The sequence below is a fragment of the Nocardia sp. NPDC051929 genome (genome assembly GCF_044548645.1).
Classification (GTDB): domain Bacteria; phylum Actinomycetota; class Actinomycetes; order Mycobacteriales; family Mycobacteriaceae; genus Nocardia; species Nocardia sichangensis.
The window spans coordinates 55,278-168,452 of the sequence record NZ_JBIUCG010000014.1 but is presented as its reverse complement, the minus strand read 5'-3'; the positions used below and the strand labels follow the sequence as shown (position 1 = coordinate 168,452).

Genomic DNA, 113,175 nt, shown 5'->3' with positions numbered 1-113,175 from the left:
AAACGACGAACCCCGCGCCGAGCACGACTCCGCCGCCCAGCACCACGCCTCAGCCCACGTCGAGCCCTGCCCCGACCACCACGGGCCCGGCCACCACCGCGACGACGACCCCGTCCGGTCCGCCGACACCCGACCGGATCGCCTCGTTCATCCAGGGCTACTACGGCATGCTGCCCACCAACGTGTCCGGCGCCTGGACGCAGCTGGCCCCCGGATACCAGGCCAAGACCGGCTACGACTCATACGTGAACTTCTGGGGCACGATTCGCTCGGTGAGCGTGGGCTCGGTTACGCAGAACGGCGCGAATCGGGCGGTCGTCGCGTTGACCTACACCTTGAAGAACGGCACGACGACTTCCGAGAGCCGCTGGATCGAGGTCGTCGGCGACAGTGCCAAGTTGCAGATCGCCGCATCGGGTACCTAGGGACACGGCCGAGCCTTGGCCTGCGCCATCGAGTAGCCCAGCCATCCGAGGGTGAGCAGGCTCGGCTGCGGAGCGGCTCCGTCCCGGCGGTACGGTTCGTGCGGCGGCCGGGTGATCTCGGAAGGTTCGCAACGGTGCCCGCGACATGGACGAGAGCTGGGAGAAGGACCGAAACGTGACAGCGCGACTGGCCGGAGTGCTCTGGGACATGGACGGCACGCTCCTCGACTCGGAGAAGCTCTGGGATGTCGCGGTGCGGGAACTGGCACGTGAGCACGGTCACGAGATGACCGATGCGATCCGGCACGCGCTGATCGGGGCGTCCGGCCCGAACGCGCTGCGGATCATGTTCACCGGCTTGGGTATCGAGCCCACGCCGGACTCGTTGCGTGCGGCGGGGGAGTTCCTGGAGCGGCGGGTGACCGAATTGATGACCGGCCCCATCCCGTGGCGGCCTGGTGCGAAGGACGCGCTGGCCATGGTACGCGCGGCGGGGCTGGCCAGCGCGCTCGTCACCAATACCAAGCGGTCGCTCACGGAGTTCGGTCTCGACACGCTGGGCCGGGACTTCTTCGATGTCTCGGTCTGCGGCGACGAGGTGGCGCACGGCAAGCCGGAGCCGGATGTCTACCTGCGCGCTGCCGAGCTGCTCGGGCTCGATCCGGAACAGTGTGTGGCGGTGGAGGATTCGCCGACCGGTACGCGTGCGGCGCAGGCCGCGGGCTGCGCGGTGGTGGTCGTCCCGTGCGAGATTCCCGTGCCGCACGCGCCAGGGCGGGTGTTCCGGGATTCGCTGATCGGGTTGACCGTCGCGGAACTCGAAAACGCTCTGCGCGTGCGGGGTTGAGCCATCCGGGTGGCCGGGTTGCGCGACATCGGCGCACCGGCCATGCCGAGAGTTACTGTGCCGCAACGGGTGTGCGTGCAGATGATAGGTGTGACCGTGATCACCGGCAATCTCGCCGAATCCCGGGCGTGTCGGCGACCGCTCCACCAAAATGACGCCATGGCAGCGTTGGGCGTCCTCGACGAGATCGTAGATACCGGACGGTATCCCCTGGCGGAGGCGGAAGGACCCGCGCTGCGGGAAGCGGTACGGCGCGCCCGTGCGGAACTGGCCGACACCGGCTGCACCGTGCTGCGTGGCTTCATCCGCCCGGAACTGACCGACACGTTGCGGGCGCAGGGCGAGCTGATGGCCCCGCACGCGCACTACGAGGTCGAGCGGGTCAACGCCTACAACATTCCGCTGGACGCCGACCTGCCGGAGGACCATCCGGGCCGGATCGTGCTCGAGCGGGGCAACGCCTTCGTGCCCCGCGACCGCATCCCCGCCGACGCGCTGATCCACCGGCTCTACACCGACGAGCTGTTCCAGCGATTCGTCGCCGACTGCTTCGACCTGTCGGAATTGCACGAATTCGCCGATCCCCTGGCGGGACTGTGCCTGAACGTCGTCGCGCCGGGCATGTCGCACCCCTGGCATTTCGACACCAACGAATTCACCGTCTCGATGCTGACCCAGCCCGCCGAGGAGGGCGGCGTCTTCGAGTACTGCCCCAACATCCGCACACCCGAGGCGGAACACCTCGACGACGTCCGCGCCGTGCTCACCGGCACCGGCGAGCGATTCGTCCAGCGGCTCGAACTGCGTCCGGGCGACCTGCAGCTGTTCCAGGGTCGCTTCTCGTTGCACCGCGTCTCACCCGTCGACGGTGCGCGTCAGCGCCATTCGGCCATTTTCGCCTACACCGATCGTCCCGGGATGGTCGGCACGGTGGAGCGCACCCGGCAGTTGTTCGGCCGCGTGCTACCCGACCACCTAGCCGCCGCGGCCGACGCCGTCCGGGGCGATCGACTGCTCGACTGAGCCGAACGGCTCGACTGACCGAGCTCGACCCGAGAGGACCGACAGTGCCAGTGCCGTTAGACACCACCGGGAAAGCGTCTTTCGACGATATCTACGTCCGCCCCGATCCGCGCGCCTACTACGCGCGCATGTCCGAATTGGACTACCGCATTCCGGAACTGGCGAAACCGTTCTTCCAGCAACAGATTCGGGAATACCGCGCGTCCGCCCGGGTCGCCGTGCCGACCGTGCTCGACCTCGGCTGCTCCTACGGCGTGAACGCCGCGCTGCTGCGCCTCGACACCACGATCGGCGAGCTGGCCGAGCATTACGCGGCCGCCGACACCGATCGGGCCGGTCTGATCCGGCGCGACCGAGACCGCGTGGCGGGGCGGGCCGCGGTGGAGGACGTCCGCTTCCTCGGCATGGACGCCGCCCGCCCAGCCCTGGAGTACGCGCGGGAGGCCGGGCTCCTGCACGACGTCGTGCACGCCGACCTCGAGTCCGGCGAGCCGACCGACGAGCAGCGCGCCCTGCTCGCGACCGCCGATCTGGTCGTCTCCACCGGCTGCGTCGGGTACATCACCGAGAAAACCTTGACCCGAGTGGCCACCGCGCACCCGCGCAGGCGGCCGTGGATGGCACACTTCGTACTGCGCATGTTCGACTTCGCACCGATCGAGGCGGAACTCGCCGCGCTCGGCTACCGGACCGAGCACGCGCCGGGGTTGTACGAGCAACGCAGGTTCGCCTCCGCGGCCGAACAGGCGCAAGTGCTGAACACCCTGTCCGCCAACGGGATCGACACGACCGGCCGGGAAGACCAGGGCTGGCTGTATGCCAACCTGTACGTGTCGAGGCCGCTGCCGAAACATCACGCCGACACCGAGGACTCGCATTGACCGAACGCACCTTCGCCGCCGACGACCACCTTCCCCGGGTGCCCCTGCCGACGCTGGAGGACAGCTGTGGCCGGTTCCTGCAGTGGTGCGAGCCGCTGCTGACCGCCGACGAGATCGCCGCCACCCGGGCCGCGGTCGACGACCTGTTGCGACCCGACGGTCCGGGGCGCACGCTGCACGCGGCGCTCGCGGAGTACGACGCGACGCCCGGCGTCGGCAGCTGGCTCGACCTGTTCTGGCCGTCGCGATACCTGGGCAGGCGGGACCGGATCGCCCTGAACGCGAACTTCTTCTTCCTGTTCCGGGACGACACCCCACTGGCCGCCTCCACCGCCGCGACTCAGGTGGACCGGGCGGCGGGCATCATCTCCGCCGCCGTCGACTACAAGCTGGCCCTCGACCGGGAGGCCATCCCGCCGGTGACCCAGCGCGGGCAGCAGCTGTCCATGTGGCAGAACAAGTACCTGTTCTCCGAGACCAGGATTCCCGGCGTGGAGCAGGACACGGTCCGGGTCCCCTACAGCGCGGAATGGCCGGGTCACTCGCAGGCCCGGCACATCGTGGTGTTCTTCCACGGCAGCACGTTCCGGATGGACGTGGTCGGCCCGGACGGAGCGCCGTACTCGCCGGAGGATCTCGCCGACGGGCTGCGCGCGGTGCTGAAGGCGGGCGCCCGCCCGGCCCGCACCGACACCGCCGTCGGGCACCTCACCACCAAGGCCCGCGCGGAATGGGCCCAGAGCAGGCAGCGGCTGCTGGCCGAGCCTGCGAACGCCGCGGCGCTGGACACCATCGAGACCGCGCTGTTCGCCGTCTGCCTCGAGGACTTCGCCCCGCGCGACGAACTGCACGCCTGCGACGAGTTGCTGCACGGTGACAGCGCGAACCGGTGGTTCGACAAATCGGTGTCCTTCGTCGTCTTCGCCGACGGACAGGCGGGCATCAATGTCGAGCACTGCGGACTCGACGGCACCACCATCCTGTCGTTCGTGGACACCCTGCTGGAAACCTCGGTGCCGGAACACGCCGCCCACTCCGGCGCACAGGCGCAGGGACTGCCCGCGGTGGAGCCGGTCGAGTTCTTGCTCGACGAGGCGCAGCGCGGCGATATCGCCGCGGCGGCCGCCGCCTTCGCCCAGTACGCCGCGGCGAACGCCACCCAGACGGTGTCGTTCCCGGACTTCGGCACCGCCAGGGCCAAGCAACTCGGCATCTCGCCGGACGCGTTCGCGCAGTTGAGCTACCAGCTGGCCCATCGGCGCAGCAAGGGGCTCACCGGCGCGACCTACGAGTCCATCGCGACCAGGCAGTACCGCAACGGCCGCACCGAGGCCATGCGGGTGATCACCCCGGAGATGATCGCCTTCGTGGACGCGATGCAGGACCAGGACGCGAGCGCCGAGGCGAAGCTCGCCGCGGCGCGGACGGCCGCGTCCGCGCACGTGGAGCGGGCCAAGCAGTGCCAGGCCGGTGACGCGCCCGAGCAGCACCTGTGGGAGCTGCAGTGGATCCAGCGCCGCCGCGGCGCGGAACTGGGCGTCATCGACCCGATCCCGCTCTACGACAGCCCCGGCTGGACGATCATGCGCGACGACTACCTGAGCACCAGCTCGGCGCCGTCGGTCAACATCCGCTACTTCGGTTTCGGCTCCACCAGTCCCCGCTGCATCGGCATCGCCTACGTCCTGCTGCCGGACCGCTGGAATCTCTACCTGGCCACTCCGAAACCGGTCGCCGACCAGATGCACGCGTTCGCCGACCACCTCCGCACGGCGGTCGCCGACCTGCAGGCGCTGCTCGCCGGGAACTAGCCGCTTTCCGCCCGGTTCCTCCGCCCCCGGTCAGGGGTGGAGGAACCGGGCGGTCGCCGTTACCGGCCATCGTGGGCCGGAGCAACAGACCCGCATCCGGGTCTGAAACAATGGCTCATCGTGAAGAACTTCGAATCCCTGTTCGCCGAACTGCAGGATCGTGCGGTCAACCGCCCCGAGGGGTCCGGAACCGTTGCCGCGCTGGACGCAGGCGTGCATACCCAGGGTAAGAAGGTGCTCGAGGAGGCCGGTGAAGTGTGGCTGGCCGCCGAACACGAGAGCGACGAGTCGCTCGCCGAGGAGATCTCCCAGCTGCTGTATTGGGTGCAGGTGCTGATGGTGGGTCGCGGGCTGAAGCTCGAAGACGTGTACCGACATCTGTGATGACGGCCGTCCGACACCCCGTTTCTCCTCCCGAAAGGACTCCCTCCATGCTGCGCGTCGCAGTCCCCAACAAAGGCGCCCTCTCCGAATCCGCCGTCTCGATCCTCGCCGAGGCGGGCTACCGCAAGCGCACGGATTCCCGCGATCTGACCGTGCTCGACCCGGCCAACCAGGTCGAGTTCTTCTTTCTGCGACCCAAGGACATCGCGATCTACGTCGGTTCCGGGGAGCTGGATCTCGGCATCACCGGTCGTGATCTCGCCCTCGATTCCGGCGCACCGGTGCAGGAACGGCTCGCCCTCGGCTTCGGCCGCTCCACCTTCCGTTACGCCGCCCCGGCCGGACGGGAGTGGAAGGTCGAGGACCTCGCCGACAAGCGCATCGCCACTTCCTACCCGAACCTGGTGCTCGACGATCTGCGCGGCCGCGGCATCGAGGCCGAGGTGATCCGCCTCGACGGCGCGGTGGAGATCTCCATCCAGCTCGGCGTCGCCGACGCCATCGCCGACGTCGTCGGCTCCGGGCGCACGCTGCGCCAGCACAACCTCGTCGCGTTCGGTGAATCGCTGTGCGACTCCGAGGGTGTGCTGGTCGAGCGCAAGGACGCCGATCGCGGCGACCGGGCACGGAATCAGCTCGTCGCCCGGATCCAGGGCGTGGTCTTCGCCCAGCAGTACGTCATGCTGGACTACGACTGCCCGAAGAATTTGCTCGACGAGGCGTTCGTCATCACCCCCGGGTTGGAATCGCCGACCGTGGCGCCGCTGGCCGACACCGGCTGGGTCGCGGTCCGCGCACTGGTGCCGCGCAAGCAGAGCAACGAGTTGATGGACAAGCTGGCCGATCTGGGCGCGAAAGCCATCCTGGCCACGGACATCCGCTCCTGCCGCGCATTCTGAACGCCGGATTCGTCCGATACGCCTGATTCGTTCAGGCTGAGCGCAATCGGTGTGCCCTGTGACCGGGGGTTGCTACCGTGCGGCCTCTCGATGAGGAAACGCAAGGAGCCCCCGTGTCACAGTCACCACCCGAGGAGCAGTCGGGCAGCACATTCACCTGGAACGAGGACTGGCTGGCGGCGATCGCCGGGCTGATCCTGATCGCGCTGGTCCTGCTCGGCGCGATTCCGGATTGGCTGGTGCCGTGATGGCCGAGACCGGCGCCGAATCGGCGAAGGAATCGAAGGCTTTGGCGGACAAGGATTCCGGCGTGGCCGCGCCCGGCGGAATCCCGTCATCCGAGACGGAAGCGGTGCAGGCGACGTCCCGGCCGACCGCCGGGACCATCGCGGCCGGTATCGCGGTCGTGATCGTGCTCGGCGCCCTCACCCGCTACTTCGAGACACACGTCCCGCAGTGGGCAGTGGGCACTCCGTTCCAGCGTGTCGCCAAGTCCGTCGAATACCCGGTGTACGCCATCGCCCTTGGTCTGCTCGGCAATGTCGTGCTGAGCAAACTCGCACTGCGCGACCGGCTTTCGGCGGGATTCCGCACCGAATTCTTCATCAAGACCGGCGTGGTGCTGCTCGGCGCTTCGATCAACCTGAAGGTCCTGGTCACCGCGGCGGGTCCGTCGATCCTGCAAGCGCTGCTGCTGATCACGGCCGTGTTCGGCTTCACCTGGTGGCTGGGCGGACGCCTCGGGCTGGACGACAAGCTGCGCGCGCTGCTGTCCTCGGCGGTGTCGATCTGCGGTGTCAGCGCGGCCATCGCCGCGGCGGGCGCGGTGCAGGCGCGGCGCGAGCAGATCGCCTACGCGGCCTCGCTGGTAATCGTCTTCGCGTTGCCCTCGATCTTCCTGCTGCCCTGGCTGGCGGAGGTGCTCGGCTTGTCGGACGCGGTCGCGGGCGCCTGGATCGGCGGCAATATCGACACCACGGCGGCGGTCGCGGCCTCCGGCGCGATCGCGGGGGAGAAGGCGCTGCAGATCGCCACCATCGTCAAGACCACGCAGAACGCGCTGATCGGTGTGGTCGCCATCGCGCTGACCGCGTACTTCACGCTGCGCGTCGAGCGGGCGCCCGGTGCGGTGCGGCCCTCGCCGCGCCAGTTCTGGGAGCGGTTCCCGAAGTTCGTGCTCGGCTTCATCGCCGCCTCGGTCATCGGCACGCTGTACCTGCAGGCGGTGGACAAGAAGTCCGGTGCGGCGCACATCGCGATCATCAACGATCTGCGCACCTGGTTCCTGATCTTCGCGTTCGTCTCCATCGGCTTGGAGTTCTCGCTGCGCGGACTGCGGGAAGCGGGCTGGCGGCCGGTCGTGGTGTTCGGGTCCGCGGCGGTCGTGAATCTCGCGGTGGGCCTCGGACTCTCGGTGCTGCTGTTCCACAATTTCACCGCCTGAGCGTCGGCCCTATGGATACGCAGCCGAAACTCGGGCACGCGATGTCGCCCGGTCCTGGACATCGGGGCCGGGCGGCCCGCCGTTCGGGAAATGTTCACCGGCCGAATACGCGGGTCGGCTCGAAACCACCGGCCTCATCGGGAAGACTGTCGGGCGTGTCGGACAGGATCAACGACGAGAAGGCCGCGGCGGAGCCGGGCCGACGAGCGACCACCCCGGCGGCCGACGGTGTCCCCGCGCGCGGCACGGCGTGGACGCGGATACGAAACCTGTTCATCATCGCCGGCGACGCGGTACTGGTCGTGGTCCTGATCGGAGCGGTTTTCCTGCTCGGCGAGCGCGGGACGTCATTGGACTTCCTGGTGGCCGCGCTGGGCCACTAGCTCGTCAGTCCGAGACGGCTTCGGCCAGGGTCTCGTCCGGGGATTCGGTGACGCCGCCGCTCGGCCAGCCAGGGTAGGGCGGCGGCGTGCCGCCGAATGCCGGGCACAAAGGCTTGTAGTCGCAGTACGAGCACAGCCAGCTGGTGTTCGGCTGGAAGTTCCCGGTGCGGCCCGCCTCGAGAATGGCCGCCCACAGTGCCGAGAGCGTGCGCTCGAAGCGCAGCAACTCCTGCTCCTCGGGGGCGTAGGTGAGGATCTGCTCGTCGGCGAGGTAGATCAGCCGCAGCTGGGCGGGCACCAGGCCGCGGGTGCGCAGTACGACCAGCGCGTAGAACTTCAACTGGAACAGCGCTTTGGTCTCTTGCGTCGGCCCCGGCGCACGGCCGGTCTTGTAGTCCACGACGCGCAGGGCGCCGCTGGGCGCGAGGTCGATCCGGTCGACGAACCCACGCAGCGGCGCGCCGTCGGCCAGTTCCACCTCCACCCGCGCTTCGCGCGACTCCGGATCGAACCGGGTCGGATCCTCCAGCCGGTAGTAGCGGCGCACCAGCGCGCGCACCTCCTCGAGGAACGCGTCGAGTTGCCCCGCGGCGACCAGTTCCGCCACCTCCGGCTGTTGGGCGTGCACCCGCGCCCACGCCGTCGGCACCAGGGCCTCGGCGCGCTCGGGCACCCGCTCGGCCGCGGGCAGCCCGTAGAGGTCCTCCAGCACCGCGTGCACCACCGTGCCGCGCACCGCGTGCACCGAAGGCCGCTCCGGTATCCGATCGATCGCGCGAAAGCGGTATTTCAGCGGACACTGCTTGAAATCCATTGCCCGGGAAGGCGAGAGCGCGGGCCGGGCGCGGGTGGCCGTCGGATCGGGCCGGGCGGTCCGCGCGTCGTCGGCAGGGGGCGTGGACACGGGCGAGCACATACCTGGCAGGCTATCCGGCGGCACCGACACGCCGGTGCGTCACAGCACGATTCCGACAAGTGGAACGGAGATTCATGACGGCCAGACGGACCGGGCCATTCACCATCGGTGACCGGGTGCAGCTGACCGATGCCAAAGGACGCCTGTACACGGTGGTCTTGGAGCCGGGCAAGGAATTCCACACCCATCGCGGCGGGATCAAGCACGACAGCCTGATCGGTGCCGACGAGGGCAGCGTGGTGCATTCCACCAACGGCACGCCCTATCTCGCACTGCGTCCGCTGCTGATCGACTACGTGCTGTCCATGCCGCGCGGCGCCGCGGTGATCTACCCGAAGGACGCCGCGCAGATCGTGCACGAGGGCGACATGTTCCCCGGCGCGCGTGTGCTGGAAGCCGGCGCGGGGTCCGGTGCGCTGACCTGCTCGCTGCTGCGGGCGGTGGGGCCGCAGGGACAGGTGGTGTCCTACGAGATCCGCGCCGACCACGCAGAGCACGCGATCCGCAACGTCGAGACGTTTTTCGGCGAGCGGCTGGCGAACTGGTCGCTGACCGTGGGTGACGTGGCCGACTACACCGGAGAGCCGGTGGATCGCGCGGTACTGGACATGCTCGCGCCGTGGGATGCGCTACCGGCGGTGTCCAAGGCGCTCGTGCCGGGCGGCGTGCTGATCGTCTATGTGGCCACCGTCACCCAGCTGTCGAAAGTGGTCGAAGCGCTGCGCGAGCAGGAGTGCTGGACCGAGCCACGCTCCTGGGAGTCGCTGGTGCGACCGTGGCATGTGGTCGGCCTCGCCGTGCGGCCCGAGCACCGCATGCAGGGTCACACCGCCTTCCTGGTCAGCGCCCGCAGGCTCGCCGAGGGCACCGTCACGCCCAAGCCGCAGCGCAGGCCCTCGAAGGGCTGAGCGCGGCCGGGCGGGCGAGGTGGTGGCCGACTCAGGCCGGGACGCAGGGCGCCTGCGCGAAGCCGAGCAGCAGACAGCCGCTCGCGTCCGTCAGCTTCCAGGTGCCGTCGACGTTTTCCCAGCTCAGCGGCACGGCGGGGGCGGCGCCATGCGGGGAGGTGATGGTCACCTGCGCGTTCGCGGTGTTGCCCTGGGTGGTGATGTCGGCGACGGCGAAGGTGAGCGCGTAGCCCTGCAGGCCCTTGTTCATCTGGTCGATGTTCGCTGTGCGCTTTTCACCGTTGACGATCAGCTTGGCCTTCTCGGGGGTGGGTACAGTCGGATCGGTGAGCTTTACCAGCACGGCCTGCAAGGTATCGGCGGTCGGCGCACCGGTCGCATGGGCGGAGTGATCGTGGGTACCCGACGCGGCGGTGCTGGTGGCGGCCGAGGTCGCCGCGCCGGTGGAGTCGTCGTCGGAGCCGCACGCCGCCACCGCGCCGGAGATGGCCAGCGCCGCCGCGGCGGTGACGAGGGAAAAACGCAGGGTTCTCGCGGGAAGGAGCATGGTCGGCAACCTTTCGGCTCGAGCGGCGAGGAGGCTCGCCAGGGTCGGGTTAGGGCAGGCTAACATGGTGATCCGGCCGCCGATCGCGGCCCAGATGTGATCACCACGAAACCATGTCGGAAAGCGAGAACGGGTCGCGCCCGGTAGCGTTGATAGACCGGGACTGGGAGGAGCAGCACATGAGCCCCATCGAGAATTCGGATTCGGCGGCCTGGAGAGAGCTCGAGGCAGTGCGCGCCGAGGCGGCTGCACTCCGAAGGCAACTCGCCGATTCGCCGGATCGCACACGGGAATTGGAAGCCCGCATCGATTCGCTGACCATTCGCAACACGAAGCTGATGGACACCCTCAAGGAAGCGCGCCAGCAGCTGGTCGCGCTGCGTGAGGAGGTCGATCGGCTGGGTCAGCCGCCGAGCGGATACGGCATTCTGATCGGTGTGTACGACGATCAGACGGTCGACGTGTTCACTTCGGGTCGCAAGATGCGGTTGACGTGTTCACCGAACATCGAGACCTCGACGCTCGAATACGGTCAGACCGTCCGCCTCAACGAGGCGCTCACGGTCGTCGAGGCCGGGCACTACGACGCGGTCGGCGAGATCGGCACCCTCCGGGAGATCCTCGACGACGGTCGTCGCGCCCTGGTCGTCGGCCATGCCGACGAGGAGCGTGTGGTGTGGCTGGCAGGCCCGCTGGCGAAGGTCGCCGAGATGGACGACCTCGACGATCCCGATTCCCCCATCCGCAAGCTGCGGCCGGGCGACTCGCTGCTGGTCGACACGAAGGCCGGTTTCGCCTTCGAGCGCATCCCAAAGGCCGAGGTCGAGGACCTCGTGCTGGAAGAGGTGCCCGACGTCGACTACAGCGACATCGGCGGTCTCGGCAGGCAGATCGAGCAGATCCGCGACGCGGTGGAGCTGCCGTTCCTGCACAAGGACCTCTTCCGCGAGTACGCGCTGCGTCCGCCGAAGGGTGTGCTGCTCTACGGTCCCCCCGGCTGCGGTAAGACGCTCATCGCCAAGGCGGTGGCCAACTCGCTGGCCAAGAAGATCGCCGAGGCGCGCGGTGAGGATGCCAAGGAAGCCAAGTCGTTCTTCCTGAACATCAAGGGCCCCGAGCTGCTCAACAAGTTCGTGGGTGAGACCGAGCGTCACATCCGGATCATCTTCCAGCGGGCCCGCGAGAAGGCGTCCGAAGGCACGCCGGTGATCGTGTTCTTCGACGAGATGGATTCCATCTTCCGCACCCGCGGCTCCGGCGTCTCCTCCGATGTCGAGACCACGGTGGTGCCGCAGCTGCTGTCGGAGATCGATGGTGTCGAGGGCCTGGAGAACGTCATCGTGATCGGCGCCTCCAACCGTGAGGACATGATCGATCCCGCGATCCTGCGGCCGGGCCGCCTGGACGTGAAGATCAAGATCGAGCGTCCGGACGCGGAGTCGGCGCAGGACATCTTCTCGAAGTACCTCACCCAGGAGTTGCCGCTGCACGACGACGACCTGGCCGAGTTCGGCGGCGACAAGGTCTTGTGCATCAACGCCATGATCGAACGCGTCGTCGACCGGATGTACGCCGAGAGCGAGGACAACCGCTTCCTGGAGGTCACCTACGCCAACGGTGACAAGGAGGTCCTGTACTTCAAGGACTTCAACTCCGGCGCCATGATCCAGAACATCGTGGACCGCTCCAAGAAGTACGCCATCAAGGCGGTGCTCGACACGGGCAACCCGGGTCTGCGCATCCAGCATCTCTACGATTCGATCGTGGACGAGTTCTCCGAGAACGAGGACCTGCCCAACACCACGAATCCGGACGACTGGGCACGCATCTCGGGTAAGAAGGGCGAGCGGATCGTCTACATCCGCACGTTGGTCACCGGCAAGAACGCCAGTGCCAGCCGCGCCATCGACACCGAGTCGAACACCGGTCAGTACCTGTAAAGGTTCCGCCGACCACGATGGGCCGCGTCTCCCCGGAGACGCGGCCCTTTCGCTGTCCAGGGCGCAGGTGACGGTGCACGGCGACGGCCGCACACCACTCGTATCCGGATGACTCTCGACGGCGCTCCATTCGGCGTCGTCGCTCATCAGCAGGTCTACAGTCCGCTCGTGCTAAAATTTGACCATGCGGCCAGAAAACAGTACGAGTGGCCAACGGCGGTCTTTCATCGAAGAGGCGCGACGGCGGCAGATCATCGCCTCCGCGGTGGAGGTGATCTCCGAGGTCGGGTACGCGAATGCTTCGCTGGCGCGGATCGCCGAGCGCGCGGGCATCTCCAAGGGCGTCATCTCGTATCACTTCGAGGGCAAGGACGATCTGATGACGCAGCTGGTGGTCCAGCTCTACGTCTCGGCCGCGGAGTACATCGCGCCACGGGTCGGCGCGGCGGCCGGACCGCGCGCGAGCCTGCTGGCCTACCTCCAATCGAACCTCGGTTTCATCGATGCGAATACCACGTATGTGGCGGCGCTGGTCGAGGTGGTGACGAATCTGCGGGACGCGGAAGGCAACCCGAAGTTCGCCTCCGCCGACGGTGAACGCGACATCATCGTGCCGCTGGTCGACATCCTCACCGAAGGGCAGCGCACCGGCGAGTTCGGCGAGTTCGATCCGCTCTTGATGGCCAAGTCCATCCGCGACGCCATCGATGGCGCCGCCGGACGGGCGGTCCGGGAACAGGACTTCGCGATGGACGCGTACGCGGCACACGTGTGCCGGTTGTTCGACACGGCGACCCGGAAAGCGGGTAAGGATGACTGAGGTACTGGACACCCCGCGGCGCCGGGACGATGCCACGACACCGTTGCCCTCGTTCGCCTTCGGCGGAGTCGGCGCGGTGGCGGCGCTGGCTGCGGTCGCGCTGCTGGTTTCCATCGGGCGGTACGGATTCTTCGGCGACGAGCTGTATTTCGTCGCGGCAGGCCGCAGGCTCGCGGTCGGCTACGCCGATCAGGGGCCGCTGCTACCCGCGATCGCGCGGATGACGGATCTGCTCGCCCCGGATTCGCTGGTGGCACTGCGTCTTCCGGCCGTGCTCGTCACCGTGGCCGCGGTGGTGGTGACCGCCCAGATCGCCAGGGAGTTCGAGGGCGGTCGCCCGGCGCAGGTGCTGGCCGCGGCCGCGTATGCCACCTCGCCGTTCCTGCTGGTGCAGGGTGATCAGCTGGCCACCAATACGATCGACACGGCGTTGTGGGTGGTGGTGAGCTGGCTGGTGATCCGCTGGGTCCGCACCCGCCACGACGGTTTGCTGCTGGCCTCGGCGCTGTTCACCGCGGTGGATATGCAGGTCAAGTGGCTGATTCCCTTCTTCTGGCTCGCACTGGTGATCGGGGTGGCGATCTACGGACCGCGTGAGCTGCTGCGCCGCCCCGCCCTGTGGTGCGGCGCCGCGATCGTCGTCCTCACCTCGGTACCCAGCCTGGTGTGGCAGGCGGCGCACGGGTGGCCGCAGCTGCGTCTGGGTGGTGTGGTCGCCGCGGAGCAGGCCACGATCGGCGGGCGCTACATCTGGCTGCCGCTCGCGCTCGCCTCCGCCGGATTGATCGGTGGATTGCTGCTGGTGTACGGGGTGTGGACTCTGTTCCGTGCCGAAAGCTTGCGGCCGTACCGTTTTCTCGGTGTCCTACCGTTGGTGCTGATCATGGTCTTCATCGCGACCGGTGGACGACCGTACTATGCGGCGGGTTGCTACGGAGCGCTGATCGCGGTCGGTGCGGTGCGGTGGATGGAGAACCGGCGGCGATCGCGTGTGACCCTCACCGTTGCGGTGGCCGCGATATCCGTTGCGCTGGTGATTTTCTCGCTGCCCCTGCGCCCGGAATCCGACATCGACCCGGTCGACACCCAAGCCCAGGCGGGGCTGGAGATCGCGGTCTACGGTCGGTTCGGCTGGTCCGAACTCGCGGCCGGGACCGCGGCGGCCTACGCGGCGCTGCCGGAGCCGGAACGGGCTTCGGCCGTGGTGATCGCCGATTCCTATTGGCAGGCAAGCGCCTTGGACCTCGCGCGCGCGACCCATGGCCTGCCCGCCGTCTTCAGTCCGAATCGCGGGTTCGGCTACTTCGGCACCCCGCCGGACACGGCGACGACGGTGCTGTGGGTGGGTGGCACTGAGGCCGATGTGCGCGCGCACTGTGCCGAGGTGACCGCGATCGGGCAGGTCGACGCTCGTCTCGGGTTCCCGGGGGTCACCCGCGGCGTCACTGTCTGGCGTTGCGCGCGACCGCTCGTGCCGTGGTCGCGAGCATGGCCGGGCATGCTGCGGCTGAACTGATCCGGTTCCGGCTCACCACCAGCCGAGGATCGGCGACAACTGTCTGCCGAGTTCCGGTGCCAGCGACCGCGAATAGCTGGCGGTGAGGTGATGCTCGTCGTGGTAGATCAGGACGTTGCCCTCGGTGACCGCGCATACGTCGCGTTCGCACAGCGCGTCGGACAGGTCCAGCGGGAACACGTTGGGGAACGAGGCGGCGAACTCCAGCGCCGGATCGACCGCGTTCAGCGCCTCCGCGCGCGGCATCCCGCAGCTGATCCGGTCGCCGTGCTGGGCGAGGCAATCGATGGCCCGGTACCGCACGCCGTCGCGGCGCAGCCACGGCGTGTCACGGATGGCGAGCACGTTGAGTCCGCGGTCGGCCAGGCGGGTCCAGACGTCCAGATAGTCGGCCGGGGTCTCGTCACCCGCGCCGTCACGAGGGCGGGTCGCTGTCGTGAACACCCACTCCGGGCGTTCGACGCCCAGGCGGTCGATCACCTCCACAGACCAGTCGCGGCAGTCCGGATTCGCTTCACCCTTGTACATCGGTTCCGCCGCCACGGTCAGCGGGCAGCCCATCTTCAGGTAGACCTCGACCCGGAAGGAGTGCTCGCGGGCGAGCAGGTCGAGCGCGGGCACCCAATGCTCGGCATGCGAGCTGCCCACCACCGCGATGGTGCGCTCCGCGGCGGCGTCGCCATAGGTGCAGGTGATGACCTCGCGGGTATCCCAGTCCGCGATGCAGCCGTCGCGCGAGGGGTAGGCCGCGTCCGCCGGCGCTTCGTACATGCTCGGCCGCATCGGAGCCTCGGGCGCGCTCACGCCGTTGACCAGTGCTTCCGCGCCGGGATAGCGCGCCGAGTCCAGCCCGGCCACCGCTCGCGGCGGATTCGCCTTGGTCACCACCTGCTCGCCCAGCGCCGCCGCGAGTACCGCGATGCCGAGCGCGGCGACCAGCCGGCCGGTGCGGCGTCCGCGGGCGGGCGTCTTTCCGGCCGGACGACCGGACCGCACTCGTAGCGGCTCCTCGATGAACCGGTTGGTCAGGTAGGCGAGTACCAGCGACGCCCCGACGACGCCCAGACCCACGCCGAGTCCCGCGGTCGCGGCTCCCGTCCGCGCCAGGACGAAGATCAGAATCGGCCAGTGCCACAGATACAGCGCGTAGGACAGTTCGCCGAGGCGCACCGCGGCCGGTGCGCCGAGCAGCCGGTTCGGTAGTGGCTGATCCGCGGCGGCGAGATCGCCGCCCGCGACGATCAGCGCCAGTGTGGCCCCGACTGGCACCAGCGCGGCGGGACCGGGGAACCGATCGGCGCCGTCGATCAACCAACCGCACGTGAGCACCGCGACCGCGCCGAGGACGGCGGCCGCGACCCGCACCGAACGCGGCGGTGACAGCCAGGGCGCGACGATCGCCAGCAGCGCCCCGGCGAGGAGTTCCCAGGCGCGGGCGAAACTGTCGTAGTAGTTCCAGCCCTGATGCACCGCGGTACCGTGCGCGGCGTAGACGAACGAGGCCACCGCGCCCGCGGCGAGCGCGATCGCCAAGGCCGGACGCACTGCCCCCGGGCGAGCGAAACGCAGGCACAGGCCAGCGACCGACGCCACGACGATCAGTGCGAGCAGGTAGAACTGCATCTGCACCGCCATCGACCACAGATGCTGCAACGGGCTCACCGACGGATCGGCGGCCAGGTAGTCCGACCAGGACAGCGCCAGATACCAGTTCTGGTAGTACAGCAGCGACGCCAGCGTCTGCGCCGCCATCTCGCCCCACTGGGTGAACGGGCGAAGCAGCACGGTCGCCGCGACCACGGCCGCCAGAAGCGTGACCAGAGCGGGCAGTAATCGGCGGGCGAGCCGGCGAGCGGTGTGCGCGAGACGGACCGTGCCGGTGGCCGCCACGCCGCGCAGCAGCGAGCCGGTGAAGAAGAACCCGGACAGCGCCAAGAACACGTCCACGCCGCCCGACACCCGGCCGAACCAGATGTGGAACGCCACGACCAGCGCGATCGCCACGCCGCGCAGCCCGTCCAGATCGTGCCGGTACCCGCCGGCGCCCGCCCGCGGCACGGCCGCCGCGGTGGCGACCGCACCCGGCCGGAGCAACCGATTCACCGCTCGGGCGACCGTCACCGGACTCGCGCGGCGCGGTCGTCGCGGAAACGGAATCCAACGGCTCGGCGACGGAGGCATGAACGGGACACGTCATTTCTCTTACCACGGGCGGTGAACCGTGGTCCAACTCGCAAGGCCGGAGTGGCGTGCGGAAACGGCGAGAAATACGGACAATTCGGTCACCCGTCGACGGGTCGTAACGGGTGGGTCGATAGGGTGGGGTCGTGAATGTTGAGGTGACACCCCTGCCGGGTATAGGTGTGCGCAAGGATTTTCCGCTGACCAATACACGACGCCGGATAGGGGTGATCGACCATCGCGACGGCACGATGGACCTCATCGTGAGCAAGCCGGACAACCCCGACGAGACCGAACAGGTACCGCTGTCGGGGAAGGAGGCGGCCGTGCTGGCCAGCTTGCTCGGCGCGCCGCAGCTGGTCGAACAACTGCGCGAGGAACACCGCGAGTTCACCGGACTGACCACCCGGCAGCTGTCCATCCCGGACCGCTCCCGCTTCGACGGACGCAGGTTGGGCGAAACTCAGATGCGCACCCGGACGAAGGCGTCCATCGTCGCCGTGGTCCGCAGCGGTCAGCCGATTCCCTCGCCGGGGCCTGACTTCACCTTCACCGCCGGAGACGTGCTGGTCGTCGTCGGCACAGTGGAGGGCCTCGAGGCCGCCGCCAAGATCCTGTTAGACGGCTGAGCGCATGGTCGCACACGAGACCGCGCTCGCGCTGATCCAGCTGGGCGCGGTGTTCTTCGGCCTCGGCCTGCTCGGGCGGATCGCCGCGCGCATCGGCATGTCGCCCATCCCGCTGTATCTGATCGGCGGACTGGTGTTCGGCACCGGTGGCCTCGTCGAGTTGCGGCAGGTGGACGACTTCATCCATCTCGCCAGCGAAATCGGCGTCGTCCTGCTGTTGTTGCTGCTAGGCCTGGAATACAGCGCGCCGGAACTGGTCACGGGCATGCGCCGATCGTGGGCCGCGGGCGTGGTGGACATCGTGCTCAACGCGACGCCGGGTGTGCTCGTCGCGCTCGGGCTCGGCTGGGGGTTCACCGGCGCCATCGCGATGGCCGGGGTCACCTACATCTCGTCCTCCGGCATCGTCGCGAAGGTGCTCAACGATCTGGGCAGGCTCGGTAACCGGGAAACGCCGGTGATCCTGTCCATCCTGGTGTTCGAGGATCTGGTGATGGCCGGATACCTGCCGGTGCTGACCGCGGTGCTGGCCGGAGTCGGTTTCCTCGCCGGACTGAAGACGCTGGCCATCGCCCTGGCGGCGGTCACGGTCGTGCTGATCGTCGCGCTGCGCTACGGCCGCTACGTCTCCGCGATCGTCGACAGCGCCGACCGCGAGATCTTCCTGTTGAAGCTGCTGGGTTCCGCGCTGCTGGTGGCGGGCGCGGCCTCCGCGGTGCAAGTGTCCGCGGCGGTCGGCGCGTTCCTGCTCGGCATCGCGATCTCGGACTCCACCGCGCACAACGCCACCAAGCTCCTGGAACCGCTGCGCGACCTGTTCGCCGCACTGTTCTTCGTGCTGTTCGGCCTGAGCACCGACCCGACGAGCATTCCGCCGGTGCTGGGCTGGGCGTGCCTGCTGGCACTGGTCACGACGGCCAGCAAGATCGCCACCGGATGGTGGGCGGCCAAGCGGGCCGGTGCGGGCCGCTTGGGCCGGGCGCGCGCGGGCACCGCCCTGGTCGCCCACGGCGAGTTCTCGATCGTCATCGCGGGTCTCGCGGTGGCCGCTGGCGCGGTCCCCGCCGAATTCGCCGCGCTGGCCACAACCTACGTGCTGTTGATGGCGGTGCTCGGGCCGGTCGTCAGCCGGTTCGTCGAGCCGGCGATGGCGCTGCTGCTGCGTCGGCGCGCCGCGGTGTCCTGACCGATTCGTTCGAGCCCCCGAGCGGGCGGACGAGCCGGTCCCGCTGACGACCATGGTGGCGGCGACGATCGGACGCCGCCACCATGGTCGTCCGGAATTCAGTTGCGGACGGCGACGGAATCGAGCACCACGTCGGCGGCCGGTGCGCCGTCCGACGAGCCGTCCTTGACTCCGGCGGCGGCGATGGCGTTCAGCACGTCCATGCCCGCGGTGACCCGGCCGAACGGGGTGTAGTTCGGCGGCAGCGGCGCGTCCCGGTAGACCAGGAAGAACTGGCTGCCGTTGGTGCCGGGGCCCGCGTTCGCCATCGCGATCGTGCCCGCCGCGTAGGTCGCGCCCGCCAGGTTCTCGTCGGGGAATTGATAGCCGGGCCCGCCCATGCCGGTCGCGGTGGGGTCGCCGCACTGCAGGACGTAGATGCCGTCGGTGGTGATCCGGTGGCACTTCGTGTGGTCGAAGTACCGTTCCCCGGCCAGGAACGCGAACGAGTTGACGGTGCGCGGTGCGTGGGCGGCGTCCAGGGCGACGGTCACGGTGCCGCAAGTGGTGATCAGCGTCGCCGTGTATTGCGCGTTGGGATCGATGGTCATGCCGGGTTCGGCGGGCCACTGCTTACCGTTCGGCTGCCCCGCGGTCGGTACGCCACAGCCGGCCGGGCCCTGCTCCCGAGCAGGCGACGGGGTCGCCGAGACGACACCGGTCGCGGACGCGACCAGCGCCGCGCCGACGACGAGGACCCCGAGGATCCGCAGCGATCGCCACGGCACGCCCCGGCGCCCCGTGCGCCGGCCGTTGACGAGTTCTCGCGCTTGCACTTCGCTGCTCACCGCTGAAAATCTCCTTCACTCGGGGTTGCGCACCGGACGATGCAGCGCGAATCATTCCATCTCGCCCGACCAAGTGGGGGAGTACGGCTCGATTACTCGAGCACGGGCAGGTCGGGATGCCGCCGTAACCGCGGTTGCCACGGATTGGCTACAAAATGCCTCCAGGCACTCGTCGGACAACGGAACAGGTTCCCGGTGACGTATAACGAGGCATGGGAATCGTTCGAGCGGCGCTGGTCCAAACGAACTGGACCGGTGACAAGGAGTCGATGCTCGCGGCGCACGAGAACTACGCGCGCCGCGCCGCCGCGCACGGAGCCGCGGTGATCTGCTTCCAAGAACTGTTCTACGCCCCGTATTTCTGCCAGCGGCAGGACACGGAGTTCTACGACTACGCCGAATCCGTCCCGGGGCCGACGACGGAACGATTCGCGGAACTGGCGAAAGAATTGCGCCTGGTGATGATCCTGCCGGTGTACGAGCAGGAACAGCCGGGTCTGCTGTACAACACGGCGGCGGTGATCGACGCCGACGGCAGCTATCTCGGCAAGTACCGCAAACACCACCTTCCGCACGTGCACGGGTTCTGGGAGAAGTTCTATTTCCGGCCGGGCAACCTGGGCTGGCCGGTGTTCGACACGGCGGTGGGCAAGGTCGGCGTCTACATCTGCTACGACCGGCACTTCCCGGAGGGGTGGCGCGCGCTGGCCCTCGCCGGTGCGGAACTCGTGTTCAATCCGTCGGCCACGTCGCGCGGCTTGTCCGGTTACCTCTGGAGACTGGAACAACCGGCGGCCGCGGTAGCCAACGAGTACTACATCGGTGCCATCAATCGGGTCGGCGCCGAGGAGTACGGCGACGACGACTTCTACGGCACCAGCTACTTCGTCGACCCCGAAGGCAAGTTCGTCGGCGAGGTCGCCTCCGATACCGACCCCGAGCTGGTCGTCCGTGATCTGGACATGGACCTGATCAAGGTGGTGCGCGACCGCTGGGCCTTCTACCGCGATCGGCGCCCCGACGCCTACGGGCCGCTGGTGGCCCCCTGAGACCGGGGAGAACGACATGGCGCGCACCTTCATCCACGGTGGCACGGTGGTCTCCGCCACCGGAGCGCAGCCGCTCGACGTGCTCGTCGACGGCGAGACCATCGCCGCCGTCCTGCGGCCGGGCTCCGTCGCGCTGGGCGCGGATCTCGCCGCGTCCGCCGATCGCGTGCTCGACGCGACCGGCAGATACGTCATCCCCGGCGGCGTGGACGGTCACACCCACATGCAGATGCCCTTCGGTGGGACCGAGGCCTCCGACACCTTCGAGACCGGCACCCGCGCGGCCGCGTGGGGCGGCACCACCACCATCATCGACTTCGTCGTCCAGCGGCAAGGGGAACGGGTCCAGGACACGCTGGCCGCCTGGCACGCGAAAGCGGCCGGGCAATGCGCGATCGACTACGGCTTCCATCAGATCATCGGCGACGTCGACGACGAATCCTTGAAGGGCATGAGCGAATTGGTGGCCGAGGGCGTCACCAGCTTCAAGCTCTTCATGGCCTACCCGGGGGTCTTCTACTCCACCGACGGCCAGATCCTGCGCGCCATGCAGTCAGCGGCGGAACTCGGCGCGCTGGTGATGATGCACGCGGAGAACGGGATAGCCATCGATGTGCTGGTCGAACAGGCGCTCGCGCGAGGGGACAACGCGCCGTACTTCCACGGCACGACCCGACCGTGGCAGCTCGAGGAGGAGGCCACCCACCGCGCGATCATGCTGGCCGAATTGACCGGCGTGCCGCTGTACGTCGTGCACGTGTCGGCCGAGCAGGCGCTGGCTCAGATCGCCGCCGCCCGCGACGCCGGGCGCAACGTCTTCGGCGAGACCTGCCCGCAGTACCTGTATCTCTCGCTCGAGGATCAGCTCGGCGCGCCGGGTTTCGAGGGCGCCAAATGGGTGTGCTCCACACCGCTGCGATCGAAGGCCGAAGGGCATCAGGACAAGCTGTGGCGCTACCTGCGCACCGGCGACGTCACGGCCGTCGGCACCGATCACTGTCCGTTCTGCATGAAGGGCCAGAAGGAGATGGGGCTCGGCGACTTCAGCAAGATCCCCAACGGTATCGGCGGCGTCGAGCATCGGATGGATCTGATGTTCCAGGGCGTCCGGTCCGGCCGGATCCCGCTGGAACGCTGGGTCGAGGTCTGCTGCACCACACCGGCCCGGATGTTCGGCATGTACCCGCGCAAAGGGGTGATCAGCCCGGGAGCGGACGCCGACATCGTCATCTACGACCCGGACGGCCACACCAGCATCGGTTTCGGCAAGACCCACCACATGAACATGGACTACTCGGCCTACGAGGGATTCGAGATCGACGGTCACGTCGACACGGTGCTGTCCCGGGGCCGGGTCGTCGTGGACGACGGCGGCTACCTCGGGCACGCGGGGCACGGCCGGTTCGTCGCGCGTGGACTCGCGCAGAACCTGATCTGACTTTCGATCCTCGGAACGGAGAAGTGCCGCATGGACATCGGTGTGGTGCTGCAATGCACGCCCCCGGCCTCGCGTGTGATCGAACTGGCCAGGCTCGCGGAGACATATGGGTTCTCCCACGTCTGGACCTTCGACTCGCATCTGCTCTGGCAGGAGCCCTATGTCATCTACAGCCAGATCCTGGCCGCCACCCGCAAGATCATGGTCGGTCCGATGGTGACGAACCCGGCCACTCGGGACTGGACGGTGACCGCGTCGGCCTTCGCCACGCTCAACGAGATGTTCGGCAATCGCACCGTATGCGGGATCGGCCGCGGCGACTCGGCCGTGCGCACGCTGGGCGGCAAGCCCGCCACGCTGGCCACGCTGCGCCGATCGATCGAGGTGATCCGCGAACTGGGCAACGGTCGCGGCGCGCGAGTGGACGACACGGTCGTGCGGTTGCCGTGGGCGGCCGACTCCCGGTTGGACGTGTGGGTGGCGGGCTACGGGCCACGCGCACTCGAGCTGACCGGTGCCGTGGCCGACGGATTCATTCTGCAACTGGCCGACCCCGACATCACGGCATGGACCGTCGCCCGGGTGCGCGCCGCGGCCGAGCGCGCGGGCCGGGACCCGGCGGCGGTGCGGATCTGCGTCGCCGCACCCGCTTATGTCACCGACGGGACGGACGCGGCGCAGGCGCACGCGCGGCAACAGTGCCGATGGTTCGGCGGGATGGTCGGCAACCACGTGGCGGAGATGGTGGCGAGATACGGTACGGCAGGCGGCATCCCGGCTGCCCTCACGGACTACATCGAAGACAGGCGCGGCTACGACTACAACCTGCACGGACGCGCGGGCAATGTCCATGCCGAGTACGTGCCCGACGCCATCGTGGACCGCTTCTGCCTGCTGGGCACGCCCGACGACCAGCTGTCCCGGTTGCGGGAGCTGAAAAGGCTCGGTGTGGACCAGTTCGCCGTCTATCTCCAGCACGACGCGAAGAACGCGACTTTGGCGGCGTACGGTGAATCGGTGCTGCCTCGTCTCGCTTCCCTCGTGACCACGACCAAGTCGACCGAAGGGAGCGACTAGCGTGGCCGATCATGTCTTCTATCCCTGGAGCGCACAGGCCGAATTGAACCCGGCTCCGATCACCGGGGCGTTCGGCTCCTACTTCTGGGACGACACCGGCAAGCGCTATCTGGACTTCTCCTCCCAGCTGGTCAACGTGAACATCGGCCACCAGCATCCGGACATCGTCGCGGCGATCGTCGCCCAGGCGCAGCGGTTGGCGACCATCTCGCCGACGGTCGGCAACGACGTCCGCAGCGAACTGGCCCGGCTGATCGTCGAGCGGGCTCCCGGCGAGCTGAACCGGATCCTGTTCACCACCGGCGGCGCCGAGGCCGTCGAGCACGCGGTGCGTTTGGCGCGAAGCTACACCGGGCGGACGAAAATGCTCGCCGCCTACCGCTCCTACCACGGCGGCACGGGCGTCGCGATCGGCCTGACCGGGGAACCGCGCCGCTGGGGCGCGGAACCGACAAACGTCGACGTGGTGCGGTTCTTCGGCCCCTACCCCTACCGGTCACCGTGGGGCACGACGACTCCCGAGGAAGAGACGGCCGCCGCGCTGCGGCACCTGCGGCAGGTCATCGAGCTCGAGGGCCCGCAGCACATCGCGGGGTTGATTTTGGAGACGGTGGTCGGCACCAACGGTGTGCTCGTCCCGCCGCCCGGTTATCTGGCCGGCGTGCGAGCGCTGTGCGACGAGTTCGGCATCGTCTACATCGCCGATGAGGTGATGGTCGGATTCGGACGGGTGGGCGAATGGTTCGCGGTACAGGCGTTCGGCGTCGAGCCGGACATCATCACCTTCGCCAAGGGGGTGAACTCCGGCTACGTCCCGCTCGGTGGCGTGCTCATGGCCGAGCGGATCGCGCAGCGCTACGACCATGTGGTGTATCCGGGCGGTCTCACCTACGCGGGTCATCCGCTGGCCTGCGCGGCGGGTGTCGCCTCGATCGCGGTCTTCGAGCGTGAGGGCATCCTCGATCACGTACGGGCGGTGGGCGCTGATGTGCTCGGAAAAGGCCTGCGCGAACTCGCCGGTCGTCATCCGAGCGTCGGCGAGGTCCGTGGACTCGGCTTCTTCTGGGCGCTGGAACTGGTCCGGGACCAGCGCAGCAGACAGCCGCTGATCCCGTTCGCGGCGGCGGGCGCGGACGCCGAGCCGATGGCCGCGGTCACCGCCGCGGCCAAGGCACGCGGGCTGTGGCCGTTCAACGCGGGCAATCGCTTTCAGATCGCGCCGCCGCTGACCACGACGGCCGACGAACTGCGCACCGGCCTCGAGATCGTCGACGAAGTGCTCGACGTGGCCGACGGCTACGTCGCGAGCTGACCGGCCGCTCAGTGCGGCGTCAGTTCCACCACGACGCCGCCCTGCTGCCAGGTCTGGTAGATATCGGCCCTGGAGGGTGAGCCGTCGGCGGTGAAGCCGATGCCGTTGTACTTGGCGTTCTGCTTGTTGTCCCGCGCGACGATCTCGTAGAGCCGCAGCACGTCGACCTCGGAGGTGTGGACCACCGGGTCGAACGTGCGCGGCTCGCCGCCGAAGGAGGCCCGCACCGGATCGCCCGCCCGCAGGTTCTTCACCCACGGGCGCAGGGCGGTGCCGATCAGCAGAGTGTCGCCGTGCCGGGTGTAGGCCAGCGGCACGTCGTAGACCTTCCCCGACTTGCGCCCGACGACGTGCAGGATCATCAGCCGCTTGCCGACGACGCCGGACAGCCCGGGTACACGCAGCAGCGCGCGGACGACCCGATTCATCACGCCCTGATACGAAGGGATGCGCTCGGGACCGGATGTGGTCGGTGTGCCGTAGGGGTTTTCGGGCGACGCGTGCTCAGTCATGGCTTCCAGTATCGGAGCACACGCGGCGCTCGGCGGCGCGACGTCCGAGATCCGCCAGTGGGCGCCGGGCGGCCCGGGTGCGCGTCCTCGGTACCCTGCGTACATGACTTCCGGGCAGACCGAGATCTGGCACAACCCGCGGTGCAGCAAGAGCCGCAACGCCACCGCGTTCCTGAACGACGCCGGTGTCGACTACACCGTGCGCAAGTATCTGGACCAGCCGCCGACGGCCGCCGAGCTGCGTGAGGTGTTGCGGCGGCTGGACGCCGAACCCTGGGACATCACCCGCACCGGCGAACAGATCGCCAAGGACCTCGGCATGGCGAGCTGGGCGCGGACCGCCGCCGACCGGGACCGTTGGATCGAAGCGCTGGTCGAACATCCCGGGCTGATCCAGCGGCCGATCGTGCTCACCGCCGACGGCGGGGCGGTGGTGGCCCGAGACGACGACGCACTGCGCGATCTGCTCTGACACCCGTTCCCGCCGTGTGGGATTCGGCGGTAGGGTCGGCGGACATGAAAGTACAACTGCGCCACAGTCCCGCCGCCGCCGTCGCGCGGTGCTTTCTCGCCGGGGGCGAGCCGATGCGGGTCGAGAGCGGCGCCATGGTGGCTCATTCGGCGGGAGTCACGTTGCAGGCCAAAGCCGAGGGCGGCATCCTGGCCGGACTGAAGCGGTCGGTGCTGGCCGGGGAGTCGTTCTTCGTCTCGACGTTCACCGCGCCGCCGCAGGGCGGGTGGGTCGACGTGGCGCCCGCGCTTCCCGGCGACATGTTGAACTTGCAGATCACGCCGGATCGGCCTTTCTTCATCAGCCGCGGGGGATGGATCGCCAATTCGCACGGTGTGCAAGTGGAGAGCAAGTGGGGCGGGTTCGCCAATCTGTTCGGCGGCGAAGGCGGATTCGGTCTGCGCGCGCACGGCGAGGGTGAGATCGTGGTGGGCGTGTTCGGCGCGATCGATGTGATCGATCTGCAACCGGGCGAGCCGATCACGATCGACACCGGGCACGTGGTCGCCTACGACCTCGCGATGAATTTCAGCATCCGGCGAGCGGTCTCGGGTCGATCGATCCAGTCGTTGAAGTCCGGCGAGGGTTTCGTCTTCGATTTCACCGGCCCCGGCCGGGTGCTGTTGCAGACACGCAATCCCGGCGCGTTCGCCGCCTGGGCCGCCTCCGTCGCCTCGTCCAGCTGATCAGGGCCTCGTCCCGTCGTCTGCCGCTGACCGGGCGCCGATCAGCAGATCCGTGATCAGCAGGCGGGTGTCCGGGACGAACGGCCAGTCCGGATCGGCCAGACGCGCCAGCAGTTCGGCGTCGGTCCACCACCATCCCGCGGCGATCTCGTCGGGTTGGTGGCGAACCAGCCCGTCGTAGCGCGACTCGTACGCGAACAGATGACACCGCATCGGCCGACCGGCCCATTCGCCGTCCCAGGAGACCGTCGCCAGCGGTTCGGGCGAGACGTCGGCGGGGTTCGGCGTGACGCCCAGTTCTTCGGCCAGTTCGCGCAGGGCCGTCTCGCGCGGCGCTTCGCCCGGCGCGACCACACCACCGGCCAGGCAGTCGTGCATGCTCGCGAAAACGAGCTTGGTGTCGGTGCGGCGGTGCACGTAGACGCGCTCGCCGTCACCGGAGCGCAGGAGCACCCCCGCGCTGGCGTGCCACAATCCGTCGCGGTAGACCGTGGCCCGCTCGGCGGCCCCCACCGGGTTGCCCGCCGCATCGTAGATGGCGATCGTTTCCGCGCTCGGATCTCCGGTGTGGGGCGGCTCGCGATGAGGCGGCGGAGCGGACATGGGTCGAGAGTAACGTGAACACCGCAGGCCACAGGGAGAGAGGATCGCCGCCCATGGTGCTTCCGCACGCACTGGCGAATTTCAACCGGCATGTCACCAATCCGACCGCGGGCCTGGTCGCGGGACGCGCGCCCGGGTTCGGCATCGTGCTGCACAAGGGCAGGAAGTCGGGCCGGTCCTACCGCACCCCGGTCATGGTCTTCGAGCAGGACGGCGCTTACCGGATCGCGCTGACGTATGGCCGGAATGTCGACTGGGTCAAGAACATCTGCGCGGCCGGTGGTTTCGCCCTGGAAACCCGCGGCCATGTGGTCGAGCTGACCGATCCGGTCGTGCGGCACGACCCCTCCGCGGTATGGGCGCCACTCGGCGTGCGGCAGATGCTGAAGACGATCTCGGCGGACTACTACGTCGAGTCCCGTCCGGCGGACTGATACGGAAGGCGAGCCGTCCCGGCCGCTATGCGTCCGGGACCGATTCGCTGGTGCGGCTGAGCACCGATGGAGACAGCCCGAACGTCCGGCGGCAGGTGCGGGTGAGATCCGCGCCATCGGAGAAACCGGCCGCGTGCGCGGCGGTCGTGAGGTCGTCTCCGGCCAGCGCGCGGGTCCGCGCTATGTGCAGCCGCAGCCAGAGGATATAGCGGCGCAACGGAATTCCCATCTGCTCGGTGAACAGGTGGGACAGTCGGGGCGCGGGAATACCCAACTGTCGTGCGACATCCGCGCCCCGCACCGACCCGGTGCGCACCAGTGCGGGCAGCAGTTGCAGGGCCGCCGTGATCACCGCGTGCCGCTCGCTCGCGCCGGACGCGCCGTCCTGGGGCAGCAGATCGTCGACGACGGCGGTGACCTGCGCGGTCAGGTCTCCACCACCGGCGGTGATGCCGAGGGCGTCGGCGCTGTCGACCCAGCCGTTGAGGTGCGCTCTGCGATCCGCCGCCGCACCGGCGGCCGTCTCGGGGTCGAGGTAGACGGCCGTGCCGTGCGCGGCGCCTACGTCGATCCGGTGCGGCGCGTCGGTCGGCACGATGACGTGGGTGCCCTGCTTGCGGACGCCGCTACCGTCCACCACCACGATCGGCGTGCTCGCGGCGACGATCTGCACCGCGTGATGCGCGTGTAACTCCGTCGGACCGACCGATCCGGCGAAAGCCAGCACCCCCGGCCGGAGCAGCGCGACACCCGCTCGCGCCGGTTCGTCCGCCGCGCCGCCAGGCGCCATCGAGAAGCCGTTGGTGACCAGAGCCTTCATCATGGGATGCTCCCGGCTGAGACACTCGCGCTGAATCCTGGGATGAGCGTATCGGTTTCGCGCAGGCGGTATTCCCGATTCCTCCGATTGCCGCCGTTCGCCGGGGCAGTGCGGTCCGAGCCGCCGCCCCGGCCCGCCGATCACCGCACGGCCGCGCCTACGACCGGATTCCGGCATCGATCATGAGTTCGCCACTCGATTGCTCGCAGCGAAAGACGCCGCTCAGCTCTCCGTCACCTCGACGCCGCGCCAGAACGCGACATAGTCCTTGATCTGCGCGGCCTTGGTCTTCGGCTCCGGGTAGAACCAGGCGGCGTCGGTGTTGCTGTCTCCGTCGACCACTACGGTGTAGTAGCTGGCGGTGCCCTTCCACGGGCAGTAGCTGTGCGTGTCGGAGGGCTGGAAGAACTCCGGTCGGATCGAGTCCGGCGGGAAGTAGTGATTGCCCTCGACGATGATGGTGTCATTGCTGGTCGCGAGGACGCGGCCGTGCCAAGTTGCCGTTGCCATCCTTCGATTCTGCACCGATCCCACCGGTGGGCGGCGGCCGAGTATGTGCGGCCGGCCGCCTACATCACTCGGGACGCTCCGGCCGGTGGAGTTCGACCGCCAATGCCACCAGTTCGCTCAGGTGCTCGCCGTCGGATCCGGCCCGTCGCATCGCTTCGGCTACGGGAAAGGTGCGCACCTCGAGGATCTGCTCGGCGTCGTCGGGATTGGTCGGGGCGGATTCGAGCACCACGTCCGCGGTGCACCACAGCCACGCCTTGTGCGGATGGGGCTGCCACTCGCGATACGGTGCCGGACCGTTGCTCGTCGCATGGTGCGCGCCGAACCATCGGATCGGTCCGACCGGGCGTGCGCCCGCCTCCTCCCGCAGTTCGCGGCGCACGCAGGCGTCGATCGACTCGCCGCGTTCCCTGGTGCCGCCCGGAATCAGCCAGACGTCGCGATCGTCGCGACAGAGCACGATCTCGTCGCCGACGAAACAGACGACGTGGATATTGGTGACCAGTTCGTCGGACGGGAGTGTGGTGGAGAACCGGACATCCAGGTCGCCCCACGCCCAGTGAGCCGGTGTGTGCAGCAAGGGGTAGCGGTCGGCAAGCGTCACAGCACGACGGTAGCGGCTGCCGCGCGCCGGGGCCGCCGGCCTTCGCGGCATGTGCGGGTACGACAAGCCCTGCGCCACAACGGAGCCGACGGCATGGGCACGCCCGTATCCCCGGCCCTGGGATACGGGCATCATGGCGTTTCAGCGTTCCCGCGCCAGCGTTCGGAAACTCACGTTCCAGAACCACTCCACCGGCCCGCGCTCGAAGCGTCGTAGCCACAGGTGCGCTCCGCAGGCGATGATCAGCGATACCAGCACGTAGACACCGACGGTGAACGGGACACGGTCATCGGGCGAGACGCGCGCCGCGAGTCCGAAACCCCAGCCGTAACAGAGCATCGATGCCACCAGGTTCTGCAGGATGTAGCAGCTGAGCGCGGTGCGGCCGATCTCGGTGAACCGACGCCCGGCGAACCCGGCGCCGGGACGCCGCAGGTACCACTCGGCGACCGCGGCCAGAATGCCCAGAGAGACGAACGGCGCGCTGCCGTACCGGGTGAACAGGATGAGGTCGCCACCGCCCAGTATGCCGACGCCCAGGTCGATCGGCGCGGCGACGCCGAAGCCGAGGATCATCAGCCGCTTGCGCAGTCGCGCGCCTTCCGGGCCGAACACGCCCGCCCGGAACAGCCGGGCGCCGGTCAGGAACAGCGCGACCGACATCGCGAAGACGAAGATCGTCTCCATCCGGAACAGCCCGGCGTTGCCGAGCCGGAACGCCGCGAGCTCCCAGAACGAGCCGTCCGCATACGGATTCGGGTCCAGCGCACGACGCGCCTGCGCGTCCTGGCTCGGCGCGAACGCCAGAGCGAGCCCGATGAGCGTCAACAGCGACACGTGCACGGCCGCCGCGCCCACCAGCCAGCGCCGCCGCGCCCGCGCACCGGTGGCGAGCACGAACGCGACCACGAGTCCGGTCACCGCGTACCCCATGAGGACGTCGAACTCGGCGACGAAAACGAAGTTGACCAGACCGTCCAGGAACAGCAAGCCCGCCCGCCAGGGGTACTTCCCCGGCCAGCGGCGCCCGGCCTCGGTCGCGGAGCGTTGCTGGATGGCCAGGCCGATGCCGAACATGACGGTGAGCAGCCCGAGGAACTTGCCCTGCGCCAGCTGCTGGAGCACGCGCTCGGTCCACGTCCATCCGCCGGCCTCGCCACCCATGTCGTGCAGATACCCGACCAGCCCCTCCGGGTTGGTGATGATCCAGATGTTGGTGGCGAGGGTGCCGAGAATCGCGATCCCGCGTAGCACGTCCAATGCGACGAGCCGGGCGGGCGCGGGTGGTGGGGGAGGCGACGGGCGATGCTGCTCGGCGGTCTCCAGGCGGCGGGCTGCGATCGATTCGGACATGTCCCGACTATCGCGCCGACCTGCGCCGCGAGGGGTCCTCCGGAAGTACCACCTGCGGTATGACATTGGACTCCGCCGGTCGCGGGGGGTCGGGCCGGGTGCGTGACTTAGGCTCGATGCCATGCAGCGCATCATCGGAATAGAGGTCGAATACGGCATCTCGACCCCGACCGAGCCGTCGGCCAACCCGATCCTCACCTCGACCCAGGCGGTCCTGGCCTACGCCGCGGCGGAGGGCGTGCCGCGCGCCAAGCGCACGCGCTGGGACTACGAGGTGGAGTCGCCGCTGCGCGACGCCCGCGGATTCGACCTGAGCCGGATGAACGGTCCCGCGCCGGTGATCGACGCCGACGAGGTGGGCGCCGCGAACATGATCCTCACCAACGGCGCCCGGCTCTACGTCGACCATGCCCACCCGGAATACTCCGCGCCCGAGGTCACCGACCCCCTGGACGCGGTGATCTGGGACAAGGCGGGCGAGCGGGTGATGGAGGCCGCCGCGCGGCACGCCTCGAGCGTGCCGGGGGCTCCGCGGCTGCAGCTGTACAAGAACAACGTCGACGGCAAGGGCGCCTCGTACGGCACCCACGAGAACTACCTGATGAGCCGGGACACCCCGTTCAACCAGATCATCGTCGGGCTCACGCCGTTCTTCGTGTCCCGCCAGGTGGTGTGCGGCTCCGGCCGGGTCGGCATCGGCCAGTCCGGCGACCACGCGGGCTTCCAGCTGTCCCAGCGTTCGGACTACATCGAGGTCGAGGTCGGCCTGGAGACCACGCTCAAACGGGGCATCATCAACACCCGCGACGAACCGCACGCCGATGCCGACAAATACCGCAGGCTGCACGTCATCATCGGTGACGCCAACCTGGCCGAGATGTCCACCTACCTCAAGGTCGGCACCACCGCCTTGGTCCTCGACCTGATCGAAGCGGGCGAGGACCTGTCGGATCTGCAGCTGGCCCGCCCGGTCACCGCGGTGCACACCATCAGTCACGACCCCACGCTGCGGGCGACGGTCGCGCTCGCCGACGGCCGCGAGCTGACCGGTCTCGCGTTGCAGCGCGTCTACCTGGACCGGGTGATCAAGTTCGTCGACCGCACCGGCAACGACGACAAGCGCGTCCAGGACATCATCGAGAACTGGGCGATGGTCCTGGACCTGCTCGAACGCGATCCGATGGAGTGCGCGAACCTGCTCGACTGGCCGGCCAAGCTGCGCCTGCTCGAGGGCATGCGCAGCCGCGAGGGCCTCGGCTGGGCGGCCCCCAAGTTGCACCTTATGGATCTGCAGTACTCCGACGTGCGCCTGGACAAGGGGCTCTACAACCGCCTGGTCGCCCGCGGCTCGATGAAGCGGCTGGTCACCGAGCAGCAGGTCCTCGACGCCATGACCAACCCGCCCACCGACACCCGCGCCTACTTCCGCGGCGAATGCCTGCGCCGCTTCGGCGCCGACATCGCGGCGGCCAGCTGGGACTCGGTGATCTTCGACCTGGGCGGCGACTCCCTGGTCCGCATCCCCACCCTGGAACCCCGCCGCGGCACCAAGGCCCACGTCGGCAAACTCCTCGACGGCGTGACCACCGCCGCGGACCTGGTGGAGCAGCTGACGACATAGTCCACCTGCGCGAGACCAACACCGCCACACAAAATAGGCACACTGTCGGTGCTGGTAGGTAGTGTTGAGGGACGAGCACGGACAATGCTCATGATCGGGACCGTGCTCACCATGGGTCCCGATCATGGTGAGGACAGAGGAGGTCGGCTGCCATGGCACAAGAGCAGACCAAGCGCGCCGGGGGTGGCGACGAGGACGAGGGCCCCGACGGTGTAGACGCCGCCGGTCAGGAGCGCCGCGAAAAGCTGGCGGAGGAAACCGACGACCTGCTCGACGAGATCGATGACGTGCTCGAGGAGAACGCCGAGGACTTCGTCCGCGCGTACGTGCAGAAAGGTGGCCAGTGACAGTCGGTGACCCCTCGCGTCTCCACCTGGGGTACGCCCTTTCTTCCTTCTCCGACTATCTCCGCATGCATGCTCCGGATCTTTTGCCCAGCAACAGGTTCGGACAGGGTGCCGCCGGAATCCCCGGCGGCACTTCCGCGAAGGAGATCGCTCCGCACGGCACCACCATCGTGGCGGTGAGTTATCGCGGCGGTGTGCTGATCGCCGGTGACCGCCGTGCCACCCAGGGGAACCTGCTGGCCAGCCGGGATATCGAGAAGGTCTACATCACCGACAGCTATTCCGCGGCGGGCATCGCAGGCACCGCGGGCATGGCGGTGGAGATGGTGCGGATCTTCGCGGTGGAACTGGAGCACTACGAGAAGCTCGAGGGCGTGCCGCTGACCTTCGACGGCAAGGCCAACAAGCTGTCGAAGATGGTGCGCGAGAATCTGCCCGCGGCCCTGCAGGGTCTGGCGGTGGTGCCGATGCTGGTCGGCTACGACCTGGACGCCACCGATGCCGACAAGGCGGGCCGCATTGTTTCGTTCGATGTGGTGGGTGGACGCAGCGAGGAGCGATTCGGGTACGCCGCGGTCGGTTCCGGCTCGATGTTCGCGAAGTCCTCGCTGAAGAAGTTGTACGCCAAGGGAATCGATCAGGATCGCGCGTTGCGCATCGCTGTCGAGTCGCTGTTCGACGCGGCCGACGACGACACCGCGACGGGTGGCCCGGATCTGGTGCGCGGCATCTTCCCGACGGCGATCGTGATCGATGAGGAGGGTGCGGTCGAGGTGACCGAGTCGCGGCTGGCGGAGATCACCCGCGGCATCGTCGCCGACCGCGAGGCCGCCGAAGAAGGGAGCGCCTGATCATGACGTTGCCGTACTACGCGTCGGCCGAGCAGATCATGCGCGACAAGACCGAGCTCGCGCGCAAGGGCATCGCTCGGGGGCGCAGCGTCGTGGTCTTGACGTATGACAAGGGTGTGCTGTTCGTCGCGGAGAACCCGTCCGCGACGCTGCACAAGGTGAGTGAGCTCTACGACCGCATCGGGTTCGCCGCGGTCGGCAAGTACAACGAGTTCGAGAATCTGCGCAGGGGCGGCATCCTGCAGGCCGACATTCGCGGGTATCAGTACGACCGCCGCGATGTCACCGGCCGGGCGCTGGCCAATGCCTACGCGCAGACGCTCGGCACGATCTTCACCGATCAGCTCAAGCCGTACGAGGTGGAGATCTGTGTGGCGGAGGTGGGTTATCCGGAGCAGGCCGCGCAATCGGTGCTGTACCGGATCACCTTCGACGGGTCGATCGTGGACGAGCGCGAGTTCGTGGTGATGGGCGGCACCACGGAGCCGATCGTCACCGCGCTGAAGTCGTCGTACCAGCCGGGTCTGGACCTGGCCTCCGCGGTCGGCGTCGCGGTGCGCGCGTTGCAGGCGGGCGTTCCGGAAGGCGCGGAGAAGGAGAAGCGGGTGCTGGGCGTGAGCTCGCTCGAGGTCGCGACCTTGGAGCAGGCGCGTCCGCGCCGGGCGTTCCGGCGGGTGCCCAACGCCACGCTGGAGCGTCTGCTGAGTCCGGCGGAGGCGGTCGAGAAGCCCGCGGTGGTGGAGACCGGCTCCGAGCCGAAGGATGAGAAACCGTCGGCGAAGGAGACTCCGTCGGCGGAGTGATCCGCCGGGCCGACGACCTCGACGGCCCGCGAACGACGCTTGGTTCGCGGGCCGTATCGGCATGTCCGGGGCCGGGCCGAACTGTGCATCCTCCGGCGAAACCGGCGTTTCACCCGGGCAAATTCCGACAAAGCGGGCCAAATCGTTGTGAAGACGTATGCATACGGGTTGTTCGGTGCCCCACGCAAGACCTCGACTTGGCTGTAATGTCGATGGTGTGCAGCGACGAATTATGGGGATCGAGACCGAGTTCGGTGTGACATGCACCTTCCACGGTCACCGTCGACTGTCCCCCGACGAGGTGGCCCGGTATCTGTTCCGCCGGGTGGTGTCCTGGGGCCGTAGCTCGAACGTGTTCCTCCGCAACGGTGCCCGGCTCTACCTCGATGTCGGGTCGCATCCGGAGTACGCGACCGCGGAATGCGACAACCTGGCGCAATTGGTGACCCACGACCGTGCGGGCGAACGGGTCCTCGAAGAGTTGCTGATCGACGCCGAGCAGCGTCTGGCCGAAGAAGGCATCGGCGGCGACATCTACTTGTTCAAGAACAACACCGACTCGGCGGGCAACTCCTACGGCTGCCACGAGAACTTCCTGGTGGTGCGCGCGGGCGAGTTCTCCCGGATCTCCGACGTGCTGCTGCCGTTCCTGGTCACCCGTCAGCTGATCTGCGGCGCGGGCAAGGTGCTGCAGACGCCGAAGGCCGCCACCTTCTGCCTGTCGCAGCGCGCCGAGCACATCTGGGAGGGCGTCTCCTCGGCGACCACTCGCTCGCGGCCGATCATCAACACCCGCGACGAGCCGCACGCCGATGCGGAGAAGTACCGCCGCCTGCACGTGATCGTCGGCGACTCCAACATGTCCGAGACCACCACCATGCTCAAGGTCGGCACGGCCGCCTTGGTGCTGGAGATGATCGAGGCGGGTGTCTCGTTCCGCGACTTCGCGCTGGACAATCCGATCCGCGCGATCCGCGAGGTGAGCCACGACCTGACCGGTCGGCGCCCGGTGCGCCTGGCAGGCGGTCGGCAGGCCAGCGCCCTGGACATCCAGCGCGAGTACTACGCCCGCGCCGTGGAGCATCTGCGCAATCGGGACCGCGATCCCCAGATCGATCAGGTGGTCGACCTGTGGGGCCGCACCCTGGACGCGGTGGAGGCGCAGGACTTCGCGAAGGTCGACACCGAGATCGACTGGGTGATCAAGCGCAAGCTGTTCCAGCGCTACCAGGACCGGTACGGCATGGAGCTGTCCGATCCCAAGATCGCCCAGCTGGATCTGGCCTATCACGACATCAAGCGCGGACGCGGCGTCTTCGACCTGCTGCAGCGCAAGGGCCTGGCCAAGCGGGTCACCGAGGACGAGGCCGTGGACGCCGCGGTCGACACCCCGCCGCAGACCACCAGGGCCAAGCTGCGCGGTGACTTCATCACCGCGGCCCAGGAGGCGGGCCGCGACTTCACCGTCGACTGGGTGCACCTGAAGCTGAACGACCAGGCGCAGCGCACCGTGCTGTGCAAGGACCCGTTCCGTTCGGTCGACGAGCGCGTAGATCGTCTGATCGCATCGATGTAATTTGCCGTGTCGGTTTTCCAGCGCCTGCGGCGCTGGGTGTTCGCGGCCCCCTGGTGGCTCGCGAACGGAACAGGCTCGGTCTCGCTTCGCTCGAAACCTATGGTCGAGGTGCGCTGGGCGCTTCGGTGAATGAAGTTTCGATCTGAACACTGCTGTCCAGACGGCAGTTCGTTCGGTCGTGTGCTTGGATATCGGGCGCAAGCGGTTGACCGTGTGGCTCGCGTTCGAGCGATGGTCTATCGCCTCGTCGCGAAGACGAGTCTGGCGTGCGGGCATGATCGAGGCATGATCATCGCCTTCTCCGTCACACCGCTCGGGACCGGCGTCGACGTCGGGCGCGCCGTCGCCGAAGCGGTCCGCGTGGTGCGCGCCAGCGGACTGCCCAATCGCACCGATGCCATGTTCACCACCGTCGAGGGCGAATGGGACGAGGTGATGGCCGTCGTGAAACAGGCGACCGACGCCATCCTCGCCGTCGCTCCACGCTGCAGCTTGGTGTTGAAGGCCGACATCCGTCCCGGCGTGACGGATGCGATGACCGCCAAGGTGGAGAAGGTCGAGCGCTATTTGTCGGAAGACTGATGGTCCGCGCACGCGGCCGCCGCGTAGGCGACGAAGGAGCAAGCGGCGGTCGCGCGAACGCGAGCGATGAGAGGGCCGCGAACACGCCGCTACGAAGTAGCGGCCGAACCAACACAGCCCGGCTGCGCAGATTACCCTCTATCGGGTGGCGATATCCAAGGTCGAGCGGCTGATGAATCTGGTCATCGCGCTGCTGTCGACCCGGCAGTTCCTGACCGCCGAGCGGATCCGGGTGAGCGTGGCCGGATACGAGGACTCCGCCAGCGACGAGGCGTTCAGCCGGATGTTCGAGCGGGACAAGAACGAACTGCGTGATCTGGGGATTCCGCTGGAAGTCGGTCCGGTGAGCCGGTACTCGACGGTGGAGGGCTACCGGATCAACCGCGACGCCTACGAGCTCCCCGACATCGATCTGAGCGATCAGGAGGCCGCCGCCGTCGCGGTGGCCGTGCAGATGTGGGAATCGCCGGAACTCGCCGCCGCCGCGGAGGGGGCGTTGCTCAAACTGCGCGCGGCGGGCATCCACGTGGAAACCGACGCCGCCGTGGCGTCCGTGCCCGCGGTTCCGGCCCGCGCTCGGGGCTCCGAACCCGTGCTCGGCAAACTCCTCGCCGCGATCGACGCGGGCCAGGCGGTGCGGTTCGAGCACCGCGGCGCGATCAACGCCCCCTATCTCATGCGCGACGTCGAACCGTGGGGCGTCGTCACCCATCACGGCCGCTGGTACCTGGTCGGGCACGACCGGGACCGGGACGCGGTGCGCAGTTTCCGGCTGTCCCGCATCGGCGACGATGTGACCGCGTATGGCCCGCGCAACGCCGTCCACAAGCCGGAGGGCGTCGACCTGCGCGCCATCGTCGACCAGGTCACCAGCACCGCGCCGGTCAGCGGCTCGGCGACGGTCTGGGTGGCCGAAGGGCGCGGGCGGGAGATCCGCAGGCTCGGCCAGGTGACCGGTGAGCGCGTCGTCGGCGGCCGTACGGGCGCCGTCGTCGAGCTTCCGGTGCGATCCCGCGATTGGCTGGCCCGGCTGATCACCGGCCTGGGCCCGGACGCCGTGGTACTCGCCCCCGAGTCGCTGCGTGCCGATGTCATCGCGCGGCTGCGTTCGGTGTTCGACCGCACGGAGGTGCGGGCATGAGCTCGCGGCTCTCGGTCCGGCTGTCCCGGCTGCTCAACATGATCCCGTACTTCATCGCCCACCCGGGCATCAGCGCGGCCGAGGCCGCCGCCGACCTGGGCGTGACCACCAAACAGTTGATGAGCGACCTCAATCAGCTGTGGATGTGTGGGCTTCCCGGGTACGGTCCGGGCGACCTGATCGACTTGTCGTTCTCCGAGGAGAGCATCGAAGTCACCTTCTCCGCAGGCATCGACCGTCCGTTGCGGTTGACCTCCACCGAGGCGACCGCGTTGCTGGTCGCGCTGCGTTCGATCGTCGACATGCCCGGCATGGTGGACCCGACGGCGGCCCACGCGGCCATCGCGAAGATCGAAGCGGCGATCGCGGGCGGCGCGGAACTCGCGGAGAACGGGCGGTCGCGAACCCCGCCGCCGGAGGCGCCCGCGGTGGCCGCCGTGCGGTCGGCGCTGGCGCTCGGCCGTGCGCTGCGGTTGGTGTACTACTCCGCCAGTCGCGACGTGGTGTCCGAACGCATCGTCGACCCGATCCGCATCGTCCTCGTGGACGACAACAGCTACCTGCAAGCGTGGTGCAGGCAGGCCGAGGGGGTGCGGCTGTTCCGCTTCGACCGGATCGAGGCCGCGACCGAGCTGGACGAACTCGCCCGGCCGCCCGTGCATGCCACCGACGCGACGGCGGGCCTGGACCTGTTCCAGGACGATCCCGCGGTCGCCTTGGCGCGCTTGCGGATTCACGCCGATTACGCTTGGGTGCTGGATCAGTACCCGATGCATCGGCTGGCGGTGCATCCCGACGGCAGCCTGGAGGCGACCATGCGGTTCGCCACGCTGGACTGGATGGCCCGCCTGCTGCTCGGTTTCGGGGCGGGTGTCACCGTCCTCGGCCCGCCGGAGCTGGTGGCGGCGGTGCGTGAGCGGTCGAACGCCGCGCTGGCCGCCTACGAGGAAGCCGGATACCTGGAGGCCAGATGAGGAAGGCAGAGGCCCTACCAGCATGAACAGTCGTGTGCTGGTGGTAGGCGCGGGCAGCATCGGCAACTTCGTCGGCGGCAAGCTCGGTGTAGCGGGCGCGGAGGTCACCCTGGTCGGCCGCAGGCGCGTGCTCGACGAACTCGGCGCGTCCGGGCTCCGGCTCACCGACCTCGACGGCGGCGACGACGCGTTGCCGCCGGATCGATTCCACCGCGCCACCGAACCGGATGACGTCGGCTCGGCGGACCTGGTGCTGGTCACGGTGAAATCGGCGGCGACGGCGGAGGCGGTGCGCGACCTCGCGGGCAAGATCCGGCCGGGCACCGTCGTGCTCAGCCTGCAGAACGGCATCGGCAACGACTCGGTGATCCGGGAGATCCTGCCGCACTGCGTGGTCCTGGCCGGAATGGTGATGTTCAACGTCGTGCACCACCCCGGCGGGCGTTTCCATCGCGGCACCGAGGGCGGTCTCGCGGTACAGGACGATCCGGCTCTGGCACCGTTCCTGGACGTATTCGAGCGAGCGGGGCTCGGCCTGCGCCGGTATCCCGACCTGCGGCCGGTGCAGTGGGCGAAGCTGCTGCTGAACCTGAACAACCCGGTCAACGCGCTGTCGGGGCGCCCGCTGCGGGAAGAACTCGCCGACCGGGACTACCGCCGTTGCCTCGCGCTCACCCAGCGCGAAGCGCTCGAGGTGATGAACAAGGCGCGAATTCGCCCCGCCCGGCTGACCCCACTGCCGCCCCGGGTGATGGCCGCGCTGCTGACCGTTCCCGACGGCCTCTTCCGGCGGGTAGCCGGGCAGGTGCTGGCCATCGATCCGATGGCGCGTTCGTCCATGGCGGACGACCTGGAGCTGGGCCGTACCACCGAAATATCCTGGCTGTGCGGGGAAATCGTCGAACTGGGCGCGATGGTCGGGATGCCGACGCCGGTGAATCAGCGGCTGATCGAATTGATCGTCGCGGCCGAGCAGGGCGGCAGGCGCGCGTGGACCGGACGGGAGCTGCTCGGCCAACTGCGGGCCGCAGCGGCGGGCGCCCCGCCCGAACGCAGGGCGAACGAGCGGTGACGGCGGCGTTCGCGCACGTCACCCTCCGGTAGCATCGAAACATCACAGTCTTGGGAGGTAGATCATGGGCAGTCTGAGCATCTGGCACTGGCTGATCATTGCGGTGGTCTTCGTGATGTTCTTCGGCGCGAAGCGGATGCCCGACGCGGCCCGCAGTTTGGGCCGATCGTTGCGCATCTTCAAGAGCGAGGTCAGTCAGATGCAGAACGAGAGCAACGCGCCAACCAGCGGCGCGCAGGCTCAGCAGCCCGCACCGCAGTTGCCCGCCGCGCAGCAGCCGACGCAGCAGGCCACCGAGCCCCGCACCGAGCAGAAATCGGTCTGAGCGGAGCCGCTCGCGCCGGAGTGAGGAAGAACTCACTCCGGACTCAGTGCTGTTGCCGAGCCGTGCGAGGCACGTGAACCCAGGGGCGATCACCAACCATGCGAATCCCGTTCGATCCGCGGCGCAGTAAGCGCAGGACCAATCCCGACGGCACCATGTCGTTGGTCGAGCATCTGCAGGAGCTGCGTTACCGGTTGCTCGTGTCGATCGCCGCGGTGATCGCGACGACGGTGCTCGGGTTCCTGTGGTACGGGCACGGGTTCCTCGGGATCGAGAGCCTCGGTGAGATCCTGCGCGGGCCGTATTGCTCGCTGCCCTCGTCGGCCCGTGCGTCGTTGACCCCGGACGGCGAGTGCCGTCTGCTGGCGACCGCGCCGTTCGAGCAGTTCACGCTGCGGTTGAAGGTCGGCCTGACCGCAGGCGTGGTGCTGGCGGCGCCGATCTGGCTGTACCAGTTGTGGGCGTTCATCACCCCGGGGCTGTACGCGAAGGAGCGCAAGTACGCGGTCGGGTTCGTCTCCTCGGGCACGGTGTTGTTCGCCGCCGGCGCGGTGCTGGCCTACGTGGTGATCGCGCACGCGTTGAGCTTCTTGCTGACCATCGGCGACAACGTGCAGATCACGGCGTTGAGCGGGTCGCAATATTTCTCGTTCATCATCCAGTTGCTGATCATCTTCGGGGTGAGTTTCGAGACGCCGTTGCTGATCGTCGGGTTGAACCTGGTCGGCGTGCTGACCTACGAGCGCCTGAAGGCGTGGCGGCGGGGGATCACCTTCGGGTTGTTCGTCTTCGCGGCGATCGTGACTCCGCAGGATCCCTTCTCGATGCTGGCGCTGGCCTTGGCGTTGACGGTGTTGTTCGAGGTGGCGATCCAGTTCTCCCGGGTCAACGACCTGCGCCGGGCGCGCAAGGAGCGCGAGGGCTGGGGTGCGCTGTCGGACGAGGAGGCCTCCGAACTCGGCGCCCCGTCACCGATCGATCCGGCCGGGTCGATCGGTACGCCCGCGGAGAAATCCGCACGACCGGTGTGGACTACTCCGATACGCTCTGACGAGTGACAGTTGACCGGTCGCAGACGGGCGAGTTGACCGCATTTTCCGCCGAGCTGAAGTTCCGGCTGGATCCGTTTCAGCGCGAAGCCTGTGCGGCGCTCGAAGAAGGCCACAGCGTACTCGTCTGTGCCCCCACCGGCGCGGGAAAGACGGTCGTCGGTGAGTTCGCCGTTCACCTGGCGCTGGCGGCGGGCGGGAAGTGCTTCTACACCACGCCCATCAAGGCGCTGTCGAACCAGAAGTTCGCCGACCTCACCGAGCGTCACGGCCGCGACCAGGTCGGACTGCTGACCGGCGACCAATCGATCAATCCCGACGCGCCGGTGGTCGTCATGACCACCGAGGTGCTGCGCAACATGCTCTACGCCTCCTCGGACGCGCTGCGCGGGCTTTCCTATGTCGTGATGGACGAGGTGCACTACCTCGCCGACCGGTTCCGCGGCGCGGTGTGGGAGGAGGTCATCCTGCACCTGTCCCCGGACGTGCGGCTGGTCAGCCTTTCGGCCACGGTGAGCAACGCCGAGGAGTTCGGCGCCTGGATGGAGACCGTGCGCGGCGACACCGCGGTGGTGGTCGACGAGACCAGGCCGGTTCCGCTGTGGCAGCACGTCATGGTGGGACGGCGGATGTTCGACCTGTTCGACACCAAATCCACCGAGCAGAAGGTGCTCGTCGACGAAGACCTGGTGCGGTTCATCCGCCACCGTGAGGCGGCCGACCGGATGAACAGCTGGGGCGCCCCGCGCAACGGCCGCGGTGGCCCGCGCCGGGATTTCCGCCCGCTGCCGCGGCCGGAGGTGCTCGCCAAGCTGGACGAAGAGGGCTTGCTGCCCGCGATCACGTTCATCTTCAGCCGGGCGGGATGCGACGGCGCGCTCGCCCAGTGCCTGCGCTCGCGGCTGGATCTGAGTCGGCCGGAGGAGCGCGACGAGGTCGACGCGATCATCGACAAGCACACCGGCGATCTGCCCAAGGCCGATCTGGAGGTGCTCGGCTACTGGGAGTGGCGTGAGGCGCTGCACCGCGGCCTCGCCGCGCATCACGCCGGGATGCTGCCCGCGTTCCGGCACACCGTCGAAGAGCTGTTCGTCAACGGGCTGGTGCGTGCCGTCTTCGCCACCGAGACGCTGGCGCTCGGCATCAACATGCCCGCCCGCACGGTGGTGCTGGAACGGCTGGTCAAGTTCAACGGCGAGTCGCACGCGGAGCTCACGCCGGGGGAGTACACCCAGCTGACCGGGCGTGCGGGGCGGCGCGGCATCGACGTCGAAGGTCACGCGGTGGTGTTGTGGCAGCCAGAGGTCGACACCAGCGCGGTCGCCGGCCTGGCCTCGACGCGTACCTATCCGCTGCGCAGCTCGTTCCGGCCGGGCTACAACATGTCGATCAACCTCATCGATCGGATGGGTGCCGACGAGTCGCGCGCCCTGCTGGAGCGATCGTTCGCCCAGTTCCAGGCGGATCGGTCGGTGGTCGGGCTGGTGCGCGGCATCGAGCGCAACGAGGGAGCGCTGCGCAAGTTGCGCGACCAGCTCGGCGGTGCCGAAGGCGGGTTCCTCGAGTACCTGTCGCTGCGTGAGCGGATTAGGCAGCGGGAGCGGCAGTTGGCCCAGCAGAGCCGTGCCGACCGGCGCGGCGCCGCCGTAGACGCGCTCGGCGCGCTGCGGCGCGGTGACGTGGTGGCGATTCCGTCCGGCCGCCGCGCCGGGCTCGCGGTGATCCTGGAGCCGGACGCGACGCCGGGCGATCCGCGGCCGCTGGTGCTCACCGAGGACAAGTGGGCCGGACGGGTTTCGGTCGCAGACTTCCCGGTGCCCGCCGAGGCGCTCGGGCACATGCGGCTGCCGCGCCGGGTGGATCACCGCACCGCGCGCATCCGCCGCGACCTGGCCTCCGCGCTGCGCAGCACGGGAATCTCGGTGCCGGGCAGGCCACGTCGCGGCAGGCAGTCCGCCGCGGCCGACGACCGGGAACTGGCCACCTTGCGCCGGAGCCTGCGTGCCCATCCGGCGCACTCCAGGCCCGATCGCGAGCAGCTGGCCCGGATCGGCGAGCGCTACAACCGGTTGCAGCGCGAAACGGAGGCGATGCGCCAGAAGGTTGCCGCGACCACCAATTCGCTGGCGCGCACGTTCGATCGGATCCTCGGTCTGCTGGAGGAACGTGGATTCGTGCACGAGAGCGAGGTGACCGCGGACGGACGCCGGTTGGCGCGCATCTACGCGGAAAGCGATCTGCTGGTAGCGGAATGCCTGAGGAAGGGGTTGTGGCGCGGTCTCGGCCCGGCCGAACTGGCCGGTGTGGTCTCGATCCTGGTGTACGAATCCCGCCAGGAGGGCGGCTATCTCGGCGCGACCGGACCGACGGCTCCGATCCGGCGCGCGGTAGGCGCGACCATCGGCGTCTGGTCCGAGCTGCGCTCCGACGAGGCGCGACACAAGCTGCCGCCGACCAGGGAACCCGATCTCGGTTTCGTCGACGGCATTTACAAATGGGCGCGCGGCGACGGGTTGGCCGAGTCGTTGCTCGCCAGCGGCGACCAAGGCTCGCCGCTGTCGGCCGGTGACTTCGTGCGTTGGTGCAGGCAGGTGATCGATCTGCTCGATCAGATCCACGGCACCGCCGACGATCTCGAGGTCGCCGCCACCGCGGCCAAGGCGGTGCGGGCGATCCGGCGCGGCGTCGTGGCGGTGGACGCCGCCTGAGCGGCGTGAGCGCCGGGCACGCGGCGGGCGGCAATATCAACACGGCGGATTCGATTGTGATTTGATTTCTTTCGCGTACCGACCGTGGCGGAGTAGTCGTGTCATGCGACGAGGCCCACGCGGGGGGCTACCGTGTGTACAACGATGCGAGTGGAGGCAAGCAAATGAGCGGCCCTTACGGACCGAACGACCCCGGGGAGGGACGCAACGATCCCACCCAGCAGTGGGGTGGACAGCAGGCGCCGGGCGGGTCCGGTCCCACGCAGCAGTGGAGCGGTCAGCCGCAGACCCCGGCCTCGGCGCAGCCGACCCAGCACTGGGGTGAGCAGCAACCTCAGCAGCAATGGGGACAGCCCCAGCAGCAGTGGGGCCAGCAGCCGCAGCAACCGCAGCAACCGCAGTGGGGCCAGCAGCCCGCTCAGGGCCAGCAGCCGCAGTGGGGCCAACCGCAGCAGCAGGACTGGGGCCAGCAGGGGCAGCAGCCGCAGTGGGGGCAGCCGCAGCAGCAGTGGGGCGCTCCCGGACAGCAGCCTCCGCAGCAGGGCGGCAAGAACAAAGGCCTGATCATCGGGCTGTCGGTGCTCGGTGTCGCCGTGGTCGGCGCGATCGTCGCGCTCGTGCTCGTGTTGACCGCCAAGGACCAGTTGGACCAGGCCGCCGTGCAGGACGGCGTGAAGAAGGTGTTGTCGGATTCCTACGGCATCCAGGACATCAGCGACGTCTCCTGCCCCTCCGGCCAGGAAGTCAAGGTCGACGCCACCTTCGAATGCAGCGTGAAGGTCAGCGGCGAGGCCAAGAAGGTGAGCATCAAGATCACCAAGGACGACGGCACCTACGAGGTCGGTCGCCCCAGCTGAGCTGTGTTCGTTTCTCCAGCGCCCGCGGCGCTGGGTGTTCGCGGCCCTCTGATGGCTCGTTTTTGCGCGAGCCGGGCCGCGGACGGCGGATGCTCGGTCTCGCTTCGCTCGGAACCTGTGGCAGAGGTGAGCTGGGAGTGTCAGGCCGCGCGCGGACCTCGGCGTTCGCTTTCGCCAGCGGAGGGAAGCCATACCGCCGATTGGTGGCGGACCTCAGAGTGGTTTCGGCGACGGTAGTGCAGACGGGGGTGAGCAGGAGTGGTCGCGTGCAACTGCCGCCGATGGCTTCGGTAGCGGACACCGATGCTGGTCGGGGCGGGTGTCAGAGCGGATGCCGCTCTCGTTCGGCAGCCACGAGCCGCGAGTCCGAACGTCGAGTGCTCGGTTGCGCATCGGATGGCTCTTCGCGACGGGTGCGACCAGCTTCCGGGTCAGGCGGTGCGGGTGGCGAGTGCCGTGATCAGGCGGGTGACCGGGCTTTCCGCGTTGTAGGCGGTGGCGAGGGCGTGTAGGCGGGCCGGGTCGGCCGGTTCGGTGCGGAGGACGTCGTCGCGGGACAGGGCTACCTCGGCGTCGCAGACCACCCGCACGACCGGTGCGGCGGCCTTCAAGTAGTCCTCGGCGGCGCGCAGCCGGGCACGCACGCCTTGCGACAGGTCGGCGCCGGGGTCCTCGACGGCCGCGACGAGGGCGTCCAGGGAGCCGAAACGGGAGATCAAGGCGGCGGCGGATTTCTCGCCGATGCCCGCCACGCCGGGCAATCCGTCCGAGGCGTCGCCGCGCAGCGTCGCCATGTCGGCATAGGCCGGGCCTGCGTTCCGCTGCGGCACACCGTACTTCGCCGACACCTCGGCCGGGCCGAACAATTCCGCCTTGGCCAGCCCCCGTCCGGCGTAGAACACCCGTACCGGTGGCGCGGGCTCGTCCCGGACCAGTTGCAGCAAGTCACGATCGCCGCTGACCACGACCACCTCGTCGGTGCGCTCACGAGTCGCCAGGGTGCCCAGCACGTCGTCGGCTTCCAAGCCCTCCGCCCCTCCGGTCGCGATCCCTGCGGCGTCGAGCACCTCGAGGATCATCTCGACCTGCGGGGTGAGCCTGTCGGGAACGGTCTCGGCGCCGGGTGCGGCATCGGGCGACGTGTCCAGCCGGTGTGCCTTGTAGGACGGGACCAGCTCGACTCGATACGCCGGGCGCCAGTCCAGATCCAGGCACACCACCAGTCGGCTCGGAGCGAACCGGGTGATCAGCGACGCCACCATGTCGGTGAAACCACGCAGCGCGTTCACCGACCGGCCGTCGGGTGCGGTGATCTTGTCGGGGATGGCGTGGAAGGCGCGGAACCACAGACTGGCTCCGTCCAACAGCAGCAGGGGCCCACCGGAAGCAGAGGTCACGGGCTGAGGCTACTCGGTCGCACCGACACCACCCTGGCGAAGTTCGGCGTTCGCCGGGCCCGCCCGGCGGGTAACGTCGGACGAATGAGCTCGCATACGGATTCGAGGTTCGCGGCGGACGTCTACGGTGCACGGCTGGAGCGGGCGGTGGAGCTGATGCGGGCCGCCCACCTCGATGCCCTGCTGATCACTCCCGGCCCCGACCTGCGCTACCTGATCGGCTCGGCGGCCGAGTCGTTCGAGCGACTGACCTGCCTGGTGATCCCCGCCGACGGTGCGACGCCGTCGGTCGTGATCCCGAAATTGGAGCTGGCGTCGCTGGAGGGCTCCGCGGCGGGCGAACTGGGTCTGCAAGTGCTGGACTGGGTCGACGGAACCAACCCGTACGCGCTGGTGAAGTCTGCGCTGCACGTGGGTTCCCGGGTGGCCGTGGCCGATGTCATGCCCGCACTGCATCTGCTGCCGCTGGCCGAGTCGTTCACCGGCCTGCCGGTGTCCGCCACTCCCGTCCTGCGCGAACTGCGCATGATCAAGGACCCGGCCGAGGTGGACGCGCTGCGCCGGGCGGGTGCGGCGATCGACCGGGTGCACGCGCGGATGGGCGAGTTCTTGCAGGTGGGGCGTACCGAGGCGGAGGTCGGCCGCGATATCGAGGCCGCGATCGTGGCCGAGGGGCACACCGAGGCGGCGTTCGTCATCGTCGGCAGCGGTCCGCACGGGGCGGACCCGCATCACGGCGTGTCCGAGCGCCGGATCGAGGCAGGCGATGTGGTGGTCGTCGACATCGGCGGCCCGGTCGAACCCGGCTATTACTCCGACTCCACCCGGACCTATGTCCTGGGCGAGCCCGATCCGGAGATCGCCGCCCGCTTCGCCGAGCTGGAACGCGCGCAGGCCGCGGCGGTCGCGGCCGTCCGCCCGGGCGTCACCGCGGCCGCGGTCGACGACGCGGCGCGAAACCCCTTGACCGAAGCCGGTTTCGGGCCCGCATTCGTGCACCGCACCGGACACGGCATCGGCCTGTCGGTGCACGAGGAGCCCTACATCGTCGCGGGCAACGACCTCGTCCTGCAGCCCGGCATGGCATTCAGCGTGGAGCCCGGCATCTACTTCCGCGGCGAGTGGGGCGCGCGCATCGAGGACATCGTGATCGTCACCGACGAAGGCGGTGAATCCCTGAACAAGCGGCCGCACGGCCTGACGGTGCTGTGATCGACGGCTGACGGCGGCGCGACAGGCGTCCGGCGGAGGCGCTAAGCGCCCGCGCCGTTACCGCCCGCCGCGCCGTCCCCGGCCGGTGCGACCAGCGTGCTGCTGGACAGGACGCGCCGGACCTGGATGGCGATCACCACGCGGGTCGGGTTCTCCCGAGGCACGCGATAACGACCCGCGTACCGCTCGACCGCCTCGGCCACCTCGTCGGGTGCCTCGAGCACAGTGGCCGGGCCCTCCAGCGTGAGCCACCGGATGCCGTCGACCTGGCTGACCGCCGCGTAGCCGGAGCGGCGCACGTTGCGTACCTTCACCGACCCGTCGTTGGTGATCACGCGCGCGATCCCGGCCTCTTGGTCCCAGGTGAATCCCACCGCCACCACATGGGGCGTTCCGTCCGCACGCAAGGTCGTCAGCGTGGCGAGGTGCCGTTCGGCGACGAACTCGAGGGCGGCGGGCGAGAGCTCAGCAGTACTCGTCGGCATCCTCCGACCGTAGCCGTCGGCGCCCGCCCCCGCCGCACCAGCCCGAACCGCGCCGGTGCGCGATGACGAGCTCCGCCCGTGCCAATGACAGACTGAGGCGCATGGGAACGCGTGGTTTGTCCGACGGGACCGTGCTGCTGCTGGGCGGGCGGAGCGAGATCGGACTCGAGGTGGCGCGACGGCTGGCGCCGGGACGAGCGGTGGTTCTGGCGGCCCGGCGCAGCGGCGAATTGGACGAGCAGCGCGCGGAGATCACCGCGGCGGGCGCGAGTGAAGTGCACACCGTCGAATTCGACGCCGACGACATGGCGGGTCATCCGGCGTTGCTGGAAAAAATCGCCGCCGAGCACGGGCCGATCGGGATCGCGGTGCTCGCCTTCGGTGTGCTCGGCGATCAGCAGCGCGCCGAGCGGGATCCCGCCCACGCGGCGGCGATCCTGCATACCGACTTCGTCGCCCAGGCCGGCGTTCTCACCACGGTGGCGAATCTTTTGCGCGCGCGAGGGGCGGGACAGATCGTCGTGTTCAGCTCGGTCGCCGGTGTGCGGGTCCGGCGCGCGAACTACGTCTACGGTTCGGCCAAAGCGGGACTCGACGGATTCGCCTCCGGTCTCGCGGACGCCCTGCACGGCACTGGCGTGCGGTTGCTGCTGGTCCGTCCCGGGTTCGTGATCGGGCGGATGACCGAGGGGATGTCCCCGGCGCCGTTCTCCAGCACGCCGGATCAGGTTGCCGACGCGGTGGTCAAGGGTCTGCGCCGGGGCGCGAGCCGAGTCTGGGTGCCCGGAATCCTGCGGCCGGTGTTCTTCGCGATGCGACTGCTGCCACAACCGGTCTGGCGCCGGATGCCCCGATGAGCGCCGCGCCCGGGTCGTGGACAGGAAAACCGGTCACGGTCGTCGGCATCGGCGCCGACGGCTGGGACGGCCTCGGTCGCGCCGCGCGGGAGGCCGTCGGTGACGCCGAGGTCTTGTTCGGTTCCGTGCGCCAGCTCGCGCTCGTGCCGCCCACCGTGGCGGCGCACCGGGTGACGTGGCCGTCGCCTCTACTGCCCGCGCTGCCCGGCCTGCTCGAACGGCATGGCGGGGCGCGGTTGTGCGTCCTGGCCAGCGGCGATCCGATGTTCTACGGAATCGGCGTCACCTTGGCTCGATTGCTGGGCGCGCAGGCGCTGCGGGTGCTGCCGCAACCGTCTTCCGCCTCCCTGGCCTGCGCCCGCCTCGGCTGGCCGCTGGCCGAAACACCGGTGGTCAGCGTGGTCGGGCGTCCGTTGGCGACGGTGCTGCCCGAGCTGGCCGACGGCAGGCGGCTGCTGGTGCTCAGCGCCGACGAGCACACACCGCGGGATCTGGCGCGACTGCTCGGGGGCCACGGTTTCGGCGGTTCGGAGCTGACGGTACTCGAGCAACTGGGCGGTTCCGCCGAACGGCGCCGCGCCGGAATCGCGCAGCAGTGGGAACACCCGCCGGGCGACCCGCTGAACGTCGTGGCGATCACCTGCTCGGCCGACCCGGACCGGCCGCGCGCCACTCGCCTGCCCGGACTGCCGGACGAATTGTTCGGCGGCGACGGCCAGCTCACCAAGCACGAGGTCCGCGCGCTGACGCTGGCGACCCTGGCGCCCGCGCCCGGGGAATTGCTGTGGGATGTGGGCGGCGGTTCGGGCAGCATCGCCATCGAATGGTGCCGGGCGCATGCGGGGAACCGGGCCGTCGCGTTCGAGCGGCTCGAGCGCAGGCGACGCCAGATCGCCGACAATGCCACGGTTCTGGGCGTGCCGCACATCCAGGTGCGCGGCGAAGTGCGTGGCGAACTCGCCGCCGATACCGGAATCGCCGCGCCCGACGCGATTTTCGTCGGTGGGGGCCTGACTCAGGATGGCGTGCTCGAGACATGCTGGGCGCAGTTGCGTCAGGGCGGCAGGCTCGTCGCGAACGCGGTCACAGCGGAATCGGAATCGTTGCTACTCAACTGGTCGAACGCCCAGGGCGGCATATTGCGGAAGTTCCAGATCTATCGTGGAGAACCACTGGGCTCCTTCACCACCTGGCGTCCGCAGCTTCCGGTCACACAATGGTCGGTGGTGAAGACCGCGCGATCCTTCCCCGCGGAGGCGTGAACACGTTACCGGTCACGCGGTAGGGTCGGGGCCGAGTTCCGATCATTGATCGGAAATCCGATTCCTGTTGGGGAGATAGATGAGATACAAGAAGTTCGCCGCTACCGCATTGCTGGCTGTCGCCGCTACCGGAGTGGCCGCCGGTACTTCCTACGCCGCCCCGGTGCCGCCCGCGGTGCAGGACCAGGCCGCTGCGGCGCCCACCGTCACCGGCAGCGATCAGGGCGTCGGTTACGCGCTGCAACTCACCGACGCGGGCAAGTCGGTGGTCACCAGCGTGACCGGTGGCGCGTTCAGCGTCGACACCGACAACCGGGCGGTCACACTGAAGAACTCCGCGGGCGAGACCGTCACCAGCATTCCGCTCACCGCGACGGCCAAGGGGCAGGAGGTCCGGATCGCCGCGGCCGTCGCCGACGAGGGCAGGCAGCTCACGCTGACGCCGCAGGTCGCGCCGACCGCGAACGCGCCGGTCGCCGCCGAGTTCATCGGCGCGCAGGAGTGGTTCTTCGCCGAACTGCAGCGCGCCTCGCTCGGCGCTCTGGTCGGCGGCCTGATCGGCGCCGCCATCGGCATCGTGTTCTTCGGTGTCGGCATCCTGCCGGGCGCGGTGCTCGGCGCGCTGATCGGTCTGGCCGTCGCGGGCGGGCCGTCGCTGCTGAACGCGGGTATCGCCTACTTCAGCGGCCAGCCCTGAGAGTTCTGATTCTGGGCGGCACCCGGGAAGCGCGGGAGCTGGCCCACATCGCTTCCGGCGAGCGAGGATTCGAGATCGTGTCCTCGCTCGCCGGTCGTGTGCGCGCACCCTTGCTGCCCGAGGGCGAGGTCCGCGTCGGCGGCTTCGGGGGCGCCGAAGGACTGCGCGCCTGGCTCGCGGCCAACGACGTGGCCGCGATGGTCGACGCCACCCATCCGTTCGCGGCGGCCATCAGCGCCAACGCGGCAGTCGCCGCGCGAGCTTCGGGTGTGCCGCTGTTGCACCTGCGCCGGCCCAGGTGGGTCGAGCAGGCAGGGGACCGCTGGATGCGTGTGCCTGATCTCCCCGCGGCCGCGACGGCAGTCGGCACGTTCGGCGAGCGCGTGTTCCTGACCATCGGCAGACAAGGCGTCGACGCGTTCGCGGGACTCGACCGGCCCTGGTTTCTGATTCGTGCCATCGACCCGCCGGAGGGCGCGCTGCCGCCGCGGCACGAATTGCTCCTCGCCCGTGGGCCGTTCGCGGTGCAGGACGAAGCGCGGCTGCTCACGGAGTATCGGATCGACGCGCTCGTCACGAAGGACAGCGGCGGGGAGCAGACGGAGGCCAAGCTCGCCGCCGCCCGCGCCGCGGGCATCCCGGTGGTCGTGGTGGACCGCCCGCCGCTGCCCGAGGGCGCGCGGATCGTGGAATCCTCTGCGCAAGCGCTGGATTGGCTGCGCATCCGGCGAGCCCGGCGCGGCTGAGACGTTCCGGCTCGCGACGAGCCGGAGAGATCAGCCGCCGAGAATTTCCGGCAGATGATCGAACCAGTCCAGCACCGTGCGCTCGTAGCGAATCCCGAAATCCAACGTGGCGCGGGCGAATGCGGTCTTACCCTCCGGGTCTTCGGCGAGATACCGGGTGAGCCGAGCCTGATGGATCTCCCGGTTGGCGGCGATGATGTCGTCGAGCCGATCGCGATCGAGATGCTCGCCGAAGGAGAGCGTGAGCAGCAACGGCACCCGGATGGTTTCCCCGCCGGGATCGCGGACGACCCATTCCAGGAACGCTTCCCGGCCCGCGTCGGTGATGTGGTAGGGGGTGCGCTCCCTGGCGCCGGTCTCGCCCTTCTCGACGAGTCCCGCCGCGTCCATGGTGGCGAGTTCCCGGTAGACCTGGCTCTGGGTGATGGTCCAGAAGTCGCCGATGCGCTCCTGGGCCTCGGTCACCAGATCCCATCCCGACATCGCGCCTTCGTGCAGAAATCCGAGCAACGACGCCGCCGTCGAGTTCAGTGGTTTGCGCTTGGTCGCGGTGTTGGTCAACGACTGCTCCCTTCGCTCTCAACATTCCATAATGGAATGTTACCGGAACGTGGTGGGTCAGGCGTCGCCGGTCAGCTTGTCGAGCCGGGCGAGCACCTGCGCCATTCCCTGCTCCAGCCGTGCCTGTCCTTGTTCGAGCTGCGCCTGGCCGCGAGCGAGCGCGGCTTGGCCCTGTTCCAGACGGACCTGTCCTTGTTCGAGCACGGTCACCCTGCGGTTGAGTTCGCCCACATTCTCGCGCAGGTCTCCGACGTCCTGGCTCAGCTCGCCGACGGCTTCGCCGAGGGTTTCCGCGCGCAGGTCGATCCGGCCGATGCCGTCGAGCGTCTTCCTGGTCAGCACCGCGAGTTCGTTGAGGACCTCGCCCTGTTCGTCGAGTGCCTGTTCGCTCGCGGTGGCCCTGGCCTCCAAGGCTCGGGCGCGCAGCGTCAGCTCCGACAGTGTCGCGGCCAAGGTCCCTCCGATCTGCTTCGGTGCGTCAGGCGATACTACGCGTCGCCGGCGGTCGCGTCGCGCGTGCGGCCGTAGCGGCGGGAGGTGAAGACCCGGGTGCCCGTACCGGTTTCCAGCGCCGTGGTGGTGGACGCGCCGACGATCAGCAGCGTCCGCATGTCCACCTCCGCGGGGTCGAGGTCGCCCAGCGGCACCACCCGGACCGACTCGGTGGGCCCGCCGACGTCGCGCCCGATGACGACGGGCGTGTCGGGCTTGCGATGCTCCAGCAGCAGATCCCGCATCGCGCCCACCTGCCAGGTGCGTTGCGAGGATGCCGGATTGTAGATCGCGATCGCCATGTCGGCCGCAGCGACCGCCGAAAGGCGCTGCGCCACTACCTCCCACGGCTTGAGCCGATCGGAGAGCGAGATCATCGCGTAGTCGTGCCCGAGCGGCGCGCCCACCCGGCTGGCCACCGCGTTGGCCGCGGTGAGCCCGGGCAGCACCCGCACCGGCACCGCGCGCCACTGCGGGTCGGCGGATTCCTCCAGCACCGCCGCCGCCATCGCGAAGACGCCGGGATCCCCCGAGGAGACGACCGCGACCCGCGCGCCCCGCTTGGCCAGGTCCAAGGCCATGGCCGCGCGCTCGGACTCGACCCGGTTGTCGCTGGGATGACGACGCTGGCCCGGGCGTTCGGGCACCCGGTTCAAATAGGTGGTGTAGCCGACCAGGTCGGTCGCCTCTGCCAATGCCGCGCGCACCTCGTCGGTGGTCCACTCGGGCGCGCCGGGACCCAGGCCCACCACCACGACCTCACCGACCCCCTCGGCATCGCGGTCACGCTGAACGGTCTCCTCTTCGAGGCGGGGCAGCGGCGTGGTCGGCTCGGGACCCGGCACGAGGGTGATGGCGAAGTAGGGCACCTCGGCGTCGTCCACCGCGCCCGCGTGCAGCACGCGCTGTTCGGTGGTGCTCGCGCGCTCGACGTAGTACGCGCCCGCGAGTCGGCCGGAATCCGTAAGAGCCTGGCGCACACCGGGATACGTGCGTCCCAGTTTCATGATCGCGGCGGCGTCGGTGCTGCGCAGCCGCCGGGTGAGCTCGTCGACCGGCATGGTGCCCGGCAGCACGGTGAGCACCTGCTCGCCCTCGACCAGCGGTGTGCCCAGCGCCGCCGACGCCGCGCTCACGGACGTGATGCCGGGGATGATCTCGGCTTCGAACCGGTCGGCCAGCCGCCGGTGCATGTGCATATAGGAGCTGTAGAACAGCGGGTCGCCCGCGGCGAGCAGCGCGACCGAACGGCCCGCGGCGAGGTGCTCGGCCAGCCGCTCGGCGGCCTGTTCGTAGAACTCGTCGATCGCACCCTGATAACCGCCGGGATGGTCGGTCGTCTCGGTGGTCACCGGGTAGACGAGATGCTCTTCCAGTTGGCCGGGGCGCAGGTACGGCGCCGCGATACGGCGGGAGATGCTGCGGCCGTGGCGCGCGCTGTGGAACGCGATCACGTCGGCCGCGCCGATCACGTTGGCCGCCTTGACCGTCACCAGTTCCGGATCGCCCGGACCGAGTCCGACGCCCCACAGCTTGCCCGGAGTGCTCATTCCTGTTCGCTCGCAATCGCGTTCAGCGCGGACGCGGTGATGGCGCTGCCGCCGCGCCTGCCGCGCACGGTGAGGTATTCGACGCCGCCGAACTCGATCAGCGCGTCCTTCGATTCGGCCGCGCCGACGAAGCCGACCGGAATGCCGAGCACGGCGGCGGGCCGGGGCGCTCCCGCGTCGAGCAGGTCGAGCAGGTGGAACAGCGCCGTGGGCGCGTTGCCGATCGCGACGACGGCGCCGTCGAGACGGTCGCGCCACAGTTCGAGCGCGGCGGCGGAGCGGGTCGTGCCCCTGGCGGCGGCCAACTCCGGCACGCGCGGGTCGGCGAGGGTGCACAGCACCTCGTTGTCGGCGGGCAGTCGTTTCCTGGTCACGCCGGAGGCAACCATGGTGGCATCGCAGAGAATCGGCGCGCCCGCGCGCAGCGCTGCCCGCGCCGAGGCGACGACGCCGGGGGAGAAGGCGATGTCCGCGGCGAGATCCACCTGACCGCAGCCATGGATCATCCGCACTGCCACCTGCGCCACGTCCGGCGGGAATCCGCTCAGGTCGGCCTCGGCGCGGATCGTCGCGAACGAGCGACGGTAGATCTCGGCCCCGTCGGTCAGATAGCTGGCACGTACGTCGGACATGCGGTCCACCATATGGGTGCGGGTCCGGACAGATCGGTCCGGGTCGGGCGCTTCGCATCCCGGGCCCGGCGGCCGGACACCGAGGGGCGGGGCCGCCGGATCAGGTCCGCGGACGCTCGAGAATCCGGGACATGACGATGGCGCTGCGGGTACGCCCCACGCGCGCGTTCTCCCTGATCCGTTCCACGGTCACCTCGATCTCGGCCATGTCGGTGGCCATCACGTGCACCAGCGCGTCGGCCTCGCCCGCGATCGTCCACACGCCGACCACCTGCGGGATCGGTTCGAGACTGCGTTTGAGTTCGGCCGGGGAGATGTTGTCGCGGTAGTACACCTCGACGTACGCCTCCGTCTTCCAGCCCAGCGCGGCGGGATTGACCAGCGCGGTGAACCCGGTGATCTGCTTGCCCGCCACCAGCCGGTCGACTCGCCGTTTCACCGCGGGCGCGGACAATCCGACCACGCCGCCGATCTCCTGGAACGAAGCCCGCGCATTCTTCAGCAATTGCTCGAGAATCCGCCGGTCGAGGTCGTCCACGTCACACCTTCTCTCGCCTTGCACAACAATTCGCTGATTTTTGCCTTCCATACGCAATGAATCGTCATTTCTAGCGCAATGCTAGGCGACTTACCGTCATGACAGCTGAAAGTCCACGCTCACTGCCGGGAGTTCCGTTGACGTCTGTAGCCACCCTCCCCCTCGAGTCCACCGCCCGCCGTTCGTCGCCGCGCCGGTTCGTGATGTGCCGTCCCGACCACTTCGACGTCACCTACTCCATCAATCCCTGGATGAATCCCGCCGAGCCCGTCGACCGCTCGCTGGCCATCACGCAGTGGGAGAGATTGCGCGCCACCTACGCCGAACACGGGCACACCGTGGAGGTGGTGCCCGGTGTCGCGGGCCTGCCCGACATGGTGTTCGCCGCCAACGGCGGGTTGATCGTCGGCGACCGCGCCATGTCGGCTCGCTTCACGCACCCCGAGCGTGCCGCGGAAGGCCCGGCCTACCACGCCTGGTTCGCCCGGTCCGGCGTGGCGAACCTGGTGGCCGCCGCGGAATGCAACGAAGGCGAAGGCGACTTCCTCCTGGTCGGCGACCGGCTCCTGGCCGGAACGGGATTCCGCAGCTCACCTGCCGCGCACGAGGAGGTGTCGCGCCACTTCGGTCTGCCCGTGGTGTCGCTGGAACTGGTCGATCCGCGCTTCTACCACTTGGACACGGTGCTGCTTCCGCTGGACGCCGCGACCATCGCCTACTACCCGCCCGCCTTCAGCCCGGCGGCGCGCGCGGTGCTGGCGGAGCTCTACCCCGACGCGATCGTGGCCACCGACGCCGACGCGGCGGTGCTCGGGCTGAACGGGGTCTGCGACGGCGCGAACGTCTTCCTCAGCAGCGCGGCCACCGACCTGAGTGAAGCCTTGCGTGCCCGTGGCTACCATCCGGTGGGGATCGAGATGTCCGAGCTGCTCAAAGCTGGTGGCTCCGTCAAATGCTGCACCCTCGAGATCCATGGCGGGTGACCTGCCGGAATCTCAGGGAACGCGGGGCGGCCGGTCGACGCGATAACCCTCGCTCGTGGCGACGATGTCGGTGACCTCCCCCTGGGGGCGGCCGCAGCGACGATCGCAGCCGGACCAGTGCTGGCGGCCGGCCACCGCGACATCCGCGGCGGACATCGTCCGCGGGAGGTCGAGCGGATCGGCGGGCCCCGGCAGCACCCGGCCTGCGCCGACGGCGTCCGCCGCGTCGGCTCGGACGTCGGTGTGCGACTTCGCGCAGCCCGGCTGCCCGGCGCAGGCGCTGACCAGCAGCCAGGGCGAGTCGGCGTCGAAGATCAAGCCCATCGGCGCGAGCACGCGCACCACCTGCTCGGCGGTCCACTCCGGCAGGTCGGTGACCACCAGGCTGCGCCACGGCGTGAGGAAGACCGGTCGTTCGACCGCGGCGAGGAATTCGGCGGTGCGGGCGGGCAGGGAGCCGAGGCGAACGCCCATGCCGAGGGCGACCGACCCGTCGTCCTGCTCCAGCCAGCCGATCGGAATGTCCGGTGTGGCGGGGAATTCGAGTTCATCGGCGCTCGGTGCCGAGCCGAGGCGATCGATGACGCGTTCGGCGCCGTGTTCGATCTCGTGCAGCCGCCACCGGCCGGGGTCCGCGCCGCGCAGATCCAGGAATGCTTGCGCGGCGGCGAGTACGACGTCCACAGCGTCGGCTGCGGACAGCCGCAGGCCGCTGTCGCCGCCCGCCAGCAGCAGCGCGAACTCGTCTGCCCCGACCGCGTGCACGCCGATGTCGGGGCCGAGGCCGCTGACATCGCCGCGTCCGTCGTCGAGGGTGAACAGCACCCGGCCGGGCAGGTCGGCCAGCCGCGGCGCCGCGAGCAAGCCGGTGTCCAGCGCGCGAACCAGCGGGCGCACGTCCGCCAGGCCGCCGATCCGGCCGGACAGCGGCGAGGCGATGATGTTGCGCACCCGTTCGTGCGTGGTGCTCGGCAGGAGACCCGCGGCCACGAGCCGGTCGGTCAACGCTGCGGCATCGCTCACCCGGCGCAATTGGACGTTGCCGCGCGAGGTGAGCTCGATGTGGCCGTCCGCCAGGTCGTGCGCGGCCTCCGCCAGTGCCTGTAGCTGTGCGGGCTCCAGGCGACCGCCGGGCACGCGGATCCGGGCCAACGGCCCGTCGGCCGCCTCGTGCAGCCGCAGTACGCCCGGGCAGGAATCAGGAGCACGTCGTGTCATAGGGACTCCAGCCTACGGACGCGGCTGCCGGGCGGAACGGCCGGTCACTGCCCGATCGAACGCACCCAGTCGACGACGGCGGCCCGGTATTCGGCGGTGTTGCGCGCCAGATTGACCGAATGCCCGCTGCCGGGCAGCACGAAGGTGCGCAGTCGCGCCGCCGGGCCGAAGAACGGCGCTTCGGTGGCGCGCAATGTCTCGGCATCCGCGCAGACGGCGTACGCGGGGCCGCACGAGAGCCGGTCCCGACTGCCGTTGACGACGAGAACCGGGACATCGATGAAGTTGCTCATCGGGGGAAGGGTGGAGGTCAGGCCGTCGGGATACTCGGTCGGCGAGAAGACCTCCTTGGTGGCCTCGTCCACCGCGAGAACTTCGGGGTCGGCAGTCTCGGGAGCGAAGAAATCGGCCGCGCGGGTACCGGGCCGCGTCGCCAGATAGCCCGCGTCGTAACCGCGCCCAGCGAATTGCGGATCCTCGGCGGCCTGGTGGTAGGTGGAGATGACGCCGAGCACCTCGGACACGTTGAGCGCGTGGGAGTAACCGGTGAGCAGGACGCCGTCGACGTCCTGGTAGGTGGTCGCCTCCAGGACATCGATGCCCGAACTGAGGGAATGACCTCCGGTGATGACCTTGCCGAACGGGGGCGCGCCCGCAAGTCCGGCGCGCAGGGACCGGACGATGTCGTGCAGGGCGCGGGCGGAGACCGTCGCCGTCACCTGCGTGCTCGGTGGGCGGGTGCTCGCACCGTTGCCGAGCCGGTCGACCACCAGCGTCGCGATGCCCGCGGCGTTCATCGCCGGCCGGAAGCTGTAGGTCTCCGGAGCGTAGGGGAAATCCCAGTACGTGGCGTTGTAGTTGGAACCCGCGATCAGCACCATGACGGTGTCGGTGGCGCGCGCCGTGGGGGTGCACAAGGATCCGGCCATCTCTCCGAGCGGAACGGGGATGGAGACCGCTGTGCAACGACCCGGCGCGGTGTCTTCGGCGTGGGCAGTGCTCGGTGTCAGGCAGAGAAGTATGGCCGCCGCGGACACGGCGATCGACCGTAGCGAGGTTCGCACGCGACGCAGGCTATGCGTGAACTTCGCCGCGCGCAATACCCGCGGACGCCGGATCCGGTCACGCGTGGCGTCCGTAAAACATTTTCCAGCAGGCGATTTCGGTGTGCGACCCACGTGCTGCCTCGGACGCCAACGGGCTCCGGATATTCGTGAACGCCGTCGATCGCGAGTGCTGCCCATGGCCGTATGCCGCCAGTCCCGGCGGATCGTGCCGCTGGTTGCCCGGCGAACGGCGATACCGCGCACAATGTTCCGTGGCTATCGCATAGTTGATGCCGCACGCGTGTACTCGGCCGCGCCCGATATCGCTTCGGGACAGCGGATGTCCGAGACGACGCGACGGACAAGGAGCGCGGAAACGTGGGTGCGACGGGACAAGGGGCGGGTACGCGGACGGTGCACTTCGTCGGAAGTTTTCCGGCCGAAAGCACGGACGTCGCGATGCGGGCCATGCTGGACAGTGCGGGGACGCGACTGCGTACCCTGCCGACGGGGGAGACCCGGCGCTACGAGTTCTACATCCAGCCGATCATCGAAGACCTGGTCGACCAAGGGGTCCTGGCGGTGAAGAAGCAGGGGACATGGGGCTCGAGCAGGCAGCGGACGATCCACCGCGTGGCGCGGGGCGCCGAATTGCCCAGCGAAGCCATGGATCTCGGCTATCTCGGCGAGGCCGAGGAGGCGCTGCCGATCTTTCGGGCACTGCGCGCCGAGCACGACCTGCCCGGTCTCGCACTCCAGATCGGCATGCCGACCGATTTCACGCTGACGTTCATCGCGATGGGAGCCGCCGGCGTGCGGCGGCATCGACGCGCCTTCCTCGACGCCACCGTGCGGGACATCACGGCCATTCGCGAGCTCGCCGGTGACGACGTCGTCGTGCAGCTGGAAGCCACCGCGGAACTGGTGCTCATGGCGAAGTCACAGCCGTTGCACCGGCTGACCGATCGGGTGCTTGGGCTGGGGGAGGGGATCGCGGCCCTGGCCGCGGCCGCCCCCGAAGGTACCCGTTTCGGGGTGCACCTGTGCCTCGGCAGTTTGCGCAACAAGGCACGAGGCCGGTTGCGCGATGCCCGGCCGCTGGTCGATCTGGCCAATTCCGTCGTCGGTCATTGGCCGCGGGGGCGCGTCCTGGAATACGTGCACGGTCCGCTCGCGGCGGGCGACGTACCTCCATCGGAGAAAGCCGAATTCTATGCGCCTTTGGCGAAATTGGCCCTCGATGCCGGTACGAATTTCTACGCGGGGTTCGTGCACGACGTTCCTACCGAGGCACAGCAGACGGAGACATTGCGGATCATCGAGAACGCGCTGGGCCGTCCGATCGACGGCCTCGCTTGCGCGTGTGGTCTGGGTCGCCGTCCCCGCCCGGTGGCGGATGAGCTGATGGCGCGAACGGAGTTGCTAGCGGCGGTCGGCGAGTGAGTCCGTGCGCGCGTGCTCGACAGAGCCTGAAACAACGTTCCCTGCAATGTCATTCGATACGCGAGTGCCTTTTCAGGGCCGAGAACCGAGGCGACGGCCCGCGACTGTTTTGTTAGGATCATGATCGGGGCGATCGGGAGGTACGGTGTCCGGCATGGAGCGAGCACCGCGCGGCGTCGATCCGAACCTGCCGAACTCCGCGCGGGTATACGACTATCTCCTGGGCGGCAAAGACAATTACGAGGTGGACCGGGCGGTCGCGCACCGCATGCTGTCCATCGCCCCGGATACCCGAACCTTGGCCTGGTTCAGTCGCCAGTTCCTGGTGCGTGCGGTCCAGTCGGCCGCCGAGGCGGGGATCCGGCAGTTCATCGATCTGGGCGCGGGTATCCCGACGTCGCCGAACGTGCACGAGGTCGCCCACAAGACCGACCCTTCGGCGCGGGTGGTGTACGTCGATTTCGACCCGGTCGTCTACGCGCACTGCAATGCCCTGCTGGCGCAAGCGGACGGGGTGACGGCGATGCTGGGTGACGTTCGCCGTCCGGACGACATCATCGACCGGCTGCGCAGCGGTGGTTCGATCGACTTCGACGAGCCGGTCGCGATCACGCTCGTCGGGGTCCTGCATTTCGTGATGGACGACGAAGGCCCGGCCGAGATCGTCGCTCGGCTGCGGGAAATCATGGCTCCGGGAAGCTATCTGGCGTTCACGCACGGCTCCGACGACAGCAATTCGGACTTCATCGACCAGTCGTCGTCGGATACCGCCAAATCCTCGGCCCAGGTGGTCTATCGGTCTGCGGCCGTGGTCGAGTCGTTCTTCGAGGGGTTCGAGATACTCGAGCCCGGTGTGGTTCCCCTGCAACAGTGGCTCGGCGACGACCTGCCGGAAACCGGGCTGGTGCTGCTCGGCGGGGTGGTCCGCAAGGCATAGGGCGGGCCCGCCGACTAAGGTCGGCGTATGTCCGAAATTTCCACTCTCGCCGACCGGCTCGCCATCGTCGATGTGATCACCAAGATGTTCGTGTACACCGACCAGAAGCGCTGGGAAGACTTGTCGGCGGAGGTGTTCACGCCGACCGTCGATTTCGACGGCGGTTTCGGCGGGCCGGTCGGGGAGCGTGCCACCGCCGACATCATCGCGGATTGGCGCACCGGGCTCGCCGACCTCGACGGGGTGCACCACCAGTCGGGCAACCATCTCATCGATCTGGACGGCGACGCGGCGCGCGTGCACGCGGACGCCATCGCGGTGCACGTCAAGAATGCCGCGACCGAGGGCAAGACCCGTACCTTCGTCGGCAGCTACTCCCTCGGCGTCGAGCGCACATCGCAGGGGTGGCGGGTCAACCGGTTCCACTACCACCTCAAGGTGATCGACGGGAACGCCGACCTGGTCTAGGCCCGGCGCGAATCCTGCACGGTCGTCGTGTGATCGGTCGTGCGGGTGTCACCGGCGCGCGGTCGTCACGGTGTCGTCGTCGGTCGCGTCTCCGGTCGAGTCGGCGCCGGTTTCGCCGTCGCGCGTGAGCGTCCCGGCGCCCACACCCCGATCAGGGCCGCGGCGACGAAGGTGACAATGCCCAGCGCCAGCGCGGACTGCTGAGCGCCGTGCACGAAGGCCGATTCGGCGAAGTCGGCCAGGGGCGCGGCTTGCGGGCCGATTCGCTCGGTGACCTGCAGCGCCGCGGCCAGCGAGTCGCCGACCGGTTCGCGAATCTGCTCGGGCAGCTGGGGCAGGGCGGGTGCGACGCGGTGGCTGTACCCGGCGGCCAGGATGCTGCCGGCGATGGCGATGCCGACCGCCGCGCCCACTTCGCGCGCCGCGTCGTTCACCGCGGCGGCGACGCTGTGTTTCTCCACCGGGGTGCCCGCGATGATCGCGGCCGTCGCGGGCGCGGTACACAGGCCGGTGCCGGTGCTCATGATCAGGAACGGCCAGAGCAGGTCGACGTAAGTGGTGTCGACCTCGACCCGGGAGAGCGCGACGAGCGCTATCCCGATGATCACCAGCCCGCCCGCGATCGGGAGCCGCAACCCGACCCGTTCGGCGAGGCGCGGCGCCACCGCCGAGACCGCCACCATCGGCACCATCATCGGCGCCATCGCCAGCGCCGACACGATCGGCCGGTACCCGAGGATCAGCTGCAGGAACTGGACCATCAGCAGGAAGGTCCCGAAGCATACGCAGAACTGCAAGGTCACCGACGCGGTGCCGGAGCCGAACCCTCGATCGGCGAACAGACGTAGATCCAGCAGTGGGTGTGCCACCCGTTTCTCGATCATGCCGAACGCCACGGCCGCCAGCACCGCGACGACGGCGGCGCCGATCACCACCGGGTCCACCCATCCGCGCTCGGGTACCGTGATCGCCGCCACCACAAGTGATCCGACGGCCGCGGCCGAGGTGACCGCCCCCCACACGTCCAGCCCTGGACGATCCCGGTCGACCGACTCCGGCAGCGTGAAACCGGCGATCATCAGCACCAGTCCCGCTATGGCCATGGCGAGAAAGATCGACACCCACGACCACTGCTCCAGCAGCAGGCCCGAGCCGAGGATGCCGAGCACCGCGCCAGCACCGGCGACACCCGCCCACAGCCCGACGGCATTGCCCCGGCGTGACTCCGGAAATCCGGCGGTGATCAGGGACAGCGTCGAGGGCATGACGAGAGCGGCGCCCACTCCGGCCGCCGTCCGGCCCGCGATCAACCAGCCGGGCGTGTGCAGCAGCGCCGGGGCCGCCGAGGCCGCCGCGAAGACGAACAGACCGATGACCAGCACGGCGCGCCGCCCGAAGCGGTCGCCGAGGGCGCCCGCGGGGAGAACCAGGCAGGCCAGCGCCAGGGTGTACCCGTCGACGACCCAGGTGAGCTGCTGCTGACTGGCGCCCGTCGCGGCGGCGATCTCCGGCAACGCGGTGTACAGCGCCGCCATCGACGCGATCACCAACGCCACGGTGAGGCAGGAGATCGTCAACATCCATCGCTGAGCGGCTGACAAACGTGTCGTGGTGGACTCCACGGCGCCTCCCCGGGCTGAACAAAACTGTCAGTATCGCTACGCTACTATCAGTATCATAAGTGGGCCGGGTGGCGATAGGCGCGGCGGAGAGAGGAATGTTCGACCCATGACCGGTGCCGCCGACCCTCGTGACGACGACGTCGACCCGCGCAAGGCGCGCTCCCGCGCCAGACTGCTCGACGCCGCCACCGCGCTGCTGCGAACCGGTGGGCTGGAAGCGGTTACCGTCGAAGCCGTCACAACCATGTCGAAGGTCGCGCGCACCACGCTGTACCGGCACTTCGACAACGCCATGCAGTTGCGCGCCGCCACGCTCGAGCGTCTGCTCCCCCCGGTGATCGAGGCGCCGCCCGCCGGTCCGCTGCGGCAACGGCTGATCGAATTGCTCAGCAGGCAGGCGGCGGTCGTGAACGAGGCCCCGTTGCAGATATCCACGCTGGCGTGGCTGGCCACCGGCGAGCGCGGCGAATCCGGGGCGGGTCCGGACTTCACCTCGCTGCGCAGGCGGCTCATCGAGCAGTACCGCAAGCCGTTCGACCAGCTCTTCGGCGATCCGGACGTGCGCGCCCAACTCGGCGATCCGGACGTGACGTTCGCGCTGACCCAGCTCGTCGGCCCGATCGTCTTCGCCAGGCTGGTCGGGCTCGAACCGATCGGCACCGCCGACTGCGCACGACTCGTGGACGACTTCTTGGCAGCCAGGGCGAGCGACGGCGACCGTCGCGGCTGATCGAGCGGGGCGCGTGGACGAGGACGATCCGGACGGCAGGTAGCATCGGCGTGCTCGGCGGACGACGAGGAAACCGGTGAAAGTCCGGTGCGGTCGCGCCACTGTGGAAAGCCAGACCCTCCCCGGCGAGCAGCGAACCCCCGATGGGCGCGTCACCCGAGGAAGGCTGCCACCCGTGATTGTGCTGTTGTCCACATCCGACACCGATCTGCTCAGTGCCCGCGCCAGCGGAGCCGACTATCGGTGGGGAAATCCGGCTCGCCTGCTGGTCGACGACCTGCCCGGCCTGCTCGACGGCGCCGATCTGGTGATCGTGCGCATTCTCGGCGGCAAGCGGGCCTGGGAAGACGGGCTGGAGGCGCTGCGGGCCAGCGGGATCCCGCTCGTCGCCCTCGGCGGCGAGATCGCCCCGGACGCCGAATTGATGGAATGCTCCACCGTCCCGGGCGGCGTCGCGGCCGACGCGCACAACTACCTGGCCGCCGGTGGCCCGGAGAATCTGCGCCAGCTGCACAATTTCCTGTCCGACACCGTGCTGCTGACCGGCCACGGCTTCGAGCCGCCGATCCAGTTGCCCAGTTGGGGCGAATTGGATCGGGTCGCCGCTGAGCATCCCGATGGGCCGACCGTGGCGGTGATCTACTACCGCGCCCAGCATCTGGCGGGCAACACCGCCTACGTCGACGCCCTGTGTACCGCGATCGAACAGGCGGGCGCGCGGGCGCTGCCGCTGTACTGCGCGTCGCTGCGCACCGCCGAACCCGCGTTGCTCGAAATGTTGTCCCGCGCCGACGCGCTGGTGGTGACGGTCCTGGCCGCGGGCGGCACCAAGCCCGCCATCGCGTCCGCGGGTGGCGAGGACGAGGCGTGGGATGTCGGCGCGCTCGCCGACCTGGATGTGCCCATCCTGCAAGGACTGTGCCTGACCACGGGCCGCGCCCAGTGGGAGGCCAACGACGACGGGCTGTCACCGCTGGACGTCGCCACCCAGGTGGCGGTGCCGGAATTCGACGGGCGGATCATCACGGTCCCGTTCTCGTTCAAGGAATTCGACGCCGACGGCCTGTCCACCTACGTCCCCGACGCCGAGCGCGCCGCCCGTGTCGCGGGCATCGCGACGCGCTACGCGCGGCTGCGTCACATCCCCGCCGAACGCAAGCGCATCGCCGTCATGCTGTCGGCCTACCCGACCAAGCACGCCCGCATCGGCAATGCCGTCGGTCTGGACACCCCGGCCAGCGCGATCCGCCTGCTCACCGAAATGCGCTCCGCCGGTTACGATCTGGGCGCACCCGGTGAGATTCCCGGCCTGGACGAACAGGACGGGGATGCGCTCATCCACGCCCTGATCGCCGCCGGAGGCCAGGATCCCGACTGGCTGACCGCCGAACAGCTGGAGGGGAACCCGATCCGCATCGGCGCGGCGACCTATACCGCCTGGTTCGACACCCTGCCCGGCGACCTGCGCGAGGCCGTCGTCGAAGCGTGGGGCCCGCCGCCGGGCGAACTCTACGTCGACCGATCCGCCGACCCGGCCGGTGAGATCGTCATCGCCGCACTGCGTTTCGGCAATGTCGTACTCATGGTGCAGCCGCCGCGCGGTTTCGGCGAGAACCCCGTCGCCATCTACCACGACCCTGATCTGCCACCCAGCCACCACTATCTGGCGGCCTATCGGTGGCTCAGCGCGCCCGAGGGTTTCGGCGCCGACGCGATGGTGCATCTGGGCAAGCACGGGAACCTGGAGTGGCTGCCCGGCAAGACGCTGGGTATGTCGGCCTCCTGCGGCACCGATGCCGCTCTCGGTGATCTGCCGCTGATCTATCCGTTCCTGGTGAACGATCCCGGCGAGGGCACCCAGGCCAAACGACGCGCGCACGCCACCCTGGTGGACCATCTGATCCCGCCGATGGCTCGCGCCGAAACCTACGGCGACATCTCGCGACTGGAGCAGCTGCTCGACGAGCACGCCAACATCTCGGCCCTGGACCCGGCCAAGCTGCCCGCGATCCGTCAGCAGATCTGGACGCTGATGCGCGCCGCGAAAATGGACCACGACCTCGGCCTCACCGAGCGTCCGGACGAAGAATCCTTCGACGACATGCTGCTGCACGTCGACGGCTGGCTGTGTGAGATCAAGGACGTGCAGATCCGCGACGGCCTGCACGTTCTCGGCTCGGCTCCGGCCGGGGAGAGTGAACTCGACCTGGTGCTGGCCATGCTCCGCGCGCGTCAGCTGTGGGGTGGCGAGCGCACCGTGCCCGGCCTGCGCGAAGCCCTCGGCCTCGACGAGTCGGGAGGCGAGGCGCGTGAGCGCGTGGATGCCGTGGAGGCTCGCGCCCGCACGCTGGTCGCGGCGTTGCAGGCGGCGGACTGGTCGCCGGAGGCGGTCGACGGTATCGCCGATGACCCGCAGGTGCGCCTGGTGCTGCGGTTCGCGGCCACGGAGGTGGTGCCGCGCCTGCGGCAGACCGGCGTGGAGATCGACCGCGTCCTGCACGCGCTCGACGGGGGGTTCATCCCGGCAGGCCCGAGCGGGTCGCCGTTGCGCGGCCTGATCAACGTCCTGCCGACCGGGCGCAATTTCTACTCGGTCGATCCCAAGGCCGTGCCGTCCCGGCTGGCCTGGGAGACCGGGCAGGCCATGGCGGAATCCCTGCTGGAGCGCTACCACGCCGACCACGGTGAATTCCCGCGGTCGGTGGGTCTGTCGATCTGGGGTACCTCCGCGATGCGCACCTCCGGCGACGACATCGCCGAAGTGCTCGCGCTGCTGGGCGTGCGGCCGGTCTGGGACGAGGCCAGCCGCCGCGTCCGCACGCTCGAGGTGGTCTCGCTCGCGGAACTCGGCCGCCCACGCATCGATGTCACGGTGCGCATCAGCGGCTTCTTCCGCGACGCCTTCCCGCACGTGCTCGCCCTGCTGGACGACGCGATTCGCCTGGTCGCCGATCTGGACGAGCCCCACGAGGACAACTACGTCCGCGCGCACGCCCAAGCCGATCTCGCCGAGCACGGCGACCAGCGGCGCGCCACCACCCGCATTTTCGGTTCCAAGCCCGGCACCTACGGGGCGGGCCTGTTGCAGCTGATCGATGCGAAGAGCTGGCGCACCGACGACGACCTCGCCGAGGTCTACACCACCTGGGGCGGCTACGCCTATGGGCGCGATCTCGACGGCGCGCCCGCCGCGGAGGACATGCGCGGCGCGTATCGCCGGATCGCCGTGGCGGCCAAGAACACCGACACCCGCGAGCACGACATCGCCGACTCCGACGACTACTTCCAGTTCCACGGCGGCATGGTGGCCACGGTGCGTGCGCTGACCGGCAAGAACCCGGAGGCCTACATCGGCGACAGCACACGCCCGGACGCGGTGCGCACCCGGACGTTGTCGGAGGAGACGGCACGGGTGTTCCGGGCCCGGGTGGTGAACCCTCGTTGGCTCGAAGCCATGCGCAGGCACGGCTACAAGGGCGCGTTCGAAATGGCCGCGACCGTCGACTATTTGTTCGGCTACGACGCCACGACCAACGTGGTGGCCGACTGGATGTACGAAAAGCTGACGGAGAGCTACGTTTTCGACGAGGCGAACCGAAAGTTCATGGAGCAGTTCAATCCCTGGGCGCTGCACGGGATCACCGAACGGTTGCTGGAAGCGGCCGAGCGGAAACTGTGGGAACGTCCCGAACAGGACACGCTCGATCGACTGCGGCAGGTCTACCTGGAGACCGAAGGGGAGCTGGAGTAGGGTCGGCCCATCCCATTTTCCGGATTCGTCACGAAATGCGCTGTCGTGCAGGGCATCTTGGGAATACCAACTGTCCGAAGCAGTGATGTGTAACGTCTATAATCGCTGATGTTCCATGGCTGTACCCAGGTAACGACAGATCGATTCTGCTGAGGATGGGAAAGCTCATGAAGTTCAGGAAATTGGTAGCGACCACGCTGCTGACCATTGCCGCCACCGGCGTCACGGCGGCTACCGCGTACGGGCAGGCCGAAATCTACGATCCCGCGCTCGGCGACGACGTCGTGGCCTCCTCCGTCGCCGTCGCCGTCGCGCCGGACCGGTCGAGCGCGACGCTGACGCTCGCCTCCGGCACGTTCGCCGTCACACCGGACGTGATCACCGTGCTCGCGCCGGACGGCGAGGTGGTGGCGACGGTGCCGACCACTCTGCGATCCGCGATGGGGCAGCAGGTCGCGGTTGCTCCGGAAATCAACGCGGACGCAACGACTTTGACCCTGACTCCGGTCGGCACCGCCATTCCGGAGCCGGGTGCGCCGCAGTTCGTCGGTGATGCCGGGAGTGCCCTGGGCGGCGTGCTGATCGGCTGCGCCATCGGCGCCGTGGTCGGTCTGATCTTCCTCATCATCGGCGTGTTCCCCGGCTGCGTGCTCGGCGGCCTCATCGGCGGTGTCGCGGGCGCGGTCCGGTAGTCGCGTCTGCGTGAGTGGTGCGATCGGCCGCTCCCGGTCTCCGTCCGGTGGCGCGGCCGATCGTGCCTCCGTGCCGAGCGTCTAGCCCGCTTGGGTCATGCACGGCTCGACGGTGAAGTCGAGCCCGAAATTGTTCAAGGTCACCGGCAGTGGAGCGTCCGGGTTGGGGCGCGGCGTGGACCGCAGCCGGAAGTCGGCCGACGTCAGCAAGTGCGCGAGCAGCGTGCTGGTGACGAACAGCACCAGGTTACGGCCGGGGCAGTCGGCGGGGCCCGCGCTGAACGGCACGAGTTGGGGATACTGCTCCGCGCGGCCGTCCAGCCAGATCTCCGGGACGAACTGGTCGGCGAAGGGCAGCAGTTCGGCATCCCGGTGGAACGCAGGGACCGCGATCATCAGCGCGGCGCCCGCGGCGATGGTGAAGCGCTCGTCGCCGTCGCGCCACTCGGTATCGGCGGTGATGTCGCGCAGCAGCATGGGTGTGGTCGGCCACAGCCGCACCGACTCGAGGACGCAGGCGCGCAGATAACCGCGCAGGTCGACGCGTTCCGGATCGACGGCGTCGGCGAGTGCGCGGGCCTGGTGCTCGGGGTGAGTGCTCAGCACCGCCAGTGCCCGGCTCAGCGCGATGCCCGCCGCGTCGAAGGCGAACAACCAGTGCGGTATCTGCCCGACCGGATCGGTGGCGCCGCCCGCGGGCACCGCGGCCAACGCTCCGGCGAGACTGTCCGGCGAAGCGGACTCCACGTGGCGGTACAGCCGGTTGGTGAACTGGTCGCGCTGCCTGCGATGCGCAGGCGCGAGGAACGACCAGTTGCCCGCCGAGCGCAGCCGGGAGAGTTCGTCGGTGAGCACGGTGTCGTCGCGTCCTCGCTCGCCGAGCACGATCCGCCGCACCAGCCGCCACCAGCGCGTGGTGAACTGCCGCGCGTCCAGGTGGCCGCGGTGCAGGGCGGACAGGATCAACTCGCGCGCCTCCTCCGCGATCGCCTCGGCGAACGGACCGGCCAGGCGATGCAGCGGCTCGGCCGAGTCCAGCGCGGCCTCGTTCACGGCGCGGCGCTGGTCACGGATCGGTCCCTCCGAGAGCAGGACGCCGTGCGGCTGGAACTGGCGCAACGCGGCGCGCTTCTCCCGATTCGCCGGACTGAACGGCGTCGGCGCGTCGGCCAGCACCCGTCCCACGTCATGCGGATCGAGAACGACCACGATCCGGCGACCCGGCACCACGAGCTCGACCGGGCCCGCGCCGAACTCGCGCCGCAACTGCCGCACGCGCTCGATCGCCCTGGAATCGGCTCCGGTGCGTTCCAGCAGGCCCAGCACCGGCCTGCGCCGGGCGATGACACCCGAGGCGACCGAGGCGAATCCGAGATCCGCCAACGCCGCCACCGCGGGCACTCCCACCAATCGGTGTTCGCGGGTTTCTGCCATACGGCCTCCTCCCGGTGCGCTCTGGTCGACACGGTGCCGACGACCGGTCACATACCCGGCGACACGGGGTCGAAACCGCGTCGCGGGCTGAGCGGCACCGATGCGGTGCCGGGAAGCTCAGTTCGGCGCCTGGGTTTCGTTCACCGCGAGCGCGTCCTCGACCGAGTCGAACACCGTGAGCAACCGGTCCAGCGCGGTCACCTCGATCGGCCTGCGCGCGGCGTCGCTGGGGACGACGCGCAAGCCACCGGAGCCGGTGGCTTCCGAGGCCGCCAGCAGGACGCTCAGCCCGGCGGAGCCGAGGAACCCGACGTTGGTCATGTCCACCACGACGGCGGCGGGTGCGTCGCGTAGCGCCTCGTCGAGAGCCGATTGCAAGCGCGGCGCGGACGCCATGTCTATCTCGCCGTGCACGGTGACGACGACCGTGTCCTCCGCCGACCGCACCTCGACCTCCAGCGCCCGGGGCGCGCTTTCGGAACTCACAATCCACCTCCCGTGCCGGCGACGCGTCCTCGGCAGTACGCCACGTCGACCTCCGCTCCGGTTCACGTCTCTTGCGCACGGGTTCTCGGCGCAGAGAGCGACCACTCCGCGGCCAACTTACCCCATCCCGTCGTGCGCTAATCACACTGTGCGCCCGGTCGCGCCTCCGACCAGGCGGTCTCGTGCGGCCGGACAAGCTCGTTGCGCCGGTCCGACGGCTGCCTCGATCGTCGCTCGGGGCAGCCGTGACACAAGAGCCGACCTGAAGGGGGGCCGATCCCCATCAGCGGCGCGACGAAGCATGCCCGTCGTGCACCGCCGAGGCGGACGATCGACCTCGGTGACGGGTGCGGCTTCGTGATGACGCCGGGATTCAGACGCACACCGAATTGCCGCCGTGACTCGAGAACGTCGAGTCACGGCGGCAGTGATTTCGAGCTGCGGCGATGCGCCGCGTTATTCCGGCCAAGTGCCGGTGAGCGATTCGTAGCCCGTCGCGCCCGCGCGGTCGATCGCGGCCTTGACCAGGCCGAAAACCGCGCCCTGCAATGCCGCGGCGAAAAGCACCTCGCGCCAGGAATGATCCCGCGCGGTCGACGTCGGGGCCTGCCGCTCACCGGTGATCTGCTTCCACACCTTGGTGAACACGGCGTTCGCCGCGAGGCCGCCGAGCACGCTGATCAGCAGGCCGAGTGGTTTGTAGAGCGTCTTCATCGCCGCCTCCGCACGATCTGCCAGACCACGGCCGCGAGCACCGCCGCGCCGAGGGCAGTGGGAATCGGATGGGCGCGCAGTGCGCCACCGGCCTGCCTGCCGCGTTCGGCCACCGGCTCCGGTGTGGCCGCCGCCACTCGGTGGACGAGGTCGGCCGCGCCCGTCCTGGCCTGCTGGGCCTTATTCGCGACGGTGAGCGCCGCCTCGGACGCCGCGTGCTGAGTCGCCTCGACGGCGTCGTGCGCCTTCTCCTTGCTGCGCGCGGGCACATCGAGTTTGTGGCCCAGCTCTTCGACCGTGCGGCCGAGATCCGCCCTGGCCTGGTCGCGGTCGCGCCGCAGGGCCGCGACGTCGTCGGTGGGCCGGTCGGCCCCGGGTCGGCTGCCACTCATCCCCGCCTCCTGTCCTTGATCACCTCGATGTCCTCGCGAATGCCCTCGACCGCTTCCTGCGGGATCGGCGGATTCGCCTCTTCGACGCTCTTCTTCCCGGCCAGACCGAGCACCGCCGCGACCACCAGCAGCGCGCCCGCGACGATCAGCGCGGACGCCCAGCCCGGCAGCACCTCGGTGAGGCCGAGCACCGCCGCCGCGACCAACGCCGCCCCGCCGTAGAACGCCAGTAGCGCCGCCACGCCCGCCAGGCCCGCTCCGAGGCCGAACCGTTTGCCCTTCTCCCGCATCTCGACGCGAGCGAGCTGGAGTTCGTCGCGGATGAGCCGGGACACCTGGGTGGTGGCGTCCTCGACCAGTTCGCTGACCGACCGTGCGTTCGCGGGCGGGCGAACCTGTGTCGTCCCGGTCATGAGACCTCCTTCGGCATGTCACACCTCCTGCCCGGCGACTACCCGCGCGTCCGAATTCCAATCGGAGGCCGCGGCCGGTCCGGCGGGGGAGGGGTGTGCGACGCGCGAAGCGGCCGACGCCAGACCGTAGCTCGCGCTGAAACCGAAGCCGTTGCGGCGCAAGCCGAATCGCTACGAGGTCATTCGATGTACGGGCCGAGCTGCGGAATCGCCTCGATCGGGTGCCGCGCCCGCAAGCCCGCGCCGACGTCCTGGAAGTGCCAGGCGCCCTCGGTGCGACGCACTCGGCCGAGCACCAGGCCGGTGTGCGAGCCGCCGCCGGTCAGCTCGTGGCGGGCGAGCTGGGTGCCCGCCACGGTGTCGATCACTCGGCAGTACGCGTTCGCGATCCGCTCGAAGGTCTGGCCGGTGTAGCAGGTGATGAGGAACAACACCGTCGTCACCTGCGCGGCGAGGCGGGACAGATCGACGCTGATGATCTCGTCGTCGCCCTCGCCTTCTCCGGTGATGCTGTCGCCGTGCAGGCGGACGGCCCCGTCGGTCGAGCTGAGCTGCTCGTGGTACACGACGTCGACGAGCCGGTCCGCGGCGAAGAGCAAGGCCGCGACGTTGAGATCGATCTCCTCGCGCCGGCCGAAGAAGCGCGAACGGGTGGCCGGATCCCAGCCGAGCGCCACGGTGACGTGTTCGAGCGGGACGCCACGATCGTCGCGGAGCTCGGTGCGCATCGGTGATCTCCTCTGCGTCGGAAAGCGGGCGCGGGCGCGGCGGCCTCCGGCGCGTCCGCCGACGTTCCGGGCCGAAACCATCGGAACGACTTCGGCGGACCAGGAGCGTACCCGTTTTCGGTTCGAATATGGCGAGAATCCAATCCGCGAGACGGTGCGCCGCGAAGTCAAGGCATGCGGGTTGGCACGAGACAGGTGCGCCCAGACCGCGGTGCGGGTCCATCCACGCATGGTCGTACGCCTGCGGAGTCGGCGGTCCGTTCGCGCGTCGAGGTCGCGGCGAGGCCGCGATCGGCGCACCCAGGGCTGCCGGTCGGGTCGGTCGAAGGTGACCGGCGATGACCGGCGCCGAGCCGTGTCGCGCGAATCTGCTCGATCTGGCGTACCCGTACGCGATGGACGCGGTGGCCGAGATCGAGCGCAGGCGCATCGAAAACCGCGTCGCGACAGCCGAATCCGGCACCGCAGCGGCGTTCGCCGGCGCGGTGCGGCGTATCCGGGACACGTTGGCGGCACTGAGCGCGACCGCCGCGGTGAATCCGCCAACCACCCTCGAGTCGAAGATCCTGCGGGCGATCGATGATTCGAGTCCGAGCGCGGACCAGCGCGGCCGACCACGCAGCGCATAGCCACCGTGGTGCTCAGCTGAGCGGCGCTCCGGTCGCCGGTGTCGCGCGGGAACTTCCCGGCTGGTCGCAGCCTTCGAGGGTCGAGCGCGCCACCTCCTCGACGACGTCGTCGATCTCCCCGCGCGCCCGCAGCGCCGCGATCTGTCGGTGCGCGCCGTTGCCGCGCGCGAGCAGGCGGCCGAACGCCTCGTCGACGAATCGGCGGTCGCCCGCGTCCTCCAGCGCGGGCGCGGCGTAGTCGATCAGCCGGCACAGCAGGTCGCGCACGGGCGCCACCGTGCCGTCACGAGGGTCGACGCCGTCTCCGGCCAGCCCCGAACGCGCTGCCTTCCAGTACGCCGCCCGCAACATCTCCGCGGGCACCTGCGGCGCGAGCTGCCGCGCCGCCAACGATCTCTCCGCCATCACGACGACGGCGCGCACCAGCGCGGCCAAGAGCGCGGTCTCCTCGACGGTCGCCGGAATATCGCTGACCCGTATCTCGACGGTCGGGAACGAGACCGAGGGGCGGACGTCCCAATAGACCATCTGCTTGTCCAGGATGCTGCCGCTGTTGAGCATCATCGCGACCATCGCCTCGTAGTGCCGCGCGGATTCGAAGTACGGAGGCGGTCCGGCGCTGGGCCAGCGCCGCCACAGGATGCTGCGCCAGCTGGCGAAGCCGGTCTCGGTGCCGCGGTAGATGGCGGAGTTCGCGGTCATCGCGAGCAGTTGCGGCAGCCACGGCCGCAGGTGGTTGCTGACCTGGATCGCGGTTTCGACGTCGGGGATGCCGATGTGCACGTGACAGCCCGACAGCCCCTGCTCGTGGGCGAGCATGCCGAAGTTCTCTTCGATGCGCTGGTAGCGCGGGGTGTCGGTGACCGGGAACTCGTGCGGGACGGTGGGCGGGATGCCGACTGCGAGCAAGCGGGCGTCGTTGCGCTCGGCGCAGGCGGCGATGCCACGGCGCAGGTCGCGCAACTGCTGGTGCAGTGCGCCGATATCGGTGTGGACCGCGGTGCTGGTCTCCACCTGACAACGGGTGAGTTCGAGTTGCAGGTCGATGCCGAGTTCCTCCGCGGTACGCGCCACCTCGACATTGCGTGCCAGCGGTTCGCCGGTGCGCGGGTCGACGAGCAGGAACTCCTCTTCCACCCCGATGGTCAGCCGCCCATCGTCCATGGATTGGCATTACCCACGGGCCGACGGGCTAGTCAACCGAACGAGTCGCGTTCGCCGATCAGTTGCCGGTCGGCTTCGACGCGATTTGAACGGCCGGAGGGCGGCAACGCGAACGACGGGGGGCCGCAGGAGTTGTCGCATGTTTCGGATCGCTGCACGTGTCGCCGCTACCGGGGGCTGCGTCGTGATCGTCGCTGCTGCCGGCGCGGGGGTGGCCGCCGCGGGACCGACGTTGTCGGCGGACAGCCAGGAGGAGGGCGCCATCGCGGTGGGCAGCCAGCCGCCGTCGGAGAACTGGAACTGTGTGTTGATCGGCTCGGCCGAGGCGGCCGGTCCCCGGGTGGACATGGCCGGGACCGGCGAGAGCCGGGGCGGGTTCGCGGAGGGCAGTACCGTGGCCGCGGCCTGTGCCGGGCCGCAGTGGCCGGTGGTGGCCATGACGACCGGTGTCACATCGCTCGACGATGCCGACTGATCTATCCGCGCCTCCCAGGGGCGGTGCTACGGGAACAGCGCTGGGCGGGTAGGGCTCGATACTCTCGCTCCCATGCGGATCGTCGTCCTCGGCTCGGGCATTTCGGGTCTGTCCACCGCGGCCGAACTGCTCCGAGCCCGGCACGAGGTCATCGTCGTCAGCGCCGAGCCGATCACGGCGACGACGTCCTTCCTGGCCGCGGCGGTCTGGTTTCCGACCGCCGCCGGTCCCGCCGATCGCGTGCTGGCCTGGAGCGAGACGACTTTCGAGCACTTGGCGGCGCTGGCCGCCGCCGAAGCGCCGGGCGTGCGGATGTGCGCGTCCATGGCGCTGTATCGCGACGAGCCCGCGATTCCCGCGTGGTCGCGGTCGGTGCGCTCGTTCCGGCAGGCCGATCGGGTGGACCTGCCTCCGGGCTACGGATTCGGATTCCGTTTCGAAGTTCCTTTGGTGGAGATGCCGACCTACCTGCCGTTCTTGAGCGCGCAGGTGGACGCGGCAGGCGCGCGTCGCGTACCGCGTGCTGTGCGGAGCCTCGATGATCTCGCGGACCTGTCGCCGGACGTCGTGGTGAACTGCGCCGGTCTGCGGGCCGCCGAGTTGGTGGGCGACCCGGAGGCGTATCCGATCCGCGGCCAGATCGTGCGGGTCGCGAACCCCGGGCTGTCGGTGTCGGTCCGCGACGAAGCCCATCCGCTCGGTCGCGCCTACGTCCATCCCCGCGCGAACGATTGCGTCCTGGGCGGTTCGCTGGACACCGGCGAGTGGGACACCGCGCCCGACCCCGACCTCACCCGATCTATCCTGCGGCGCTGCCGCGATCTGGTCCCAGGGCTCGACGGCAGTGAGGTGCTGGACGCCGTGGTGGGACTGCGCCCCGGTCGCCGGGAGGTCCGCGTGGAACTCGACACCGCCGTGCTACCCGGCACGCCCGTCGTCCACAACTACGGCCACGGCGGCTCCGGCATCACCATCGGCCACGGATGCGCGCTGGAGAGCGCCGCGCTCGTAGCGGCGTTGTGAGCAGCGGCCGGTGCGTCGGTCGCGCTCAGTTGGCGTAACTGCGCGCCACCACCGAGTTCAGCGTCTCGAGGAATTCGCTGAGCACGCCGGGCTCGACCCGATCGCGCGCGGTGCGCCGTCCGGGGGAATCCGTGGCGGGTGCGGCGAGGCCCGCGTCGACGCTGTCGCGCAGGACGGCGTGCACCGCTTCGATCGGGATGCCCGCCTGGGCGCATCGGGTCGCCGCGTGCTCGAACCGGCCCAGCGCGAGACTGCCCGCCGCCTCGGCCGCGTCGACCAGGACGAGGGCCAGTTCCAAGCCCATTCTGATCAGCGCGTCGGGACCGCCGCGATGGGCGCCACGAGTGAATCTCGCGGACACTTCGGTGATGTCCCGATCTTCTTCGTGCGGGCCGATGTTCATGGCCCTCCCTCCGCGCGGCGACCCTGCTGCCACCGACGTTACGACGGGGATCGAAAGAATTCGACCGCGCGATGACGACTTGTGAGGCTTCACAGACGCGCGTCGCCCGGTTCGGGTGGTGTCCCCAACCGGAGGCTTGGACCTCGGCACGCCGACCCGGTCAAGTTACCGTGGAGTACTTTCCGCGATCGGGGAGGGAAGGAGTCACATGTCCATCACCGATTCGGCAGGCCCGGATCTGACCCTGTCGGGCCGCCCGGCCAGTTCTTCACTGCGAGACGTGCGGAATCTGTCGCGCAAGATGGTCGGCCATTTCATCGAGACCGTCGCGCACTGCCGGACGCTCCCCGGTGAGGCGCTCAACGGCGACATCACCAACATCACCCGCCTGTGCCTGGAACTGGCCGTCAGCATGCTCGACGGCAGTGACATCCCGGAGAAGACCCTCCTGCTGCGCAACGCCGCGGCGGGCTGGGCGCGAGAAGGCATTCCGATCGACACCATCCACCACGCCGTGCACGAGGGATTCAAGCTCGGCTTCGACCTGATCGTGGCGAACGCGACCGCCGCGGACTTCGACAGTCTCAAGGAGATCAGCCGCCGCCTGCTGGAGATCCTGGACACCATCACCTCGACCGTCTCGCGGGCCTACGTGACCGAGTTGCGCGCCGTGGTCGGCGAGCACCACACGGCCGCGCACACCCTCGCTTCGGCCCTGCTCGGCGGGCACCCCACCTTCACCATGGCCCGCGAATGCGGAATCCAGATCGCCGACTCGTATTCCGTTGTCGCCCTGGCGATTCCGCCGCACCCGGAGGAGCGCAACCCGCATCTCGACGGTGCGGTGGTCGCGCGGCGGAAGCTGCGCCGAGTGCAATCCGAACTCGCCACCCGCTGCGGTGAATCGGTGTTGTCGCTGCTCAGCGTCGACGGCGGCACCATCCTGTTACCGTCCGCGTCGCCGGAGGACAAGTCGCTGGACGAACTGGTGGACAGTCTCGGCCGCGCCGCGCAGGTGCCGATCGTCGCGACGGTGATCGCCGCGACCCCGGTCGAAGTGCCGACGGCCGCCGACCGCGCGCACGAGCTGCTGGACATGGTGCAACGGCTGCGCTGGACCCGCGGACTGTTCCGCTTCGACGACCTCGCGCTCGAATATCAGCTCACCCGGCCCGGACCCGGACTGGAGACCCTGCGCACACTGCTCGACCCACTCGACGAGCACCCCGAACTACTCGAGACGCTCAAACGTCATATCGGTACGAATCTCAATCGCCAGCGCACGGCGCGATCGCTGCACATCCACACCAACACCGTGGACTACCGGCTCAAGCGCATCGGTCAGCTCACCGGTTTCGACCCCGCCCAGGCATCCGGGGTGTGGTACCTGCGTGCGGCGTTGGTCGCCCGCAGCTACCGGGACTCCGAGGACGAATCGCCGGTCGGTGCGTGGGCGGGGGCGGTCTCCTCATAGGTTCGGCGCACCACTTCATCGTCGCCGAGCAGGGCATGGACCGTCTCGGGGGTCCAGCGCCGGTCGGCACCGGGCCGAGTGGCGAGGTAACCCGCGGTCGCGCGGGCGGACCAGCCGTGTGCCGCGCGCAGGCCCGCGGCCAGATACCGCAGGTAGGCGGCGGCGGGCGGATTGCCCCGAACGTCGCGACAACGCCACGGGGCGGTGAAGGTGAGCACCGGGTACCCGGCGTGCGTTCCCGCGCAGACCAACGTTTCGTAGCGTCCCGGGCCGAGAGTCATTGTTCCCTGCGCGATCGCATCGCTGAGATCCATGTCCGCCCCCGGGACGCGATACATCTCTTGCGCCACGATGTCGGAGAACTGGGCGGTGGTGAGCAAGTGGGCGTGCACGGCCATCTCGCCCGGGCAGTCGGGGTCGTAGAAAGCGCGGCCGCCGGTCCAGGTCAACGATTCGGTGGCGAAATACAGCACGCCCCGGAGCAGGAGGGGCGTCGAGCGGATCGGGTCGGCGTTGTCGCGGCAGCCGGGCAGGGTGAGTGTTCCGCCTGCGGGCTTGCCACCGCGAAGATAGGTCCGCAGCCTGGCCAGACTCATATTCGAGCCGTACGCGGCGTACCAGACCGGATCCGTGCGCACGGGCGGCTCGGACCGACTCACGTCCGGTCGCGCGCCGGGCGCTGTCGCGCCGTCGGTATGCCAGGCCGTCATGGCACCCATTCTCGACTGTTCGCGACGTGGCGCCCACCTGACATTTCCGGCCGAGGGACGCGGTCGGCCGCCTGCGCATCGTCATTCCTTGCCGTCGGCCGGGTGGGTGCCCGTGTGCGCGGACCGAGTGCTTCACCGGTTGCGCGCCACGCCGCCGCCCGCGGCGCACCGGGCCAGCGCTTCCGCGGGCCCGGACGGAGGAGCTTGCCGACGCCAGATGACGCGGAATTCCCGGGTGAGCACGACGGAGTCGGCCGTCGGTACCTCGACGAGGGCCGCGCTGTCCAGATCGGGCGCCGCGATCAACCGGCTCAGCACCGCGGGTGCGACTCCGGCCCGCGCCGACGCGACGATCGCCGCCGCCGAGCCCAGTTCGGCGGCCGGGTGGGCAGGCTGGCACTCCGCGCCCAGGATTTCCCATACCGTGTCGCGGGTGCCGGATCCGGGCTCGCGCCACAGCAGGGGAGTGGTCGCGAGTTCGCGCAATGTCACCGGCCGTCGGCGGTGTGCCCACCGGTGGCCGGGCGCGACCACGACAACCAGATCGTCGGCGCCGAGCACTCGGCTGCCGAGTCCGGGCGGCGGGTGCGGTCCCTCCACGAAACCGATGTCCGCCCTGGCGTTGCGGACCAGTTCCTCGACATGCCGGGTGTTGTCGACTTCGAGGGATACCGCCACCTCCGGATAGGACTCGCGGAAAGCGTCGAGCCACTGCGGAATGCGATGGTCGGCGATGGTCTTCGACGCGGCGATCCGCAGGTGTGGCACCTGAGCGGCATGCAGCGCGGCCACACCCGCGCCGAAGGCCCGCGCCGCGTCGAGCACGGCTTGCGCGTGCTCCACGACCGAGCGCCCCGCGTCGGTGAGCGCCGACCCGGTGGGCCCGCGATCCAGCAGCCGTAGCCGTAGCCGTCGTTCCAGGGCGCTGATCCGCATGCTCGCGGCGGGCTGGCTGATGCCGTGCCTGCGCGCGGCCGCGCCGAGGCTGCCCGACTCCGCGACGGAGACCAGCAGGTCGAGCACCTCCAGATCAGGTGTTCCTGGCGGCAGCGTCATGGGCAGATTATGAGCCTGCTGCGATGGCGCGGCATTCCCCGCCCCATCAGCGCGGCTTATGAGGTGCTGTCGTCCCGACGGCTACCCGGACAGATCGTTTGCCGCGATCGTTGTCGAAATGACGCATCTTCGCCGGCACGGGCCCGGCCTTCTGGTGGCAGCGGTGCTCGCCACCGCCGCGACTTTCCTGGGCGCGGTGTGGCCCGTCCTCGGCGTGCCCGTGCTCGCCCTGGCCGGTGGCGCGATGTTCGGTGTTTTCGCACGCCGCACCGGGGACGAGCGATTCACTCCCGGGCTGGCCTCGGCGCAGCAACGATTGCTCGGCGCCGCCATCGTCCTGCTCGGTCTCGGGTTGCCCGTCGGCGCGGTGGTCGGCGTGGGCCGCGGCACCATAGTCGTACTGATCGGCACATTGCTCGTCGGCGCCCTGGCCGCGCTGGTCGTCGGCAGGCTGCTGGCCCTGGACCGGGATTCCGCCATCCTGGTGGCGGTGGGCACCACCATCTGCGGGGCCTCCGCCATCGCCGCCGCCACGGCGGTCATCAAGCCCGACCGCGAGCGGACCGCCTACGCACTCGGCACCATCTTCGTCTTCAATGTGGTCGCGGTGCTGGTCTATCCGCCGCTGGGCCACCTGCTCGGCATGTCCGAGCAGGCATTCGGCCTGTGGGCGGGCACCGCCATCAACGACACGTCCTCGGTGCTCGCCGCCGGCGTGGCGTTCGGATCCGCCGCCGCGCATTTCGCCGTCATCGTCAAGCTGGTGCGCAGTCTGGCGATCATCCCGCTGTGCGTCGGATTGCACTTCGGAGCCCGGCGCGATTCCGGCGTCACGCCACTGTGGCGCACCATTCCGCTGTTCGTGGTGCTGTTCCTCGCCGCGTCGGCCCTCGCCGCCACCGGCGTGATCCGGCCCTCGTGGACGACCGCCCTGAGCCATGTGAGCGCCTGGCTGATCGCCGCCGTCCTGGCCGCCGTCGGCACCACCCTCACGCCGCAGCGCCTACGCACCGCAGGCCATCGCCCCCTGCTCTTCGGCGGCATCCTCTCCGTCATCCTCGGAATCTCCAGCCTCGCGCTGCAATTCGCCACCGGCTGGCGGTGAGCAACATACGAATTGTGGCGGCGGCTCGGCGGACACGGTTGCCGCCACCTACGCCCATACACGTAATCGCGAACCGTCCTGCGGTCGGATGTCGCCGCCGTCGCGCGGGCCTACCGTTGCCCTATGACGTGGAACGAGATGAGCCAGAGCAAATACGTGCGGCTGACCACCTTCAAGAAGGACGGGACGCCGGTCGGCACACCCGTGTGGGTGGCTCCGGATGGTGACCGGATCGTCGTGTGGACCAATCCCGAGACCTGGAAGGTCAAGCGGATCCGCCGCAATCCGGACGTCACGCTGCAGGTCTGCGACGGGCGCGGCCGACCGACGGCGGCGGAGGTCCTGCCGGGTAGCGCGCGCATTCTCGACGCGGACGGCACCCAGCGCGTGCGCGATGTGGTCGCGGACAAGTACGGGATCATCGGCAAGCTCGCCATTCGCGGGCACAAGCTGCTGCGCGGCGCGAACGCGTCCGTCGGGATCGCGATCGCTCCGAAGGCGACAGTCGATCCGGCCTAAGCGGATTCGGCGAGACCGGCCGAGCGCCAGATGTCCGCGAGATCGTCGAGCGGGATCGAGAGCGCCTGTGCCAATGCCACCACGGTGCCGAAAGCCGGCGAGGGCAACCGTCCGGTCTCGATCTTGCGCAGCGTCTCCGGTGAGATCCCGGCGGCGTGGGCGACGTCGGTGAGTTCGCGGTTCGCGCGGGCCGCGCGCAGGGCGGCGCCCAAGCGGCGACCCGACTCGATCTGCGCGGGGGTCAACGGGAGGCGGACCATGCGCTCAGGCTACGGACGGCAGTGCGAGGTCGCAAGACGGATTGGTATTAAAATACCGGCGCGGCTAGGGTGGTATTAAAATACCGGCGCACTGGAGGAATGATGGTCGAGTTGAAGAGCCCGGCGGAGATCGCGCGGATGCGAGTGGCGGGGCGCTTCGTCGCAGACGTGCTCGCCGAGTTGCGCGACCGGGCGCGGGTAGGGGTGAACCTGCTCGACCTGGAAGCCCACGTCCGAGAACGCATCCGCGCGCGCGGAGCCCAGTCCTGCTACTGGGACTACGCGCCCTCGTTCGGGCGAGGACCGTTTCGCAATACCGTCTGCCTGTCGGTGAACGACGCTGTGCTGCACGGACTTCCGTTCGACTATGCCTTGCGCGACGGCGACGTGCTGACCATGGACCTCGCGGTCGGCATCGAAGGCTGGGTCGCGGACGCGGCGACCACGGTCGTGGTCGGCTCGGCCGCGGAGGAGGACGTGCGGCTGGTGCGGGCGACCGAGGAGGCGCTGGCCGCGGCGATCGCGGTCGCGGTGCCGGGCAACCGGATCGGCGACATCTCCGCCGCCATCGCCGAGGTGGCGCGGGCGTACGGCTATCCGGTGAACACCGAATTCGGCGGTCACGGCCTCGGCCGCACCATGCACGAGGAACCGCACGTGCCCAACGACGGCCGCCCGGGGCGCGGCTATCGGTTGCGCCCCGGGCTCACCATCGCGATCGAACCGTGGTTCGCGCGCACCACCGACCGCATCGTCACCGATCCGGATGGCTGGACCATCCGTTCGGCGGACGGCTCCCGCACCGCCCACTCCGAGCACACCATCGCGATCACGCCGGACGGGCCACAGGTGCTGACCGCGGCGTGAGGGTCTAAGTCTCCGACAGCCAGGAAGACAGCTCGTCGGAGGCGCGTAAGTCGTCGGCGATGTACGCGCGTTCCTCGGCGGACAGTTCCATCGCGCGCAACTCCGCCCGGAATCCATCGGCTCCGCCGGGGTCGCCGGTCGCGACGGCGAGTTCGGCGAGCGCCGCCAGTGCCCGCGCCACGTCGAGCCGGGGCGCTTCGCTGCGGAACCGGCCGAGACCGACCTCGAGCACGCGGAACGCGGCCTTGTCGTCGGTCTTGAAATCGCGCAGGATGCGGGCGTTGTCCAGCACTCTGGACAGCCCGTCCAGCTCCTTCGATCCGCCGTACTCCACCTTCGGGGGTTCGTCGCGCTGGATGTAGATCACCTGGTTGCCCGCCGGATCGATGACGGTGAACCGGGACTGCCCCGGCCGGAAGCGGGTGATCCGGGGCAGGCCCTTGGCGGGGATCTTGCCGTAACGGCTGCGCAGCGCCGCGGAGAAGGCTCGATGCCTGCTCGCGACGTCGTCGACCATCACGAGGCAGCCTGCGCGTTCGGCGGGGATGTCGGAGTCCTTCGGCGCGGGCACGAAGTGCAGGGCGCAACCGTGGTCCTCCACCGCTCCGTAGACGTAGGGACGGGTCTGCTCATGGGTCACCGTGTAGCCCAGCGTCCGGTAGAAGTCGAGCGTGTCGGTCAGGTCGCCGGTCCAGAGTTGCGGTACCGCCGTGTCGGCCATGAAAACTCCCATTTACCTGCGGTAGTCAATTTTGACTAGGTGAGCGTAGCGATGGTTTTCGCCGGAAGTCAAACTTGACTACCATGCGATCTCGGAGCGGAAGGAGTTCGCGATGTCGGTGGTGCGCCTGCTCGTGCTGGGGGTGATGCGCCTGCGTCAGCCCGTGCACGGCTACGCGGTGCATCAGGAGCTGCTGTCCTGGCGGGCCGAAACCTGGACGAACGTCAAGCCCGGCTCGATCTATCACGCTCTCAAGCAGCTCACCCGCGAGGGCAAGCTGAGCGCGTTCGGCACCCAGACCAGCGACCAGGGCCCTGGGCGCACGCTGTTCGAGCTGACCGAGGCGGGAGAGGCCGAGTTCCGCGGGCTCATGGACGAGGCGCTGGTCAGCATCGATATGGAGGAACTGGGCGCTGCCATCGCCTTCATGGACGCGCTGCCCAGGGCGCACGTCATCGCGAAATTGCGGGAACAGCGCCGCCGCAGCGAGGAAGTGCGCGCCGACCTGCTCGCCATGATCCCGGACTTCCCCGGGCGGTACGAAGCGCCGCACGCGACCGATCTGCTGGAGCTGTGGAGTGGCGTGTTCGAGAACCTGTCGAAGTGGACCGACGGAGTACTGGCGCGTCTGGAAGCGGGGGAGTACCGACTGCCGGAGTGAATGTCCGGCACGAACCCGCGCCTTTCCCGCGTCGCTCACCGCACCGGGATGCGGGATACGCTGCCCGCATGACGAATTCGCTGGACGCCGTCGCCAAGGCCGACTACGTGCTGCTGACCACCTTCCGCAAGGACGGATCGCCCGTCGGCACCGCGGTGTGGGCGGTGTCCGAGAACGGCAAACTGTACGTTTGGACCGTGACCGACACTGGAAAGTCAAGCGCTTGCGCCGCAATCCGGCGGTCAGCGTGCAACCGTGCAGCGCGACCGGCAAGCCGCACGGCGCGGTGGTCGAAGGAACCGGACGGATCCTCGATGCCGAGGGCACGGAGCGGGTCCGCAAGCTGCTGCGGCGCAAGTACTGGCTCACCGGTCCCCTCGTCATCCTCGGCAGCAACCTGCGGCGCGGCAAGTCCGGAACCATCGGCATCGAGATCGACCTCGCGGCCTGACCCGCCGCGCTCAGGTCGCCTGGCTGACCGACGACATGTGGAAGTCCGGAATCCGCAAGGGCGGCATCGCGGTCCGGGTGAACCAGTCCTTCCATTCCCGCGGCAGCGTGAGCTCGGTGGCGCCCGCCTCGCTCACCCGCCGGAGCACATCCAGCGGGCTCTCGTTGAACCGGAAGTTGTTCACCGCGGCGGTGACCTCGCCGTTCTCGACGAGATACACCCCGTCCCTGGTGAGACCGGTGAGCAGCAGCGTCGCCGGATCGACCTCACGGATGTACCACAGGGTGGTCAGCAGCAAGCCGCGCTCGGTGCGCGCGATCATGTCGTCGATGGTGGCGTCGGAACCGCCGGTGAGCAGCAGGTTGTCGCCGGGAACCGTGGCGGGTGCGTCGAACTCGGCGGCGGTGGCGCGCGGATAGATCAGCGCGGAGATCACGCCGTCGCGCAGCCAGTCGACGCGCTCCGCGGTCAGGCCGTTGTCGAACACCGACATCGATTCCGACGACGCGGTCGCCGCCACGAACGGCTGGTATTCCAGTCCGGGCGCGTGCGGATCGGAGTAGAGCGTGAGCGGGATATCGCTCAGTCGCTCGCCGACCCGGGTCCCGCCCGCTCGCGCGAACGCCGTGTGGCCTTCCTGCGCGCCCCTGCCCTCCATCGACCAGGCCAGGTAGATCATCAGGTCGGCCACGGTGGAGGGCGGCAGCAGCGTCTCGTAGCGGCCCGCGGGCAGCTCGACCTTGCGCTTGGCCCAGTCCAGGCGGCGGGAAAGGTCCGCGAGCAAGCCGGATACGTCGACGTCGGTGAAGTCCGCGGTACCCACCCCGACCCACGCGCTGGCCAGATCCGCGCCCTCGCCGCGTTTGCCGTTGATCTCCACCGAACCGGTGGGTTGCACGAAGCGGCGCCGGATGCCGGTCGAGGTGCCCAGCCAGGTGGTGTGCATCTGGTGATGGGCGAAGCCGTAGAGGCGGTCGGCGCTGTCGAATCCGGCGGACAGGCCCTCGGCCAGATCGGTGAACACCTCGATGCCGGTGCCGGTCGCCGGGGCGGCCCAGTCTTGGTCGACGGTGTCGGGCTCCAGCAGCGGCATCGCGTCGCGCGCGGGTTCGGCGCCGCGCGCGGCCTCCTCGCTGGCGCGCACGACGGCCTCGATGTCGTCGGGGTCGACGCTGGACGAGGCGATGGTGCCGACGCGGGCCAGCGTGGGCCCCTCGCGGAACACCGAGATCACCGCCCATTTGCGCGACACCGACGACCCGTTGGTGGTCATGGAGTTGCCCGCCCAGCGCAGTGACGCCTCGTGCTCGTCACGGACGATCACCATCGCCTCGTCGGCGCGCGACAGCGCCAGCGCGCGCTCCACGGTCACGCCGGCGGGGAACAGATCGTCGCTCACTGGCCTGCCTCCGTCCGGGTGTTGAGAATGTTGACGCCGCGCACCAGGACCGACGGGCAGCCGTGGCTGACCGCGGCGACCTGGCCCGGCTGCGCTTTCCCGCAGTTGAACGCGCCACCGAGCTGCCAGGTCGACGGCCCGCCGACCGCTTCCATCGCGCCCCAGAAGTCGGTGGTGGTGGCCTGGTAGGCGACATCGCGCACCTGGCCGTCGAGCTTGCCGCCGCGGATGCGGAAGAACCGCTGGCCGGTGAACTGGAAGTTGTAGCGCTGCATGTCGATCGACCAGGACCGGTCGCCGACGATGTAGAGGCCGTCGTCCACCCGCGAGATGAGTTCCTCGGTGCTGGTATCGCGGTCGGGATCCGGTTGCAGTGACACGTTGGCCATGCGCTGGATCGGCACGTGATGCGCCGAATCCGCGTACGAGCAGCCGTTGGACCGCTCCAGGCCGAGGCGCGGCGCGAACACCCGGTCCAGTTGATAGCCGACCAGGATGCCGTCGCGGACCAGATCCCAGCGCTGCCCGGCGACGCCCTCGTCGTCGTAGCCGACCGTGGCCAGCCCGTGCGACTCGGTGCGGTCACCGGTCACGTGCATGATCGGCGTGCCGTAGCGCAGTGACCCGAGCTGGTCCGGAGTGGCGAACGAGGTTCCCGCGTAAGCGGACTCGTAGCCGATGGCGCGGTCGTACTCGGTGGCGTGGCCGATGGATTCGTGGATGGTCAGCCACAGGTTGGTCGGATCGATGACGAGGTCGGTCGGCCCGGCCTGCACGCTGGGCGCCTTCACCTTCTCGGCCAGCCACTCCGGAATCCGGGCCAGTTCGCCGTCCCAGTCCCACATGCCGTCGGCCCCGGTGACGTACTCCCATCCGCGGCCGACCGGTGCGGCGAGCGTGCGCATGGTCTCGAACACACCTGCCGACGCGTCCACGGTGATCGCTTCGAGGCTCGGGTGCAGCCGCACCCGTTGCTGGACGATCGAGGAGCCCGCGGTGTCGGCGTAGAAGGTCTGCTCCTTGACCTGCAACACGCTCGCGGTGACGTGATCCACTCCGTCGGCGTGCGACAGGCGCTCCGAATAGTCCTGCAGCAGCGCGACCTTCTCGCCGGTCGGGACGGCGAACGGGTCGACATCGTAGGCCGACACCCAGCGCGCGTCGGCGTAACGCGGCTCGTCGGCCAGCTCGACGCGTTCGCGGTTGAGTGCCCGCAGCGTGGTCGCGACCGTGACGGCGGTGCGCGCCACTTCGGCGGCGGTACCGGGCGTGAGCGCGGCGTGCGACGCGAAACCCCATGTGCCGTCCACGATCACCCGCACGGCGAAGCCGAGTTCGGTGCTGTCGGTGACGGCCTCCACGCGCCCGTCGCGCAACCGGATCGATTGGGTCACCAGGCGGTGCACCCGCAGGTCGGCGTGCTCGGCACCGGCCGCCGTGGCCGCGGCCAGTGCGGCGTCGGCGAGCGCGGCCAGTGGCAGGCCGAGGAACTCGGCGTCCACGTCTCTGGAAGTCGCGATGCTCACCCGCACCAACCTAGTCGGTCTCGCCGCGCGTGCGCGGTGATCACACGCCGTGCGACAGCGCATCGGGTGCCGATTCGCGCGCGATGCGTAGTGGCGCTGGGTGAACGGCGCGCGCGACACTCGGGCTTTACCGCGTGTTGCTCGCCGGATGCCGTACTGTGCCCGCGTGCCGCCATCCGCCCTCCGTGACCGTAAACGCGAACGTACCCGCCGAGCCATTCTGGAAGCCGCAGCCGAGCTGTTCGAGACGAGCGGCTACGAGGAGACCACGGTGGCCGACATCGCCGCGGCGGCGGACGTCGGCACACGCACGTTCTTCAACTATTTCGCGAGCAAGGAAGAGCTGCTCTTCCCGGAATCCGACGAGCGGGTGCGCGCCGCGGTGGCGGCCATCGCCAGCAGACGTCCGGGCGAACGGCCGGTGGAGGTCGTGCTGCGCGGGCTGCGCGCGGCGGGTGACAACCCCGGCGAGCACCTCGTCGACGACCTCCATGCCCGGATCGGGGCGCTGCGCGCCCAGGTGTCGCGGACGGTGCCCGCGGTGAGCGGCCGCGCCGCGCACGCCCAGCTGGTCACTCAACGCGAGATCGCCAGGCAGTTGCACAAGGCGTTCCCCGCCGAGCTCGACGAGGTCGGCGCCGCCGCGTTGGTCGGCGCGGTCGTCGGTGCGGTGTCGGGTGCGTTGACGGTGCTGTTCCAGCGACCGGTGGCGGGAGTCGAGGACGGCGAGCGCCTGCAGCGCGAGATCCACGAGACCACCTCGCGGGTGCTGCAACCGTGGCTGGCCACCCAGCACCCCCAACCGGTGGGCTGATCAGCCGAACTGCTGCCAGCCCAAGCGGATCACCATCCCGATCACCACCACCAGCAGCACGACGCGGACGAACTCGGCGCCCTTCCGCAGCGCCATGCGCGCGCCGACCACGGCACCGAGGACATTCGCGACGGCCATCCCCGCGCCGAGTGCCAAGAGAATGTGCCCGGTCGCCCCGAAGAAGAGCAGAGCGCCGAGGTTGGAGCCGCAGTTGATCACCTTCGCCATCGCGGCGGCCCGCACGAACTCGGTCCCGAGCAGGGTCGCGAAGGTGATGATCAAGAACGTCCCGGTGCCGGGCCCGAGCAAGCCGTCATAGAAGCCGATCAACCCGGCCGCCAACGCCACCGTGAGGACGACCTTCCGCCTGGTGGGTGGATGCGTGGCCAGGGTGACGCCGATCGACGGACGCAGCGTGACCACGACCGCGACACCGACCAGCACCACCATGACGATCGGAATGAACAGTTCCCGGTCGATCAGCGAGACCGCGGCCGCGCCCAGTGCCGCCGCCCCCGCGGCGATCACCGCCGCGGGCAGCAGCACCCGCCAGCGCATCGGCACCTTGCGAGCGAAGGTCAGCACCGAGGCGCTGGTCCCGGCGACCGCGGCGAGCTTGTTGGTGCCCAGCGCGGTCTGCGGCGCGATCCATGGGGCCACCACGAACAACGTCGGCAGCACGATCAGCCCGCCGCCACCCACCACCGCGTCCACCCAGCCCGCCGCCGTCGCCGCGGTCAACAAAACCGCCCAGTCTCCGATCTCCACCCGGTCAGACAACCAGACCGCGGATCCGGACCCTGCCCGGTGCCGGGGACGGGCAGTCGTCGGCTGGGCCGGGTCGCCCGCGTGCCGAGGCCACCTACTCTGATCCGGTGCGTCGTTTCAGTCTGTGGCTCCGGGGCAAGCCCGTCGTGGCCGACTCGGCGCTGGCGGCGATCTTCGTGCTGCTCGAGATCATCGGGGTGGGGAACGCGCACAACAAGCTCGCCTACCTGGCCATCGGGGTGCTGCTTCCGCTGCCGCTCGCCCTGCGGCGGGTGTATCCCCGGGCCATGGCGGCGGCTACTTTGGCGTTGTCGCTGACCGAGACGCTGGTCGGCTTCCTGGTCCAGGACGACGCGGACCACATCGCACAGCTGTCCCACGGCATCATGCTGTACACGCTGGTCGCTTACGTCGGCAGGCGGGACGGACTGTGGTACGGGCTCGGCCTGGTGGTGGATCTCGTGCTCTCGATCGTCGCGATCGGCAAGCCGTCCGGGTCCGACAGCGTGTTCACCGCCATGTTCTACGCCTTGTGCTGGACGCTCGCGGAGTTCATCGGCGCGCGGCACGCCTACGACGCCGAGGTGGCGGCCCGGCTCGCGGTCGCCGACTACGACAAGGAACGTCGCGCGCACGACGCCGTCGCGGCCGAACGCACCCGCATCGCGCGGGAACTGCACGACGTGGTCGCCCACGCGGTGAGTGTGATCATCGTGCAGGCCGACGGGGCGAAGTACGCGCTGCGCCGCGACCCGGACGCGGCCGAGCAGGCGCTCGCCACCATCGCGAGCACCGGCCGAGAGGCGCTGCGCGAACTGCGCAGAACCGTGGCCCTGCTGCGCACGGAGCACGCGCCCGACCAGTTGCCCCAGCACGGCACCGCGGGCATCGCCAAGGTCGTGGAGATGATGCGCGGCACCGGCCTGGCCGTCGAGCTGGAATTGACCGGCGAACTCGACGACATCGCGCCGGAGGTCAGTCTCGGCGTGCACCGCATCGTGCAGGAATCGCTGACCAACACGCTGCGGCATGCCGGTCCGCATCCGAAGGCGTGGGTGCGGGTGCGCCGCACCGATGCCGACGTGCTGATCGACGTCACGGACACCGGTGGGGCGTCGCCGACGGAACCGGGCGCGCGCATCCAGGGCAGCGGTCTCGGCTTGGTGGGGATGCGTGAACGCGTCGCCGTGCTCGGCGGCAGCCTGGACGCGGGTCGCCACGCGGACGGAGCCTGGCGGGTGCACGCCAGCATCCCGCTGCGTTCCGACCCGGCGGACTGAACGAGCCGCCCGGCCGCTCGTTGCGTGAAAAGTAATGAGCAGCAGTGGAATTCGGCCCATGTCGACCGGTAGGCGAGACCGGCGCCGCAGCTGCCGCCCGGCGCGGCGAAGCGGCCACGTTACATTGGGGAACGTGCCGATCACCGTGCTCGTCGTCGATGACCAGGAACTCATGCGGATGGGATTGAAGATGGTGCTCGGCGCGCACCCGGACATCGAAGTGATCGGCGAGGCGGCCAACGGCGCGGCCGCGGTCACCACGGCGGCGGAACTGCGTCCCGACGTGGTGCTGATGGACGTGCGGATGCCCGTGGTGGACGGGGTCGTCGCCACGACCCGCATCGTGGAGGCCGGGCACGGCAGCCGGGTGCTCGTCATGACGACCTTCGATCTCGACGAGCACGCGCTCGGCGCGCTGCGGGCGGGGGCGAGCGGATTCCTGTTGAAGGACACCCCGCCGGAGGATCTCGTCTCGGCCATCCGCAGCGTCGCCGCCGGTGACGCCGTGGTGTCGCCGAAGGTCACCAAACGTCTGCTGGACCGGCTCATCGCGGAGAACCCGGCGCGCACCCGCGACCCGGGCGTGCTCGATGTGCTCACCGCCCGCGAACGTGAGGTGCTCGAGCAGATCGCGGCAGGCCGCTCCAACGCGGAGATCGCCGAGCAGTTGTACCTCTCGGAGGCCACGGTCAAGACACACGTGGGCCGGGTGCTGACCAAACTCGGTCTGCGCGATCGGGTTCAGGCAGTCGTGCTCGCCTACGAGACCGGGCTGGTGCGGCCGGGCGGATGACGGCGCGGGCTCTCAGCGACCTATCAGGCGAATCAGGGAGAAAAAACTGGGCGCGAGACGTTGACCGGGGTAGATCGTCCGAAAGGATCGCCATGCCCGCCTTGTTGTTCGTGCTGTACGTCGTCGTGGAAATCGCCGCGCTGGTCACGGTCGGTCAGCTGATCGGCGCGTTGCCGACCATTCTGCTGCTGATCGCCGGATCGGGAGCGGGCATGCTGCTGGTCGGTTCGCAGGGGCGGCGGGTGTTCGAGCAGTTCCGCCGGGCCGCGCGCGGGGAAGTGGCGCCAGGGACCGCCGTGGCGGACGGCGCCCTGGTCGCGGCGGGCGGTGTACTGATGTTCGTACCCGGCCTGGTCACCTCGCTGTTCGGTCTGCTCCTGCTGCTGCCGCCCACGCGGTTGCTGGCGCGTCCAGTGCTGGCGGCCTTCGCCGCACGGCGCTTCGGCAAGCTGGTCGCGACCGGGCCTTACCGTGGGGTCGTCGTCGACGGTGGTGACGTGGTGGACGGCGTCGTCGTGGGGCAGTGGTACGACGACGGTCAGGGCAACGCGCGCCGCGCGATCCCCTCGGCCTGAGTGAACTCGCCGCACCCGGTTCCGTGTCGCGCCGCGAAGGGCTATCGTGACGCGATGACCACCGAGCAACTCACCGTGACGGTGAGCGAAGAGCTGGCCGCCGCGGTGAAACGGGCGGCCGCCGCTGCGGGACAGTCGATTTCCGGATTCACGGCCGCGGCGCTGCGGCTGGAGCTGATCGCCGTGGAGGCGGGCTGCCTGCCCGCGGCGGCCGGGAGAACCGGCGGTACGCCGCCGGAATACGCGGAGGTGATGGCGGTGCTCGCGCAACCGGAGGATCTGGACCGCCACTCCGTGCTGAACGCCTGACCGAAACCGCCGAATCGGGCATGGGGCAGACTGGTGCCTCGTGAGTACCCAGTTGCTGATCGGCGGCCGTTTCTACAGTGCCAGTTCACCCGACGCCACGGCGATGGCGGTGAGCGACGGAACCGTCGTCTGGCTGGGCGCCGAGCAACCCGGACTGGCGCTGCATCCGGATGCCGAGATCGTCGACCTCCACGGCGCCTTCGTCGCGCCCGCGTTCGTCGATCCGCATGTGCACGTCACCGCGCTGGGCCTGAAGCTGACCGGGCTCGACCTGTCGGCCGCCCGGTCGCTCGAACACTGCCTGCGGCTGCTGCGGGAGTTCGCCGAGGCGCACCCCGACGGCGCGGTACTGGGTGACGGCTGGGACGAGACCACCTGGCCGGAGGGACGGCCGCCCACCGTCGAGGAGATCGACGCGGCGGCGGGTGCGGGCAGGCAGGTCTATCTCTCGCGCGTGGACGCGCACTCCGCGGTGGCGTCCTCGGCGCTGCTGAACGCGCTGCCCGGGCTGGCGGCGATCGACGGATTCACCCGAGGCGAGCCCGTGTGTGCCGCCGCCCACCACTTGGTGCGCGCCGCCGCGCTCGCCGGATTGACTCGGGCACAACGGGATCGAGCGCGCGCCGCAGCGCTGGACCATGCCGCCGCGCGCGGTGTCGTCGCGGTCCACGAATGCGCGGGGCCGGAGATCGCGGGCCGTGACGACGTCCGCGAACTGCTCGAATTCGAGCACGGCGTCCAGGTGCGGGCCTACTGGGGCGAGGCGGTGCGCAGCGCCGAGCAGGCTCGCGCCCTGATCGGCGAACTCGGCGTGCACGCACTCGGCGGCGACCTGTTCGTCGACGGCTCCTTCGGATCGCGCACCGCGTGGCTGCGCGCACCCTACTCCGACGAATCCGGCTGCGGCCGAAGCTATCTCGATGTCGAGGCGATCGCGAATCACGTCCGCGCCTGCACCGTCGCGGGCATCCAGGCCGGATTCCACGTGATCGGCGACGCCGCCATGGATGCCGTGGTCGCCGGTGTCGAACGGGTGGTCGCCGAACTCGGCGGTCCCGCCGTCGCGGCGCTGGGGCATCGCGTCGAACACGCCGAGCTCGTCGATGCCGAGCACATCTCCCGCCTGGCCCGCTGGGGCGTGATCGCCAGTGTGCAGCCGGGATTCGACGCCGCGTGGGGCGGAACCGACGGCATGTACGCGGCGCGGCTCGGCGCGGAGCGCGCCGCGGCGCTGAACCCGTTCGCCGCCATGGCCTCCGCGGGCGTGGCCCTGGCGATCGGTTCCGACGCCCCGGTCACCGCGCTCGATCCGTGGGCGGCGGTGCGTGCCGCCGCCGGGCACCGCACGCCCGGCCACGCCCTGTCCCCGCGGGCCGCCTTCGCCGCGGCAACGCGCGGCGCGTGGCGCGCGGGCGGAGTTCGCGACGGGGTGGCGGGCACACTGGTCCCCGGGGCGCCCGCCTCCTATGCGATCTGGGATGCCGGCGAACTGGTCGTCAGCGCGGCTGCCGACTCGGTGCAGCGCTGGTCCACCGACCCGCGGTCGCGCGTCCCTGGGTTGCCCGCGCTGGAGCCGGGCGCGCCGCTGCCCACGTGCCTGCGCACCGTGCACCGGGGAGTGACTATCTATGCGAAGTGAGCGCGCGATGGTGGAGTCCGCGACGGCTCCCGGCCGTCTCGTGCCCGGCGTTCGGGTGCGCGGGGCGGCTCGTGAGCGGCTCGGCTCGGGCCGGGCGTACAACACCCCTTGCCGAGTGCACTCTGTTCGTCCACGGCGGTCCGATGTGGCACTGCGTGCCAGTACTCCATCTTCTCCGTTTGCCGGACGCTCTCCGGTGTACCGCGGCGCCACCGCGGATCGGTGCGTGAACCAGCCGCATAACCGAGCGTGGCGGCTCGCGATTTCGTACGCACCGGCTGGAACGCTCCGGTCTGTTCGACGGAGCGTGAGCGGAGAACCGATATCGCGTGCGCGGCGGCTAACGATTCAGTGGGGCCCGGCGATGAAAAGATGGATGCCCGATGACTCGCGTATCCGCCGTTTTCCGGCCCTCGCTCCCGGTCGGTCGGCCGTGTGGTGTGAATACACCCCCGGGCGAGTCGATCGGTTGGGCGAGTCGCGTGCGCGCACTCGAAGCATGGCGGACTTGATATTCCGTGTGATAAACATCACGTCCATTGCTGGGTCGAGGTTTGTCGAGCGGCGTGGGATGGACTCGGACCGATGGACGGCTCGGTTGTCGACCGCCGACTGGCGAGGGCCCGCGCGATGGCGGACGGTGGCCGAGTGATGGTGCGAGAGCGAATGCTCGCGTCGGTGCGGCAGGCGTCCGCGGTGGCGCGCAATCATCCGGTGGCGACGCGGTCGGTGGCGGCGGTCGTCGCGGGCTTGTTGCTGTTCGGCAGCTTCCCGCCAAGGCCGTGGTGGTTTCTCGCCCCTTTGGGCGTGGCGGTGCTCACGCTCACCGTACGCGGCGACGGCCGGCTGCGGGCGGGCTTCGGCTACGGATTTCTGGCCGGGCTGGCGTTTTTCGTCCCGCTGCTGCCGTGGACCGGCATCTACGTCGGACCGCTGCCGTGGCTGGCGCTGTCCACCGCCTGCGCGGTCTACCTCGGCGTCTTCGGCGTGCTCGGGCGGTTGGTCGGCGCGTTGCCCGGCTGGCCGCTGTGGGTGGCACTGGCCTGGGCCGCGGCGGAGTGGGGCAGGTCCAGCTTCCCGTTCGGTGGTTTTCCCTGGGGCCGTTTGGCCTTCGGTCAGGCCGACGGCTGGTTCCTGTCACTGGCGGCGATCGGCGGCGCCCCGCTGGTCGGGTTCGCCGTCGCGCTCACCGGAACCGGGCTGGCCGCGTTGGGCTCCGTGTTGTGGTCGGTGTGTACCACGGATGACGGGCGCGAAACCATGGTCTCCGAAAACGGTGCGCCCGAGTCGACCGCCGTGAGCGGACCTGTCCCGGCGACCCGACTGGGATACGCCGCTGTGGCTTTCGCCGTCTTGATCATGCCGCTCAGTGGCCTGCTGCTCCGGTCGGCTCTGCCAGATCCGGAGGCGGGCGACCGAACGGTCACGGTCGCGGCGATCCAGGGCAGCGTGCCCCGCCTCGGACTGGACTTCAACGAACAGCGGCGGGCCGTGCTGGACAATCACGTCCGGCGCACCGAAGAACTGGCCGACGAGGTGGCGGCGGGCCGCGCGCCGCGCCCGGATGTGGTGATCTGGCCGGAGAACTCCTCCGACATCGATCCTTTGCGCAACGCCGACGCCGCCGCCCTGATCACCGCCGCCTCCGAGCGCATCGGCGCACCCATTCTGGTCGGCGCCGTGCTGATCAACCCGGACCGGACGACGACCAACTCGGTGATGGTGTGGAACGGCGCGGCGGGTCCGGGAGACCGGCACGACAAGAAGATCATCCAGCCTTTCGGCGAGTATCTGCCGATGCGGAGTTTCTTCCGGCATTTCTCCGAATACGCCGATCGGGCGGGGTATTTCGTACCGGGAAATGGTGACGGAGTTGTGCACGCGGCGGGTATAGACATCGGCGTGGCGACGTGCTACGAGGTCGCTTTCGATCGCTCGTTCGAGGACGCGATGCGCGCGGGCGCCCAACTGCTCACCGTGCCGACGAACAACGCGACCTTCGGCGACAGCGAGATGACCTATCAGCAGCTGGCCATGTCCCGCGTTCGCGCCGTCGAACACGGTAGAGCGCTGGTCGTCGCGGCCACGTCGGGTGTCAGCGCCATCATCGCCGCCGACGGCAGTGTGCGGCAGGAATCGGCGTTGTTCGTGCCCGCGGCTCTGGTCTCCGAGCTTCCGTTGCGCAACGACACCACTCTCGCAACACGAATCGGGCCCGCGCCGGAGCGAGTTTTCGTTATCCTGACGGCTGCCGCCGCGCTGGCCGCGGCCCTCCGGCGGCGATCTGTTACCCGCGTGGACGAGCGAACCGGTCGTCGAGCCGTCGACGACCGATAGATCCTGTCGAACCAGCTTTTACCGAACACTCGGTTTGTTCTCGCCCCTACCGCCCCGAAAACGAAGGTGCGTAGTAAAGTTGCGCGCCGTTCGCCAGACAACTGAAGCGATCTGCGGAGTAGCATCGAACAGTCTGGTCAGGGCCCGTTTTGCTTCGGTTCGACCTAGTTGAGTCGCAATGTTTGCGGAAATGTAACCAACCAAAGTGGCCTTCTGCCAAGGACGTTGGATGTGAAACAAATCCAAAACGTCGGCAATCCGGCTGATGCGACGCTCCGAATCATAGGGCGTGGATTACGTCCTACGGCTGGCGCGCGTGCGCTTGCTGGGGCGGTGCTCGGGGAGTTGCGTCAACAGCGGCAGAACGGAGTGATTGATGAGTTCATTGGCCACGGATCGCGTCGACCAATGTTCATCCGGCGAATTCTCGGCCCAACCGTTTGCTCTGTCACCCGCGCAGACAGCTCTCTGGTACGCGCAGCGGATTCGCCCCGACGTACCGCTCACGATCTCTCAGTACGTCGAGATCCACGGCGACTTGGACGAGGGGCGGCTGCTGTACGCGATCGAGCGTTTCGGCGCCGAGACCCAGGTGGGTCAAGTGCGCCTGTTGGAAATAGATGGCACTCCGTATCAGATCGTCGACCCGGTGACACGGCCCGGCTGGCGCCGTATCGATCTGCGCGGCGAGGCCGACCCGCGCGCCGCGGCGCTGCGCTGGATGCACGAACACACGAGCTCGCCGATCGATCTGGAACGCGATCCGCTGACCTCCAACGCGGTTCTGCGGATCGGGGACTCCCATTACATCTGGTACTCGTTCGCCCACCACATCGTCATCGACGGCTACGGTGCGATGAACGCGCTCACCCGTACCGCGGAGATCTACACCGCGCTGGAGAGCCGGACCGAGCCGGTCGCGTCGCGGGCGACGCCGCTGGCCGAGATCTACGCCGACGAGGCGCGCTACCACGATTCCAGCCGTTTCCAGAGTGACCGCGAGTACTGGGCCGGGCAGCTGTCGGGCGTGGGCGAGCCGGTGAGCCTCGGGGGCGCCCGGCTCGGCGCCGCCACCCACGACGCGGGCCGCAGGCTGGCCACCGCCGTGCTCGACGACGAGCAGCATGCCGCGATCGACGCGGCGACCAGCGCGTGGAACACCACCGACTCGGCGGTGTTCGTCGCGGCGTTGGCCACCTACGTGCGTTCGGTGACGGGCAACGCGGACGTGGTGCTGAGCCTGCCGGTCTCGGCGCGCACCACGGTGTCGCTGCGCCGCTCGGCGGGCGTGATCTCCAACGTCGTGCCGATCCGGCTGCGTTTCGACGAGGCGACCACGATCGGCGACCTGGTGAAGGCGGCCGAGCTGCAGATCACCGGCGCCTTGCGGCATCAGCGCTACCGGCACGACGACATTCGGCGCGACAGCGGCTACTCCCGCGACGCGCGCGGATTCTTCGGCCCGATGGTCAATCTGATGCTGTTCCACGACGAGCTGCGTTTCGGCAGTCTGCTCGGCTCCATGCACGTGCTGGCCACCGGCCCGGTGGAAGACCTCTCGGTCAACGTCTACAACGGCGCGGGTGGCCGCCTGCACATCGACTTCGAAGCCAATCCCCGCCTCTACGGCGAGGCCGAAGTCGGCGTGCACCACGCACGCTATCTGGACTTCCTCGGCCGTTTCCTGGCCGCCGATCCCACGGTGCCCGCCGAGTCGCTCGGCGCGATCACCCACGCCGAGCGCGAGCAGGTCCTGCACGAGTGGAACGCCACCGCCGCGCCCCGGCAGGAGGGCACCCTCGCGAGCCTCTTCGCCGAACGCGTCGGGTCCGATCCGGACGCCATCGCACTCGAGTTCGGCGACGAGTCGCTGACCTACGTCGAACTCGACGGCCGCGCCAACCGCCTGGCCAGGCTTTTGATCGCGCGCGGCGCCGGGCCCGATACGACGGTCGCCCTGTGCCTGCGCCGCAGCCTCGACCTGGTGGTCGGCATGTACGCGATCGTGAAAGCGGGCGCGGCGTACCTGCCGCTGGACACCGAGCACCCGGCCGAGCGGATCGCGCAGATCGTGCGTCAGGCAGAGCCGTTGTGCGTGCTCACCGCCAGCCGGGACGACGTGGAGCTGCCCGCGATGGTCACCCGGCTGGACATCGACACCGCGCGGCTCTCCGGATTCGACGACGCGCCGGTCACCGACGCCGACCGCACGGGCGCGCTGCGCCCCGACCACCTCGCCTACGTCATTTTCACCTCCGGATCGACCGGAAAACCCAAAGGCGTCGGCGTGACCCATGCCGCCATCGTCAACCGGCTGCGCTGGATGCAGCACGAGTATCCGCTCGGCCGCGACGACGCGGTGCTGCAGAAGACCCCGGCCACCTTCGACGTCTCGGTGTGGGAGTTCTTCTGGCCCTTGCAGGTCGGCGCGCGCTTGGTGATCGCCGCCCCCGACGGGCACCGCGACCCGACGTACCTCGCCCGGATCATCGCCGAAAAAGGCATCACCACAGCGCATTTCGTGCCGTCCATGCTATCGGTGTTCGTCACCGAGGCGGATCTACGCGGCTGCGCCTGCCTGCACCGGGTGTTCTGCAGTGGTGAGGCGCTGCCCGCCGCCGCCGTGCGGGAGTTCTACGCGGCGCTGCCCGCCGCCGAACTGCACAACCTGTACGGTCCGACCGAGGCCGCCGTGGACGTCACCTACTGGGCGTGCCCACCCGATGCCGCCGCCGTGCCGATCGGCTCGCCGGTGTGGAACACCCAGACCTACGTGCTGGACGACCGCTTGCAGCCCGTTCCGCCCGGCGTGGTCGGCGAACTGTATCTCGCCGGAGTCCAGCTGGCCCGCGGCTACCTGAGACAGCCGCGGCTGACCGCCGACCGATTCGTTGCCGACCCCTTCACTCCCGGCGCGCGGATGTACCGCACCGGTGACCTGGCACGCTGGCAGATCGGCCGCTCCGGTGCCGAGCCGCGCGTGCTGGAATACCTGGGCCGCAGCGACTTCCAGGTCAAGATCCGTGGCCTGCGCATCGAGCTCGGTGAGGTCGAGGCCGCACTGCTCGAGGACGCGAAGGTGGCTCGCGCGGTATGCGTGGCGCACACCGGACGCGCGGGCGACGAGTTGGTCGCCTACGTGGTCGCGGCGAAGCAGGACGACGACGATGCCCCGCTGGACACGGCCGCGCTGTTGACCGCGCTGCGGCGCACGCTGCCCAGCTACATGGTGCCGTCCGCGCTGATGGAACTCGACGAGCTGCCGCTGAGCGCCAACGGAAAGATCGATCGGAAGGCGCTGCCCGTGCCCACGCCGGGCACGCGGTCGATCCGGCCGATCGCCGAACCCCGCACCGAGGTCGAGCGGGTGCTCGCAGGCATCTTCGCCGAGGTGCTCGACACCGAGGTCGGCATCGAGGACAACTTCTTCGATCTCGGCGGCAACTCGCTCATCGCCGCGCGGGCGGTATCCAGGATCAACGCCGCCCTCGGCACCGCGCTGACCATCCGTGACCTGTTCGAGTCGGCGACGATCGAGGCGCTCACCCGGCGATTCGCCATGCAGACCACCGACGTCGCCTCGCCGCGGCTGACGCCCGCCGAACGACCGGAGCGGATCCCGCTGTCGCAGGCGCAGCAGCGGCTGTGGATCCTGAACCGGTTCTCCGAACACGCCGCCGCGTACAACATGCCGCTCGCGGTGGAGGTGGAAGGCCCACTGGACGTGGCCGCGTTGCGTGCGGGCCTGGTGGACGTCATCGAACGGCACGAGAGCCTGCGCACCACCTTCCCGGAGTCGCCGGAGGGGCCCTACCAACTGATCCACTCGGCCGAGGCGATCCCGCTGACGCTCGACCCGATCGATGTCACAGCGGCCGACGTGGCGGACCTGGCGACCGAGTACGCCGGGTACGGCTTCGATCTGCGCAGCCAAGCCCCGATCCGGGTGGCGCTCTACCGCACCGGCCCGCAGCGCCACGTCTTCCTCGTCGTGCTGCATCACATCTGCGGTGACGGTTGGTCCATCGCACCGCTGGCCAAGGACCTGATGACGGCGGTGGCCGCGCGCGCGAACGGCGTGGAACCGCAGTGGACGCAGTTGCCGGTGCAGTACGCCGACTTCGCCCTCTGGCAGCGCGAGCTACTCGGCGACGAGTCCGATCCGGCCAGCGCGCTCAGCCGTCAGCTCACGCACTGGCGCACGGCGCTGGCCGGGCTCCCCGAGCAACTCGATCTGCCGCTGGACCGCCCGCGCCCACTGCGCAGGTCGACCGTGGGCGGCCGGGTCGAGTTCACCATTCCGGCCGAGATCCGCCGCGCGGCGGTCGAACTCGCGGCCGGCCGGGGCGTGAGCATGTTCATGGTGCTGCACGCGGCGCTGGCGACCCTGCTGTCGCGGCTGTGCGCGAGCGGTGACATCGCGATCGGCACCCCGATCGCGGGTCGTTCCGATCCGGCGCTCGACGACCTGGTCGGCATGTTCGTCAACACCCTCGTCCTGCGCACCGCGGTCGACCCGGCGGCCGGGTTCGACCGGATGCTCGACGTGGTGCGCGAGACCGACCTCAACGCCTTCGCCAACGCCGACGTACCGTTCGAGCGGCTGGTCGAGGTGGTCAACCCGGAGCGTTCTCCGTCGCGGCATCCGTTGTTCCAGGTGATGCTGTCCTACGACCACGCGCCGGATCTGCGGATCGAGCTGCCCGGGGTCCGCGCCGCGGTGCTGCCGATCGCCTCGGACGTCGCCAAGTTCGACTTGCAGTTGGTCGTCCACGACGACTCCGGCGACGGACCGCTGTCGGCCGAATTCGGCTATACGACGGACGTTTTCGACCACTCCACTGTGCAGTCGTTCGCCCGCAGGTTCATCGCCGTGCTGGCGGGCGGCGTGGCCGCTCCCGAGCTGCCGGTCGGCGACCTGCCGATCCTCGACCGCAGGGAGTCCGAGAATCTGGTGCCCATCGGGGGCGCGCCCGCCGAGCCGTCGATCACGCTGGCCACCTTGCTGTCCGGCACCGCGCGCAGGCTGCCGGACGCGGTGGCGGTTCGTTATCTCGGCGCCGACACCACCTACCGCGAACTCGACGAGCGATCGAACACGCTGGCGCGCGTGCTCATCGAGCACGGGGCCGGTCCCGAGACGGTCGTCGCGATCGCGCTGCCGCGCGGGCTCGACGCGATCACCGCGGTGTGGTCCGTCGCCAAAACCGGTGCGGCCTATGTGCCGATCGATCCCAGCTACCCGGGCGAGCGGATCGCGCACATGATCGGTGACTCCGGGGCGACGCTCGGCATCACCGACCCCGAATGCCTCGACGCCATGCCCGCCCTGCCCGCGACGCGGGGCAGGCACCGCAAGACCCAGGTCGACTGGCTGGTCCTCGGCTCGGGTGAACTGACCGCCGAGCTGGCGGGCCACTCGGCGGATCCGATCACCGACGACGAGCGGCACCACCCGATGCGGGTGAGCCACCCGGCCTATCTCATCTACACCTCCGGGTCCACCGGCACGCCGAAGGCGGTCGTCGTGACCCACGCCGGTATCGCCTCCCTCGCCGGCGAGCAGAACTACCTGTTCGGCATCTCGGACGCGGCGCGCACGCTGCACTTCTCCTCGCCCAGCTTCGACGCCTCGGTGCTGGAGCTGCTGCTCGGCTTCGCCGCGGGCGCGACAATGGTGATCGCCCCGCCGGGCATGTACGGCGGCGCCGAGCTGGCCGCGCTGCTGCGCGAGGAGCGGGTCACCCACGCCTTCGTCACACCGGCCGCGCTGGCCACCGTGCCGAGCGAGGGGCTCGACGAGCTGGAGACGGTCATCGTCGGCGGTGACGCCTGCTCGGAGGAGCTCGTCGAGACCTGGACCGCCGGGCATCGCATGCACAACATGTACGGTCCGTCGGAGGCCACCGTCGCGGCGACCGCTAGCGGGCCCATGCGGCCGGGCCGGCCCGTGCCGCTCGGTGCGCCGGTGCGTGGCATGCGTCTGTTCGTGCTGGACAGTCGCCTGCATCCGGTGCCGCCGGGCACGCCGGGCGAGCTGTACGTGTCGGGTCCCGGCGTCGCCCGCGGCTACCACGGCCGTTTCGGCCTGACCGCGCAGCGATTCGTGCCCAACCCGCACGGCAGGCGTGGGGAGCGGATGTACCGCACCGGCGACTTGGTCGTCATGGAGCGGTCCGGACAGCTGCGGTTCCTCGGGCGCGCCGACGATCAGATCAAGATCCGCGGCTTCCGTATCGAACTGCGCGAGATCGACAACGTGCTGCGCCTGCATCCCGGCATCCGGTTCGCGCTCACCGTGGTGCACACCGACGAGCAGGGCCAGGTACGGCTGGCGTCGTATGTGACGGCCGATCGGCCGGTCGAGGCGCGGGCCGTGCTGGAGACCGCGCGGCAGCGGCTGCCCGGCTACATGGTGCCCGCGTCGGTGGCGGTGCTGGACGAGATCCCGGTGACGCCCGCGGGCAAGCTGAACCGAAAGGCGTTGCCGCAGCCCGTGTTCGAGGCCGCGGCGACGTCCCGTCCGCCGAGCACCGCACTGGAGTTGGGCGTGGCGGGCGTGTTCGGCGGGGTGCTCGGTCGCCCGGTGACCGGAGCCGAGGACAGCTTCTTCGATCTCGGCGGCAACTCGCTGCTGGCCACCCGGCTCGCCGCCGCGCTGCACGCGGAGTTCGGTGTGGAGCTGCCGGTGCGGTCGATCTTCGAGGCGCCGACGGTCGCGGGAGTCGCCGAGCAACTGGACCGAGCGCCCCGGACGCAGCGGCAGGCGCTGGCGGTGCAGACGCCACGTCCGGGACGCATTCCATTGTCGCTGCCGCAGCAGCGTTTGTGGTTCATCAACCGATTCGCGCCCGAATCGAGTGCGTACAACATCGCTTTCGTGATCCGCGTGGCCGGCGATCTGGACGTGCCCGCGCTACGCGAAGCGATCGCCGACGTGGTGGGGCGGCACGAAGTGCTGCGCACCGTCTTCCCCGAGGACGCCGACGGCGCGCAGCAGGTGGTGCTGCCGGTCGAGCGGGCGGTGCCCGAGGTGGTGGTCACCGACATCGATGACTCCGGCGCGAAGGCCGCGCTGGAAGCTCTGGCGCACAGCGGTTTCGATCTCACCAGGCAGCCGCCGCTGCGTCTGTCGCTGTTGCGCACCTCCCCGGAGCGTTACCTGCTCGGCGTCGTGCTGCACCATATCGCCGCCGACGGCTGGTCGCTCGGTCCGCTGACCAAGGACTTGGCCGCCGCCTACGCGGCGCGGCACGAGGGTGCGGCGCCGTCGTGGACGCCGCTTCCGGTGCAGTACGCCGACTTCGGGCTCTGGCAGCGTGCCTGCCTCGGCTCGGAAGGCGATCCGGACAGCGTCGCGGCGACCCAACTGGAGTACTGGCGCACCGCGCTGGCCGACATTCCCGACCAGTTGCCGCTGCCTTATGACCGGCCGCGGCCGGAGGAGCCGACGCAGCAGGCGGGAACGGTGCGTTTCACGGTGCCGGAGCAGGTGCGGCGCGGGCTCGCCGCGCTGGCTCGCGATCGAGGTGTCAGCAAGTTCATGGTGCTGCGTTCGGCGTTCGCGGTGCTGTTGCGCTGTGTCACCGGCGGTCGGGACATCGTGATCGGCACCCCGGTGGCGGGGCGTACCGACACCAAGCTCGACGAACTTGTCGGCATGTTCGTGAACACGTTGGTGCTGCGCTCCGACGTCGACCCGGACCGCAGCTTCACCGATCTGCTGCGCGCCGACCGGGATACCGAGCTGGCCGCGCTGGCGCACGCCGACATCCCGTTCGAGCGCATCGTGGACGAACTCGGCGCCGATGCCCGCGCCACGGGCCGTCATCCGCTGTTCCAGGTGGCGCTGAGTGTGCAGGACGGTCCGGTGCCCGCGTTGGAACTGCCCGGCCTCGCGTTGCGCGCGGAGCCGTTGGACATCGCGCTGGCGAAGTTCGACTTGGAGCTGCGGGTCGCGAACGACACCGGCGCACCGGGATCCGCTGCGGACGAGACCGACAGCGTCTACGAGTTCGTCTACGCCGCAGAACTTTTCGACGCGACGACGATCGAGACGTTGGCGGACCGATTCCTGCGCGTGCTCTCCGCCGTCACCGCCGACCCGCGCGTGCCGATCCGCGACGTCGACGCGCGTACCGACCACGAGCGCCGCACACTCGCCCCGGCGCGTGGCGGGCAGGCGGCCGAGCCGTGCACGCTGGCCGCGTACTTCACCGCCACCGCGCAGCGGTTCCCGCACAACACGGCGCTGTGCGCGGGGACGACCTCACTGACCTATGCCGAGCTCGACCGGCGCTCCAACCGCTTGGCGCGGGCACTCATCGCGCGCGGACTCGGCCCGGGAACGCGGGTGGCGCTGGGGCTCATCCGCTCGATCGATTCGGTGGTGGCGCTGCTGGCGGCGACGAAGGCAGGCGCGACGTTCGTCCCGGTCGACCCCAAGTACCCCGCCGAGCGCATCCGGCACATGCTCGCCGACTCCGGTTGCGCGACCGGCGTCACGATCACCGTGCACGCGGAGCAGCTGCGCGCGGGCGCCCCGGCCGGGCGGGAGATCGAGTGGTTGTTACTGGATCGTCCCGAATTCGCCGCGGAACTCGACGGCCACGACGACGCGCCGATCCACGACCACGAACGCTCGCGCGCCAACCAGGTGGCGGACCTGGCCTACCTGGTCTACACCTCCGGATCGACCGGAACGCCCAAGGGTGTCGCGGTGACCCACGGCGGTCTGTCCAACCTGGCCGACGAGATCCGCGACCGCATCGGCGTCGACGAGCGTTCCCGCACACTGCACTTCGCGACGCCGAGTTTCGACGCGGCGATCCTGGATCTGCTCATCGCGCTGGGCGCGGGCGCGGCGATGGTGATCTGCCCGGCCGACATCTACGGCGGTGACGAGCTGGCCGCGCTGCTGGAGCGCGAGCGCGTCTCCCACGGCTTCATGACCCCGGCCGCGCTCGCCACCATCGACCACGAACGCTGGCCGCTGCCGCACCTGCGTGCGCTCATGGTCGGCGGCGAGGCGGTTGCGCCGGATCTGGTGGCGCGCTGGGCGCCGGGACGTGTGCTGTGCGATGTGTACGGACCGACCGAGACCACCGTGGTCATCACGATCTCCCGCCCGATCCGCTTCGGCGATCCGATCACGATCGGCAGCCTGGTGCGCGGAGCCAGGGCGTTGGTGCTCGATGAGCGACTGCGCCCGGTGCCGGTCGGTGTTCCCGGCGAGCTGTACCTCGCGGGGCACGGCCTCGCGCGCGGGTACTTCGACCGGTTCGGGCTCACCGCAACGCGTTTCGTGGCCGACCCGTGCGGGCCCGCGGGCGCCAGGATGTACCGGACCGGTGACGTGGTGCGCTGGAACGCCGCCGGCGAGCTGGTCTACCTCGGGCGCAGCGACCACCAGGTGAAGCTGCGCGGGTTCCGGGTCGAACTCGGCGAGATCACCACCGTGCTCGGCGAACACCCGTCGGTGCGGTTCGCGCACACCGAGGTGCGCCGCATCGCCGGCGCCGACCGGATCGTCGCGTTCGTACAGCCCGCCGACCGGGCGGCCGGGGTGGACACCGAGGAGGTGCGCGCCTTCGTCGCGGGCAGGCTGCCCACGCACATGGTGCCCTCCGGGCTCACCGTGCTGGACGCCATTCCGCTGACTCCGGTCGGCAAGCTGGACGTCAGCGCACTGCCCGAACCGCAGTTGCTCGGGGATTCGCCCGGCCGTGCGCCGCGGACCGACACGGAGCGCTTGGTGGCCGCGGTGATGGGTGAGTTGATCGGGGCCGACGGCGTGCGTGCCGAGGACAGCTTCTTCGACATCGGCGGCAACTCCTTGCTGGCGACCCAGCTCGTCGCGCGGCTGGCCGCGGCGACGAACGTACGGCTCGCCGTGCGCACCGTGTTCGCCACGCCGACGGTCGCCGGGCTCGCCGAGCTGCTGGACACGGGCGCGGCGTCCGATGCGGACCGCCCGGCGCTGGTGCGCCGGGAGCGCCCCGAGCGCATCCCGCTGTCGGCCGCTCAGCGGCGGCTGTGGTTCCTCAACCGGTTCAACGCCGGGTCGGGCGCCGGGCAGTCGTCGGGCGCCTACAACGTCCCGCTCGTCCTTCGGATGACCGGTGCCCTCGATGTCGGCGCGCTGGTCTCCGCACTGCACGCGGTGCAAGCCAGACACGAAACCCTGCGCACGGTGTTCCCGGAGACCGACGGCGCACCCGCGCAGGTCGTGCTCGACCCGGCCGAGGCGGCCATCTCGCTGTCGCGGATGACGGTGCGCCCGGACGAGGTCGAGACCGCCGTGCGTCGTTTCGCCGCACCGGGATTCGATCTGGCCACCACCGTTCCGATCCGCGCGGCGTTGATCTCGGTGCAGACCGGCGAGCCCGGGGAGCACGTGCTCGTCGTCGTGGTGCATCACATCGCGATGGACGGCTGGTCGCTCGAACCGATGGCCGCCGACGTCGCCGTCGCCTACCGCGCCGCCTGCGGTGGCGGCGCGGCGGAGTGGGCGGAGCCCGAGGTCCAATACGCCGACTACACCCTGTGGCAGCAGGAGGTGCTCGGCAGCGAGGACGACCCGGACTCGGCGGTGACCAGGCAGCTGGAGTACTGGCGGCACACCCTGGACGGCATCCCGGAGTTGCTGACCGTGCCCGCCGACCGGCCGCGTCCGCCCGCCCCGTCCTATCGGGGCGGCACCGTGGAGTGCGCGGTGGACCCGGTCACGCACCGCGAGTTGCAGATGATCGCCGGTAGCAACAACGTCAGCCTCTTCATGGTCCTGCACGCCGCGCTCGCGGTGCTGCTGCACCGGATGACCGCCACCGACGACATCACCGTCGGCACCCCGATCGCGGGTCGCGGCCATCCCGCGCTGGACCGGCTGGTCGGCATGTTCGTCAACACGCTGGTGCTGCGCACGCGGATCGACCCGGGGGCCCGGTTCACCGACCTGCTGCACGCCGTGCGCGAAACCGACCTGGACGCCTTCGCCCACGCGGACCTGCCGTTCGAACGTCTGGTGGAGGTGCTCAACCCGGCCAGGTCCCAGGCGCACCATCCGATGTTCCAGGTGATGCTCTCGGTCCGCAACGAGCCGGTCGGCGGCTTGGACCTGCCGGGGCTGCGCATCGAGGCGGCCGACATCGACACCGGGATAGCAAAGTTCGATCTCCAATTCACCCTGACCGAAACGCAGACCCCGCAACGTGATCCGGCCGGCATCACGGTGGCGGTGAACTACGCGAGTGACCTGTTCGACGAGCCGACCGCGCAGCGGCTGGGCAAGCGCCTGGCCCGCTTGCTGGCCGCGATCGCCGCGAACCCGACCACCGCGGTGGGCGATCTGGAGGTGCTCGATCCCGCCGAGTGGTCGGGGCTCGCTCCGGTGCGCGGGGCCAAACCCGACCGGCCGGTCACCTTCCCCGAAGTGTTCGAGCTGGCGGCGAGCGTCGACCGGGCCGGCATCGCCCTGGTGGCCGACGGCACCGAGGTGACCTACGACGCCCTGGATCGCTGGACCAACCGGCTGGCGCGCGTACTCATCGCCCGTGGCGTCGGACCGGAAACGCTGGTGGCCCTCGGCATCCCGCGGTCGATCGAGTCGGTGGCGACGGTGCTCGCGGTGGCCAAGGCCGGAGCGGCGTTCGTGCCGGTCGACCCGCTGTACCCGCGGCAGCGCATCGCGCACATGTTGTCGGATTCCGGTGCGTCACTGGGCATCACGCTGGCGGGCTACCGCGGCGAGCTGCCCGAGGGCGCGGAGTGGATCGTGCTCGACGACCCGGCGTTCCGCCGCCTGGTGCTCGCCGCGCCGGACGCGCCGATCGCCGACGCGGAGCGCCTCGCCCCGCTGCGAATCGACAATCCCGCGTACGTGATCTACACGTCCGGCTCCACCGGTACGCCGAAGGGCGTGATGGTCACGCACGGTGGATTGTCGAACTTCGCCGCCGAGACCGCCCACCGGTTCGACGTCCAGCCGGGGTGCCGGGTGCTGCATTTCGCCACGCCGAGCTTCGACGCCGCGATGCTCGATCTGCTGCTGTCCCTCGGTGGCGCGGCGACCCTGGTGATCACGCCCAGCGGCGTGGTCGGCGGCGACGAACTGCGGCAGGTCTTCGCCGCGGAGGGAATCACCCACGCGTTCATCACCACCTCGGCGCTCGGCACGGTCGACCCGCATGGCCTCGCGGAGTTGCAGCACGTGCTGGTCGGCGGTGAGGCGCTGCCGCCGGACCTGGTGACCCAGTGGGCGCCGGGCCGCAATCTGTACAACGTCTACGGCCCGACCGAGACCACCATCGTCACGGTGATGTCCCAGCCGATGACGCCCGGCGAGCCGATCACCATCGGCGGACCCATTCGCGGCGTCAACGCGGCGGTCCTGGACGCGCGGCTGCATCCGGCTCCGCTGGGGGTGACCGGCGAGCTGCACCTGTCCGGAGACGCGCTGGCCCGCGGTTACCTGAACCGTCCTGGTCTGACCGCGCAGCGGTTCGTCGCCAACCCGTTCGGCAAGCCGGGGGAGCGGATGTACCGCACCGGCGACCTGGTGCGCTGGTGGGCCGGGTCGCGCGAGCACGGGTCGTCGGCGGACGCCGCGCCGGAGATCCAGTACGTCGGCCGTACCGACCATCAGGTCAAGATCCGCGGCTTCCGTATCGAACTCGGCGAGATCGACGCCGCGCTCGCGCGTCACGGCGGGGTGGCGTTCTCCACCACCATCGGGCATCGCACCCCGGCAGGCGCGACAGCGCTGGTGTCGTACGTGAAGGCGCGCGACGGAGTGTCGCTCACCGCGGCCGAGCTGACCGGGCATGTGGCCGGACTGGTACCGAATTACATGGTGCCGCAATCGATCATGCTGCTCGACGAGGTTCCGCTGAGCCCCGTGGGCAAGCTGGATCGGGCGAAGCTGCCGGAACCGGTGTTCACCACGGGTGAGGGCTATCGGGCCCCGTCCACCCCGACGGAGGAGGCGCTGTGCGCGGCTTTCGCCGAGGTGCTCGGTGTGGAGTCGGTGGGCGCGGACGACGGTTTCTTCGAACTCGGCGGCAACTCGCTGCTGGCCACGAAAGTCGTCGCGCGCGTGCGGGAGACGGGCATCGACCTGCCGGTGCAGTTGATGTTCGGCGACGCGACGCCCGCCGCCATCGCGGCGCGGCTGGACGACGCGGGCGCGACCTCGGGCGCCGCGGTGGCGGCGATGCTGGCGCCGGTGCTGCCGATCCGGCCGGGTACCGCGGCGAGCCGGGCGCCGCTGTTCTGTGTGCATCCGGCGATCGGTCTGGCTTGGTGCTACTCGGGATTGCTCGCGCATCTGCCGGGGGACCGGCCGGTGTACGGGTTGCAGGCGCCGCACGCCGCCGGGCAGGACGGCTACGCGTCGATCGACGAGGCCGCGAGCCACTACGTGGCCGCGATCAAGGAGATCCAGCCCGAGGGGCCCTACCACCTGCTCGGCTGGTCGCTCGGCGGATTGATCGCACAGGAGATGGCCGTGCAGTTGCAAGAGGCGGGCGACGAAGTCGCGCTGCTGTCGATGATGGACAGCTACCGCCTGTCCGACGAACTGCTCGACCAGGCGACGCCGAGCGTCGCCGAGATCGTCGGGGAGTTCGGCAGCGACGAACTCGGCGCGGAGATCGATCCCGGCATGAGTCTTCGGGAGGCGGCCGAACTGCTGCGCGCCCGGTCCGGACCGTTCGCGGCGCTGACCGTCGAGCATCTGGAGCGGCTCTACGCGGGCTACGACAACGGCACCGTGCTCGCACACAGCTTCCGGCCCCGCCCGTTCGACGGCGACCTGCTGTTCTTCAGCGCGGGCGACGACCCGATCAACCGGGCCGATCCCGACCGGCGCGCCGACGCCTGGGAGCCGTACGTCACCGGCGCCGTCCACGACCACGAGCTGCGCTGCGCGCACTCCGCGATGACCACCCCGGAGGCACTGGCGGTGATCGGGCCGGTGCTGCGGAGGTGGCTGGAGACGAAGGAGACGCACAGGTGAGTTTCGCGGTGGAAGTGACCGGCCTGGTGAAGAACTACGGCCGGGTCCGCGTGCTGGACGAGATCGACCTACGGATTCCCACGGGCACCGTGATGGGTCTGCTCGGCCCCAACGGCGCGGGCAAGACGACGACCGTGCGGATCGTCACCACGCTGCTGAAGCCGTCCGCCGGGTCGGTGCGCGTGGCGGGCGTCGACGTACTGCGCGATCCCGCGGCGGCGCGCAAACGGATCGGCCTGTCCGGCCAGTACGCCGCCGTCGACGCCAATCTGTCCGGTTACGAGAACCTGCGCATGGTGGCCAGGCTGTACGGGATGTCGCCGCGGCAGGCGACTGCCAGGGCCACCGAACTGCTCGGCGCCCTGGGGCTCGACTACGCCGCGCACCGCAGAGCGGGAACCTACTCCGGCGGCATGGCCCGGCGGCTGGACCTCGCGGGCGCGCTGGTCGCCCGGCCCACTGTGGTGGTGCTGGACGAGCCGACCACCGGTCTGGACCCGCGCGGCAGACTGGACATGTGGGGGGTGATCGGCGACCTGGTCGACGACGGCACCACGGTGCTGCTCACCACGCAGTATCTGGAAGAGGCCGACCTGCTGGCCGACCGCATCACCGTCATCGATCACGGGCAGGTCATCGCGCGCGGCTCGGCTGACGAACTGAAGACCTCGATCGGCGGCGACCGGCTCACCGTCACCTTGGCCGCCGGACAGGCCGCCGCGCCCGCGCTGGCCGTGCTGGCGCAGGTCGGCGTCGGCGAGCCCGGCCACGAGGCGGGCACCGACGAGGTATCGGTGGTGGTCGGCGACGGTTCGCGCACGATGGTGGAGGCGCTGCGCAGGCTGGATGACGCGGGCGTCTGCGTGGTCGACGCCAACGTGCACCGGCCGAGCCTCGATGACGTATTCCTTTCCCTCACCGGCAAACCGAGCGGAGCGACCGTCACGGAACCGGAGACCGACGACGTACAAGAGGAGATCATGTCGTGAGCACGGCAATCGTTGGGGAGGCCGCCGCGAAGGCGGAACAGGAGCCGAAAAAGGCCGCGACGCAACCGAATTCCGCCCCGCGGCTGCGGTTGTTCCGGGACAGCGCGATCGTCGCGCACCGCAATCTGCTCACCATTCTGCGCGTGCCGACGCTGCTGGTGACGGCCACGATCCAACCGCTGATGTTCGTGTTCTTGTTCGCCTACATCTTCGGCGCCTCGCTGGGCGGCGGCCAATACCGCGAATTCCTGCTCGCGGGCATCTTCACCCAGACGGTGGCGTTCAACGCCGCGTTCACCACGGTCGGCCTGGCCGGGGACCTGCAGAAGGGCATCATCGACCGGATGCGCGCGCTGCCGATGTCGCGGCTGGCCGTGCTGATGGGCCGCACGCTGTCGGACCTGGTGGTCAACATCCTGAGTTTGGCGGTGATGGTCGGGTGCGGGTACATCGTGGGCTGGCGCATCCACGGCAGCGTCTCCGACGCCGTGCTGGCGTTCGCGGTGATCCTGCTGTTCGCCTTCGCGATGTCCTGGGTCGGCGCGCTGACGGGCCTGATGTCGCCGACCGTCGAAGTGGCACAGAGCGCCGGACTGATCTGGCTGTTCCCGCTGACGTTCATCTCCTCGGCGTTCATCTCGGCCGAGACGCTGCCGGGTCCGCTGCGCACGATCGCCGAGTGGAATCCGATCACCGCGGTGTCGGCGGCGGGACGAAAGCTGTTCGACAACGACTCGCCGCCCACCTTCGTCCCGCCCAGCGGCTGGGCCGCCGACCACAGCGTCGAATACGCGGCAGCCTGCTCGGTGGCGATCCTCGTGGTGGCCGTGCCGCTGGCGCTGCTGCGCTACCGCAAGGTGGCCAGTCACTGACCCGCACGACCACGCGAACAGCGAACGGCCGCCGGCATCCGGACGATGCGGCGGCCGTTTCAGTATTCGCGAACCGTCAGGCGCGGCGGCGGGTCTTGAGCAGCTCCAAGCGCTCCTTGAGCAACTCCTCGAGCTCCTCCTTGCTGCGGCGTTCCAGCAGCATGTCCCAGTGCGTGCGCGGCGGCTTGACCTTCTTGGTCTCCTGGCTGGTGCCTTCGACCAGCACGCCCTCCTGGCCGTTGCGGCACAGCCAGGTCGGCGGGATCTCGGCGTCGTCGGCGAAGGGAACGTCGAATTCCTCGCCGTTGTCGGTCCGGTACCGGGCGATCCGACGCGGAGCCAGGTCGTGGTCGCGATCGGTCTCGTAGCTCACCGCTCCGAGCCGACTGCCTCGGAGTACGCGATCTGCCATGGTGTGCCTCTCCCTGTGTGCTCGAGTCTTCGTGCGCTGCGACCGTGTCCGCGCGAGTGCGCGTGGCACCCGCCGGACCTGATGTACAACGATCGGGCCTGCGCCGATAGTTCCCGACGCGGCCGCGGTGAACCGTTCCATTGTAGTGCCCGCGGCGCACAGGACTCGTCGCGCCCGATGGCGGGTGATTCGCCGGGGGTCGCTGAGTGGACCGCGGATGGCGAGCTATTAGTGTTCTGCGTCATGTCGCGCCGCTTGTCCTGCCAGTGGTGTGGGCGGGAGATCGTGGAATCGGAGGCCGGCCGCCGTCGCCGGTACTGCCGCCAGTCCTGTCGCCAACGCGCCTACGAACACCGCAACAGTCTGAAGGGAACGGGGATTCCCGACGACGCGGTGGTACTCAGTGCCCAGGAGGCCGCCGACTTGGCCGATCGCTGGTTCGCTGCCCGCTGCGCCGCCGAGGACGTCGCCACCGCCATCGCGGAGGGGGCGACGCCCGATGAGCTGGCCGTGCTCGGCAAGACGCTGGTCGCGCTCACCCGTGACGCGGAACGTCTGCGCTGACCGGGTCCGCCGGGTTCGGGTGTGCGGCGCGGTCGCGGTGGCGTAGATACGCCGCGGCGAGCAGCGCGACTACGGTCGCGGCGAGTCCGCAGCCCGCCGACCAGGTGGCGGTGTCCGGGTGGACCAGCGACTGGCCGCGCATCGCCTGCCAGAAGACCAGCGCCAGCAGGCCGGCGTAGCCCGCCGCGAGCACACCCACGACGGCCGCGCGGGCGCGTTCGGGGCGCAGCCAGCGGTACCGGGGAGCGAGCCAGGCGAGCGCGACGGCCACCAGCAGCAGCACCTGGATGCCGTGCAGCCCGACGAAGTGCGGAACGCGCAGGTCTCCGCCGACCGTGCTCCAGTGCGTGATCGGCATGCCGCGCGTGGCGTCGCGCGCGGCGAGATCGCCCGCGCCGGACAGCACCGTGTGCCCGGCGGCCAATTCGACGATTCGTCCGTCACTGTCGCGGACGAGTTGCTTGCCGGTGAAGCCCATCAGGTAGCCCAGCGCCATGCCCGCCACGGCCAGTGCCAGTCCGGCGTGGACAGCGCGTGCGGTCGGGCGGTCCACCAAACGCTGCCAGGACAAGATCAGCACGATGAGCAGGTTGGCCAGGAACAGGCCGGGCACGCCGGAGGCGAAGACCATCTGCCCGATCGAGTTCACCGGGTCGTCCTCGGTATTGAAGTGGCTGAACGTGCCGCGTGCGGCCTGCAGCACGATGAATCCCACATCGATGAATCCGGTCACCGCGAACACCGAGCCCAGCCACCAGGTGACCCGGCTGCCCTTGTGCGGCAACGACAGCAGCCACGCCAGGGTGAGGCTGTAGAGCGCGAACGCCAGGCCGAATTTCATCGGCTTGAGCCAGACCGATTCGCCGAGCAGCGTGCGGTCGTCGATCGGCATCGCCGCGAGGGAGAACAGGACGAGCGCCGTCATCGCGGCGACCGTGCCCAGCAGTGGCCGATGCAGTCGCCCGCGCGTCGCCGTCTTCGCGCTCGCCCGCGACCCGTCTTCGGGCGCGGTGGCGAAATATGTTGTGGACATGGACCGAACGTAGAAATCACGGACGCCGGAGGGCGTCCCGCCGCGGCGCTATTCGCGCCTAGTACCCGGGTATCGGGCGACACGATCGGTCGGTACCGCAGACGCACATGCCGCCGCATAGCTCGTGCCCCGGCTCGCTGTCACAGCTCGTCCGGTCGGCTCACACGATGTGATCCCGCGGCGAGATCGCGGGCCGTCGTGCCCGTCGTGCCCGGCCCGCCTGGAGAGAAGAAGCGGGCCGCGAACGCGTCGTTGCGTTCGCGGCCCTCGCGGGCGACGGCGCTGTCGCCGGGTCCGTTCGCGAGATCAGTCCTCCTGCGCATACCCGACGTCGATGCCGCGTCCGGCCAGCCAGGGCCGCGGATCGATCGGCGTGCCGTCGGGCAGACGGACCTCGTAGTGCAGATGCGGGCCGGTGGAGTAGCCACGATTGCCGACCGTCGCGATGACGTCGCCCGCACGGAC

The 113,175-nt window shown here is 69.5% G+C and carries 105 protein-coding genes and 2 pseudogenes (2 of these 107 running past the window's edge); 68 read left to right on the top strand and 39 right to left on the bottom strand.

The window, feature by feature from the left end; genetic code table 11:
* The 10 genes from ACIHAX_RS20405 to ACIHAX_RS20360 form a co-directional block, all read left to right on the top strand.
* A protein-coding gene (locus ACIHAX_RS20405; protein ID WP_364428369.1) for a protein kinase crosses the window boundary here: on the top strand, positions 1 to 425 show its 3' end. The gene continues 1,396 nt to the left of window position 1, outside the view; 425 of the gene's 1,821 nt are visible here — the last part of the coding sequence; its start codon lies beyond the left edge, outside the window; it ends in the stop codon at positions 423 to 425.
* A 145-nt stretch (positions 426 to 570) separates the two neighbouring features.
* Positions 571 to 1,272 (top strand): HAD family phosphatase, encoded by a 702-nt coding sequence (locus tag ACIHAX_RS20400; protein WP_364428366.1) that lies wholly within the window; start codon positions 571 to 573, stop codon positions 1,270 to 1,272.
* A gap of 159 nt (positions 1,273 to 1,431) precedes the next feature.
* Positions 1,432 to 2,295 carry an arpA protein gene (locus ACIHAX_RS20395; RefSeq protein WP_364428363.1) on the top strand — a complete coding sequence of 288 codons (864 nt, stop codon included), beginning with the start codon at positions 1,432 to 1,434 and terminating at the stop codon, positions 2,293 to 2,295.
* A 44-nt stretch (positions 2,296 to 2,339) separates the two neighbouring features.
* On the top strand, positions 2,340 to 3,176 hold the full coding sequence (locus ACIHAX_RS20390; RefSeq protein ID WP_364428360.1) for a class I SAM-dependent methyltransferase: 837 nt from the start codon (positions 2,340 to 2,342) through the stop codon (positions 3,174 to 3,176).
* Positions 3,173 to 4,987, top strand: coding sequence for a choline/carnitine O-acyltransferase (locus ACIHAX_RS20385; RefSeq protein WP_397279028.1), 1,815 nt, complete (start codon positions 3,173 to 3,175; stop codon positions 4,985 to 4,987). The genes ACIHAX_RS20390 and ACIHAX_RS20385 overlap by 4 nt, the downstream gene beginning before the upstream one ends.
* Positions 4,988 to 5,107: 120 nt before the next feature.
* A complete protein-coding gene (locus tag ACIHAX_RS20380) occupies positions 5,108 to 5,371 on the top strand; it encodes a phosphoribosyl-ATP diphosphatase (RefSeq protein ID WP_039798430.1) in 264 nt (87 codons plus the stop codon).
* Between the two features lie 47 nt (positions 5,372 to 5,418).
* A complete protein-coding gene (gene hisG, locus ACIHAX_RS20375; RefSeq protein WP_356962033.1) occupies positions 5,419 to 6,270 on the top strand; it encodes an ATP phosphoribosyltransferase in 852 nt (283 codons plus the stop codon).
* A 113-nt stretch (positions 6,271 to 6,383) separates the two neighbouring features.
* Entirely contained in the window at positions 6,384 to 6,518 is a 135-nt protein-coding gene (locus ACIHAX_RS20370; protein WP_355077510.1) for a hypothetical protein, read from the top strand.
* Positions 6,518 to 7,714: a putative sulfate exporter family transporter gene (locus ACIHAX_RS20365; RefSeq protein WP_355077512.1), complete on the top strand. Its 1,197-nt coding sequence runs from the start codon at positions 6,518 to 6,520 to the stop codon at positions 7,712 to 7,714. The genes ACIHAX_RS20370 and ACIHAX_RS20365 overlap by 1 nt, the downstream gene beginning before the upstream one ends.
* A 155-nt stretch (positions 7,715 to 7,869) precedes the next feature.
* The gene (locus ACIHAX_RS20360; RefSeq protein ID WP_355077513.1) at positions 7,870 to 8,097 is read left to right on the top strand and encodes a hypothetical protein; all 228 of its coding nucleotides are present in this window, start codon (positions 7,870 to 7,872) and stop codon (positions 8,095 to 8,097) included.
* 4 nt (positions 8,098 to 8,101) lie between these two features.
* On the opposite strand, the gene ACIHAX_RS20355 is transcribed toward ACIHAX_RS20360, so the two are convergent.
* Entirely contained in the window at positions 8,102 to 9,013 is a 912-nt protein-coding gene (locus ACIHAX_RS20355) for a RecB family exonuclease (RefSeq protein WP_397279025.1), read from the bottom strand.
* A gap of 74 nt (positions 9,014 to 9,087) precedes the next feature.
* On the opposite strand from ACIHAX_RS20355, the gene ACIHAX_RS20350 reads away from it, so the two are divergent.
* Positions 9,088 to 9,921 carry a tRNA (adenine-N1)-methyltransferase gene (locus tag ACIHAX_RS20350; RefSeq protein WP_397279023.1) on the top strand — a complete coding sequence of 278 codons (834 nt, stop codon included), beginning with the start codon at positions 9,088 to 9,090 and terminating at the stop codon, positions 9,919 to 9,921.
* Between the two features lie 31 nt (positions 9,922 to 9,952).
* On the opposite strand, the gene ACIHAX_RS20345 is transcribed toward ACIHAX_RS20350, so the two are convergent.
* Complete coding sequence (locus tag ACIHAX_RS20345) at positions 9,953 to 10,468, bottom strand: hypothetical protein (RefSeq protein WP_364428346.1); 516 nt, start codon at positions 10,466 to 10,468, stop codon at positions 9,953 to 9,955.
* 179 nt (positions 10,469 to 10,647) lie between these two features.
* Here ACIHAX_RS20345 and arc point away from each other — a divergent pair, with 179 nt between their 5' ends.
* The 3 genes from arc to ACIHAX_RS20330 all read left to right on the top strand — a co-directional run bounded on the left by arc (position 10,648) and on the right by ACIHAX_RS20330 (position 14,744).
* Positions 10,648 to 12,408 (top strand): proteasome ATPase, encoded by a 1,761-nt coding sequence (gene arc / locus ACIHAX_RS20340; protein ID WP_364428343.1) that lies wholly within the window; start codon positions 10,648 to 10,650, stop codon positions 12,406 to 12,408.
* 184 nt (positions 12,409 to 12,592) lie between these two features.
* Positions 12,593 to 13,228, top strand: coding sequence for a TetR/AcrR family transcriptional regulator (locus tag ACIHAX_RS20335; protein ID WP_397279021.1), 636 nt, complete (start codon positions 12,593 to 12,595; stop codon positions 13,226 to 13,228).
* Positions 13,221 to 14,744 carry an ArnT family glycosyltransferase gene (locus tag ACIHAX_RS20330; RefSeq protein WP_397279019.1) on the top strand — a complete coding sequence of 508 codons (1,524 nt, stop codon included), beginning with the start codon at positions 13,221 to 13,223 and terminating at the stop codon, positions 14,742 to 14,744. The genes ACIHAX_RS20335 and ACIHAX_RS20330 overlap by 8 nt, the downstream gene beginning before the upstream one ends.
* A 12-nt stretch (positions 14,745 to 14,756) precedes the next feature.
* Here the strand turns inward: ACIHAX_RS20330 and ACIHAX_RS20325 are convergent, their stop codons facing one another.
* Positions 14,757 to 16,847, bottom strand: a complete 2,091-nt coding sequence (locus ACIHAX_RS20325; protein WP_397279017.1) for an acyltransferase family protein — start codon at positions 16,845 to 16,847, stop codon at positions 14,757 to 14,759.
* Between the two features lie 224 nt (positions 16,848 to 17,071).
* Between ACIHAX_RS20325 and ACIHAX_RS20320 the strand changes: the two genes are divergently transcribed.
* The gene (locus ACIHAX_RS20320; protein WP_355077526.1) at positions 17,072 to 17,554 is read left to right on the top strand and encodes a TrkA C-terminal domain-containing protein; all 483 of its coding nucleotides are present in this window, start codon (positions 17,072 to 17,074) and stop codon (positions 17,552 to 17,554) included.
* A gap of 4 nt (positions 17,555 to 17,558) precedes the next feature.
* Positions 17,559 to 18,740 (top strand): cation:proton antiporter, encoded by a 1,182-nt coding sequence (locus ACIHAX_RS20315; protein ID WP_355077528.1) that lies wholly within the window; start codon positions 17,559 to 17,561, stop codon positions 18,738 to 18,740.
* A 98-nt stretch (positions 18,741 to 18,838) separates the two neighbouring features.
* Here the strand turns inward: ACIHAX_RS20315 and ACIHAX_RS20310 are convergent, their stop codons facing one another.
* On the bottom strand, positions 18,839 to 19,567 hold the full coding sequence (locus tag ACIHAX_RS20310) for a peptidylprolyl isomerase (RefSeq protein WP_397279015.1): 729 nt from the start codon (positions 19,565 to 19,567) through the stop codon (positions 18,839 to 18,841).
* Positions 19,568 to 19,779: 212 nt separating this feature from the next.
* Between ACIHAX_RS20310 and ACIHAX_RS20305 the strand changes: the two genes are divergently transcribed.
* Genes ACIHAX_RS20305 through ACIHAX_RS20290 form a run of 4 tightly spaced genes read left to right on the top strand, consistent with a single transcriptional unit; the run spans position 19,780 to position 24,443 of the window.
* A complete protein-coding gene (locus ACIHAX_RS20305) occupies positions 19,780 to 20,616 on the top strand; it encodes a nitrilase-related carbon-nitrogen hydrolase (protein ID WP_355077532.1) in 837 nt (278 codons plus the stop codon).
* Between the two features lie 16 nt (positions 20,617 to 20,632).
* Positions 20,633 to 22,054, top strand: coding sequence for a dihydropyrimidinase (gene hydA, locus ACIHAX_RS20300; protein ID WP_397279013.1), 1,422 nt, complete (start codon positions 20,633 to 20,635; stop codon positions 22,052 to 22,054).
* A gap of 30 nt (positions 22,055 to 22,084) precedes the next feature.
* Positions 22,085 to 23,131, top strand: coding sequence for a TIGR03842 family LLM class F420-dependent oxidoreductase (locus tag ACIHAX_RS20295; protein ID WP_397279011.1), 1,047 nt, complete (start codon positions 22,085 to 22,087; stop codon positions 23,129 to 23,131).
* Position 23,132: 1 nt separating this feature from the next.
* Positions 23,133 to 24,443: an aspartate aminotransferase family protein gene (locus ACIHAX_RS20290; RefSeq protein WP_355077538.1), complete on the top strand. Its 1,311-nt coding sequence runs from the start codon at positions 23,133 to 23,135 to the stop codon at positions 24,441 to 24,443.
* Positions 24,444 to 24,451: 8 nt separating this feature from the next.
* Here ACIHAX_RS20290 and ACIHAX_RS20285 read toward each other — a convergent pair whose 3' ends face one another.
* Positions 24,452 to 24,955, bottom strand: coding sequence for a nitroreductase/quinone reductase family protein (locus ACIHAX_RS20285; RefSeq protein WP_397279009.1), 504 nt, complete (start codon positions 24,953 to 24,955; stop codon positions 24,452 to 24,454).
* Between the two features lie 103 nt (positions 24,956 to 25,058).
* Here ACIHAX_RS20285 and ACIHAX_RS20280 point away from each other — a divergent pair, with 103 nt between their 5' ends.
* Positions 25,059 to 25,427, top strand: coding sequence for an arsenate reductase family protein (locus ACIHAX_RS20280; protein ID WP_364428320.1), 369 nt, complete (start codon positions 25,059 to 25,061; stop codon positions 25,425 to 25,427).
* 44 nt (positions 25,428 to 25,471) lie between these two features.
* On the top strand, positions 25,472 to 26,152 hold the full coding sequence (locus ACIHAX_RS20275; RefSeq protein ID WP_195080044.1) for a TIGR00266 family protein: 681 nt from the start codon (positions 25,472 to 25,474) through the stop codon (positions 26,150 to 26,152).
* Here ACIHAX_RS20275 and ACIHAX_RS20270 read toward each other — a convergent pair whose 3' ends face one another.
* The gene (locus ACIHAX_RS20270) at positions 26,153 to 26,755 is read right to left on the bottom strand and encodes an NUDIX domain-containing protein (protein WP_397279007.1); all 603 of its coding nucleotides are present in this window, start codon (positions 26,753 to 26,755) and stop codon (positions 26,153 to 26,155) included.
* Between the two features lie 53 nt (positions 26,756 to 26,808).
* Here ACIHAX_RS20270 and ACIHAX_RS20265 point away from each other — a divergent pair, with 53 nt between their 5' ends.
* Entirely contained in the window at positions 26,809 to 27,189 is a 381-nt protein-coding gene (locus tag ACIHAX_RS20265; RefSeq protein WP_355077548.1) for a nitroreductase family deazaflavin-dependent oxidoreductase, read from the top strand.
* 25 nt (positions 27,190 to 27,214) lie between these two features.
* On the opposite strand, the gene ACIHAX_RS20260 is transcribed toward ACIHAX_RS20265, so the two are convergent.
* The 4 genes from ACIHAX_RS20260 to ACIHAX_RS20245 form a co-directional block, all read right to left on the bottom strand.
* A complete protein-coding gene (locus tag ACIHAX_RS20260) occupies positions 27,215 to 28,012 on the bottom strand; it encodes a helix-turn-helix domain-containing protein (protein WP_364428315.1) in 798 nt (265 codons plus the stop codon).
* A gap of 219 nt (positions 28,013 to 28,231) precedes the next feature.
* Positions 28,232 to 28,519, bottom strand: a complete 288-nt coding sequence (locus ACIHAX_RS20255; RefSeq protein WP_355077552.1) for a DUF427 domain-containing protein — start codon at positions 28,517 to 28,519, stop codon at positions 28,232 to 28,234.
* A gap of 64 nt (positions 28,520 to 28,583) precedes the next feature.
* Complete coding sequence (locus tag ACIHAX_RS20250; RefSeq protein WP_355077553.1) at positions 28,584 to 29,123, bottom strand: NUDIX domain-containing protein; 540 nt, start codon at positions 29,121 to 29,123, stop codon at positions 28,584 to 28,586.
* A 141-nt stretch (positions 29,124 to 29,264) separates the two neighbouring features.
* On the bottom strand, positions 29,265 to 30,476 hold the full coding sequence (locus tag ACIHAX_RS20245) for a DUF418 domain-containing protein (RefSeq protein ID WP_397279004.1): 1,212 nt from the start codon (positions 30,474 to 30,476) through the stop codon (positions 29,265 to 29,267).
* A 121-nt stretch (positions 30,477 to 30,597) separates the two neighbouring features.
* On the opposite strand from ACIHAX_RS20245, the gene dop reads away from it, so the two are divergent.
* From dop to ACIHAX_RS20180, 13 genes and pseudogenes are all read left to right on the top strand, one after another.
* Positions 30,598 to 32,097: a depupylase/deamidase Dop gene (dop, locus tag ACIHAX_RS20240; protein WP_039798407.1), complete on the top strand. Its 1,500-nt coding sequence runs from the start codon at positions 30,598 to 30,600 to the stop codon at positions 32,095 to 32,097.
* Positions 32,098 to 32,249: 152 nt separating this feature from the next.
* Positions 32,250 to 32,444 carry a ubiquitin-like protein Pup gene (locus tag ACIHAX_RS20235; protein WP_014986166.1) on the top strand — a complete coding sequence of 65 codons (195 nt, stop codon included), beginning with the start codon at positions 32,250 to 32,252 and terminating at the stop codon, positions 32,442 to 32,444.
* Positions 32,441 to 33,295 (top strand): proteasome subunit beta, encoded by an 855-nt coding sequence (gene prcB / locus ACIHAX_RS20230; RefSeq protein ID WP_355077558.1) that lies wholly within the window; start codon positions 32,441 to 32,443, stop codon positions 33,293 to 33,295. The genes ACIHAX_RS20235 and prcB overlap by 4 nt, the downstream gene beginning before the upstream one ends.
* A 2-nt stretch (positions 33,296 to 33,297) precedes the next feature.
* On the top strand, positions 33,298 to 34,098 hold the full coding sequence (prcA, locus tag ACIHAX_RS20225; RefSeq protein WP_397279002.1) for a proteasome subunit alpha: 801 nt from the start codon (positions 33,298 to 33,300) through the stop codon (positions 34,096 to 34,098).
* 217 nt (positions 34,099 to 34,315) lie between these two features.
* The gene (pafA, locus tag ACIHAX_RS20220) at positions 34,316 to 35,674 is read left to right on the top strand and encodes a Pup--protein ligase (RefSeq protein WP_174186519.1); all 1,359 of its coding nucleotides are present in this window, start codon (positions 34,316 to 34,318) and stop codon (positions 35,672 to 35,674) included.
* A 285-nt stretch (positions 35,675 to 35,959) separates the two neighbouring features.
* Complete coding sequence (locus tag ACIHAX_RS20215; RefSeq protein WP_356962060.1) at positions 35,960 to 36,256, top strand: MTH1187 family thiamine-binding protein; 297 nt, start codon at positions 35,960 to 35,962, stop codon at positions 36,254 to 36,256.
* Between the two features lie 145 nt (positions 36,257 to 36,401).
* The gene (locus tag ACIHAX_RS20210; protein WP_355077562.1) at positions 36,402 to 37,397 is read left to right on the top strand and encodes a YafY family protein; all 996 of its coding nucleotides are present in this window, start codon (positions 36,402 to 36,404) and stop codon (positions 37,395 to 37,397) included.
* Positions 37,394 to 38,371: a YafY family protein gene (locus ACIHAX_RS20205; protein ID WP_355077564.1), complete on the top strand. Its 978-nt coding sequence runs from the start codon at positions 37,394 to 37,396 to the stop codon at positions 38,369 to 38,371. Before ACIHAX_RS20210 ends, ACIHAX_RS20205 begins: the two co-directional genes overlap by 4 nt.
* 22 nt (positions 38,372 to 38,393) lie before the next feature.
* Entirely contained in the window at positions 38,394 to 39,443 is a 1,050-nt protein-coding gene (locus ACIHAX_RS20200) for a 2-dehydropantoate 2-reductase (RefSeq protein ID WP_356962063.1), read from the top strand.
* A gap of 64 nt (positions 39,444 to 39,507) precedes the next feature.
* A complete protein-coding gene (gene tatA / locus ACIHAX_RS20195) occupies positions 39,508 to 39,768 on the top strand; it encodes a Sec-independent protein translocase subunit TatA (RefSeq protein ID WP_355077567.1) in 261 nt (86 codons plus the stop codon).
* Between the two features lie 98 nt (positions 39,769 to 39,866).
* Positions 39,867 to 40,819 (top strand): annotated as a pseudogene (gene tatC / locus ACIHAX_RS20190) (twin-arginine translocase subunit TatC).
* Between the two features lie 3 nt (positions 40,820 to 40,822).
* The gene (locus ACIHAX_RS20185) at positions 40,823 to 43,525 is read left to right on the top strand and encodes a DEAD/DEAH box helicase (RefSeq protein WP_397278999.1); all 2,703 of its coding nucleotides are present in this window, start codon (positions 40,823 to 40,825) and stop codon (positions 43,523 to 43,525) included.
* 164 nt (positions 43,526 to 43,689) lie between these two features.
* Complete coding sequence (locus tag ACIHAX_RS20180) at positions 43,690 to 44,382, top strand: DUF4333 domain-containing protein (RefSeq protein ID WP_379251734.1); 693 nt, start codon at positions 43,690 to 43,692, stop codon at positions 44,380 to 44,382.
* Positions 44,383 to 44,813: 431 nt separating this feature from the next.
* On the opposite strand, the gene ACIHAX_RS20175 is transcribed toward ACIHAX_RS20180, so the two are convergent.
* Entirely contained in the window at positions 44,814 to 45,779 is a 966-nt protein-coding gene (locus tag ACIHAX_RS20175; protein WP_397278996.1) for a 5'-3' exonuclease H3TH domain-containing protein, read from the bottom strand.
* Positions 45,780 to 45,863: 84 nt separating this feature from the next.
* Between ACIHAX_RS20175 and ACIHAX_RS20170 the strand changes: the two genes are divergently transcribed.
* The gene (locus tag ACIHAX_RS20170; RefSeq protein WP_356962069.1) at positions 45,864 to 46,991 is read left to right on the top strand and encodes a Xaa-Pro peptidase family protein; all 1,128 of its coding nucleotides are present in this window, start codon (positions 45,864 to 45,866) and stop codon (positions 46,989 to 46,991) included.
* A 41-nt stretch (positions 46,992 to 47,032) separates the two neighbouring features.
* Here the strand turns inward: ACIHAX_RS20170 and ACIHAX_RS20165 are convergent, their stop codons facing one another.
* Complete coding sequence (locus tag ACIHAX_RS20165) at positions 47,033 to 47,476, bottom strand: PPOX class F420-dependent oxidoreductase (protein WP_355077580.1); 444 nt, start codon at positions 47,474 to 47,476, stop codon at positions 47,033 to 47,035.
* 101 nt (positions 47,477 to 47,577) lie between these two features.
* On the opposite strand from ACIHAX_RS20165, the gene ACIHAX_RS20160 reads away from it, so the two are divergent.
* The 4 genes from ACIHAX_RS20160 to ACIHAX_RS20145 all read left to right on the top strand — a co-directional run bounded on the left by ACIHAX_RS20160 (position 47,578) and on the right by ACIHAX_RS20145 (position 51,038).
* Positions 47,578 to 48,333, top strand: a complete 756-nt coding sequence (locus tag ACIHAX_RS20160; protein WP_364428277.1) for an SDR family NAD(P)-dependent oxidoreductase — start codon at positions 47,578 to 47,580, stop codon at positions 48,331 to 48,333.
* A complete protein-coding gene (gene cbiE / locus ACIHAX_RS20155) occupies positions 48,330 to 49,595 on the top strand; it encodes a precorrin-6y C5,15-methyltransferase (decarboxylating) subunit CbiE (protein WP_397278993.1) in 1,266 nt (421 codons plus the stop codon). Before ACIHAX_RS20160 ends, cbiE begins: the two co-directional genes overlap by 4 nt.
* 79 nt (positions 49,596 to 49,674) lie before the next feature.
* Positions 49,675 to 50,292 carry a hypothetical protein gene (locus ACIHAX_RS20150; RefSeq protein ID WP_355077585.1) on the top strand — a complete coding sequence of 206 codons (618 nt, stop codon included), beginning with the start codon at positions 49,675 to 49,677 and terminating at the stop codon, positions 50,290 to 50,292.
* Positions 50,289 to 51,038, top strand: coding sequence for a cobalt-precorrin-6A reductase (locus tag ACIHAX_RS20145; RefSeq protein WP_364428581.1), 750 nt, complete (start codon positions 50,289 to 50,291; stop codon positions 51,036 to 51,038). Before ACIHAX_RS20150 ends, ACIHAX_RS20145 begins: the two co-directional genes overlap by 4 nt.
* A 30-nt stretch (positions 51,039 to 51,068) precedes the next feature.
* Here ACIHAX_RS20145 and ACIHAX_RS20140 read toward each other — a convergent pair whose 3' ends face one another.
* The 5 genes from ACIHAX_RS20140 to ACIHAX_RS20120 form a co-directional block, all read right to left on the bottom strand.
* Positions 51,069 to 51,599: a PadR family transcriptional regulator gene (locus tag ACIHAX_RS20140; protein WP_397278991.1), complete on the bottom strand. Its 531-nt coding sequence runs from the start codon at positions 51,597 to 51,599 to the stop codon at positions 51,069 to 51,071.
* A gap of 57 nt (positions 51,600 to 51,656) precedes the next feature.
* Positions 51,657 to 52,052 carry a hypothetical protein gene (locus ACIHAX_RS20135; protein ID WP_397278989.1) on the bottom strand — a complete coding sequence of 132 codons (396 nt, stop codon included), beginning with the start codon at positions 52,050 to 52,052 and terminating at the stop codon, positions 51,657 to 51,659.
* A 35-nt stretch (positions 52,053 to 52,087) separates the two neighbouring features.
* Positions 52,088 to 53,641, bottom strand: a complete 1,554-nt coding sequence (gene cobJ, locus ACIHAX_RS20130) for a precorrin-3B C(17)-methyltransferase (protein WP_397278987.1) — start codon at positions 53,639 to 53,641, stop codon at positions 52,088 to 52,090.
* On the bottom strand, positions 53,638 to 54,273 hold the full coding sequence (locus tag ACIHAX_RS20125; protein WP_355077592.1) for a precorrin-8X methylmutase: 636 nt from the start codon (positions 54,271 to 54,273) through the stop codon (positions 53,638 to 53,640). Before ACIHAX_RS20125 ends, cobJ begins: the two co-directional genes overlap by 4 nt.
* Positions 54,274 to 54,373: 100 nt before the next feature.
* Complete coding sequence (locus ACIHAX_RS20120) at positions 54,374 to 54,811, bottom strand: Lrp/AsnC family transcriptional regulator (RefSeq protein ID WP_043726335.1); 438 nt, start codon at positions 54,809 to 54,811, stop codon at positions 54,374 to 54,376.
* 98 nt (positions 54,812 to 54,909) lie between these two features.
* On the opposite strand from ACIHAX_RS20120, the gene ddaH reads away from it, so the two are divergent.
* On the top strand, positions 54,910 to 55,794 hold the full coding sequence (gene ddaH / locus ACIHAX_RS20115; protein ID WP_355077594.1) for a dimethylargininase: 885 nt from the start codon (positions 54,910 to 54,912) through the stop codon (positions 55,792 to 55,794).
* Between the two features lie 12 nt (positions 55,795 to 55,806).
* On the opposite strand, the gene cobG is transcribed toward ddaH, so the two are convergent.
* Positions 55,807 to 57,012 carry a precorrin-3B synthase gene (gene cobG, locus ACIHAX_RS20110; protein WP_397278984.1) on the bottom strand — a complete coding sequence of 402 codons (1,206 nt, stop codon included), beginning with the start codon at positions 57,010 to 57,012 and terminating at the stop codon, positions 55,807 to 55,809.
* A 44-nt stretch (positions 57,013 to 57,056) separates the two neighbouring features.
* Entirely contained in the window at positions 57,057 to 57,941 is an 885-nt protein-coding gene (locus tag ACIHAX_RS20105; protein ID WP_397278982.1) for an alpha/beta hydrolase, read from the bottom strand.
* A 495-nt stretch (positions 57,942 to 58,436) separates the two neighbouring features.
* Between ACIHAX_RS20105 and ACIHAX_RS20100 the strand changes: the two genes are divergently transcribed.
* The 3 genes from ACIHAX_RS20100 to ACIHAX_RS20090 all read left to right on the top strand — a co-directional run bounded on the left by ACIHAX_RS20100 (position 58,437) and on the right by ACIHAX_RS20090 (position 60,906).
* A complete protein-coding gene (locus tag ACIHAX_RS20100) occupies positions 58,437 to 59,501 on the top strand; it encodes a hypothetical protein (protein WP_364428254.1) in 1,065 nt (354 codons plus the stop codon).
* A gap of 154 nt (positions 59,502 to 59,655) precedes the next feature.
* Entirely contained in the window at positions 59,656 to 60,438 is a 783-nt protein-coding gene (locus ACIHAX_RS20095; protein ID WP_355077601.1) for an SAM-dependent methyltransferase, read from the top strand.
* A gap of 27 nt (positions 60,439 to 60,465) precedes the next feature.
* A complete protein-coding gene (locus ACIHAX_RS20090; protein ID WP_355077603.1) occupies positions 60,466 to 60,906 on the top strand; it encodes a nuclear transport factor 2 family protein in 441 nt (146 codons plus the stop codon).
* Between the two features lie 65 nt (positions 60,907 to 60,971).
* Here ACIHAX_RS20090 and ACIHAX_RS20085 read toward each other — a convergent pair whose 3' ends face one another.
* A complete protein-coding gene (locus tag ACIHAX_RS20085; protein WP_397278979.1) occupies positions 60,972 to 62,486 on the bottom strand; it encodes an MFS transporter in 1,515 nt (504 codons plus the stop codon).
* Between the two features lie 148 nt (positions 62,487 to 62,634).
* Between ACIHAX_RS20085 and ACIHAX_RS20080 the strand changes: the two genes are divergently transcribed.
* The 3 genes from ACIHAX_RS20080 to ACIHAX_RS20070 all read left to right on the top strand — a co-directional run bounded on the left by ACIHAX_RS20080 (position 62,635) and on the right by ACIHAX_RS20070 (position 67,701).
* Positions 62,635 to 63,258: a TetR/AcrR family transcriptional regulator gene (locus tag ACIHAX_RS20080; RefSeq protein ID WP_397278977.1), complete on the top strand. Its 624-nt coding sequence runs from the start codon at positions 62,635 to 62,637 to the stop codon at positions 63,256 to 63,258.
* 175 nt (positions 63,259 to 63,433) lie between these two features.
* Entirely contained in the window at positions 63,434 to 67,009 is a 3,576-nt protein-coding gene (gene cobN / locus ACIHAX_RS20075; protein ID WP_397278975.1) for a cobaltochelatase subunit CobN, read from the top strand.
* A gap of 167 nt (positions 67,010 to 67,176) precedes the next feature.
* A complete protein-coding gene (locus ACIHAX_RS20070; protein ID WP_397278973.1) occupies positions 67,177 to 67,701 on the top strand; it encodes a hypothetical protein in 525 nt (174 codons plus the stop codon).
* An 81-nt stretch (positions 67,702 to 67,782) separates the two neighbouring features.
* Here the strand turns inward: ACIHAX_RS20070 and ACIHAX_RS20065 are convergent, their stop codons facing one another.
* The 6 genes from ACIHAX_RS20065 to ACIHAX_RS20040 form a co-directional block, all read right to left on the bottom strand.
* Positions 67,783 to 69,135: a cytochrome P450 gene (locus ACIHAX_RS20065; protein ID WP_355077609.1), complete on the bottom strand. Its 1,353-nt coding sequence runs from the start codon at positions 69,133 to 69,135 to the stop codon at positions 67,783 to 67,785.
* Between the two features lie 117 nt (positions 69,136 to 69,252).
* Complete coding sequence (locus ACIHAX_RS20060; protein ID WP_355077611.1) at positions 69,253 to 69,621, bottom strand: STAS domain-containing protein; 369 nt, start codon at positions 69,619 to 69,621, stop codon at positions 69,253 to 69,255.
* Between the two features lie 456 nt (positions 69,622 to 70,077).
* Positions 70,078 to 70,335, bottom strand: a complete 258-nt coding sequence (locus tag ACIHAX_RS20055) for a DUF4235 domain-containing protein (RefSeq protein WP_355077613.1) — start codon at positions 70,333 to 70,335, stop codon at positions 70,078 to 70,080.
* Positions 70,332 to 70,727, bottom strand: coding sequence for a DUF3618 domain-containing protein (locus tag ACIHAX_RS20050; protein ID WP_397278971.1), 396 nt, complete (start codon positions 70,725 to 70,727; stop codon positions 70,332 to 70,334). The genes ACIHAX_RS20055 and ACIHAX_RS20050 overlap by 4 nt, the downstream gene beginning before the upstream one ends.
* Positions 70,724 to 71,140, bottom strand: coding sequence for a phage holin family protein (locus ACIHAX_RS20045; protein ID WP_397278969.1), 417 nt, complete (start codon positions 71,138 to 71,140; stop codon positions 70,724 to 70,726). The genes ACIHAX_RS20050 and ACIHAX_RS20045 overlap by 4 nt, the downstream gene beginning before the upstream one ends.
* 179 nt (positions 71,141 to 71,319) lie before the next feature.
* The gene (locus tag ACIHAX_RS20040) at positions 71,320 to 71,868 is read right to left on the bottom strand and encodes a TerD family protein (protein ID WP_364428229.1); all 549 of its coding nucleotides are present in this window, start codon (positions 71,866 to 71,868) and stop codon (positions 71,320 to 71,322) included.
* 338 nt (positions 71,869 to 72,206) lie between these two features.
* Here ACIHAX_RS20040 and ACIHAX_RS20035 point away from each other — a divergent pair, with 338 nt between their 5' ends.
* A complete protein-coding gene (locus ACIHAX_RS20035) occupies positions 72,207 to 72,497 on the top strand; it encodes a hypothetical protein (protein WP_364428226.1) in 291 nt (96 codons plus the stop codon).
* A 12-nt stretch (positions 72,498 to 72,509) separates the two neighbouring features.
* On the opposite strand, the gene ACIHAX_RS20030 is transcribed toward ACIHAX_RS20035, so the two are convergent.
* On the bottom strand, positions 72,510 to 73,661 hold the full coding sequence (locus ACIHAX_RS20030; protein WP_364428223.1) for a glutamate--cysteine ligase: 1,152 nt from the start codon (positions 73,659 to 73,661) through the stop codon (positions 72,510 to 72,512).
* A gap of 139 nt (positions 73,662 to 73,800) precedes the next feature.
* Between ACIHAX_RS20030 and ACIHAX_RS20025 the strand changes: the two genes are divergently transcribed.
* On the top strand, positions 73,801 to 74,136 hold the full coding sequence (locus ACIHAX_RS20025) for a hypothetical protein (RefSeq protein WP_364428220.1): 336 nt from the start codon (positions 73,801 to 73,803) through the stop codon (positions 74,134 to 74,136).
* A 72-nt stretch (positions 74,137 to 74,208) separates the two neighbouring features.
* Entirely contained in the window at positions 74,209 to 75,159 is a 951-nt protein-coding gene (locus ACIHAX_RS20020; RefSeq protein ID WP_397278966.1) for an FAD-dependent oxidoreductase, read from the top strand.
* 25 nt (positions 75,160 to 75,184) lie between these two features.
* Here ACIHAX_RS20020 and ACIHAX_RS20015 read toward each other — a convergent pair whose 3' ends face one another.
* Positions 75,185 to 75,562: a hypothetical protein gene (locus ACIHAX_RS20015; protein ID WP_355077627.1), complete on the bottom strand. Its 378-nt coding sequence runs from the start codon at positions 75,560 to 75,562 to the stop codon at positions 75,185 to 75,187.
* Between the two features lie 208 nt (positions 75,563 to 75,770).
* Here ACIHAX_RS20015 and ACIHAX_RS20010 point away from each other — a divergent pair, with 208 nt between their 5' ends.
* Positions 75,771 to 77,036, top strand: coding sequence for a helix-turn-helix domain-containing protein (locus tag ACIHAX_RS20010; protein ID WP_355077629.1), 1,266 nt, complete (start codon positions 75,771 to 75,773; stop codon positions 77,034 to 77,036).
* On the opposite strand, the gene ACIHAX_RS20005 is transcribed toward ACIHAX_RS20010, so the two are convergent.
* Positions 76,976 to 77,746, bottom strand: coding sequence for a histone deacetylase (locus ACIHAX_RS20005; RefSeq protein ID WP_364428212.1), 771 nt, complete (start codon positions 77,744 to 77,746; stop codon positions 76,976 to 76,978). The genes ACIHAX_RS20010 and ACIHAX_RS20005 overlap by 61 nt on opposite strands.
* A 132-nt stretch (positions 77,747 to 77,878) precedes the next feature.
* The gene (locus tag ACIHAX_RS20000) at positions 77,879 to 78,802 is read right to left on the bottom strand and encodes a LysR substrate-binding domain-containing protein (RefSeq protein WP_364428209.1); all 924 of its coding nucleotides are present in this window, start codon (positions 78,800 to 78,802) and stop codon (positions 77,879 to 77,881) included.
* Between the two features lie 118 nt (positions 78,803 to 78,920).
* Here ACIHAX_RS20000 and ACIHAX_RS19995 point away from each other — a divergent pair, with 118 nt between their 5' ends.
* Together ACIHAX_RS19995 and ACIHAX_RS19990 are read left to right on the top strand one after the other, a co-directional pair.
* A complete protein-coding gene (locus ACIHAX_RS19995) occupies positions 78,921 to 79,907 on the top strand; it encodes a YeiH family protein (protein WP_397278962.1) in 987 nt (328 codons plus the stop codon).
* A 123-nt stretch (positions 79,908 to 80,030) separates the two neighbouring features.
* Complete coding sequence (locus ACIHAX_RS19990; protein ID WP_356962108.1) at positions 80,031 to 80,426, top strand: PPOX class F420-dependent oxidoreductase; 396 nt, start codon at positions 80,031 to 80,033, stop codon at positions 80,424 to 80,426.
* Here the strand turns inward: ACIHAX_RS19990 and ACIHAX_RS19985 are convergent.
* Positions 80,423 to 80,686 carry a helix-turn-helix transcriptional regulator gene (locus ACIHAX_RS19985; protein WP_356962109.1) on the bottom strand — a complete coding sequence of 88 codons (264 nt, stop codon included), beginning with the start codon at positions 80,684 to 80,686 and terminating at the stop codon, positions 80,423 to 80,425. The two genes, ACIHAX_RS19990 and ACIHAX_RS19985, sit on opposite strands and share 4 nt — an antisense overlap.
* 102 nt (positions 80,687 to 80,788) lie before the next feature.
* On the opposite strand from ACIHAX_RS19985, the gene map reads away from it, so the two are divergent.
* Positions 80,789 to 81,553, top strand: a complete 765-nt coding sequence (gene map, locus ACIHAX_RS19980; RefSeq protein ID WP_397278960.1) for a type I methionyl aminopeptidase — start codon at positions 80,789 to 80,791, stop codon at positions 81,551 to 81,553.
* A gap of 4 nt (positions 81,554 to 81,557) precedes the next feature.
* Here map and ACIHAX_RS19975 read toward each other — a convergent pair whose 3' ends face one another.
* The gene (locus ACIHAX_RS19975) at positions 81,558 to 82,274 is read right to left on the bottom strand and encodes a glyoxalase (protein ID WP_397278958.1); all 717 of its coding nucleotides are present in this window, start codon (positions 82,272 to 82,274) and stop codon (positions 81,558 to 81,560) included.
* 112 nt (positions 82,275 to 82,386) lie between these two features.
* Here ACIHAX_RS19975 and ACIHAX_RS19970 point away from each other — a divergent pair, with 112 nt between their 5' ends.
* Both ACIHAX_RS19970 and ACIHAX_RS19965 read left to right on the top strand, forming a co-directional pair.
* Positions 82,387 to 82,935, top strand: coding sequence for a PadR family transcriptional regulator (locus ACIHAX_RS19970; RefSeq protein WP_397278956.1), 549 nt, complete (start codon positions 82,387 to 82,389; stop codon positions 82,933 to 82,935).
* 68 nt (positions 82,936 to 83,003) lie between these two features.
* Positions 83,004 to 83,386: pseudogene (locus ACIHAX_RS19965) on the top strand (PPOX class F420-dependent oxidoreductase).
* Positions 83,387 to 83,396: 10 nt separating this feature from the next.
* On the opposite strand, the gene ACIHAX_RS19960 reads toward ACIHAX_RS19965, so the two are convergent.
* Complete coding sequence (locus tag ACIHAX_RS19960) at positions 83,397 to 84,713, bottom strand: metallopeptidase TldD-related protein (RefSeq protein WP_364428578.1); 1,317 nt, start codon at positions 84,711 to 84,713, stop codon at positions 83,397 to 83,399.
* A 68-nt stretch (positions 84,714 to 84,781) separates the two neighbouring features.
* Positions 84,782 to 86,311, bottom strand: a complete 1,530-nt coding sequence (locus tag ACIHAX_RS19955) for a TldD/PmbA family protein (RefSeq protein ID WP_397278954.1) — start codon at positions 86,309 to 86,311, stop codon at positions 84,782 to 84,784.
* A 166-nt stretch (positions 86,312 to 86,477) separates the two neighbouring features.
* Between ACIHAX_RS19955 and ACIHAX_RS19950 the strand changes: the two genes are divergently transcribed.
* Positions 86,478 to 87,125: a TetR family transcriptional regulator gene (locus ACIHAX_RS19950; protein ID WP_356962114.1), complete on the top strand. Its 648-nt coding sequence runs from the start codon at positions 86,478 to 86,480 to the stop codon at positions 87,123 to 87,125.
* Here ACIHAX_RS19950 and ACIHAX_RS19945 read toward each other — a convergent pair whose 3' ends face one another.
* Positions 87,126 to 87,893 (bottom strand): TSUP family transporter, encoded by a 768-nt coding sequence (locus ACIHAX_RS19945; protein WP_355077647.1) that lies wholly within the window; start codon positions 87,891 to 87,893, stop codon positions 87,126 to 87,128.
* Positions 87,894 to 88,000: 107 nt separating this feature from the next.
* Between ACIHAX_RS19945 and ACIHAX_RS19940 the strand changes: the two genes are divergently transcribed.
* The 9 genes from ACIHAX_RS19940 to ACIHAX_RS19900 all read left to right on the top strand — a co-directional run bounded on the left by ACIHAX_RS19940 (position 88,001) and on the right by ACIHAX_RS19900 (position 110,701).
* Positions 88,001 to 89,173 (top strand): histidine kinase, encoded by a 1,173-nt coding sequence (locus tag ACIHAX_RS19940; protein WP_364428189.1) that lies wholly within the window; start codon positions 88,001 to 88,003, stop codon positions 89,171 to 89,173.
* A gap of 133 nt (positions 89,174 to 89,306) precedes the next feature.
* Positions 89,307 to 89,966, top strand: coding sequence for a response regulator transcription factor (locus ACIHAX_RS19935; protein WP_039798341.1), 660 nt, complete (start codon positions 89,307 to 89,309; stop codon positions 89,964 to 89,966).
* A 92-nt stretch (positions 89,967 to 90,058) separates the two neighbouring features.
* A complete protein-coding gene (locus tag ACIHAX_RS19930) occupies positions 90,059 to 90,541 on the top strand; it encodes an FxsA family protein (protein ID WP_397278952.1) in 483 nt (160 codons plus the stop codon).
* 54 nt (positions 90,542 to 90,595) lie between these two features.
* Positions 90,596 to 90,850 carry a hypothetical protein gene (locus tag ACIHAX_RS19925; protein WP_356962121.1) on the top strand — a complete coding sequence of 85 codons (255 nt, stop codon included), beginning with the start codon at positions 90,596 to 90,598 and terminating at the stop codon, positions 90,848 to 90,850.
* A 40-nt stretch (positions 90,851 to 90,890) separates the two neighbouring features.
* Entirely contained in the window at positions 90,891 to 92,489 is a 1,599-nt protein-coding gene (locus ACIHAX_RS19920; protein ID WP_397278950.1) for an amidohydrolase, read from the top strand.
* A gap of 666 nt (positions 92,490 to 93,155) precedes the next feature.
* Complete coding sequence (lnt, locus tag ACIHAX_RS19915) at positions 93,156 to 94,826, top strand: apolipoprotein N-acyltransferase (RefSeq protein ID WP_397279102.1); 1,671 nt, start codon at positions 93,156 to 93,158, stop codon at positions 94,824 to 94,826.
* A gap of 376 nt (positions 94,827 to 95,202) precedes the next feature.
* A complete protein-coding gene (locus ACIHAX_RS19910) occupies positions 95,203 to 108,840 on the top strand; it encodes an amino acid adenylation domain-containing protein (protein WP_397278948.1) in 13,638 nt (4,545 codons plus the stop codon).
* Positions 108,837 to 109,829 (top strand): ATP-binding cassette domain-containing protein, encoded by a 993-nt coding sequence (locus tag ACIHAX_RS19905; protein WP_355077659.1) that lies wholly within the window; start codon positions 108,837 to 108,839, stop codon positions 109,827 to 109,829. Before ACIHAX_RS19910 ends, ACIHAX_RS19905 begins: the two co-directional genes overlap by 4 nt.
* An 89-nt stretch (positions 109,830 to 109,918) precedes the next feature.
* Complete coding sequence (locus ACIHAX_RS19900; RefSeq protein ID WP_355077700.1) at positions 109,919 to 110,701, top strand: ABC transporter permease; 783 nt, start codon at positions 109,919 to 109,921, stop codon at positions 110,699 to 110,701.
* Between the two features lie 76 nt (positions 110,702 to 110,777).
* Here the strand turns inward: ACIHAX_RS19900 and ACIHAX_RS19895 are convergent, their stop codons facing one another.
* Entirely contained in the window at positions 110,778 to 111,113 is a 336-nt protein-coding gene (locus ACIHAX_RS19895; RefSeq protein ID WP_355077661.1) for an RNA polymerase-binding protein RbpA, read from the bottom strand.
* Positions 111,114 to 111,356: 243 nt separating this feature from the next.
* Here ACIHAX_RS19895 and ACIHAX_RS19890 point away from each other — a divergent pair, with 243 nt between their 5' ends.
* On the top strand, positions 111,357 to 111,677 hold the full coding sequence (locus tag ACIHAX_RS19890; protein ID WP_355077663.1) for a hypothetical protein: 321 nt from the start codon (positions 111,357 to 111,359) through the stop codon (positions 111,675 to 111,677).
* Here ACIHAX_RS19890 and ACIHAX_RS19885 read toward each other — a convergent pair.
* From ACIHAX_RS19885 to ACIHAX_RS19875, 3 genes are all read right to left on the bottom strand, one after another.
* Positions 111,649 to 112,710 carry a hypothetical protein gene (locus tag ACIHAX_RS19885; RefSeq protein ID WP_364428168.1) on the bottom strand — a complete coding sequence of 354 codons (1,062 nt, stop codon included), beginning with the start codon at positions 112,708 to 112,710 and terminating at the stop codon, positions 111,649 to 111,651. The two genes, ACIHAX_RS19890 and ACIHAX_RS19885, sit on opposite strands and share 29 nt — an antisense overlap.
* Before the next feature lie 140 nt (positions 112,711 to 112,850).
* Complete coding sequence (locus ACIHAX_RS19880; protein ID WP_397278945.1) at positions 112,851 to 113,033, bottom strand: hypothetical protein; 183 nt, start codon at positions 113,031 to 113,033, stop codon at positions 112,851 to 112,853.
* A protein-coding gene (locus ACIHAX_RS19875) for a M23 family metallopeptidase (protein ID WP_364428162.1) crosses the window boundary here: on the bottom strand, positions 113,017 to 113,175 show its end. It continues 558 nt past the right edge of the window; the window shows 159 of its 717 coding nt (coding positions 559–717); the start codon falls outside the window, past its right edge; the stop codon is at positions 113,017 to 113,019. The genes ACIHAX_RS19880 and ACIHAX_RS19875 overlap by 17 nt, the downstream gene beginning before the upstream one ends.

What these genes read in the sequence shown, in the direction of transcription:
- ACIHAX_RS19930 (WP_397278952.1), top strand. Translation starts at nt 90,059, where the DNA reads ATGCCCGCCTTGTTGTTCGTGCTGTACGTCGTCGTGGAAATCGCCGCG.
- ACIHAX_RS19960 (WP_364428578.1), bottom strand. Translation starts at nt 84,713, where the DNA reads ATGGTGATCGTCCGTGACGAGCACGAGGCGTCACTGCGCTGGGCGGGC.
- ACIHAX_RS20265 (WP_355077548.1), top strand. Translation starts at nt 26,809, where the DNA reads ATGGTGCTTCCGCACGCACTGGCGAATTTCAACCGGCATGTCACCAAT.
- ACIHAX_RS19990 (WP_356962108.1), top strand. Translation starts at nt 80,031, where the DNA reads ATGACGTGGAACGAGATGAGCCAGAGCAAATACGTGCGGCTGACCACC.
- map (WP_397278960.1), top strand. Translation starts at nt 80,789, where the DNA reads ATGGTCGAGTTGAAGAGCCCGGCGGAGATCGCGCGGATGCGAGTGGCG.
- ACIHAX_RS20160 (WP_364428277.1), top strand. Translation starts at nt 47,578, where the DNA reads ATGGGAACGCGTGGTTTGTCCGACGGGACCGTGCTGCTGCTGGGCGGG.
- ACIHAX_RS20275 (WP_195080044.1), top strand. Translation starts at nt 25,472, where the DNA reads ATGAAAGTACAACTGCGCCACAGTCCCGCCGCCGCCGTCGCGCGGTGC.
- ACIHAX_RS20270 (WP_397279007.1), bottom strand. Translation starts at nt 26,755, where the DNA reads ATGTCCGCTCCGCCGCCTCATCGCGAGCCGCCCCACACCGGAGATCCG.
- ACIHAX_RS19995 (WP_397278962.1), top strand. Translation starts at nt 78,921, where the DNA reads ATGACGCATCTTCGCCGGCACGGGCCCGGCCTTCTGGTGGCAGCGGTG.
- ACIHAX_RS19885 (WP_364428168.1), bottom strand. Translation starts at nt 112,710, where the DNA reads ATGTCCACAACATATTTCGCCACCGCGCCCGAAGACGGGTCGCGGGCG.
- arc (WP_364428343.1), top strand. Translation starts at nt 10,648, where the DNA reads ATGAGCCCCATCGAGAATTCGGATTCGGCGGCCTGGAGAGAGCTCGAG.
- ACIHAX_RS20345 (WP_364428346.1), bottom strand. Translation starts at nt 10,468, where the DNA reads ATGCTCCTTCCCGCGAGAACCCTGCGTTTTTCCCTCGTCACCGCCGCG.
- ACIHAX_RS20045 (WP_397278969.1), bottom strand. Translation starts at nt 71,140, where the DNA reads ATGACCGGGACGACACAGGTTCGCCCGCCCGCGAACGCACGGTCGGTC.
- hisG (WP_356962033.1), top strand. Translation starts at nt 5,419, where the DNA reads ATGCTGCGCGTCGCAGTCCCCAACAAAGGCGCCCTCTCCGAATCCGCC.
- ACIHAX_RS20395 (WP_364428363.1), top strand. Translation starts at nt 1,432, where the DNA reads ATGGCAGCGTTGGGCGTCCTCGACGAGATCGTAGATACCGGACGGTAT.
- ACIHAX_RS20200 (WP_356962063.1), top strand. Translation starts at nt 38,394, where the DNA reads ATGAACAGTCGTGTGCTGGTGGTAGGCGCGGGCAGCATCGGCAACTTC.
- ACIHAX_RS19895 (WP_355077661.1), bottom strand. Translation starts at nt 111,113, where the DNA reads ATGGCAGATCGCGTACTCCGAGGCAGTCGGCTCGGAGCGGTGAGCTAC.
- ddaH (WP_355077594.1), top strand. Translation starts at nt 54,910, where the DNA reads ATGACAGCTGAAAGTCCACGCTCACTGCCGGGAGTTCCGTTGACGTCT.
- ACIHAX_RS20255 (WP_355077552.1), bottom strand. Translation starts at nt 28,519, where the DNA reads ATGGCAACGGCAACTTGGCACGGCCGCGTCCTCGCGACCAGCAATGAC.
- ACIHAX_RS19925 (WP_356962121.1), top strand. Translation starts at nt 90,596, where the DNA reads ATGACCACCGAGCAACTCACCGTGACGGTGAGCGAAGAGCTGGCCGCC.
- ACIHAX_RS20180 (WP_379251734.1), top strand. Translation starts at nt 43,690, where the DNA reads ATGAGCGGCCCTTACGGACCGAACGACCCCGGGGAGGGACGCAACGAT.
- ACIHAX_RS20035 (WP_364428226.1), top strand. Translation starts at nt 72,207, where the DNA reads ATGACCGGCGCCGAGCCGTGTCGCGCGAATCTGCTCGATCTGGCGTAC.
- ACIHAX_RS20365 (WP_355077512.1), top strand. Translation starts at nt 6,518, where the DNA reads ATGGCCGAGACCGGCGCCGAATCGGCGAAGGAATCGAAGGCTTTGGCG.
- ACIHAX_RS20025 (WP_364428220.1), top strand. Translation starts at nt 73,801, where the DNA reads ATGTTTCGGATCGCTGCACGTGTCGCCGCTACCGGGGGCTGCGTCGTG.
- ACIHAX_RS20150 (WP_355077585.1), top strand. Translation starts at nt 49,675, where the DNA reads ATGAGATACAAGAAGTTCGCCGCTACCGCATTGCTGGCTGTCGCCGCT.
- ACIHAX_RS20400 (WP_364428366.1), top strand. Translation starts at nt 571, where the DNA reads ATGGACGAGAGCTGGGAGAAGGACCGAAACGTGACAGCGCGACTGGCC.
- hydA (WP_397279013.1), top strand. Translation starts at nt 20,633, where the DNA reads ATGGCGCGCACCTTCATCCACGGTGGCACGGTGGTCTCCGCCACCGGA.
- ACIHAX_RS19975 (WP_397278958.1), bottom strand. Translation starts at nt 82,274, where the DNA reads ATGGCCGACACGGCGGTACCGCAACTCTGGACCGGCGACCTGACCGAC.
- tatA (WP_355077567.1), top strand. Translation starts at nt 39,508, where the DNA reads ATGGGCAGTCTGAGCATCTGGCACTGGCTGATCATTGCGGTGGTCTTC.
- ACIHAX_RS19880 (WP_397278945.1), bottom strand. Translation starts at nt 113,033, where the DNA reads ATGCGCAGGAGGACTGATCTCGCGAACGGACCCGGCGACAGCGCCGTC.
- ACIHAX_RS20215 (WP_356962060.1), top strand. Translation starts at nt 35,960, where the DNA reads ATGATCATCGCCTTCTCCGTCACACCGCTCGGGACCGGCGTCGACGTC.
- ACIHAX_RS19970 (WP_397278956.1), top strand. Translation starts at nt 82,387, where the DNA reads ATGTCGGTGGTGCGCCTGCTCGTGCTGGGGGTGATGCGCCTGCGTCAG.
- ACIHAX_RS20030 (WP_364428223.1), bottom strand. Translation starts at nt 73,661, where the DNA reads ATGGACGATGGGCGGCTGACCATCGGGGTGGAAGAGGAGTTCCTGCTC.
- ACIHAX_RS20015 (WP_355077627.1), bottom strand. Translation starts at nt 75,562, where the DNA reads ATGAACATCGGCCCGCACGAAGAAGATCGGGACATCACCGAAGTGTCC.
- ACIHAX_RS19985 (WP_356962109.1), bottom strand. Translation starts at nt 80,686, where the DNA reads ATGGTCCGCCTCCCGTTGACCCCCGCGCAGATCGAGTCGGGTCGCCGC.
- cbiE (WP_397278993.1), top strand. Translation starts at nt 48,330, where the DNA reads ATGAGCGCCGCGCCCGGGTCGTGGACAGGAAAACCGGTCACGGTCGTC.
- ACIHAX_RS20350 (WP_397279023.1), top strand. Translation starts at nt 9,088, where the DNA reads ATGACGGCCAGACGGACCGGGCCATTCACCATCGGTGACCGGGTGCAG.
- ACIHAX_RS20090 (WP_355077603.1), top strand. Translation starts at nt 60,466, where the DNA reads ATGTCCGAAATTTCCACTCTCGCCGACCGGCTCGCCATCGTCGATGTG.
- ACIHAX_RS20055 (WP_355077613.1), bottom strand. Translation starts at nt 70,335, where the DNA reads ATGAAGACGCTCTACAAACCACTCGGCCTGCTGATCAGCGTGCTCGGC.
- cobJ (WP_397278987.1), bottom strand. Translation starts at nt 53,641, where the DNA reads ATGAGCACTCCGGGCAAGCTGTGGGGCGTCGGACTCGGTCCGGGCGAT.
- ACIHAX_RS20070 (WP_397278973.1), top strand. Translation starts at nt 67,177, where the DNA reads ATGAAGTTCAGGAAATTGGTAGCGACCACGCTGCTGACCATTGCCGCC.
- ACIHAX_RS20005 (WP_364428212.1), bottom strand. Translation starts at nt 77,746, where the DNA reads ATGACGGCCTGGCATACCGACGGCGCGACAGCGCCCGGCGCGCGACCG.
- ACIHAX_RS20050 (WP_397278971.1), bottom strand. Translation starts at nt 70,727, where the DNA reads ATGAGTGGCAGCCGACCCGGGGCCGACCGGCCCACCGACGACGTCGCG.
- ACIHAX_RS20080 (WP_397278977.1), top strand. Translation starts at nt 62,635, where the DNA reads ATGACCGGTGCCGCCGACCCTCGTGACGACGACGTCGACCCGCGCAAG.
- ACIHAX_RS20085 (WP_397278979.1), bottom strand. Translation starts at nt 62,486, where the DNA reads ATGTTGACGATCTCCTGCCTCACCGTGGCGTTGGTGATCGCGTCGATG.
- ACIHAX_RS20330 (WP_397279019.1), top strand. Translation starts at nt 13,221, where the DNA reads ATGACTGAGGTACTGGACACCCCGCGGCGCCGGGACGATGCCACGACA.
- lnt (WP_397279102.1), top strand. Translation starts at nt 93,156, where the DNA reads ATGCTCGCGTCGGTGCGGCAGGCGTCCGCGGTGGCGCGCAATCATCCG.
- ACIHAX_RS20355 (WP_397279025.1), bottom strand. Translation starts at nt 9,013, where the DNA reads ATGTGCTCGCCCGTGTCCACGCCCCCTGCCGACGACGCGCGGACCGCC.
- prcA (WP_397279002.1), top strand. Translation starts at nt 33,298, where the DNA reads ATGACGTTGCCGTACTACGCGTCGGCCGAGCAGATCATGCGCGACAAG.
- ACIHAX_RS20280 (WP_364428320.1), top strand. Translation starts at nt 25,059, where the DNA reads ATGACTTCCGGGCAGACCGAGATCTGGCACAACCCGCGGTGCAGCAAG.
- ACIHAX_RS20000 (WP_364428209.1), bottom strand. Translation starts at nt 78,802, where the DNA reads ATGACGCTGCCGCCAGGAACACCTGATCTGGAGGTGCTCGACCTGCTG.
- ACIHAX_RS19910 (WP_397278948.1), top strand. Translation starts at nt 95,203, where the DNA reads ATGAGTTCATTGGCCACGGATCGCGTCGACCAATGTTCATCCGGCGAA.
- ACIHAX_RS20010 (WP_355077629.1), top strand. Translation starts at nt 75,771, where the DNA reads ATGTCCATCACCGATTCGGCAGGCCCGGATCTGACCCTGTCGGGCCGC.
- dop (WP_039798407.1), top strand. Translation starts at nt 30,598, where the DNA reads ATGCAGCGCATCATCGGAATAGAGGTCGAATACGGCATCTCGACCCCG.
- ACIHAX_RS20235 (WP_014986166.1), top strand. Translation starts at nt 32,250, where the DNA reads ATGGCACAAGAGCAGACCAAGCGCGCCGGGGGTGGCGACGAGGACGAG.
- ACIHAX_RS20335 (WP_397279021.1), top strand. Translation starts at nt 12,593, where the DNA reads ATGCGGCCAGAAAACAGTACGAGTGGCCAACGGCGGTCTTTCATCGAA.
- ACIHAX_RS20285 (WP_397279009.1), bottom strand. Translation starts at nt 24,955, where the DNA reads ATGACTGAGCACGCGTCGCCCGAAAACCCCTACGGCACACCGACCACA.
- ACIHAX_RS20295 (WP_397279011.1), top strand. Translation starts at nt 22,085, where the DNA reads ATGGACATCGGTGTGGTGCTGCAATGCACGCCCCCGGCCTCGCGTGTG.
- ACIHAX_RS20020 (WP_397278966.1), top strand. Translation starts at nt 74,209, where the DNA reads ATGCGGATCGTCGTCCTCGGCTCGGGCATTTCGGGTCTGTCCACCGCG.
- ACIHAX_RS20125 (WP_355077592.1), bottom strand. Translation starts at nt 54,273, where the DNA reads ATGTCCGACGTACGTGCCAGCTATCTGACCGACGGGGCCGAGATCTAC.
- ACIHAX_RS20065 (WP_355077609.1), bottom strand. Translation starts at nt 69,135, where the DNA reads ATGGCAGAAACCCGCGAACACCGATTGGTGGGAGTGCCCGCGGTGGCG.
- ACIHAX_RS20170 (WP_356962069.1), top strand. Translation starts at nt 45,864, where the DNA reads ATGAGCTCGCATACGGATTCGAGGTTCGCGGCGGACGTCTACGGTGCA.
- ACIHAX_RS20305 (WP_355077532.1), top strand. Translation starts at nt 19,780, where the DNA reads ATGGGAATCGTTCGAGCGGCGCTGGTCCAAACGAACTGGACCGGTGAC.
- ACIHAX_RS20165 (WP_355077580.1), bottom strand. Translation starts at nt 47,476, where the DNA reads ATGCCGACGAGTACTGCTGAGCTCTCGCCCGCCGCCCTCGAGTTCGTC.
- ACIHAX_RS20245 (WP_397279004.1), bottom strand. Translation starts at nt 30,476, where the DNA reads ATGTCCGAATCGATCGCAGCCCGCCGCCTGGAGACCGCCGAGCAGCAT.
- ACIHAX_RS20315 (WP_355077528.1), top strand. Translation starts at nt 17,559, where the DNA reads ATGGTCGCACACGAGACCGCGCTCGCGCTGATCCAGCTGGGCGCGGTG.
- ACIHAX_RS20205 (WP_355077564.1), top strand. Translation starts at nt 37,394, where the DNA reads ATGAGCTCGCGGCTCTCGGTCCGGCTGTCCCGGCTGCTCAACATGATC.
- ACIHAX_RS19890 (WP_355077663.1), top strand. Translation starts at nt 111,357, where the DNA reads ATGTCGCGCCGCTTGTCCTGCCAGTGGTGTGGGCGGGAGATCGTGGAA.
- ACIHAX_RS20105 (WP_397278982.1), bottom strand. Translation starts at nt 57,941, where the DNA reads ATGGCCGGATCCTTGTGCACCCCCACGGCGCGCGCCACCGACACCGTC.
- ACIHAX_RS20040 (WP_364428229.1), bottom strand. Translation starts at nt 71,868, where the DNA reads ATGCGCACCGAGCTCCGCGACGATCGTGGCGTCCCGCTCGAACACGTC.
- cobG (WP_397278984.1), bottom strand. Translation starts at nt 57,012, where the DNA reads ATGACACGACGTGCTCCTGATTCCTGCCCGGGCGTACTGCGGCTGCAC.
- ACIHAX_RS20095 (WP_355077601.1), top strand. Translation starts at nt 59,656, where the DNA reads ATGGAGCGAGCACCGCGCGGCGTCGATCCGAACCTGCCGAACTCCGCG.
- ACIHAX_RS20260 (WP_364428315.1), bottom strand. Translation starts at nt 28,012, where the DNA reads ATGATGAAGGCTCTGGTCACCAACGGCTTCTCGATGGCGCCTGGCGGC.